Here is a 115,343-nt window from a genome sequence, read left to right as displayed (position 1 = left end):
TGAGAAGCTCGTCAGCATGATGGACGGTGATATTTCCGTGGATACCGAGCCCGGCATGGGCAGCCAGTTCACCATCCGTATTCCGCTCTATTCGGCGCAGTATCCGGCAAAAGCGACGGTGGACGGGCTGAGCGACAAGCGCTGCTGGCTGGCGGTGCATAACGCCTCGCTGAATGATTACCTGACGGCGCTGCTTGCCCACAGCGGCGTCAGGGTGTGCCGCTATGAAGGCCAAACGCCGGACGTGGACGATGTGCTGATCGCCGACGAGATGCCGGAGCAGCCGTGGCAGGGGAGAGGGTCGGTGCTCTTCTGCCGTCGCCACATCGGCATTCCTGTCGAGCGCGCGCCTGGTGAATGGGTACACAGCGTCGCAACGCCGCACGAGCTGTTGAGCCTGCTGGCGCGCATCTACAAAGTGGAGCTGGAAGAGCGCGACGGCGCGGGCGGATTGCCGTCACCGGAGTCTCTGGCGTCGGTGAATGACGATATGATGATTCTGGTGGTGGATGACCATCCGATTAACCGTCGCCTGCTGGCTGACCAGCTTGGATCGCTGGGCTACCAGTGCAAAACCGCCAATGACGGCGTGGATGCGCTGAATGTGCTGAGTAAAAATCATATTGATATCGTGCTTAGCGACGTCAACATGCCAAACATGGACGGCTACCGTCTGACGCAGCGCATCCGTCAGCTTGGCCTGACGCTGCCGGTAGTGGGCGTAACGGCGAACGCGCTGGCGGAAGAGAAACAGCGTTGTCTGGAGTCAGGCATGGACAGCTGTCTGTCGAAACCGGTGACGCTGGACGTGCTGAAGCAGACGTTGTCGATTTACGCGGATCGCGTGAGAAAAACCAGAATATAAAAAAGGCCCGCAAGGGCCTTTTCTTTTCGCTTTTCAACCCTCTCACCGTGGGAGAGGGACGGGGTGAGGGCCTCAGGCCGCACACCCGTCCGGGATCAATCCTTGTCCGATGCGCTCAGCGTAACGGAGGAGAGATAGTTCAGCAGGGCAATATCATTGTCCACGCCCAGCTTCATCATCGCTGATTTCTTCTGGCTGCTGATGGTTTTAATGCTGCGGTTCAGCTTCTTGGCAATCTCGGTTACCAGGAAACCTTCTGCAAACAGGCGCAGAACTTCACTCTCTTTCGGGGACAGGCGTTTGTCACCGTAGCCACCCGCGCTGATTTTTTCCAGCAGACGAGAGACGCTCTCAGGCGTGAACTTCTTGCCTTTCTGCAGCGCAGCGAGCGCTTTTGGCAGATCGGTCGGGGCGCCCTGTTTCAGCACAATCCCTTCAATGTCCAGATCCAACACCGCGCTCAGGATCGCCGGGTTGTTGTTCATGGTCAGAACGATGATCGAAATATCCGGGAAGTGACGCTTAATGTATTTGATGAGCGTGATCCCATCACCGTACTTGTCCCCAGGCATGGAGAGATCGGTAATGAGCACGTGCGCATCAAGCTTTGGGAGGTTATTGATCAGTGCTGTAGAGTCTTCAAATTCACCGACTACATTCACCCACTCGATCTGTTCAAGTGATTTGCGAATACCGAACAGTACAATCGGATGGTCATCGGCAATAATTACGTTCATATTGTTCATGTATAAGGCTACCTTGCTACAGCAAGCTTTTGACGTAGGCGTCAATGTCGCTGATGTATTTTTCAATGCCAGAGGCATCTTTCTCACGAATTAGATGTTCCAGCGTTTCACATAACTGCTTGCCGGGAACCAGATTAAGCATGGCAAACACCCCTTTAAGCCGGTGTGCTGTCTGTGCCAGCGCTGCAAAATCATTCGCAGCGGACTCAGTATACAACCGCTTAACATCATCTGGTACTGTATCAACAAAGAGTGAATAGTATCCGCTGGCGTGAAGCTCGGCATTTTCATTGCCGCCTAACGGTGACTCCGTTATCTCTTCCTGCGCCAGCTGCTCTTCTATTAGTTGTAGTACAGCTTCCTGCATCGCATTGCTTATATTAAAGTTGACGCGCAGCTGGCCAGGGCCAATTTTCCGCACGCCTGACTCATCATCGCTTAAAAGCAAGCCGGAGGCAGTAAGATTAGACGGATTATCAGTTAAAAACAGATCAAATTCTTGACTTGCAAGTCTTTCATCCGGCGTGATGCAGGCCGCACCCCAGTTTTCTAACTGACGAACGACAATATTGCGGATCTCGTTCGAGGTCACGTCGACCATCACCACGACATCATCCAGCAGACGTTCCTCATCTTCTTCCTGCGGATTGGCCGCCATTTTCACGTGCAGAGAATAGCGGGTGCCGAGGGATTCACGGGCTTTGATGTTTAGATGGCCGCCGAGCTTACGCGCCAGCTGATCGCACAGCCAGAAGGTCAGTGCATTGGCCTTGCCGTAGCGATCGCTCTGCGTGTCATTCAGGAACGGGAAGTGCAGATTATCAATTTCACTCGTTGTGACGCCTTCCCCGGTGTCCAGGATGCGGAACGTCAGACGGTCTTCTGCCGACTCCTCGGTGCTGACTTCAAGGGTGATCTTGCCGATCTGCGTGGTGGTTACGGCGTACTGAATAATCATCAGCAGAATGCGGCGCAGCGCTTCGCGATCGCCGTGGCGTTCGTCATTCGCAGGGAGATTGTTATTGATCAGCAGCTGCAGCCCTTTGCGCTTGATGACGGGCAGCACTTCAGGCACCACTTCATCGATCAGATCCTGAATGGAGAAGAGGGCTGGCGTTCCCTTCCAGAAATCATTCTCCAGCATGTTCGCCAGCTGGATCTCATCAACCATTCTGACCAGCGAATCGGCCTGGCAGGCAAGCTGGTGGCTTTCAGAGGTGTTTAGCGCCGCCGCCTGGGTCGCCAGCGTTTTTAACGGCTGCTTGAAGGCATCGCCAATGTTCTGCATAAATGCGGCGCGCCCCTGCTGGTTTTTCTCATACAGCCTTTGCGCCTGCTTGAGCTTCTTATTGACCAGCACTTCGCGATCCTGATCGCGAATAATGAAGATTTGCGTGCGGGGAGCCACCTGGCTGCGGAACTGACGGATCTCGTACAGTTCATTGTTGATGGTGGCCTGAATCACCCCCTGGTGCTGATCCGCCATGGTGGTGATGTTCTGCAGGTTAAGATGCGGCAGCAGATGGTCGGCAATTTTGTTGCTCATTACCGTACGATTCGCCTCCTGGTCGTGAACCAAGACCCCAAGCGGTAGCACGGAAACAATCTCTTCATTCAGCGCGCGTAATACGCGCAGCTCATTGCTGGTGCCGGCCGGAACCGCAGAGGCGTCGCTCTGACGCCCCGTCTGGAAACGGAAGGTGCTATAGCCAAACAGCGCCAGCGCCAGCAGACCGATATTCAGCAGCAGAGGCAGCAGGATATTTTGCAGGGTGTCGAGCAACAGCGTGCCAAAGGGCACCTGCCACACCAGGCGCATACCGGTCGAATTCAGCGATGAGGCAATTTCGATTTTCGAGCCGTTAAAGAAGATCGATACGCTCTCTGCGGCCTCTTTGTCAGACGCCGCACGCATGTTCTGGGTGCTGCTGTCTGGCTCCAGGCGGAAGCTGTCGAGCGGCATATCCGGCGGGATTAAATCATTAATCGGTAAATCGAAGGCCACTACCGTCGCCAGATGTCCTGGCTGGTTGAACGTGGTACGCAGGGTAAAATAATGGCCGTTTTGCCAGGCCAGACGACGCAGGGAAGAGAAACTCTCACGTTCATCAAGGGCGTTCGCCTGCTGCAGCATCTCTGCCCGGCGGGAATCGACGATGCTGCCCACGGTTGTCTCTTTAAAGCCGGACGAGAGATCTTTTAACGGCAGCGTTGAGATCAGGATCATGCTGTTATCCTGACCGTTCAGATAATACATCGACCACGGTACCGTTTCGGCACCCCAGAGGGTATCCAGATAGGTAGAAATACGCTGCGTCATCTCAAGCGTCGCGCTGTCGTGAGAGCCAAAGATAAGAGCTTCGGTCTTACGCTGCGGTTTTTCGAGGTAGTAGACGTCCTGCTTCAGCCGCGTCTCCTGAAGTCCATCTCCGGACGATGAGGTCGGGGCAGCCGCGATATTGTCGTAAATCTGCCAGGTGGCGTAGCGCCAGGTGTCTATGCGCTTGTGCACGGCATGGGTGATATCAACGACCTGATAGCTCTTATCCTTCAGCCAGGCGTTAACCGCGCTTTGTACCATCACCCCCATGGTGACTAACAGCACAACGATCAAAAGAAGAAAGAAACGAGTGATGCTCCCGGGGAGAAGGGAGAATTTGCTCGGGGCGGTAGTTTCAGTCTGACTCATTGATATCTTTAACCCGTTATGGTCGTGCTCTGTGGCGATAGGGCAGTATAAAGGGTAATAATTGAATTTCCAGCGCGACTGTCCGGGAAGAGGCGACTTTTTCTCCGGACAATATCGGCGGCGGGGAGTGCAGAAAACATGTACAAACTCGCCATGCGCGTACAAATAATCAACCCACGCCGTCAATAAATAGCACGAATTAACAAGAAATTAAGTTTTGCCCCAATTTATGCACTTCGAAGGATATCCGACGAGAATTTAGTTAATAGTCGTTACAATTACGGTGCGGTAGCACAAAAAAAGAGAAGTTACGTAAAGAAAGGTAAAAAAAAAACCGAATGCGGAGCATCCGGTTCAATTAGGGATAAACAGACATTCAAAACTGAATGACGGTAATAAATAAAGTTAATGATGATAGCGAGTATTATTTTAGAGATTAGCTGCGATCTTGTTTTGTCATTCAGTGCTGTAACGAATTTTATTGTAACTTGCTGATATTTATAGGGTGATTTTTCTGTTTGATTATAAGTGCTAATTTTCTAAGCTATTTGTGCTTTGTAAAAGTTCCTTGATATTTACATTTTGAAACATGTTGATAGATAAATGAAACATCTTCAAAGTTTTCGTATCATATTCGCATTGGATTATTCTGTAATTTTGAGGAGAATGAAATTGCCGACTGGTTAATGAGGGTTAACCAGTAAGCAGTGGCAATTATAAGGCATATAACAGAGGGTTAATAAAATGAAAGTTAAAGTACTGTCCCTCCTGGTACCAGCACTCCTGGTGGCAGGCGCAGCAAATGCGGCCGAAATTTATAACAAAGATGGCAACAAATTAGATCTGTACGGCAAAGTCGATGGTCTGCACTATTTCTCTGACGACAAGGGTGCCGACGGCGACCAGACCTACATGCGTCTTGGCTTCAAAGGCGAAACTCAGGTTAACGATCAGCTGACCGGTTACGGCCAGTGGGAATACCAGATCCAGGGCAACACCTCAGAAAGCGAAAACGATGCCTGGACGCGTGTGGCGTTCGCGGGTCTGAAATTCGCTGACGCGGGTTCTTTCGATTACGGTCGTAACTACGGCGTAATCTACGACGTAACCTCCTGGACCGACGTTCTGCCAGAATTTGGCGGCGATACCTACGGCGCAGACAACTTCCTGCAGTCCCGTGCTAACGGCGTGGCGACCTACCGTAACCAGGACTTCTTCGGTCTGGTGGATGGTCTGAACTTTGCCCTGCAGTATCAGGGTAAAAACGGCAGCGTAAGCGGTGAAAACGTCGGTGGCCGTAGCCTGCTGAAACAGAACGGCGACGGCTACGGTGCATCCGTGACCTATAACCTGGGTGAAGGTTTCAGCGTAGGTGGTGCGATGTCCTCCTCCAAACGTACCGCCGATCAGAACGGCGCAAGCGTTTACGGTCATGGCGACAACGCAGAAGTCTACTCTGGTGGCCTGAAATACGATGCCAACAACATCTATCTGGCAGCGCAGTACTCTCAGACCTACAACGCAACCCGTTTCGGTACCTCTAACGGCAGCAGCCCGACTACCGCTTACGGCTTCGCTAACAAAGCGCAGAACTTCGAAGTGGTTGCTCAGTACCAGTTCGACTTCGGCCTGCGTCCATCCGTGGCTTACCTGCAGTCTAAAGGGAAAGACATCGAAGGTTACGGCGATCAGGATCTGCTGAAATATGTTGATGTGGGTGCGACTTACTACTTCAACAAAAACATGTCCACCTACGTGGATTACAAAATCAACCTGGTTGATGAAAATGAATTCACCCGTCAGGCGGGTATCGGTACTGACGATATCGTCGCGCTGGGCCTGGTTTACCAGTTCTAATCGCTTCACCGTGTGACGTAAGGGGCCTGATGGCCCCTTTTTTGTGCCTCCCGGATTCTCACAACTCACCCGTTTTGGTGTACTCTTGCCGCCCTGGCATGAGGATAATAATGAATGGACATGACTTTTTTACGCGCCAGCTTTCTGGCTATGCTTTTTTTCCTGACCGCGTGTGACGATTCCGCGCCCGTGGCGAAAACCGACGCACCCGCCGCGACGGTGCTCGAAGGCAAAACGATGGGCACCTTCTGGCGCGTCAGCGTGATGAACCTCGATAAAACACGCACGGATGAGCTTCGCGGCAAAATCCAGGCACAGCTGGACGCCGACGATCAGCTGCTCTCAACCTATAAAAATGACTCGGCGCTGATGCGCTTTAACCTCTCCACCAGCACCTCCCTGTGGCCGGTGAGCGAGGCGATGGCCGATATCGTGACCGAATCCATACGCGTGGGTTACAAAACCAACGGGGCGATGGATGTGACCGTCGGCCCTCTGGTGAACCTCTGGGGATTTGGCCCGAATAAACAGCCGGTGAAGACGCCCGAACAGGCTGCCATTGATGACGCCCGCGCCCGGACGGGGCTGCAGCATCTGACGGTGATCAATCAGTACGGGCAACAGTACCTGCAAAAAGATATCCCCGATCTGTTTGTCGATCTGTCGACGGTAGGGGAAGGCTATGCGGCGGATCATCTTGCTGCACTGATGGCGCAGGAAGGCATTTCACGTTATCTGGTCTCGGTGGGCGGCGCGTTGGTCAGCCGGGGCATGAACGCCAGCGATAAGCCGTGGCGCGTAGCGATTCAAAAGCCGACCGATCGGCAAAATGCCGTGCAGGCGATAGTGGATATCAACGGACATGGCATCAGTACTTCCGGAAGCTACCGTAACTATTACGAGCTTGACGGGAAGCGTATTTCGCACGTGATTGATCCGCAGACCGGGCGTCCTATCACGCATAACCTGGTCTCGGTGACGGTCATCGCCCCCACCGCGCTGGAAGCGGATGCCTGGGATACCGGATTAATGGTTCTTGGCCCGGAAAAAGCCAAAGAGGTGGTCCGTCAGGAAGGACTGGCGGTTTATATGATCGTTAAAGAGGGCGACGGGTTTAAAACCTGGAGCTCGCCGCAGTTCAACAGTTTCCTGGTCAGCGACAAAAATTAAAAAGCAAGGTTGCGGGTTTTTTATCACTGGCGCTCAGGCACGCTCTATGTATGCTTACATGAGGAGCCGATAATGAGAAACCCGACCTTTACTACCGATGAGGATCGCTGGCAGGCCGTGCTGGCCCGCGATCCGCGCGCTGACGAGCGGTTTGTCTTCGCCGTGCAGACCACGGGGATTTTCTGCCGCCCGTCATGCCGCGCCCGCCACGCGCTGCGTAAAAACGTCCGCTTTTATCCCGATGCCCACCACGCCGTTCAGGCAGGATTTCGCCCGTGCAAGCGCTGCATGCCGGACAAACGCGATTCGCAGGCGCAGAAGCTGGCAAAAGTGGAACACGCCTGCCGGCTTCTGGAGCAGGGTCCTGCGTTAACCCTGGAGAGGCTGGCGCAGCAGGTCGCCATGAGTCCTTTCCATTTTCACCGTCTGTTTAAGTCCGTGACCGGCATGACGCCAAAAGCCTGGCAGCAGGCGGCGCGAGGCCAGCGCCTGCGCAACGCGCTTGCGCAGGGAGACAAAATTACCGACGCCGTGCTGGCGGCGGGGTTTCCCGACAGCAGCAGCTATTATCGTAAAGCCAACGACGCGTTGGGCATGACGGCGAAGCAGTACCGCAAAGGGGATGTGGCCGTGCGATATGCCATTAGCGACTCTTCGTTAGGACGCTGTCTGGTGGCAGAAAGCGAGCGGGGGATTTGCGCGATCCTGCTGGGTGACAGCGATGAAGAATTAGCCGAAGAGCTTGCCGCGCAATTTCCAAAAGCAGCGCTTGCGCCGCTGGAAGAGGGTTTCGCGCGTCGGGTCAAGCAGGTGATTGTCAGTATTGATAACCGCGACGAACCGCTTGCGCTGCCGCTGGATATTCGCGGAACCGCGTTCCAGCAGCGCGTCTGGCAGGCCCTTCGCAACATTCCCTGCGGCGAAACGGCAAGTTACCGGCAGGTGGCGCAGGCGATTGGCCAGCCCAGTGCGGTACGCGCCGTTGCCGGAGCCTGTGCGGCAAACACGCTGGCGATTGTGATCCCCTGTCATCGCGTGGTTCGTAACGACGGCGCGCTGTCGGGTTACCGTTGGGGGACGGCGCGAAAAGCGCTATTACTGAAACGTGAGGCGAAACGCCAGGAGGGATAATGCTCGATCTTTTTGCGGATGCTGAACCCTGGCAGGAGCCGCTTGCGCCGGGGGCGGTGATCCTGCGCCGCTTTGCACTCTCCCGTGCGGCGGCGCTGCTGGCCGGCATCAACGAGGTGACGGCGGTTTCGCCGTTTCGCCATATGGTGACGCCGGGCGGCTACACCATGTCCGTGGCCATGGCTAACTGCGGGGAACTGGGCTGGGCGACGAACGAGCGGGGCTATCTGTATGCCCCGAACGATCCCGCGACCGGCCAGCCGTGGCCACCCATGCCCGCGGTTTTTCAGACTCTCTGCCACGAGGCCGCCGTGGCAGCGCAGTATCCTGACTTCCGGCCGGATGCCTGCCTGATTAACCGCTACGCCGTCGGTGCGAAGCTCTCGCTGCATCAGGACAAGGATGAACCCGATCTGCGCGCGCCTATCGTCTCGGTATCGTTAGGTCTGCCCGCCGTCTTCCAGTTTGGGGGATTACGTCGCAACGACCCGCTCAAGCGCATCATGCTGGAACATGGCGATGTGGTGGTGTGGGGCAGGGAGTCGCGGCTTTACTATCACGGCATTCAGCCGCTAAAGCCCGGGGTTCACCCGCTCACGGGCGAGTACCGTTTCAACCTGACCTTCCGTCAGGCGGGGCACAGTAAACTAAAATAAGAATTATTCTTGATGTACACGCAGGGCAGTTTACACTGCTGGCTGATTTTTATTGTCCGGATTGCCTGCATGCAACTACTTCTCCTCGTCTGGCGTCAGTATCGCTGGCCCTTCATCGCAGTAATGGCGTTAAGCCTTGCCAGCGCCGCGCTGGGTATTGGCCTGATCGCGTTTATTAACGTGCGGTTGATTGAAATGACCGACACTTCGCTCTCCGTTCTGCCGGAGTTTCTCGGCCTGCTGCTCCTGTTGATGGCGGTGACGCTCGGTTCCCAGCTTGCGCTGACCGCGCTCGGACACCATTTCGTTTTCCGTTTGCGCAGTGAGTTTATCAAGCGGATCCTCGATACACAGGTTGAGCGCGTTGAGCAGCTCGGCAGTGCATCCCTGCTGGCGGGGCTGACCAGCGACGTGCGCGCCATTACCATCGCTTTCGTGCGTCTGCCGGAACTTGTGCAGGGGATCATTCTGACCTTTGGCTCGGCGGCCTATCTCGCCTGGCTCTCCAGCAAAATGCTGGCGGTGACCGCCCTGTGGATTGCGATCACCATCTGGGGCGGCTTTATGCTGGTGTCGCGCGTCTATAAACACATGGCGGTGCTGCGCGAGACCGAAGATAAGCTTTATAACGATTACCAGACGGTGCTGGAAGGGCGCAAAGAGCTCACCCTGAATCGCGAGCGCGCCGAGCATATCTTTAATCATCTCTATATCCCGGACGCGCGCGAATACCGTCATCACATCATTCGCGCCGATACCTTCCACCTGAGCGCGGTTAACTGGTCAAACATTATGATGCTGGGGGCGATTGGCCTGGTATTCTGGATGGCGAACAGCCTGGGCTGGGCGGACACCAACGTAGCGGCAACCTACTCGCTGACGCTGCTGTTTTTGCGTACGCCGCTGCTCTCGGCGGTCGGTGCGCTGCCCACCCTGCTGAGTGCGCAGGTGGCATTTAATAAGCTCAAAAAATTCGATCTCGCGCCGTTTAAAGCTGAATTCCCGCGCCCGCAGGCCTTCCCGAACTGGCAGACGCTGGAGCTGCGTAACGTCACGTTCCGCTATCAGGACAGCGCCTTCTCCGTGGGGCCGGTCAACCTGACGATCCGCCGCGGTGAACTGCTGTTCCTCATCGGCGGCAACGGCAGCGGTAAATCTACGCTGGCGATGTTGTTGACCGGGCTCTATCAGCCGCAGTCGGGCGAGATTTTGCTGGATGGTACGGCGCTGAGCGCGGAGAAACCCGAGGATTACCGCAAGCTTTTCTCGGCGGTGTTCACCGACGTCTGGCTGTTCGATCGGCTGCTGGGGCCGGAAGGGCAACAGGCCAATCCTGCGCTGGTGGAAAAATGGTTGGCGCAGCTGCAGATGTCGCACAAGCTGGAGTTACAGGACGGGAAGATCCTCAATCTGAAGCTTTCCAAAGGGCAGAAAAAGCGCGTGGCGCTGCTGCTGGCGCTGGCGGAAGAGCGTGACATCATCCTGCTGGACGAGTGGGCTGCCGACCAGGACCCGCATTTCCGCCGCGAGTTTTATCAGGTGCTGCTGCCGCTGATGCAGGAGATGGGCAAAACCATTTTCGCCATCAGCCACGACGATCACTACTTCATTCATGCTGACCGCCTGCTGGAGATGCGCGACGGCAAGCTGAGCGAGCTGACCGGTGAAGAGCGCGATGCGGCCTCGCGTGACGCGGTGGCGCGCACGGCCTGATGCCCTCACCCTGACCCTCTCCCACAGGGAGAGGGGATAGATCGTGGCCGTAATGACGCTTTTTTCTCCATCCCGCCCCGTTGTTTATTCTTATTTACATATCCCCGCGCTATGCTTAACCCCAACTCATTTAATGGATTTATGATTGATGTCGGTATTAAAGAAAAACAGCGCCAGGCAGCGTGACCAGGAGCGCGCGCGACTCATCTGGCTTCTCACGACCGATAAAGCGGTCACTTCTACGCTATTAGGCAAACTCACCCTGGCTGAGCAATATGATGTCGGCACTCTGGCCGACGATATTGCTGAGGTAGGTGCGCTGGTTGCTCATTTACCCCCGCCGGATCTGGCGGATACCCTTGAAGCGCTTCCCTCGGAAGAACGTCACGCCCTGTGGCGTCTGGTGCAGGATCACGAGCGCGGGCAGGTGTTGCTTGAGGCCTCTGAAAACGTCTGGGACGACCTGATCGACGAGATGAGCGACCGGGATATTCTCGACGCTCTGCAAACCCTGGATATCGACGAGCAGATTTACCTCGTTCAGCACCTGCCGCGAAACCTGACCGGTCGCCTGCTGGCGTCACTGCCTGCGGAGGAGCTGGCGCGCGTGCGTCAGGTGATGCACTACGAGAAAAACAGCGTCGGCGCGATCATGGAGTTCGGTGTTATCACGGTGCGACCGGACGTGACGCTTGGCACCGTGCAGCGCTACCTGCGTCGCCTGGGCAAGATGCCGGACAACACCGATAAACTGTTTGTCACCTCCCGGGATAAAACCCTGCTTGGCGAACTGGAGCTGAAAACTATCCTGCTCAACAGCACCCAGCGGAAGGTGAGCGAGGTGATGGAAAACGAGCCGATGGTCTTCTCCCCTGAAGACGACGCGGAGAAAGCGGCGCGTACCTTCGAGCGTGACGACCTGGTGAGTGCCGCCGTCGTGGATTCCGTCGGCAAACTGATGGGGCGTCTGACCATCGATGAGATCGTTGACGTCGTTTATGAAGAGACCGATAACGACCTGCGTGCGCTCGGGGGGATCAGCGCGGAAGATGACGTCCATGCCTCCGTGGGCAAGGCGGTGAAAACGCGCTGGGCGTGGCTGGCCATTAACCTCTGTACTGCGTTTATCGCCTCCCGGGTGATTGACGGTTTTGAACACACCATTTCTCAGCTGGTGGCGCTGGCCTCGCTAATGCCGATTGTCGCAGGGATTGGTGGTAACACCGGAAACCAGACTATAACCATGATCGTTCGCGCTCTTGCGCTGGAAAACATTCAGCCCGGTAACTTTTCGTGGCTGATTTTCAGAGAGATGGGCGTCGCGCTCATCAACGGCCTGGTGTGGGGCGGGATTATGGGCGGCATCACCTGGTGGCTGTACGACGATATGGCCCTGGGCGGCGTGATGATGCTGGCGATGGTGCTGAACTTGCTGGTAGCGTCGATAATGGGCGTGATTATCCCGCTGACCATGACCAAACTGGGGCGCGACCCCGCGGTGGGGTCGAGCGTGATGATCACCGCCATCACCGATACCGGCGGTTTCTTTATTTTTCTTGGGCTGGCGACGGTTTTTCTTCTTTAAGCCGACGCTTAATGCGGGCGGGGAGGAGTGCCATAACGATAATCCCGCCCAGCACGCCAATCGCCAGATTGCCGGTGGATACCGTGGCGGCAACCGTGACCAGCATGACGACCGTTTCTGCTATCGGGGCCGTTTTCACCGTGGCTGGCTGAAGGCTGTGCCAGCTGAAGGTTTTGACGGCGACAATCGCCATAATACCCGCCAGCACCGCCATCGGGATTTTGGCCATCACGTCGCTGAGCGCCGTCACCAGAATCAGTAGCACAATGCCCGCCGCAAAGGTTGAAATGCGGCTTCGACCTTTCCCCATCTCCACGTTGACGATGGTTTGTCCGATCATCGCGCAGCCTGCAATCCCGCCATAAAATCCGGCCAGAATATTGCCGACGCCTAATCCAATGCTTTCGCGGCGTTTACCTGACGGTGTCGAGGTCAGCTCATCCACCAGCTTTGCCGTCAGCAGGGATTCCAGCAGGCCAACAAACGCGATGCTCAACGCGCACGGCCAGATAATGCTCAGCGTCTGCACATTGAGCGGAACCAACAGCTCGGTAAGCCCCGGCAAACCGCCGCTCATGGAGCCTTCATCGCCCACGGTCGGCAGGATTTGGCCGGTTGAAACGGTGAACAAGGTTAACAGCACAATCGCAATCAGCGGGGAGGGGATGCTTTTGATATAGCGCGGCACCCACAGCACGATCAGCAGCGTCAGCACGAACAGGCCCACAATCAGCGGGCTTCGGCTCCAGAAATGCGGCACCTGAGCGAAGAAGATCAAAATGCCCAGGGCGTTAACAAACCCGGTCATGACCGACTGGGGAATAAAGCGCATCAGCCTTGCCATGCCCAGTACGCCAAACAGAATCTGAATTACGCCCGCCATCAGCACGGCGGGAAGAATGTACTGTACGCCGTGCTGATGCACCATCGGGCCAATCACCAGCGCCACGGAGCCGGCCGCTGCCGTGACCATCGCCGGGCGACCACCGAGTACAGAAAGGGCAAGACACAGCACCACGGAGGCGATCAGGCTGACCTTCGGGTCAACGCCCGCCACCACCGAAAATGAGATGACTTCGGGGATCAGCGCCAGGGCGGTGATCACCCCTGCCAGCGTTTCACGCGTCAGCAGCTTAGGGGAACGCAGCACGTTGGCTACGCGGTCTTCGGGGGATACAGCAGAATGGGGTAGGGACATAACAGTTCGCTGGTTAGGGCAGGCTTCCGTGCGCGCGATCACAAAACGCAACATACTAGCCAGTAAAACCGCGCTTTACCAGACGCATCGCTAATTCCTCACAAACAATCCATCATTAAATTTCACAATTACAATAATTTCGTAACCTTTAAACAATATTTAAAAGTTGTTACCGTGCCCCCGCAGCTTTTTTCACCTGCAATTTCCACGCATCAAGCACTTTTACACTAAGGCATAAATTATGAAAAAAATGACTGCCATGCTCTTTTCTCTGGCCGTGGGGCTTAACACCGTCTCCATGGCGGCGAAAGCTGACGCACCAAAAGAGCAGGAAACGGACGTCCTTTTAATAGGTGGCGGTATCATGAGCGCCACGCTGGGAACCTATCTGCAAGAACTGCAGCCGGACTGGTCTATGACCATGGTCGAGCGGCTTGATGGCGTCGCGCAGGAGAGTTCGAACGGCTGGAATAACGCCGGTACCGGTCATTCGGCACTCATGGAACTGAACTATACGCCGCAGAAAAAGGACGGTTCCATTAGTATCGAGAAGGCGGTCGAGATCAACGAAGCATTCCAGGTTTCTCGCCAGTTCTGGTCTCACCAGGTCAACAGCGGCGTGCTGCACGATCCGCACTCGTTTATCAACACCGTGCCGCACATGAGCTTTGTGTGGGGTGAGCAGAACGTTAACTTCCTGCGCGCGCGCTACGCCGCTCTGCAGCAGAGCACGCTGTTCCGCGGGATGAAATACTCTGAAGACCACGCGCAGATTAAAGAGTGGGCTCCGCTGGTCATGGAAGGTCGTGATCCGAACCAGAAAGTGGCGGCGACCCGTACCGAAATTGGTACCGACGTTAACTACGGTGAAATTACCCGTCAGCTGGTGACGTCTCTGAAGAAAAAAGAGAACTTCAACCTGCAGCTCAGCACCGAAGTGCGCGGTTTCAAGCGCAATGCGGATAATAGCTGGAGCGTGACCGTTGCCGATCTGAAAAACAACGAAGCCGAGCACGTCATCAAGGCGAAGTTTGTCTTTATCGGTGCTGGCGGCGCGGCGCTTAAGCTGCTGCAGGAGTCCGGTATTCCGGAAGCTGACGACTACGCGGGCTTCCCGGTGGGCGGCCAGTTCCTGGTGTCCGATAATCCGGAAGTGGTGAATCGTCATCTGGCAAAAGTGTACGGCCAGGCTTCCGTTGGCGCACCGCCGATGTCTGTTCCGCACATCGACACCCGTATGCTTGACGGCAAACGCGTGGTGCTGTTTGGGCCGTTCGCAACCTTCTCCACTAAATTCCTGAAAAACGGCTCTCTGTGGGATCTGCTCAGCGCCACGACCACCTCTAACGTCAAGCCGATGATGGACGTGGGTCTGGATAACTTCGACCTGGTGAAATATCTGATTAGCCAGGTGATGCTCTCTGACGACGACCGTTTCGAGGCGCTGAAAGAGTACTATCCGCAGGCGAAGAAAGAAGACTGGCGTCTGTGGCAGGCGGGTCAGCGCGTTCAGATCATCAAGCGCGATCCGAAAGAGGGTGGCGTGCTGCGTCTGGGTACTGAAGTGGTAAGCGATAAGGATGGCACCATCGCCGCGCTGCTGGGCGCGTCGCCGGGTGCGTCGACCGCTGCGCCAATCATGCTGCACCTGATGGAAAAAGTGTTTAAAGATAAAGTCGCCAGCCCGGAATGGCAGGCGAAGCTGAAAACCATTATTCCATCCTACGGCACGAAGCTGAACGGTAACGTGGACGCGACGGAGCAGGAGCTGGAATACACCAGCCGCGTACTGCAGCTGCAATATATCAAGCCACAGGCTGCGGACGCTGCGCCAAAAGCGGAGCTGAAGCCTCAGCCGGAAAACAAACCGGTTGCGGATATCGCGCTGTAAGGTAAAAGCAAAACGGCAACATACGTTGCCGTTTTTGGTATTTTCCCCCTCTCCCGGTGGGAGAGGGTTGGGTTGAGGGCACCAGAGCGCACCCGACCTGGTTTTAACGTGCTACAGCTTGTCCGACAGTCTCATCAGCCTTCCAGATGCGATACTTCACTTCCACGTTTTCAGGCGTATACACCACGATCGGCAGCTTGCTGTTGTAGCGCAGCAGACTGTTGTCGCCCAAATATGCCGTCACAAATTTCTTCTCTTTTTTGCCGTCCGGGCAGGCCATCATGGTGGAAACCGGAGAGGTCACTTTGTCAAAGACGTAATAGTCGTAACCCCAGCCTTCCAGGGTTTTACTTTCCAGCTGACCGCCCAGACGGTGCTGGTTGCAGTCCACTTCCAGCGTCTTGCCAATTAACAGTTCCACTTTGAAGTTCGCTTCATCCTGCTGAACCGGCAGCTGAATCACCTGACGCTTCATCCCTTTGTCCGCTTTCGGATACGGGGCAACTTTTTCCAGCGGCTGCTCTTTAGGTGTTTCGCTGGCGAAAGCGCTGCTGCTGACGCACGCGGCGGCGATGAGGGCGATGGCAAATTTAGGTGCGTTTTTCATTGTCATTCCTTTATGTCAAAACGATCCTGCGCAGGTTAACATAACAACGATGAATGACCGGTGCTATTTACTTACATTTTCACTATGGGTAGCGTTATACGCTTTTAATTGGTCTGTTTATTGGTTGTTTATGCTGTTGTGGAGTCAGGTGTCAGTTCGTGTTATTTTAGACCCTATATATTGTTATTCATCTGTGAAAGGGAAGAGAGATGGTTCGTGCAAAACTGAAAACGCCTGAAGGCCGCAAATTCCTCCTGGCGCTGCTGGTCGTATTTATGATTGCCGCCGCGTGCGTGGGACGGGCCACTATTGTTGGCGTCATCGAACAGTACAACATTCCTCTCTCAGCCTGGACAACAAGCATGTATGTCCTGCAGTCGGCGATGATCTTCGTCTACAGCCTGGTGTTCACCGTTCTGCTGGCCATCCCGCTGGGCATCTTCTTCCTGGGTGGACGTGAGAAGCACTAATCCTTCACCTCTGATAATGAAGCCAGCCTGCGGGCTGGTTTTTTTACATCAGATGCTTTTCTTCGGCCTTCATGAGCCGAAAACGCCCGTCGAACATAAACGCACGAACCCCATCAAAAAAGAGTACCTAAAGCGTCTCGGGAAAGGCTGCTGGTGGGTCATTGGCCTGGGGGCAGGGGCAATATGGGATACGTGTGGCGCGGAATATACGTTTTATGCCGGAGCGGTGATTTGTCTGGCTACGCTTGTGTATCTGTGCAAAACGCCGGACGAAGCGAAATAAAAAACCAGCCATCAGGCTGGTTTTCAATGTATTTTTGGTCGGCACGAGAGGATTTGAACCTCCGACCCCCGACACCCCATGACGGTGCGCTACCAGGCTGCGCTACGTGCCGACGCATAAAAAGAATACTACTCGATTCCGTTATGAATGCAAGGGAATCCGTCGCTAACTGGTTTATTATTAATCAGTTAGCGATGAAACGCTTCTCATCCGTCAGGACCTGCAGCAGCAGGCTCAGCTGCGGCTTCTGGTCTTTTAACCGTTCACCCTGCAGATTATACGTCTGATAATTCCCGTTGCTGTTCAGCACCAGCGTCAGCTTCGGCGTGGTCACCACCAGCGTATTATTCCCCGCCGCCGTCACCCAGCTGTGGCGGCGCGCGGCGCTGAAGAGATCCTGCCCCTGCGAATACTCGTTTGCTGGCGTGCTGACGTGCAGCAGGCGTTGCATCAGGGTGGTCATCACATCTTTATGCTCGGTGAGCATATTGATGCGCTGCGCCGGGGTGCCTGGCCAGTGGATCACCAGTGGAACCTGCAGATTCGGGCGAGACCAGCTCATACTCTTCGTCTCGTCACCTAGCGGGATGCCATGGCCCGCGGTCACGATCACCACGGTATTGTCCAGCTTGCCCGACTCGCGAAGCGCGTCAAGCACGCGGCCTATCTGCGCATCAACATCGCCAGCCGCACGGCCGTAGCGGCGTGTAAAGTCACTTTTATTGCTGTTGGCAAGCGTTGTGCCGTTAAAGGCAACCCATGAGAACCAGCGGTTATCTTCCTGGGCGTAGCGCTGCAGCCAGTTTATCCACTGGCTGGCGGTCTGCGCGTCGGACTGATTTTGCGCCGTCGGCAGTGAGAAATCGGACAGCAGCGCCTGACGGTAGAGCGGGCTGTTAAAGCCATCGGAGGAGAACAACCCTAGCTGATAGCCTTGCTGATTCAGCCCGGTGATCAGCGCCGCAGGCGTGCGGGTAGACAGTACGCCGTCCATGTAGCCGGCTGAAATGCCATAGAACAGGCCAAAGATGCCCGCATCGGTTGTGTTACCGGAGCTCATATGCTGAGTAAACGAGACGTTCTGACTCGCGAAAGCGGCCAGCGCAGGCATCTGCTTCTCGAAGCGGGAATAGTTCAGGCCATCGACGGTGATCAGCAGGACGTTTTGCCCGCGTCCCATATCGCGGTAGTTCAGGTCGCTCAGAGGATACTGAACGCTGACGGCTTCCGGGTTACCCTGCTCGATAAGACGGCGCTGGTACTCCTGCGCATCAAGCAGGCCGTGTTTTTCGAGGAAGCGACGGGCCGTCATCGGATATGAGAGCGGCAGGTTAGCGCGCTGCATGGTAATCGGGCGATAGAAGTTCGCATCCGCCCAGATATACATGATGTGCGAACTGATAAAGGAGACGAAAAAGAGCGCGGCGACGGGCTTCGCATAATGGCGTCGCCGGGTCAGGCTGCGGAGCTTTTGCCAGCTCCAGGTGGCGAACAGCATCTCAATCAACAGGATCACCGGGACGCTGATAAACATCAGCTGCCAGTCGCGGGCCGTTTCGTTCTGGTCGGGGTTAATCACCAGTTCCCAGACGATGGGGTTGAGATGCAGGTGGAAGCGGGTGAACACTTCACTGTCGATAAGCAGCAGCGTCATCCCCACCGTCGCAAGGATGACGGACAAGAACCGCATCAGACGCTGCGACATGACGATAAACGTCAGGGGGAACAGGATCAGCAGATAGGTGGCGAAAACCAAAAAGCTAAAGTGACCGACAACGCTCATCCAGGAGTAGATACGCCCGGTTAGCGTTGTTGGCCAGTCTGCGACAAACAGATAACGACAGCCAATGACCGTCGCCAGCAGAATGTTGAACAGGGCAAACCAGTGCCCCCAGCTGACCATCTGGGAGACTTTTTCACGGTAGCGCTGACGATTCGTCACCATAAACTGTTGTTCGTATCCCTTAATGGGCCGGGTCGTTGCTGACGGACGACTGTAAAGCCTGGGCGAAAGATTTTGCGATCGCCTGACGCTGAGCCGGAGCAACGCTGGTGTTAATCAGGTTGGTGACCATATTTCCCAAAACCATCAGGGAGAGATCGGTCGGCGTTTTATGTTTTTCCAGTACGTTGACCAGCTCACTGAGCAGTTGTTCAACGTGTTCATCACTGTAGCGGGAATGTTGTGGCATAAATCAAAATCAGTTTGTTGATGAAAGGGCAACATATTACCGTAGCAACAGCTTTTTTTCCCCTTTTTTATCTGTTGTTGCACACATGTCCTGGTGGTGGTTGAATACCGCCCGGTCTAAAAGGAGAGTTTATCATGAGTCTGGAAATCAACCAGATTGCCTTGCACCAGCTTATCAAGCGTGATGAGCAAACCCTTGAAGTGGTGCTGCGCGATTCGTTACTGGAACCCACGGCGACCGTGGTGGAGATGATGGCAGAGCTGCATCGCGTCTACAGCGCCAAAAATAAAGCCTATGGTCTGTTCAGCGAAGAGAGTGAACTGGCCGATAGCCTGCGCCTGCAGCGTCAGGGCGAAGAGGATTTCCTCGCGTTTAGCCGCGCCGCAACCGGGCGTCTGCGCGACGAGCTGGCGAAATATCCGTTCGCCGACGGCGGGATCGTGCTGTTCTGCCACTATCGCTACCTGGCGGTAGAGTATCTGCTGGTTACCGTGCTGAATAACTTAAGCAGCATGCGCGTGAACGAGCAGCTGGATATCAGCTCAACGCATTATCTGGATATCAACCATGCGGATATCGTGGCGCGTATTGATTTGACCGAATGGGAAACCAACCCGGAGTCAACCCGCTACCTGACTTTCCTGAAGGGGCGCGTGGGCCGCAAAGTGGCGGATTTCTTTATGGATTTCCTCGGTGCCAGCGAAGGTCTTAACGCCAAAGCGCAGAATAAAGGGTTGCTCCAGGCGGTTGACGACTTTACGGCTGAAGCGCAGCTCGATAAATCTGAGCGCCAGACCGTGCGTCAGCAGGTATACAGCTACTGCAACGAACAGCTGCAGGCGGGGGAGGAGATCGAGCTGGAGTCCCTGTCAAAAGAGCTGGCGGGCGTCAGCGAAGTCAGCTTCCAGGAATTCACCGCGGAGAAAGGCTATGAGCTTGAAGAGAGCTTCCCGGCCGATCGCAGTACGTTGCGTCAGTTAACCAAGTTTGCCGGTAGCGGCGGTGGGTTAACCATCAACTTTGACGCGATGTTGCTGGGTGAACGCATCTTCTGGGATCCGGCCACCGATACGCTGACCATTAAAGGTACGCCGCCGAACCTGCGCGATCAGCTTCAGCGCCGCACCTCGGGTGGGAAATAACAGCCATAAAAAAACCCCGCAGAAGCGGGGTTTTTTTCGACGAGTTTGCGATTACGCGCGAACGAAGTCGATGTGAGTCAGTTTTGGCTTGAACGCGTGACGCTGAACAGCCTGAACTTTCACTTTTTCTTCTTTACCGCCAACAACGATGGTCAGAACTTCGCTGTAGAATTCAGCTTTGGTCTGCAGGTTCCACAGTTTGTCGTGATCCAGTTCGATTGCAACTGGAGCAGCTTCGCCACCGTAAACGATAGCCGGGAACTTGTTAGCGTTACGCAGGCGGCGGCTCGCACCCTTACCCTGCACGTTACGTACTTCTGCTTCGATAGTGAACATTGATTTCTCTCTGTATTTAAAACCCTACTACAGGCGACCCAGCAGCAGGTGAGTGTTCTGCCTCACGGATGTGAAGCGGGCGGCATTTTATACTCAAATGCCCCTCACATCAATGAAAAGTCCCGCTAACCGCGCAATTCGTTGGCGCGACGGAAGCGACCTTCGTAGTCAAAGAGCTTCTCGCGCACCTGCCAGAACTGGCCTTTCTTACGGGCGACGACAAAATCCGGATGGCGCAATAACACCTGCTGGCGCACGATATCGGCTACGGTTATCCAGCGCAGGGGAACGCCCGGCGTTCGGGTATGCGGGCGGATAAACAGCTGTTCGAAGGCCATTCGCTGAGCAGGCGTCTGGACCCGGAAGCGCTCGCTGACGTCCGCCCCGTCCTCATCGTAATAGGTGATTTTCAGCCACTCACCTTTTTCATCGGCGCCGGGCTGCAGCGCCATGCCGGAACAGCGCAGCACCAGGGCATCTTTCAGCTTTAGCGCCGCTTTCAGCATGTCGTCCGGGTCAACCAGCACCGTGTCGCATTCCCGGCAGCGGCGAGCGGCAATGTCGTTTTCGGCGTTGCACTGCGGGCAGTTTTTGAACCGGAAGCGGAAATCGCACTGCTCGCGATGCCCGTCATCATCTTCAAACCAGCCCTGACAGCGGCGGCCAAAATGTTCGATCAGCGTACCGTCGGCGGTGGTTTTTCCCCAGAAGGTGTTGGCAAACCCGCAGGCAGGGCAAAAGACCTGTACGGGCACGTTGTCGCTTTTCCCTTTTGGCGCGCCGACCTCAGGCGTATAGAGATCGTGCGGGTTACCGGCATAATCCAGAATCAGGCAGTCGGTTTTCCCCGGGGCCAGACGCAGGCCGCGGCCAACAATTTGCTGATACAGACTGACCGATTCGGTCGGGCGCAAAATGGCGATCAGGTCGACGTGCGGGGCGTCAAAGCCGGTAGTCAACACCGACACGTTAACCAGATAGCGGAACTGCTGGGCTTTAAAGGCTTCAATCAGGCGGTCGCGCTCCGGGCCGGGCGTCTCGCCGGTGATTAACGCCGCGTCGCCAGCGGGCAGTAATCCAGTGATTTCACGCGCGTGCTCAACGGTGGCGGCAAAGATCATTACCCCCTTGCGCGTCGCGGCGAACTCCTCAATCTGGCTGATAATATGCGGCGTAATGCGCTTTTGCTTTTTCAGCTCCTGGTTGAGATCCGCTTCGCTGAATAAGCCGTTGCTCTGCGCCTGCAGGCGGCTGAAATCGTACTGTACCACCGGCATATCCAGCCGTTCAGGCGGCGTCAGGTAGCCATGTTTAATCATGTAGCGCAGCGGAAGTTCGTAGATGCAGTCGCTGAACAGGGCTTTGTCATCGCCGCGCACCATGCCGTGATAATGGTAGCGATAGATCCAGCCTTTCCCCAGGCGAAACGGGGTCGCCGTCAGGCCCAGCAGGCGCAGATGAGGGTTCACCTCTTTCAGGTGGGACAGGATTTGCTGATATTGGCTGTCGTCGTCATCGCCGATGCGGTGACATTCGTCGACAATCAGCAGCGAAAATTCGCTGCGAAACAGGTCCAGATTGCGCGCCACCGACTGCACGCTGCCAAAGACCACTTTGCCGTGGCTCTCTTTACGCTTTAACCCGGCGGCGAAGATATCGGCCTCCAGCCCAAGCGCACAATACTTGGCATGGTTTTGCGCGACGAGCTCTTTGACGTGCGCCAGCACAAGCACGCGACCGCGGGCCAGACGCGCCAGTTCGGCGATGACCAGGCTTTTACCTGCGCCGGTTGGGAGCACAATCGCCGCCGGCTCGCGATGTTTACGGAACCAGGCGAGGGTGGCGTTAACGGCTTCCTGCTGATAGGGACGAAGTGTAAAAGTCATGGGGTCTCGGTTTCGTTATTCCGCACATAGTATGCCACGAAACTTTTTCCCTTGAGTGGCGCAACCAGACCATTATACTGAACCGTTCCAGACTGCTTCTTTTTTCGGACCTGTTGTCCGACTTCCAGCACCATTAAGGCTAAAAAGATTTCATGCGACTTGATAAGTTTATCGCTCAGCAACTCGGCGTAAGCCGCGCTATTGCCGGGCGCGAAATTCGCGCCAGCCGCGTTACCGTGGATGGCGACATTGTGAGAGACAGCGCGTTCAAACTGCAACCTGACCATCAGGTGGAGTATGACGGCAATCCGCTGACCCAGCAGCACGGTCCGCGCTACTTCATGCTCAACAAGCCGGAAGGCTACGTCTGCTCAACGGACGATCCCGATCACCCGACGGTGCTCTATTTCCTCGACGAACCGGTGGCGCACAAGCTGCACGCCGCAGGCCGCCTCGACATCGACACCACGGGTCTGGTGCTGATGACCGACGACGGGCAGTGGTCGCATCGCATTACTTCCCCGCGTCACCACTGCGAGAAAACCTATCTGGTCACGCTGGAGTCGCCGGTGTCGGATGACACGGCAGAGCAATTCACGAAAGGCGTTCAGCTGCATAATGAAAAAGATCTGACCAAACCCGCCGTGCTTGAGGTGATTACGCCGACGGAGGTCCGTCTGACCATCAGCGAGGGGCGTTACCATCAGGTGAAACGTATGTTTGCCGCGGTGGGGAACCACGTTGTTGGCCTGCATCGCGAACGGATTGGTGCGATTGAGCTCGATCCCGACCTGGCGCCTGGCGAATATCGCCCGTTAACGGAAGAAGAGATCGCCAGCGTCGGTCTTCCTTCGCACTAATTTCAGGAGAGCTCTGTGACCACCAGGCCACACTCGTCGTTCAAAATCGTCTTCATTCTTGGCCTGCTGGCCATGCTGATGCCGCTGTCTATTGATATGTACCTGCCCGCACTGCCGGTCATTTCCGCGCAGTTTGGCGTTCCGGCGGGCAGTGCGCAGATGACGCTCAGCACCTATATTCTCGGCTTTGCCCTCGGCCAGCTGTTTTATGGCCCGATGGCGGACAGCCTTGGACGCAAGCCCGTCATTCTGGGCGGGACGCTGGTCTTTGCGGCCGCAGCGGTTGCCTGTGCGCTGGCGCAGACCATCGATCATCTGATTATCATGCGCTTCTTCCACGGTCTGGCGGCGGCAGCGGCAAGCGTGGTGATTAACGCCCTGATGCGCGATATCTACCCGAAAGAAGAGTTCTCCCGCATGATGTCGTTCGTGATGCTGGTGACGACGATTGCGCCGCTGGTGGCCCCGATGGCCGGTGGTGCGGTGCTGGTGTGGTTTAGCTGGCATGTGATTTTCTGGATCCTGGCCCTGGCCGCGCTGCTGGCCTCGGCGATGATCTTCTTCTTTATTGATGAAACGCTTCCCGTCGAGCGCCGCCAGAAATTCCACATCCGAACCACCATCGGCAACTTTGCCTCGCTGTTTCGCCACAAGCGCGTGCTCAGCTATATGCTGGCAAGCGGGTTCAGCTTCGCCGGGATGTTCTCCTTCCTGAGCGCCGGGCCGTTTGTCTACATCGAGCTGAACCACGTTTCGCCGCAGCACTTCGGCTACTATTTCGCGCTTAACATCGTCTTCCTGTTCATCATGACCATCATCAACAGCCGTTTTGTCCGGCGGGTAGGGGCGCTGAACATGTTCCGCGCCGGGCTGTGGATCCAGTTTGTGATGGCGATCTGGCTGGTGGTGAGCGCGTTTCTGGGCGTGGGCTTCTGGGCGCTGGTGGTTGGCGTGGCGGCCTTTGTCGGCTGCGTGTCGATGGTGTCATCTAATGCGATGGCGGTGATCCTGGATGAGTTTCCGCATATGGCGGGCACCGCCTCTTCCCTGGCGGGGACGTTCCGCTTCGGCATCGGCGCTATCGTCGGGGCGTTGCTTTCAATGGCTACCTTTACGACGGCATGGCCCATGCTGTGGGCGATGGCTTTTTGCGCAACCAGCTCGATACTCTTCTATCTTTACGCCAGTCGACCGCGAAAAGTGGCCCACTAAAACACAGAGAAGGCCCGGCAGGGCCTTTTTTGTTGATGCATATCAACCAAACCCCCGTTCGTTTATTCCGTGTTTGTTTATTTTATGTAAAATCTATTTGTGTAAAAAGTCACATCATTGTATTCAAAAAGGTTGAGTTAGATCGCAGAAACGGGTACATATAGCGCCGACGCGAGCCTGAATACCGATAAAAAAGCGCTGAAGAGTGCAGGCTGGCGATGATGTGTTACTATAAATGTAAATAAATTGTGAAGTAAATTTTGCTTCCGGGGAACGAACGTGAATACATTACAACTTTCTATTGTCCATCGCTTGCCCCAGAGCTATCGCTGGTCGACGGGTTTTGCAGGTTCGAAAGTTGAACCGATTCCGCAAAACGTCGCGGGCTGTGAAAACTGCCTGGTGGCGCTCAAGCTGCTGAGCCCGAGCGACGAAAATGCATGGCGGGTGATGGAGCGTCTCAGCCAGGCCCTGACGGATATCGAAGTGGACAGCTCCGTGCTGGAGTGCGAAGGTGAGCCGTGCCTGTTTGTGAAAAGCCAGGACGAGTTTGCCGCCACCTGCCGTCTGAAAAATTTTGGCGTTGCCATCGCGGAGCCTTTCTCCGGCCAGTACCCGTTCTGACCGCTAGTCTGCCGACAACAGCTGGCGCGTGTAGCGCTGCGTTGGCGCGCTAAATACGCGCTGGCACTCTCCCTGCTCGACCACTTCTCCCTGTCGCAACACAATCACCTGATGGCATAGCGCCCGCACCACCTGAAGATCGTGGCTGATAAAGATATAGGCCAGCCGGTGCTTTTCCTGTAGCCCTTTCAGCAGCGCCAGGATCTGCGCCTGAACGGTTCTGTCCAGCGACGACGTCGGTTCATCCAGAATAATCAGCTCCGGCTTCAGGATCAGCGCGCGGGCAATGGCGATACGCTGGCGCTGCCCGCCGGAGAATTCAGCCGGATAGCGGTGGCGCGTCCCGGCATCCAGGCCCACTTCGGCCATCACCCGAATAACCTCCTGTTCCCGTTGCTGAGCGCTCAGGCCGGGCTGATGCACGCGCAGACCCTCCTCGATAATCTGTAACACGCTGAGCCGGGGGTTAAGCGAGGAGTTGGGATCCTGAAACACCACCTGCATGCGGGGCCGCACGGGCAGCATCTGACGGCGGTTCCAGCGGTGCAGCGGCATATCGTCAAAGAGGATCTCGCCCTGGGAGGCAATTAAGCGCAGCAGCGCCAGACCGGTGGTGCTTTTGCCGGAACCGGATTCGCCCACCAGCCCCAGAGATTCTCCCGGGCGCAGCGAGAAGCGGATGTTTTTCAGCACCGGATTCTGGTCGACGATGCGCCGCAGAATACCTTTGCGGATCGGGAACGAGACGGACAGATCCTCAACGCGCAGCAGCGGCGTGCTGTCAGCCGCGAGGGGAACCGGGTCGCCGGAGGGTTCGCTGTCGAGCAAACGCTGCGTATAGGGGTGCTGCGGCCCGCTCAGCAGCGTGGACGCGCTATTCTGTTCAACGCATCGTCCGTTTTGCATCACCGCGACGCTGTCGGCCAGCTTTCTCACAATGCTCAGGTTGTGCGTGATAAACAGCAGGCTCATGTTCAGCTCGTCACGCAGTTCCCGCAGCAGCGTCAGTATTTGCGCCTGTACCGTCACGTCCAGCGCCGTTGTGGGCTCGTCGGCAATCAACAGCTCGGGCCGCGTGAGCAGGGCCATGGCGATCATCACGCGCTGGCGTTCGCCGCCGGAGAGCTGGTGCGGAAAATCATTCAGCCGTTTGGCCGCATTGCGTATGCCGGTTCGTTCCAGACAATCCAGAATTTCTCCCCGCGCGGCCTCTTTGCGCATCCCCCGGTGCAGGGAGAGCACTTCATAGAGCTGTTTTTCCAGGCTGTGCAGAGGGTTGAGGGAAACCATCGGCTCCTGGAAGATCATGGCGATTTTGTTGCCGCGAATACCGCGAAGGGTCTGTTCATCGGCGTGCAGCAGCGAACGGCCGTGAAACAGAATATCCCCTTGCGGGTAGCTCACCGGTGGAGACGGCAACAGGCGCAGGATAGAGAGCGCCGAAACGCTCTTGCCTGAACCCGACTCGCCCACCAGGGCCAGCGTTTCACCGGGCTGGATCTGCAGCGACAGGTCGGTGACCACGGTGCGCGTCTCGTCCTGCTTAGAAAAAGCAATCGACAGGTTATCAATACTGAGAAGAGGCTGGCTCATTTTATACCGCCTTGTTCGGGTCAAAGGCATCGCGCACGGCTTCGCCAATAAAAATCAGCAGCGACAGCAGCACGGCCACGGAAAGAAAGGCGGCGATGCCTAACCACGGCGCCTGCAGGTTGTTTTTGCCCTGCAGCAGCAGTTCGCCGAGCGACGGGGAACCCAGCGGTAGCCCGAAACCAAGAAAATCCAGCGAGGTGAGGGTGGTGATGGAGCTGCACAGAATAAACGGCAGGAAGGTGAGCGTTGCCACTACCGCGTTGGGCAGCATGTGGCGGAAGATAATCCCCCGGTCGCTCACGCCAAGCGCCTGCGCGGCGCGAATGTAGTCGAAATTGCGGGTGCGCAGGAACTCCGCGCGCACCACCCCCACCAGCGCCATCCAGCCGAACAGGACGGTGATGCCTAACAGCCACCAGAAGCCAGGCTGCACCACGCTGGAAAGCAGGATGATCAGAAACAGCGTTGGCATGCCTGACCAGACTTCAATAACCCGCTGGCCCCACAGGTCAATTTTCCCGCCGTAGTAGCCCTGAACGGCACCCGCCACGACGCCCATTACGCTTGAGAAGATCGTCAGCATCAGCCCAAAGAGAAGAGAAATTCGCGTGCCATACAGGATGCGCGCCAGCACGTCGCCGCCGTTTGCATCCGTTCCAAGCCAGTTTTGCGCGGAGGGCGGGGAAGGGAACGGAGTCGTGGTGGCGAAGTTAATGCTGTTGGCGCCAAAGCGCACCGGCGCCCAGAGCGCCCAGCCGTGCTGTTCGATCTGCTGGCGAAGCCACGGATCCTGATACTCCGCCGGTGTGGCAAACGGGCCGCCAAAGTCGCTTTCGCTGTAGTTGGCGATAACCGGCACGTACCAGCGGTCGTTAAAATGCACCAGCAACGGCTTGTCGTTGGCGATCAGCTCCGAACACATGCTTAAGGCAAACAGCACGGCAAAAATCCACAGCGACCAGTAGCCGCGGCGGTTGTGGCGAAAGCGGGCCCAGCGGGCCTGGTTGACGGGGCTTAAACGCGGCATCAGCGGCCCTCAAAATCGATTCGGGGATCGACCAGCGTATAGCTGATATCACTGATGATATTCAGCAGCAGGCCAATCAGGGTGAAAATATAGAGTGTGCCAAACATCACCGGATAATCGCGCGACACGGTAGCCTCATAGCCCAGCAGCCCCAGGCCGTTGAGCGAGAACATGACCTCTATCAGCAGCGAGCCGGTAAAAAACATGCCGATGAACGTGGCCGGAAACCCGGCGATCACCAGTAGCATGGCGTTACGGAACACGTGTTTCCACATGATCTGCTTCTCGCTCACGCCCTTAGCGCGGGCCGTGACAACGTACTGCTTACGAATTTCATCGAGAAAGGCGTTTTTGGTCAACATGGTCAGGGCCGCGAATCCGCCAATGACCGTGGCCAGCACCGGCAACGTGATATGCCAGAGATAGTCGGTGATTTTCTGATACCACGGCAGGGAGCTAAAATCGGCGGAGACCAGCCCCCGCAGCGGGAAGAGGTCGAAATAACTTCCCCCGGCAAAAAAGACAATCAGCAGGACGGCAAACAGAAACGCCGGGATGGCGTAGCCGATGATGATGAACGTGCTGCTCCAGATATCAAACCGGCTGCCGTTATACACCGCTTTGCGGATCCCGAGCGGTATAGAGACCAGATAGATAATCAGCGTTCCCCACAGCCCCAGCGTTATCGAAACCGGCAGGCTTTGCTTGATCAACGTTAACACTGACGCACTGCGAAACAGGCTGTCGCCAAAATCAAAGCGGATGTAATCCCAGAGCATCTTGAAATAGCGCTCGTGAATCGGTTTGTCAAAGCCGTAGCGGTGGGTGATCTCGGCGATCACTTCCGGATCCAGCCCGCGTCCGCCGCGATAATGGCTTTCGCTGATATTCCCTACGCCGGTTCGCGCATGGCTCGCGCCCATCCCTTCACCGCCGCCGCCGGGCATGCCGCCGCTGTTGCCAAATTCAATGGCGGCAATTGCCTGATCGACCGGGCCGCCGGGGGCGATTTGCACGATAAAAAAGTTAATCGTGATGATGGCCCACAGGGTGGGGATGACCAGCAGGAGACGACGGAGAAGATAGGCACCCATGATGATTCCTTATCGCCGTTCAGCGGGAAGTCTGGCGGCTTTGTTAACGTCATACCACCAGGTATCAAAGCCCAGAGAATAGACAGGGCGCACGGCAGGCACGGAGAACTTGTCCCAGCGCGCAAGGCGATCTTCGCCCATATACCACATCGGCAGCATGTAGTAGTTCCAGGTCAAGACCCTGTCGAGGGCGCGCCCGAGCGGCACGAGCTTATCTTTATCTCCCTGAGCTGCCACTATTTTCGCAATCAGCGCGTCAATCGCCGGGCTTTTTACCCCGGGCGCATTGTATGAAGAGTCGATGTAGCTGGAGGCCCAGGAGATTTGCAGGTCGGAGCTGGGCCACGGCTGCGCGGGCCACAGGCGCTGCATCATGTCGTAATCACGGCTGCGCATGCGGCTGGTGATCTGCGCGTTATCGACCTGGCGAATGTTCATGGTCACGCCCAGCCGCGCAAGGTTGTGCTTAAACGGCAGCACCCACTGATCGTTGCCTCCGGAGGAGAGCAGCAGCTCAAAGCTGAGAGGCTTGCCCGTTTTGGCATCAACACGCTTTTGATTCTTCAGGTGCCAGCCCGCGTCATCCAGCAGCTTGCTGGCCTTCAGCAGGTTTTCACGGTCGTAGCCGCCACCCTTCGAGGCTGGCGGCTGAAACACGGTGGTGAACACCTGTGGCGGCAGCTCCGCTTTTAGCGGCGCCAGCAGAGCCAGCTCGTCGGCTTTCGGGTAATCGCGCGCGGCATATTCGGTGTTCTGGAAATAGCTATTCGCACGGCTGTAAGCCCCGTAAAACAGCGCCTTGTTCATCCACTCAAAATCAAAGGCCAGAGATATCGCTTCGCGCACCCGGCGGTCATTAAATACCGGACGCTGAATATTAAAAGCCAGCCAGCGGGTGTCATGGGCAGACTCATTTTTGTGCTCGTCTTTGACGATATAGCCTTTGGCGAAATTTTTGCCTATATAACGGGTCGCCCAGTTTTTGGCGCTGCTTTCTACGCGTAAATCGAAGGCGCCGGCTTTGAACGCTTCAAACGCCACGTTATCGTCGAGGTAGTAATCATAGCGAAGGGTGTCGAAATTCCAGCGCCCGCGGTTTACCGGCAGGTTGGCCGCCCAGTAGTCTTTCACGCGAGAGTAAACAACATATTGCCCCATGCGCCAGTCGGTGATGCGGTATGGGCCGCCTGCCAGCGGCGGCGTGGAAAGCGGGTCGCTTAGCTTATGATTTTTCCAGAACGATTCAGGCATAACCGGCAGCGAGAAAAGGCTGAGCATATTCTCTTTGTTCGGTTCGCTCAGCTCGATGCGCACGGTGAGGGGCGCAATGGCCCTGACGGAAGCCCCTTTATACACGATGCGGAACTGGGGGACGCCTTCGGTCATGAATTTATGGAAGGTGAACGCGACGTCGCTCGCCTTAACCGGCGTACCGTCGTGAAAACGTGCCCGCGGATTCAGCGAGATTTCCGCCCAGGCGAAGTTATCGGCATAACGCACGTTCTCGGCAATCAGCGGATAGTAGCTGCCGGGTTCATCATCCGACGTGACGAAGAGCGTATCGTAAAGCGATTCCGTTCGCGCGGCCGCCACGCCGCGCAGGGCGAAGCGGTTGAAGTTGTCGAATGTTCCCGTGGCGGAAAGCGTGACCTTTCCGCCCTTTGGCGCGGCAGGGTTAACGTAATCGAAGTGTGTAAAATTGACCGCATATTTCGGCTCGCCAATCACCGCGAAGGCGATATTTTCTTTGATGGCTTGCGCCTGGCTGGACAGGCTCGTTAGTGCCAACATCAGCAACATAAAGCGCATAAGCATCTCGCGGCGGCTCCCTCTTTTACAGACCGGCTCGGTTAAGCTGAATAATAAGTGACGTCGCGGGCAATGTGAAATTAATCACCCTCGGGCGAAATATCAGGCCGCCATTCGCGGAATTGCGCCAGCGGCATCGGGCGGCTAATCCAGTATCCCTGCAGGAAATTAACGCCGTGCTCGCGCAGCCAGGCGGCCTGTTCCGGCGTTTCCACCCCTTCGGCGACGGTCGACATATTCAACCGTCTTGCCAGCGTCAGGACGGCATCCAGCACCGGTGACGTCACCGTCTCAGTCCCTATCGCATTAACAAATCCACGGTCTATCTTGAGGTAGTCCATGGTGAAATGCTCAAGATAAATCAGCGCGCTGTGGCCGGTGCCAAAATCATCAATGGCTATCTCAAACCCTTCATTATGCAGCCATTCGAAAAGGCTGTTGGCTTCCCGGTGATTGAGCATATCGCGCTCGGTAATTTCCAGCACGATCTGGAAGTAATCCTGCGGCAGCAGCGCTTTGAAGGTGCGCATATCGTCTTTGAAGCTTTCCGCATGCAGATGCCCCGGCGCAATGTTGATGCCAACCTTTGCTCCCGGAGGTAACAGAGTTTGTAACACGGGGGCATCGTGAATGATAAGGTCAAAGAGATGCAGCGTCAGCGGGACAATCAGCTTCTGCGCTTCGGCAAAGTTGATAAACGCGTCCGGCGGAATTTCCCCCATTGTCGGGTGTTTCCAGCGCATCAGCACTTCAAGCCCGGTCATCTGGAGCGATTTAGCATCGACGACAGGCTGATAAACCACGTAAAACTGACCGCGCTTAATCGCGCTTAAAATCTCTTTACCCGGGCTGAGGCGAATGCTGAGGATATAGTAGTTGAGCGATCCGGCACAAATACCGCATACCAGCCCGAAGAACAGGGCGTAGAGAATTTCATCGCTGGTCCAGGCGTCGGCATACAGGTTTATGGTAAGGGGGACGTCTTTCAGCGTCGCGGTACGGGCCGGAGTTTCATGCAGGTCATGCGCAAGGACCAGCGTGCTGGACCGCGTTGACAGCGCATGATCGCCAATAATGATGGCAATGCCGGCAAATTCGTCCTGGCGCGCGGTGTAGAGCAGATAAGGCGTCAGATTAAGATTCACCGAGGTGAACACGCCGCCGTCCTTCACTAGCGGGTTACGGTACCAGATGGCAACCGCGGGCTTGTTGGGCAGCATCGGGGTGCCTGGAAGCAATGCCATATCAATTTGTTTATCGATGTGCAGCTCAGGTATCAGCTCCTCCATCGGGGAATTCATCGGCCCCGTGGCAGAAGAGCAGAACGCCATTTTGTCTCTGACCAGCAGAAATGCGCGAACGTTAAGGCTAAAGGCAGCGCGCGAGGTGAGTTCCTGATTGACATCGTGGCAATTGCTTAACGTGAGCGGCTGGAGCACATCGATAGAATTTTTTAACTCATCGAAATAGCTCTCCATATAGATGCTCACATCGTGGATCAGGGTGTCGAATTTGACTTCCCGCTTGTGGTAGCTCCAGAAAAATTGCAACGAACCCAGGAGCAGGGCGGCGATCAGGCCTGTGATGATGCTAAGGATCAGTATTTTGCGATTGCTGGAGAAATAGCGGGTGAGCATAAACGTCGTGATTCCTGAAATGCCGCTGGATGTATTCAGTGTAACGGGCAAAAAAAAACACTGCCGAAGCAGTGCTTTTTTTCATCATATCGTCAGCCAAGGGATAACCAACGATACGATAGTCATATTAACTGCGGGTCAGTACGCGGCGTGCTTCGTTGTAGCGCTTCTTCCAGTACGGTTCGTTCATGCTGGAAATGGTCACACCGCTGCTGGTGGAGGCATGTACAAACTGGTCATTACCAATGTAGATGCCAACATGTCGACCTGTAGAACCGGCACGGAACAGGACTAAATCACCGGTGCGCAGTTTGGTACGTGAAATCGACTTGCCCATCTCCTGCTGTTCATAGGTTGAACGCGGAAGATCTAACCCAAATTGCTCGCGGAACGTACGCTGTACAAACCCGGAACAATCAATACCTGTTTTTGTGCTGCCGCCAAGACGATAGCGCACGCCTTTCCAGTCGGCATACTGGTCCATAATGCGGGACTTCACGTCCAGATTACGTACCATATTTTCAAATTCATCCTGAGAGGCTAGCAGTGACGAGGAATCTTCCATTCCCACAACACGCGTCTCAGGATGCATATTCTTTGCGGTGTTCGATGTACTACATGCAGACAACAGTACCGCGACTGCTATCGCCGGGATCCCCCGTAAGATATATCTCAGAAACGGTTGAGATTTGACCATTTTGTTTATTTTCCCTTGAAGTCCTTAACGACAAATATCGTTATAAAAATGCCAAACGTGACGAGACTAATTATCTGTTCACATTGAGACAATTCTTTCTGGTCACATTTGTGGCTCAGCGCACAAAATTATTCGCCGTTGAAATAATTATCTCTATGGGGCAAAACGAGTTCGAGATTAACCGATTGCTTGGGGTAATGCGAGTAAAAAAAGCCTTTTTTTTATAAGAAAATGTGATACAGAAAGTAAAAACATGGAAATGCTCAAAATACCGGCAGATCCGCCGCGTAATCGCGTAATTGATTCATTTTTATCATGAATGTGATGACAGGAATATGACAGTGAGAAACGATCTTGGCGGGAGAGCTATCAGGGATCATGTCGATCCCTGATAGCTCACGTTAATTTAGGTTAGTTATTTGTTTAATTGTTGTTGTGCTCTGCCGGGAAGATAGCGATCGAACAGCGCTATTATCCTGTCGCTCAGTGGGGTCATCAAACACCACGGCAGCGCAATCAGCGCCACGGAGAGCGAACCGACGGCAATATCGGTGAACCAGTGAGCGCCAATCATTACGCGCGGGAAGGCAAAAACCACAAAAATAATCAGGGCTATGGCAAAGGCTTTTCTGCCAAAATAGCGAAGCATAATTGCGGAAAAAATAAGCAGCATCATACCGTGATCGCCGGGGAAACTGTCCTTCGACGCATCTTTTGTTGGAATATGCAGCAGTTCGCTGACGCGATAAATATCGGTGAAGAATAGCGTTGGGCTTGAACGCTTAACCGGAATAATCGCGGTTGCCAGCTGGTTAATGACGACGGCAAACAGCAGCATTACCAGACCGATAATGAGAATACGCCGACGCCCGGCTTTATCCTCTTTCAGCCAGAAAGAGAGCATCAGGCAACCCATGGCCAGCAGCGAGAAGCCGTCGAAGGCACGGTTGTTGGTAATTGCCACCAGCCAAAGAAACGCGTTGCTCTTCACCAGTTCCTGGTTGAAGAAGTGAAAAATGGCAGAATCCAGCGGGAACCAGAAACCATGATCCGCCGGGATATACCAGGAGAAGAAAAGCGCCAGACCGGCGACATTAAGCAGTAATATCAGGGGAAATCGAGTTGTCATAACGTTCTGCATAGAGTGAAAACTGGGGCAACGTTAGCCCCCCGAACTTAAACGAATCCTCAACAGGCTGGACTGGAGGGCATTCCAGTCGGCGTTAACCGCACTAATTAACTCTATTCGGCTGTCAGGCGGCGCCACATTTTGCGTTTCAATAAAGAAATCGTCGCCCTGACGGTTGATCCTCACCAGCCCGTCTGGGGTGCGCATGATCCCTTTCACGCGATCGACGGGAGCAAGTCGGGCCCACTCCAGGATCCCAATGGTGTCGAAAACGGTTTCAGCATCAAAAATCCATCCGCAGGCCTGATATCCCTGGCCGCTGTTCAGGTTACGACGCCAGCGCTGATGTTCCGGCAGGCTGAGAGCGGCTAAACCCTGTTTCACCGAATGACGATGTTGATGTTCCGCACTGGCCGGAAGTTCAGCCATGTTCAGACGAGGAAGGTCAAGCAGGGCGCTATCAATATTCCCCTGGGTGGTCTGCACCCGCGTGCGGTTGCCGCCGAAATGTTGCCACCACGCGTCCAGCGCGGCCTGGCTTTCAGCCGTGGCGCGATCAGCTTTATTCGCGACAATAACGTCAGCCGAGGCGAGCTGATCGCGGAAGTTCTCATTGGCCACCGCTTTGTCATCCAGAAGCTGACGCGGATCGAGCAGGCACAGGGTGGCGCGCAGATCGATCCACGGCTCGTAAACCGGGGCGGTCAGTAAATCGAGGATCTGCTTGGGGTGACCCAGCCCGGTGGGTTCAATTAGCAGGCGGTCAGGTTTGCCCTGACGCAGCAGGGTATTAAGCCCGACCTGCATCGGCAGGCCATTGACGCAGCACATGCATCCGCCGGGGATCTCTTTAATCATCGCGCCGCTGGATGACAGCAACGCGCCGTCAATGCCCACCTCGCCAAATTCATTGACCAGCACCGCCCATTTCTCGGCAGGAGCTTTGTTCGCCAGCAGGTGGAGAATTGAGGTGGTTTTACCGCTGCCGAGAAAACCGGTGATGAGGTTGGTTTTGGTCACGTGCGCTCCAGATGAGAATGGTGATGCTATAACACTATTCTCTTTATCCTGGCGAAAAACGTGACCTGTGAGAAGAGGGAGGGCGAACGGAGGCTTCATCCGTTCGCGTTAAGCGCAATAATCGTTAAATATTTCGCTGCTGGCGTCGACGATGGCGCGGATTTTATCGCTGAGGGGATCGCGAACATCAATCGCGTTGCCACGGTCGTCGGTACCGCTGACGTAGCGTATCCAGCCGGCCACGCCCAGAGCCAGCAGCGACCACGGTGTTTTTCGCTCGAGATGAACGCGGATCCCGTCCAGCATTCTTTGCGGAAGCTTCTGGCTACCGTCCATCGCGATTTGCCAGGTTCGATGCTGGAGCGCCGGGTTGGCAAAGCGCTTGAGCAGGCTATCGGCGTAGGCGGTGAGGTCGACATCCTTAATGCGTAATGTGGGGGCCTGTTCGTTCAGCATCAGCCGACGGGCGGCTTCACGAAACGCGGCGTCCTCCATGCATTCATTAATATGGGCGTAGCCCGCGAGATACCCCAGATACGCCAGGAAAGAGTGGCTGCCGTTGAGCATGCGCAATTTCATCTGCTCCCACGGCAGAACATCCTGCACCATCTGAACGCCCGCGACTTCCCACTCGGGACGGCCGGCGACAAAATTATCTTCCACCACCCACTGAATAAACGGTTCACAGCTGATGGCGCACGGATCTTCCACGCCGAGCGCGTCGGTGATTTCCGCCAGCGAGGCTTCCGTCGCGGCGGGAACAATTCTGTCGACCATCGTTCCCGGGAAGCTCACGTGGCTGTCAATCCATTCAGACAGCGCTGCAGAACGCTTTTGCGCCATGCCCAGCACCGCGTTTTTCACCACGTGCCCGTTATCGGGGATATTGTCGCAGGAGAGCACGGTAAACGCAGGCAAACCGCGCTCGCGGCGGCGGTGAAGCGCTTCGACAAGGATCCCGGGTGCGGAATGTGGCTCTGATGGATTTTCAAGGTCATGGATAATCCGGGCGTTGTGCAGATCGAGTTTCCCGGTCGCGGGATCGATGCAATAGCCTTTCTCCGTGATGGTGAGCGACACGATCGCGACCTGAGGCTCGCAAAATTTCTCAATAATGGCGGGCAGGGAGTCCAGTTTTGCGTTCAGGCATTCATGGACGGCACCGACGATAATCGCCTCATTTCCTTCTGCCCCTTTCTCCAGCACGGTGAACAGATGATCCTGTGCGCGCAGCTGGCTCATCAGCACATCGCCGCTGAAAAGGCTAATCTCACAAATACCCCAGTCGCCGCCTTTTTCATTCAGCACCCGATTTGTTAACAATGCCTGGTGCGCACGGTGAAACGCGCCAAAGCCAAAATGGACGATGCGGGAGCGCAGTTGCTGACGATCGTAGCGCGGCTGCTGAACCTGAGCAGGAAGGGCGGTGGAGGCAATTGTCTTCATGTGATATACACCTGATTAACCATTAATTAACAATGCCAGTGTAAAGTTATATGACAGCAAATAAAATTGGTGAGCCGTAAATATCCACGTTCTGTGAGTTTGATCAATCAATGTGTGGCGGTATATTGACCCTTAGCGGCAAACATGTATGGTAGTCGTCATTGCAGTAACACATATTGGTATAACAACTTAAGAGGGTGAGGCAATGGAACAAACCTGGCGTTGGTACGGGCCGAACGATCCGGTTTCTCTTGATGATGTGCGCCAGGCTGGCGCAACGGGTGTCGTCACGGCGCTGCATCATATTCCTAACGGTCAGGTATGGCCGGTTGAAGAAATTCAACAGCGTCAGGCGCTGCTGGCGGAGAAGGGGTTAACCTGGTCTGTCGTAGAGAGCATCCCGGTTCACGAAGACATCAAAACCCATTCCGGGGAGTATCAGACCTGGATTGCTAACTATCAGCAGAGCATTCGTAACCTGGCAGCCTGCGGCATTGATACGGTTTGCTATAACTTTATGCCTATTCTGGACTGGACGCGTACCGACCTTGAATACCAAATGCCGGACGGCTCGAAAGCGCTGCGCTTCGACCAGATCGCCTTCGCGGCGTTTGAGCTGCACATTCTGAAACGTCCTGGCGCCGACGCGGATTACACCGCGGAAGAGCAGCAGCAGGCGCACGCGTGGTTTAACGCCGCCAGTGACGCAGACATCGAAAAGCTGACCCGTAATATTATTGCGGGCCTGCCGGGGGCTGAAGAGGGTTATACGCTGGATCAGTTCCGCGCGCGCCTGGCGGAATACGGCGATATTGATAAGCAGCAGCTGCGTGAAAACATGGCGTACTTCCTGCGCGCTATCGTGCCGGTTGCTGAAGAGGCAGGTGTACGCCTCGCGGTACACCCGGACGATCCACCGCGTCCTATACTCGGTCTGCCGCGTATTGTTTCCACTATTGAAGATATGCAGTGGCTGAAAGAGACGGTAAACAGCATCTATAACGGCTTCACCATGTGTACCGGCTCCTACGGCGTGCGTGCGGATAACGATCTGGTGCAGATGATTGAAACCTTTGGCGATCGCATTCACTTTACGCACTTGCGTGCGACCTGCCGCGAAGAAAACCCAAAAACCTTCCACGAGGCGGCGCACCTGGGCGGCGATGTGAATATGGTAGCGGTGGTAGACGCCATTCTGGCGGAAGAGGCGCGTCGCAAGCAGGCGGGCGACGTGCGTCCTATTCCGTTCCGTCCGGATCACGGCCACCAGATGCTGGACGATCTGCGTAAGAAAACTAACCCGGGCTATTCGGCGATTGGCCGTCTTAAAGGGATGGCGGAAGTGCGCGGCGTTGAGCTGGCGCTGAAGATGACGAAGTATCCTGAATTGCTGTAAAAGAAAAACCCGGCGTAAAGCCGGGTTTTTTGTGTTAGTCAGCGCGACCCATATAGCGTTTTTCTTCAATATGGATGCGGATCTTCTCGCCAGCGGAGAGGTATTCAGGCACCTGCACAACCAGGCCGGTGGTTAGGGTTGCCGGTTTGTTGCGCGCACTTGCGGATGCGCCTTTGATGCCGGGTGCGGTTTCCACGATTTCCAGATCGACGGTCTGCGGCAGCTCCAGCGCCAGCAGCACGCCGTCCCAGGTGAGGACCTGCATGTCAGGCATGCCGCCTTCAGGGATGAACAGCAGCTCTTCTTCAATCTGGTCTTTGGTGAAGATGTACGGGGTGTAATCTTCTTTGTCCATGAACACGTATTCGTTGCCGTCGATGTAGGAGAAATCAACGTAGCGACGGGTCAGGGTCACGGTATCGACGATGTCGTCACCTTTAAAGCGCTCTTCCACCTTCAGGCCAGTACGCACATCGGCGAAACGCATTTTGTACAGCGTTGCTGCACCACGGGCGCTGGGTGCCTGAATGTCGATATCTTTCACAATCAGCAGTTTGCCGTTGTAATTCAGCACCATACCTTTCTTAATTTCGTTCGCTCTTGGCATTGCAGTAATCCTGTTTACGGGAGGTAAAAAATATCGCGCCAAATTACTCGCGCGCGGCCTTTCAGGCAAGAGGAATTCGTGGCTTTTGCTATCAATACGCAAAAGGTGTTACTGTGCGCGCGATGCCCGACTGCGTGGGCCATCGTCAGCTAAAGAGAGCATTTATGGATTGTCGTCCCGATTGTGGCGCGTGCTGTACTGCACCGTCCATTTCAAGCCCCATTCCAGGAATGCCGGGGGGCAAGCCTGCCAATACCCGCTGCGTCCAGCTCTCGGAAACGAATCTGTGCATGATCTTTGGCTCACCGCTGCGCCCGAAGGTCTGCTCCGGGCTTCAGCCCACTGCCGAAATGTGCGGCAGCACGCGAGGGCAGGCGATGACGTACCTTCTTGAGCTGGAAGCACTCACCGCACCCTAAACGTCTTTAATCCTCGCCAGACAGCCGATCGTCAGCGTACACATCACCAGTGCAATCCAGAAAACCGTGTGATAGTTCCAGATTTCGGCAACGACACCGGCCATTGAGCCCGCGATAATCCAGCCCACGCGGGTGGTATTAGTATAAAGGGTGGTGGCTGAGCCTGCCTGGCCCGGCATCAAATCCTGGAAATAGAGCATGCCTATCCCGGCGAGAATGCCAATGTAGATGGCGTTCAGCAGCTGTAAAGCCAGCAGCAGCGCTGGCGTATGTACCGTCAGCATACCGATATAGAACAGCAGACCGGCGACAGCGGCGATGCGCATTAAAAAACGCTTTCCGAAGCGCTTTGCGTAATAGCCCGCAATGAGCATCGTCGGGATCTCAAGCCCGGCCGCGGTGCCCATCATGATGCCCGCCAGCTTCTCCGACAGGTGGAGTTCATCAATAATAAACAGCGGCATATTGATGATATACAGGCTGTTGGTGCCCCACATCAGCGTGCAGATCGCGAACAGGAGCAGGGCATCGCGGCGATTACGGCGCGGCGCTTCCAGCACGCCCGTTGCCACTTTCGCCTCTTTGCGCATGGACGGCAGGAAGAACCACACCAGCGCGCCGCACACCACAAACGCGACGGCCGCGCTCAGGTACATCACCGTAAAACCAAAACCCATCGCCAGCGCGTAAGCCAGCGGCGGGCCAATCACCCATGCCAGCGACACCTGAGCACGCAGGACAGAGCTGAACATCACCGCTTCACGTCCGGTATGGTCGGCGTGTTCGCGGGCAAGGGCGAACAGCTGTGGGTTCGCCGTCGAGCCAAAGCTGCTCAGGAAAACCCCGACGAAGAGCAGAATGAAATAGTTGCGGTTCCAGGCAAATAAAACGCAGGCCATGACCCCGAGCAGACAGCAGAAAACGATCAGGCTTTTACGATCGCCTTTTCTGTCGGATCGCCCCGCCAGAAACTGGCTGACCAGGATGCCGATGATAGCGCTTCCGGTAAAGAAGAAGCCCACCATCGCCGGACGGACGTGAACCTCGTTGGTCAGAAACAGGCTCAATGTCGGCGTCTGTAACGCACCGGCAATGCCCGTGAAGAAGGCAACAATCAGGAATGCCGCTGAGGTCAAATCAAAGGGCTTCGGCGAGACGGCCGCAGGGGTGTTATGCATGTTTTATAATTAGCGAGTAGCAGAGAGGGGCGGAGTTTACGCCGTCAGCTAAAAAATAAACAGTGGGTACGGTCAATGATGCCACGAAAAATCAAAATGGCATTTCAACTATGTCCCACCCGGCTGAACTTAGCTGAAACTGTCTTGCTGAACTTCAGCAAAATTCAGCTGAACGAAAAAGAAATGTGCTGTATCTCTAAATTCTGATATCGGAAATACGAGTTTACTTGCAAGACATTGCAGAAAGCGCAAGACTTTTTGAAACGTTTCAGCGCTATCTTGTTTTAACAAACGGAGCAGGCTAGCGCATTTTTTCTCATTAAAGCTGAAACGATTCAAGTTCAGCAGGAGTGGAGAACCATGTTCCAGTTATCTGTTCAGGATATCCACCCGGGCGCTCAGGCCGGGGATAAAGAAGAGGCTATTCGCCAGGTTGCCGCTGCGCTTGTGCAGGCGGGTAACGTCGCGGACGGCTATGTAAACGGCATGCTGGCGCGCGAGCAGCAGACCTCAACCTTCCTCGGTAATGGCATTGCCATTCCGCACGGCACCACCGACACCCGCGATCAGGTGCTGAAAACCGGCGTTCAGGTTTATCAGTTCCCGCAGGGCGTGCTCTGGGGCGACGGTCAGGTGGCGTATGTGGCTATCGGTATCGCGGCCAGCAGCGATGAACACTTAGGCCTGCTGCGTCAGCTGACGCATGTCCTGAGCGATGACGATGTGGCTGAACAGCTTAAGTCCGCGACCACAGCTGAAGAGCTGCGCGCCCTGCTGATGGGCGAAAAACAGAGCGAAGCGCTGAAGCTGGACAATGAAACGCTGACGCTGGACGTGATTGCCTCCGATCTGGTAACGCTGCAGGCGCTGAACGCGGGTCGTCTGAAAGAAGCCGGCGCGGCGGATGCCACCTTTGTGACGCGCGTGATTAACGATAAGCCGTTAAATCTGGGTCAGGGTATCTGGCTGAACGACAGTGCTGAAGGCAACCTGCGCAGCGCTATCGCCGTGAGCCGCGCGGCCAATGCGTTTGACGTGGAAGGCGAGCGTGCGGCCATGCTGGTGACCGTGGCAATGAACGATGAGCAGCCGGTTTCCGTGCTGAAGCGTCTGGGCGATCTACTGCTGAACAACAAAGCTGAAAAACTGCTGAACGCTGATGCCTCCACCGTGCTGGCACTGCTGACCAGTGATGATGTGCAGACTGAAGACGTGCAGACCGCGGAGTTCGTGGTACGCAACGAGCACGGCCTGCATGCCCGTCCGGGCACCATGCTGGTGAATACCATTAAACAATTCGAGAGTGAGATCACCGTGGCGAATCTTGACGGCACGGGCAAACCGGCCAACGGCCGTAGTCTGATGAAAGTTGTCGCGCTGGGCGTGAAGAAAGGCCACCGTCTGCGCTTCACCGCGCAGGGTGCCGATGCTGAACAGGCGCTGAAAGCGATTGGCGATGCCATCGCGGCGGGTCTGGGGGAGGGCGCATAATGAGCAGACGTGTTGCGACTATTACGCTGAACCCGGCTTATGACCTGGTAGGATTTTGCCCGGAAATTGAGCGCGGCGAAGTCAACCTCGTGCGTACCACTGGCCTGCATGCTGCGGGCAAAGGGATTAACGTCGCGAAAGTGCTCAAGGATCTCGGTATCGATGTCACCGTGGGTGGATTCCTCGGTAAAGATAACCAGGATGGTTTCCAGCAGCTGTTCAGCGAGCTGGGCATTGCCAACCGTTTTCAGGTTGTTCAGGGCCGCACCCGCATTAACGTTAAGCTGACGGAGAAAGACGGTGAAGTGACCGATCTGAACTTCTCTGGCTTCGAAGTAACGCCGTCTGACTGGGAGCGTTTTGTTAACGACTCTCTGACCTGGCTGGGTCAGTTTGACATGGTCTGCGTAAGCGGCAGCCTGCCGTCCGGCGTGAGCCCGGAAGCGTTTACCGACTGGATGACGCGCCTGCGCAGCCAGTGTCCGTGCATTATTTTTGACAGCAGTCGCGACGCGCTTGTTGCCGGTCTGAAAGCCTCGCCGTGGCTGGTGAAGCCGAATCGCCGCGAGCTGGAGATCTGGGCGGGTCGTAAGCTGCCGGAATTAAAAGATGTGATTGACGCTGCCCATGCGCTGCGCGAGCAGGGTATCGCTCACGTGGTGATCTCGCTTGGTGCAGAAGGCGCGCTGTGGGTTAACGCGTCTGGCGAATGGATCGCCAAACCGCCGTCAATGGAAGTTGTGAGCACCGTTGGCGCAGGGGATTCCATGGTTGGCGGCCTGATTTATGGTCTGCTGATGCGGGAATCCAGTGAACATACGTTACGTCTTGCCACTGCCGTTGCTGCCCTGGCCGTCAGCCAGAGCAATGTCGGTGTTACCGATCGTACCCAGTTAGCCGCGATGATGGCGCGCGTTGACTTAAAACCTTTTAACTAACAGCAGGAGAGGAATAATGAAAACGCTGCTGATCATTGACTCCGGTCTCGGACAGGCTCGCGCTTATATGGCGAAGACCTTGCTGGGCGCGGCGGCACAAAAAGCACATCTGGAGATTATCGATAATCCAGGCGATGCAGAACTGGCCATTGTCCTGGGCGATAAGATCCCGGCTGACAGTGCGCTGAACGGCAAAAAAGTGTGGCTGGGCGATATTAATCGCGCGGTGGCACATCCGGAACTGTTCCTGAGCGAAGCGAAAGGGCACGCGTCTGTCTACAGCGCGCCTGTCGCGACGGCACCGGCTGCGGCCACCGGTCCGAAACGCATTGTTGCGGTGACGGCCTGCCCGACGGGCGTGGCTCACACCTTTATGGCAGCTGAAGCCATCGAAACCGAAGCGAAAAAACGCGGCTGGTGGGTTAAAGTTGAAACGCGCGGCTCCGTCGGTGCCGGCAACGCTATCACCCCTGAAGAAGTGGCTGAGGCCGATCTGGTGATTGTGGCAGCGGATATCGAAGTGGACCTGGCGAAATTTGCCGGTAAGCCAATGTACCGCACGTCTACCGGCCTGGCGCTGAAAAAGACCGCGCAGGAGTTTGATAAAGCGCTGGTAGAAGCGAAGCCGTATCAGGCAACCGGCGCGCGTCAAACCGCGACGGAAGGTAAGAAAGAGTCTGCTGGCGCATATCGCCATCTGTTGACCGGTGTGTCTTACATGCTGCCGATGGTGGTTGCGGGCGGTCTGTGTATTGCCCTCTCGTTCGCATTTGGTATTACCGCGTTTAAAGAGCAAGGCACGCTGGCCGCTGCGCTGATGCAGATCGGCGGCGGTTCCGCGTTCGCCCTGATGGTGCCGGTACTGGCAGGCTTTATTGCCTTCTCCATCGCTGACCGTCCAGGCCTGACGCCGGGTCTTATCGGCGGTATGCTGGCCGTGAGCACCGGTTCTGGCTTTATCGGCGGTATCATTGCGGGCTTCCTGGCCGGTTACGTCGCGAAGCTCATCAGCTCGAAGCTCAAGCTGCCGCAGAGTATGGAAGCGCTGAAGCCGATTCTGATCATCCCGCTGATTTCCAGCCTGGTGGTCGGTCTGGCGATGATTTACCTGATTGGTAAGCCGGTTGCGGGCATCCTGGCGGGTCTGACCCACTGGCTGCAAACCATGGGTACCGCGAACGCGGTTCTGCTGGGCGCAATCCTAGGCGGCATGATGTGTACCGACATGGGTGGTCCGGTGAACAAAGCGGCGTACGCCTTTGGTGTTGGCCTGCTGAGTACCCAGACCTACGCGCCAATGGCAGCCATCATGGCGGCAGGTATGGTGCCTCCTCTGGCGCTCGGTCTGGCGACGATTATTGCCCGTCGTAAGTTCGATAAAGCGCAGCAGGAAGGCGGTAAAGCGGCGCTGGTGCTGGGTCTGTGCTTCATCACCGAAGGGGCGATTCCGTTCGCGGCGCGTGACCCAATGCGTGTGCTGCCATGCTGTATCGCGGGTGGTGCAGTGACCGGGGCGATCTCCATGGCGATTGGCGCAAAACTGATGGCACCACACGGCGGTCTGTTCGTGCTGCTGATCCCTGGCGCTATCACGCCGGTACTGGGCTACCTGCTGGCGATTATCGCGGGTACGCTGGTGGCTGGTCTGTCTTATGCGGTGTTGAAGCGCCCTGAAGCAGAAGCGGTTGCGAAAGTAGCCTAAGGGTTAACGTGACAAAAAAGCCGGGTGCATTATGCACCCGGCTTTTTTTATGCCGCCTGTTCAGCGGTTTGCTGTGCCTTCAGCCAGGCAATCTCTTCTGCCCAGATGTCCGGATTAATGGTTTCCAGCACCATCGGAATACCGTCGAAGCGGGCGTCCTGCATAATGAAGCGGAACGCATCGTGGCCAATATTGCCTTCGCCCAGGCTGTGGTGGCGGTCAACGCGGCTGCCAAAGGCGCTTTTCGCATCGTTTAAGTGCATGCCGCGCAGGTACTGAAAGCCCACGATGCGCTCGAACTCATCAAACGTGTTTTTCGTTGCCTCGGTGGTACGCAGGTCATAGCCAGCGGCAAACGCGTGGCAGGTATCAATGCACACGCCCACGCGGGATTTGTCTTCCACGCCGTCGATAATCGCCGCCAGATGTTCAAACTTAAAGCCGAGGTTACTGCCCTGACCGGCGGTATTCTCTATTACCGCGGTGACGCCTTTGGTTTTGTCCAGCGTGATGTTGATGGACTCGGCAATGCGCGCCAGGCAGGCATCTTCATCGATTTGCATCAGATGACTGCCCGGATGGAAGTTCAGCAGCGTCAGCCCAAGCTGTTCGCAGCGCTGTACTTCATCAAGAAACGCCTCGCGGGATTTTTCCAGCGCCTCTTCAACCGGATGCCCGAGGTTGATGAGGTAGCTGTCGTGGGGAAGGATCTGGCCTGGCCCGTAGTGGTACTTCTCACAGGCGGCTTTGAAATCGTCAATCACGTCAGCGGTGAGCGGTGCGGCGCGCCACTGGCGCTGGTTTTTGGTGAACAGGGCGAAAGCGGTCGCCTCGATTTCGGCGGCGCGAATGGCGGCATTCGCAAGGCCACCTGCAGCGCTGACGTGCGCTCCAACATATTTCATAAAAAAACTCCTGCTAACCCGAAACGCTTATGATAGCGGGTTAGCAGGAGAAGGACGAGATGGTTTATGCCATCAGGCTGTGCACCGCGAGGTTAATGGTACCGCCGCCGACAATCAGCCAGATAAAGAGCACCAGCGCCATCAGCAGCGGTTTCGCCCCGGCTTTTTTCAGCGCGCTGACGTGTGTGGTCACCCCCAGCGCCGCCATGGCCATCGCCAGCAGCACGGTATCCAGCGTCACCAGCATATCCACCACCGCTTTCGGCAGCAGATGGAATGAGTTGAAAATCGCCACCACGATAAACAGGATCGCAAACCACGGAATGGTGATTTTGCTTTTCTCGCCGCCGCCTGCCGGTGCCAGCTGCTTAACCCGCGCGGCGAGGAAAATCAGGAACGGCGCCAGCATCATCACGCGCAGCATTTTGGCAATCACCGCCGCGTTTTCAGCTTCCGGGTTAATGGCATGTCCTGCCGCCACCACCTGGGCCACTTCGTGCATGGTCGAACCGATATAGATGCCGTAGGTTTCCGGGCTGAACCAGTGGGCAACCAGCGGATACATCGCCGGGTAGAGGAAGATTGCCAGCGTACCGAAGATCACCACCGTCGCCACCGCCACGGTCACCTTGCTGGCTTCGGCTTTAACAACGGGTTCTGTTGCCAGTACCGCCGCGGCCCCACAGATACTGCTCCCGGCACCGATCAGCCAGCTGGTTTGCTTATCCAGGCCAAAGACTTTCTGGCCGATAAAGCAGGCCAGCAAAAAGGTGCTGGTCAGGGTCAGGACGTCGATAGCGATTCCGCTGACACCCACATCCGCAATCTGCGAAAAGGTGAGACGGAAGCCGTAAAGGATAATGCCGAGACGCAATAAATGTTGTTTGGCGAAAATGACGCCCCCGTCGCAGGATTTCCAGATATGCGGGTAAACGGTATTCCCCACGACCATGCCCAGCAAAATGGCCAGCGTCAACGCGCTAAAACCGGCGCCCGCGATAGCCGGGATGCTGCCGCCCCATAGCGCGACGGCGGTCACTGCTGCGCTGAGCGCAAGACCCGGCACGAAGTGCCACACTGTACGATGATGTTGTAAGGTGATTTCTGACATAACCTTCTCCTTTGTCTGGCTAAAGGTTACGGTGCTCTGGCTTAAAAATAAAATTGATTATATACTTATAATTAATCTATATAAGTGGTAAGCAACCATGCACATTACATTGCGTCAGCTGGAAGTGTTTGCCGAGGTGCTGAAAAGCGGCTCGACGACCCAGGCGTCACAAATGCTGGCGCTCTCACAGTCTGCGGTCAGCGCGGCGTTGACCGATCTTGAAGGACAGCTGGGCGTTCAGCTTTTTGACAGGGTAGGGAAGCGTCTGGTGGTCAACGAGCACGGTCGTCTTCTTTATCCACGCGCGCTGGCGCTGCTGGAGCAGGCTATCGAAATCGAACAGCTGTTCCGCGAAGACAACGGCGCAATCCGCGTCTACGCCAGCAGCACCATTGGGAACTACATCCTGCCGGAAGTGATTGCCCGCTACCGCCGTGATTTCCCGACCCTGCCGCTGGAGATGAGCGTGGGTAACAGTCAGGACGTTATCAACGCGGTGATCGATTTCCGCGTGGATATCGGCCTCATCGAAGGGCCCTGTCATAACGTCGATATCATTGCCGAGCCCTGGCTGGAAGATGAGCTGGTAGTGTTTGCGTCCCCGGCCTCGTCGTTATTGCAGGGCGAGGTGACGCTGGAACGGCTGGCGCAGGCGCAGTGGATCCTGCGCGAGCAGGGCTCCGGCACGCGTGAAATTGTCGATTATCTGCTGCTTTCCCATCTGCCGCATTTCCAGTTAGGGATGGAGCTTGGGAACTCTGAGGCTATCAAGCACGCGGTGCGTCATGGCCTGGGGATCAGCTGTCTTTCCCGGCGCGTTATTGCCGAACAGCTTGAGACGGGGTCGCTGGTGGAAATTCCCGTTCCGCTCCCGAAACTGGTGCGCACGCTGTGGTGTATCCATCATCGTCAGAAACACCTTTCCAGCTCGCTGCAGCGTTTTCTGCGCTATTGCGAGATGTAATCTTCCCCTCATGCTGGCTCTCTCCCCACAGGGGAGAGGGAAAAATTATGCTTTACTTATAATCCTGGCCGCGTCATGAAGCTCTCTTATAACTGAGTATTTCTGCCGGAAGGAACGCGGATCGTCTGCTACAATCGCGCCTCATTTATTAAATGGACAGCATTTTCACATGGTTTCAGAAATTAAAACCACAGAAGCGCCCACGCTACGTCGTGAACTCAAGGCGCGTCACCTGACGATGATCGCCATTGGCGGCTCAATCGGTACAGGTCTTTTCGTTGCCTCTGGCGCAACGATTTCGGCAGCAGGCCCGGGTGGGGCACTTTTCTCTTATATCCTGATTGGCCTGATGGTGTACTTCCTGATGACCAGTCTCGGCGAACTGGCCGCGTACATGCCAGTATCCGGTTCGTTCTCGACCTACGGTCAAAAATACGTTGAAGAAGGTTTCGGCTTCGCGCTGGGCTGGAACTACTGGTACAACTGGGCGGTCACTATCGCCGTTGACCTTGTCGCCGCACAACTGGTGATGAACTGGTGGTTCCCGGATACGCCGGGCTGGATCTGGAGCGCCCTGTTCCTCGCCGTCATCTTCCTGCTGAACTACATCTCCGTGCGCGGTTTCGGCGAAGCGGAATACTGGTTCTCTTTGATCAAAGTGGCAACCGTCATCATCTTTATCGTCGTCGGTGTGGCGATGATCGTTGGTATTTTCAAAGGCGCAGAACCTGCGGGCTGGAGTAACTGGGCGATAGGCGATGCGCCGTTTGCCGGTGGCCTTTCGGCGATGATTGGCGTGGCGATGATTGTCGGCTTCTCCTTCCAGGGAACCGAGCTGATTGGTATCGCTGCCGGTGAGTCAGAAAACCCGGAGAAAAATATTCCGCGCGCGGTCCGTCAGGTCTTCTGGCGTATCCTGCTTTTCTATGTGTTCGCGATCCTGATTATCAGCCTGATCATCCCGTACACCGATCCAAGCCTGCTGCGTAATGACGTAAAAGACATTAGCGTCAGCCCGTTCACGCTGGTCTTCCAGCACGCTGGTCTGCTTTCAGCTGCGGCAGTGATGAACGCCGTTATCCTGACCGCAGTGCTTTCAGCCGGTAACTCCGGGATGTATGCGTCCACCCGCATGCTCTACACGCTGGCATGCGACGGTAAAGCACCGCGTATCTTCGCGAAGCTGTCCCGCGGCGGCGTACCGCGTAACGCGCTGTACGCCACAACGGTCATTGCCGGTCTGTGCTTCCTGACCTCCATGTTTGGCAACCAGACGGTGTACCTGTGGCTGCTTAACACGTCCGGGATGACGGGCTTTATTGCCTGGCTGGGGATAGCCATTAGCCACTACCGTTTCCGCCGCGGTTTCGTCAAACAGGGACACGATATTAACTCGCTGCCGTATCGCTCCGGCTTCTTCCCACTGGGTCCTATTTTCGCCTTCATTCTGTGCCTGATCATTACGCTGGGACAGAACTATGAAGCGTTCCTGGCGGACACCATTGACTGGGGCGCCGTGACGGCGACCTACATTGGTATTCCGCTGTTCCTCGTCATCTGGTTTGGCTACAAGCTGACGAAAGGAACACACTTCGTTCGCTACAGTGAAATGGAATTCCCGGAACGATTTAAACAATAACCGCACTTCCTCTCTTTTAACCCGCTCATTCGAGCGGGTTTTTTTATGCCCGCATCCTGAAACAAAGATATATTTCTTAACAATTTAATTGATAATAATTATCGTTTGCTTTATCGTTATCAAAAATAAGCGTGTCACCGACCCACCGCAGACGTGGGCGGCAAGGAAGACGCTGTGAGCAATGATGATTTGATTTAGTTGTATTTACCTCATGGAGATATGGAATGTTTAGGTTGAATCCCTTCGTCAGGGGAGGACTTTGTGCGTCCGCAATGTCCCTGGCCCTGCCTGTTATCGCAGCGGAAACCGGCGACACAATGGTTGTCACGGCCTCCGCGACCGAGCAAAACCTGAAAGACGCGCCGGCAAGCATCAGCGTGATTACCCAGGAAGATTTGCAGCGCAAACCCGTTCAGAATCTGAAAGATGTGTTACGGGAGGTGCCGGGCGTTCAGCTCACGAGCGAAGGGGACAACCGTAAAGGGGTAAGTATTCGTGGACTGGACAGCAGCTATACGCTGATCCTGATCGACGGCAAGCGCGTTAACTCGCGTAACGCGGTATTCCGCCATAATGATTTCGACCTCAACTGGGTGCCGGTTGACGCCATCGAACGCATCGAAGTGGTGCGCGGGCCGATGTCTTCTCTTTACGGATCCGATGCGCTGGGCGGCGTGGTGAACATTATCACCAAAAAAATCGGCGAGAAATGGACGGGCACCCTGAGCGCCGATTCTACAATTCAGGAGCACCGCGATCGTGGAGACACGTACAATGGTCAGTTCTTTACCAGCGGTCCGCTGGTGGACGGTCTGCTGGGGCTGAAAGCCTACGGTAGCCTCGCGAAGCGTGAGAAAGACGGTCAGCAGAAATCCTCCACCACGGCGAGCGGTGAAACGCCGCGCATTGAGGGCTTCACCAGCCGCGATGCGAATGTGGAGTTCGCCTGGACACCGTCTGAAAACCACGACTTTACGGCGGGCTACGGTTTCGACCGTCAGGATCGTGACTCGGATTCCCTCGACAAAAACCGCCTTGAGCGTCAGAACTACTCACTCAGCCACAACGGCCGTTGGGGCGTCGGCAACAGCGAGCTGAAGGTTTACGGCGAAAAGGTGGATAACAAAAACCCGGGAAACAGCAATCCGATCACCTCCGAGAGCAACGCGGTGGACGGAAAATACGTGCTGCCGCTGGGTGAAATCAACCAGCTGCTGACCTTCGGCGGCGAATGGCGTCACGATAAGCTGAAGGATCCGGTCAACCTGACGGGCGGTTCCAGCAGCAGTACCTCGACAAGCCAGTATGCCCTGTTCCTTGAAGATGAGTGGCGTCTCTTTGAACCTCTGGCGCTGACCACCGGCATCCGTATGGACGACCATGATACCTACGGCGATCACTGGAGTCCGCGAGCCTATCTGGTCTACAACGCGACCGATACCGTAACGGTGAAAGGGGGCTGGGCTACCGCGTTTAAAGCGCCGTCGCTGCTGCAGCTTAGCCCGGACTGGGTTACCGGCTCGTGTCGCGGTGCCTGTGAGATTGTCGGTAACCCGGATCTGAAACCGGAAACCAGCGAGAGCTTCGAATTCGGTCTGTACTACAGCGGGGAAGAGGGCTGGTTAGAGGGCGTGCAGGCCAGCGTTACCACCTTCCAGAATAACGTGGATGACCGCATCAGCATCAGCCGTACGGCCAATGCGAAACAGGCCCAGGGTTACCCTAACTACGTTGGACTGAATGCGGACGGTGAACCGATTTTCCGCTACTACAACGTTAACAAGGCGCGTATCCGCGGGGTGGAGACCGAGCTGAAGCTCCCGCTGGCGGACGACTGGAAGCTGACCCTGAACTACACCTACAACGACGGTCGCGATATCAGCAACGGCGGCAACAAGCCGTTGTCCGATCTGCCGTTCCACACCGCCAACGGAACCGTTGACTGGAAGGCGACGCAGGACTGGTCGTTCTACGTTCAGGGCAACTACACCGGCGAGAAACGCGCGCTTACCAGCAGTGCAGCAACGCCGGGTGGCTATGTCATCTGGAATACCGGCGCCGCGTGGCAGGCGACGAAAAGCGTGAAGCTGCGCGCGGGCGTGCAGAACTTGCTGGACAAAGATCTGAGCCGCGACGATTACAGCTATACGGAAGACGGCCGTCGCTACTTTGTGGGCGTGGATTACAAGTTCTGATGCGGACAGGGTAAAAGCAAAACGGCAACGTAAGTTGCCGTTTTTAGTTTGTTCCCTCTCTCAGTGGGAGAGGGCCAAGGTGAGGGCATCAGAGCGCACGCACCCGCACTTACCCAAACAAATGCTCCGCATGGAAGCGGAGATGATCCTCAATAAAGGACGCGATGAAGTAATAGCTGTGGTCATACCCCGGCTGGATGCGCAGCGTCAGCGGCCAGTCCTTCTGGCGTGCCGCTTCGGCCAGCACCGCAGGCTGTAGCTGCCCGGCGAGGAACTGATCCGCATCGCCCTGATCGACAAGCATCGGGATCGCATTTGCTGAGCTGCTGGCCAGCATCAGCGCAGAGCTGTCCCATTCCTGCCATTTCGCTTCATCTTCACCCAGATAGTTCGTGAAAGCTTTCTGCCCCCACGGCACCTGCGTTGGGTTCACAATTGGCGCAAATGCCGACACGCTGACGTATTTTCCCGGATTTTTTAGCGCCATGATGAGCGCCCCGTGTCCGCCCATGGAGTGTCCGCTGATGGCGCAGCGGTCGCTTACCGCAAACCCGGACTGAATCAGCGCGGGCAGCTCGTCGCGAATGTAGTCATACATGCGGTAGTGGCCAGCCCAGGGCTGCTCGGTCGCATTGAGATAAAACCCGGCGCCTTTACCCAGGTCGTATCCAGCATCGTCGGCCACATGATCGCCACGCGGGCTGGTATCAGGCATCACCAGCGCAATGCCCAGCTCGGAGGCAAGTCGCTGCGCGCCCGCTTTGGTGGTGAAGTTTTCGTCGTTGCAGGTCAGGCCTGACAGCCAGAACAGAACCGGCGGATTTTCCGTCGGCGGCAGGAAAATGCTGAACGTCATCGCACAGTTCAGGACGGTGGAGTCATGCCGCCAGCGCTGCTGTCGACCTTCAAAACAACGGTGCTCTTCGAGCAGTTCCATGCAGGGCTCCTTAATGAGAATGCGTATTCATAAAAACCATAATACAGCCTTTTCATTGACCTGTGAGTAACTTTCACTTTCGCCAGACGGCGAGATGCTGCATCATAAATTTACTTTTCTTTAACAATTGGAGCGGTCATGGCGCTGCGTATTGCGCTCAGTGGGTTTGTCGTTCTGGTGGTGGCGATGGGGATAGGGCGCTTTGCCTTTACGCCCCAGGTGCCGCTGATGATTGCTGCCGGACAGCTTACGCTGACCAGCGCGGGTCTGGTGGCGGCGATGAATTATCTGGGCTATCTGGTGGGCGCATGGGATGCGATGCGCGCGCACCGCTTTGTTGAAACGCGCCTCTGGCTTGGCATCACCGGCGCGGTTGCGCTGACGCTGCTCTCCGCGGCGGCGGATAACGCCGTCGTGCACGGCCTGCTGCGCTTCGTGATTGGCTGCATGAGCGGCTGGTCGATGGTACTCATTGCCGCCTGGACCAACGAACGGCTGGGGCAGCTGGGTAAACCGGGCCTGAGCGCCGCCGTGTTTGCCGGACCGGGGGCGGGCATTGCCCTGAGCGGGCTTCTCGCCGTCTATATCCATGCGAAATCCCTTTCGGCCGGTGCGGCATGGCAAATCTACGGCGTGCTGGCGCTGGTGCTGATTGCGCTGGTGGCGCGCTACCTGCCGCGATCCGGGCAGCTCCATCGCCCCGGCACCGCGCCTGAGCCGCTGGTGCTGACGGCGGATTTAAAGCGCCTGGTCTGGAGCTACAGCCTGGCCGGGTTTGGCTATATCCTCCCGGCGACATTCCTGTCGCAAATGGCGGCGGTGCGTTTTCCCGGCAGCCTGTTTGCCCAGTTTGTCTGGCCGATTTTTGGTCTCGCCGCCGTGGTGGGGATTGCGCTCAGTATTCTTTTACGCCACACCTCAACGGCTAACCGCAGGCTGGCTATAGTCCTGTGGTTACAGGGGGCTGGCGTGCTGGCGGCCTGGCTGCTGCCGGGGATTGGCGGTTTGCTGACGGGCGGGCTGCTGGTGGGCGGCGGTTTTTTGTGTGCCGTCCAGCTCTCTCTTTTATACGGCCGCGAGCTGGCGCCAAACCACACGCGCTATATGGCAGGCCTGCTCACCACGGGGTATGCAATTGGTCAATTGATTGGCCCGGTCACCTCGGCGTTATCAACCTGGCTTACCCACCGGCTGGAGCCCGCGCTGGGGCTGGCGGGCGTTGCGCTGTTCGTCGGCGGAGCGCTGGTCTGGAATCGTCACGCTGAAAGGCAACAGCAATTGCAATAATTATCGTCGTGAATACTGGATTATGTGCGCCGCCTCACGCACAATGAGCGCATACTTTTGCCACAACGAGGGCAAAAGACGCCACACCTGCAGGAGAACAAAATGTCATCACTCAGTAAAGAAGCTGCCCTGGTCCACGAAGCCCTGGTTGCGCGCGGTCTTGAAACGCCACTGCGTCCGCCCGTACAGGATTTGGACAATGAAACCCGCAAGCGTCTGATTGCCGGTCATATGACCGAGATCATGGAGCTGCTGAATCTCGATCTGAGTGACGACAGTCTGATGGAGACGCCGCACCGCATCGCGAAAATGTACGTCGACGAAATTTTCTCCGGGCTGGATTACGCCAACTTCCCGAAAATTACCGTCATTGAAAACAAGATGAAAGTGGACGAGATGGTGACGGTACGCGATATCACGCTGACCAGCACCTGCGAACACCACTTCGTGACCATCGACGGTAAAGCGACCGTGGCGTATATTCCAAAAGATACGGTGATTGGCCTGTCGAAGATCAACCGCATCGTGCAGTTCTTTGCTCAGCGTCCGCAGGTGCAGGAGCGTCTGACGCAGCAGATCCTGACCGCGCTGCAAACGCTGCTGGGTACCAGTAACGTGGCCGTCTCTATCGACGCGGTTCACTACTGCGTGAAGGCGCGCGGCGTGCGTGATGCAACCAGTGCAACGACCACCACGTCGCTGGGCGGCCTGTTTAAATCGAGCCAGAATACCCGCCAGGAGTTCCTGCGCGCCGTACGTCACCACAACTAAGTCTTACAGGGCAGGAACCATGGAGCGAAACGTCACGCTCGATTTTGTTCGCGGCGTCGCCATACTCGGTATCCTGCTGCTTAATATCAGCGCCTTCGGCCTGCCGAAGGCGGCTTATCTCAATCCTGCCTGGTATGGCGACATCACCCTCAGCGATGCCTGGACCTGGGCTGTCCTCGATCTCTTCGCGCAGGTTAAATTCCTCACGCTCTTTGCCCTGCTGTTTGGCGCAGGTCTGCAACTCCTTCTCAAACGCGGTACGCGCTGGATCCAGTCGCGCCTGACGCTGCTGGTTCTCCTCGGCTTTATCCACGGCCTGTTCTTCTGGGACGGCGATATTCTTCTCGCGTATGGGTTAGTCGGGCTCATCTGCTGGCGCCTGATTCGCGATGCGCACAGCGTAAAAAGCCTGTTTAACACCGGCGTGATGCTCTATGTCATGGGGCTTGGGGTCCTGCTGCTGCTGGGGATGATCTCCGGCGAGGCGACGAACCGTTCCTGGATCCCGGATGCCGCTAACCTGCAGTACGAACAGTACTGGAAGCTGAAGGGCGGTACGGAAGCGATAAGCAACCGCGCGGATATGCTGGGGGATAACCTCCTTGCGCTGGGCGCGCAATACGGCTGGCAGCTGGCGGGTATGATGCTGATGGGCGCGTCACTGATGCGCACCGGCTGGCTGAAAGGGGAGTTCAGCCTGCGTCACTATCGACGAACGGGGGTCGGGCTGGTGCTGATCGGCGTGCTGATTAACCTCCCGGCGATAATCACGCAGTGGCACATCCACTGGGATTACCGCTGGTGTGCGTTCCTGCTCCAGGTGCCGCGCGAACTGAGCGCGCCGTTCCAGACCATCGGCTACGCGGCGCTGATCTATGGCTTCTGGCCAACGCTTTCCCGCCTCTGGATCGTCAGCGCTATCGCCTGCGTGGGCCGCATGGCGTTGAGCAATTACCTTCTGCAAACGCTTCTCTGCACCACGCTTTTCTACCGTTTTGGCCTGTTTATGAAATTCGACCGCCTCACGCTGCTGGCGTTTGTTATTCCGGTCTGGGTAGTAAACCTGGCGTTTTCTGTGCTCTGGCTACGCTATTTCCGCCAGGGACCGCTGGAGTGGGTGTGGCGTCAGTTAACCGCACATGCTTCAGGGGTATCATTGAAAAACACATCCAGATAACGATCTGGATCACAATCATTAACAAAACGGATGTAAGCGTTTTCATGAGTGTGAGCTTCTTCACGTAGTCCCCTTTCTCTCGCTGCCAAAATAGCCACCTTGCTAAACACAGGGGGTGTCTGTGAGTTGCTGCAATCCTTTGAAGGATGGTGAATATGATCACCATTCGTGACGTCGCCCGTCAGGCGGGCGTTTCTGTGGCTACCGTCTCACGCGTGCTGAACAATAGCGCGCTGGTCAGCCCTGAAACCCGTGAAACCGTAATGAAAGCCGTGACCCAACTGGGGTACCGGCCAAATGCCAATGCCCAGGCGCTTGCGACGCAGGTCAGCGACACCATCGGCGTGGTGGTAATGGATGTATCGGATGCCTTTTTCGGCGCGCTGGTGAAAGTGGTCGACGTGGTCGCCCAGCAGCATCAGAAATATGTCCTGATCGGCAACAGCTATCATGAGGCGGAAAAGGAGCGCCATGCCATTGAAGTGCTGATCCGCCAGCGCTGTAACGCCTTGATTGTCCATTCAAAAGCCTTGAGCGATGAAGAGCTAACCGGCTTTATGGATCAGATCCCGGGCATGGTGCTGATCAACCGCATTGTCCCCGGCTATGCCCATCGCTGCGTCGGCCTGGATAACGTCAGCGGCGCCATGATGGCGACGAAAATGCTCATCAACAACGGGCATCAGCGGATCGGTTATCTGGCCTCCAGCCATCATATTGAAGATGATGACCTGCGGCGCGAGGGGTGGCAAAACGCCCTGAAAGATCACGGCATTACGCCCTCAGAAAGCTGGACAGGCACCGGCACGCCGGACATGCAGGGCGGCGAGGCGGCAATGGTGGAGCTGCTGGGGCGCAACCTGCAGCTTACTGCGGTGTTTGCCTATAACGACAGCATGGCGGCAGGGGCCCTGACGGCGCTGAAAGATAACGGCATTGCGGTGCCACAGCATTTATCACTCATTGGTTTTGATGATATCCCGATTGCCCGTTACACCGACCCGCAGCTGACAACGGTGCGCTACCCCATTGCCTCTATGGCAAAACTGGCGACTGAGCTGGCGTTACAGGGGGCGGCAGGGCTGCTGGATCCGGGCGCAACGCACTGTTTCATGCCGACTTTAGTGCGTCGGCACTCCGTAGCGGCCCGGCAAATTGTGGTTCCGATCACTAACTGATTACATGAGCTGATGTAACCGTTTTCAATCTGTGAGTAAATTCACAGTATCTTAACAAGGCGCTGACTATGATGTCAGCGTTTTAGGAGCTGAAACGCTATGTAACGGTGATTATTCACTTTCACTATAGCCAACGTGCTGCAAACAACGAATAAAACGCATTTCTGGAGCGTTACCGAACACGGAAGATAGAAATTTTATAAGTGAACTTCGGCTGTCAGTAACGTTTTATTAACACCTGCCCGCCGATCGTTATTCACAAGAACTACCCTGCATAAAAAAAACCGGAGATACCATGAATAAGAAGGTGTTGACCCTGTCTGCCGTAATGGCAAGCATGCTTTTTGGTGCAGCAGCGCACGCTGCGGATACCCGTATTGGTGTGACCATCTATAAATACGACGACAACTTCATGTCTGTTGTGCGTAAAGCGATTGAGAAAGATGCGAAAGCAGCGCCAGACGTTCAGCTGCTGATGAACGACTCCCAGAACGACCAGTCCAAACAGAACGACCAGATCGACGTTCTGCTGGCGAAAGGCGTGAAAGCCCTGGCCATCAACCTGGTTGACCCGGCTGCAGCAGGCACGGTTATTGAAAAAGCGCGCGGCCAGAACGTGCCAATCGTCTTCTTCAACAAAGAACCTTCCCGTAAGGCGCTGGATAGCTATGACAAAGCGTATTACGTCGGTACCGACTCCAAAGAGTCCGGTATTATTCAGGGCGATCTGATCGCCAAACACTGGGCGGCGAACCCGAACTGGGATCTGAACAAAGACGGTCAGATTCAGTTCGTGCTGCTGAAAGGCGAACCAGGCCATCCGGATGCTGAAGCCCGTACCACCTACGTTATCAAAGAGCTGAACGATAAGGGTCTGAAAACCCAACAGCTGGCGTTAGATACCGCGATGTGGGATACCGCTCAGGCGAAAGATAAGATGGACGCGTGGCTGTCCGGCCCTAACGCCAACAAAATCGAAGTGGTTATCGCGAACAACGATGCGATGGCAATGGGTGCGGTAGAAGCGCTGAAAGCACACAACAAATCCTCCATTCCTGTGTTCGGCGTAGATGCACTGCCAGAAGCGCTGGCGCTGGTTAAATCCGGTGCGATGGCCGGTACCGTTCTGAACGATGCCAACAACCAGGCGAAAGCGACCTTCGATCTGGCGAAAAACCTGGCCGATGGCAAAGGCGCGGCTGATGGCACCAACTGGAAAATTGAAAACAAAATCGTTCGCGTACCTTACGTGGGCGTAGACCAGTCCAACCTGGCTGAGTTTATCGGCAAATAAGTTAGCGGTACTGTCTCCACTGGGCGCAATTCGTTGCGCCCTTTTATAACGCGATATGCGAGGCCAACAAGGTATAATTATGGTCAGCACAAATACTCAGTCATCCGGTGAATACCTGTTGGAAATGAGCGGTATCAACAAGTCATTTCCCGGCGTTAAGGCACTCGATAATGTTAATTTAAAAGTTCGTCCTCACTCTATTCATGCCCTGATGGGGGAGAACGGTGCGGGTAAATCAACATTATTAAAATGTCTTTTTGGGATCTATCAAAAAGATTCTGGCAGCATTCTTTTTCAGGGGAAAGAGATCGATTTCCATTCAGCGAAAGAAGCACTGGAAAACGGTATCTCGATGGTTCACCAGGAATTAAACCTGGTGCTGCAGCGTTCAGTCATGGATAACATGTGGTTGGGGCGTTATCCAACCAAGGGTGTCTTTGTCGATCAGGACAAAATGTATCGCGACACCAAAGCGATTTTTGACGAGCTGGATATTGATATCGATCCGCGCGCCCGCGTGGGAACATTATCCGTCTCCCAGATGCAGATGATCGAAATCGCCAAAGCGTTCTCCTACGATGCGAAAATTGTCATCATGGACGAACCGACATCATCATTAACGGAAAAAGAGGTTAATCACCTTTTTACTATTATTCGTAAGCTAAAAGATCGCGGCTGCGGTATCGTATATATTTCCCACAAAATGGAAGAGATCTTCCAGCTGTGCGATGAGATTACCATCCTGCGCGACGGTCAGTGGATTGCCACTCAGCCGCTGGAAGGGCTGGACATGGACAAGATCATCGCCATGATGGTCGGCCGTTCTCTGAACCAGCGCTTCCCGGACAAAGAAAACAAGCCGGGCGAAGTGATCCTGGAAGTGCGCAATCTGACCTCGTTACGTCAGCCGTCTATTCGCGATGTCTCCTTCGATCTGCACAAGGGTGAAATCCTGGGGATTGCCGGTCTGGTCGGCGCTAAACGTACCGATATCGTGGAAACCCTGTTCGGTATCCGTGAGAAAGCCGAAGGCACTATTACGCTGCACGGTAAGAAAATTAACAACCACAACGCCAACGAAGCCATTAATAATGGTTTTGCGCTGGTGACGGAAGAGCGTCGTTCGACCGGTATTTATGCCTATCTGGATATTAACTTTAACTCGTTAATTTCTAACATTCGCAATTACAAAAACAAAGTCGGACTGCTGGATAACTCCCGCATGAAGAGCGATACCCAATGGGTTATTGACTCCATGCGCGTGAAAACGCCAGGACACCGCACCCAAATTGGTTCGCTGTCAGGCGGTAACCAGCAGAAAGTCATTATCGGACGCTGGTTATTAACCCAGCCAGAAATTCTGATGCTGGATGAACCGACCCGCGGTATTGACGTCGGCGCGAAGTTTGAAATTTATCAGCTGATTGCCGAGCTGGCGAAAAAGAATAAAGGGATCATTATTATTTCTTCCGAAATGCCGGAATTGTTAGGGATCACGGATCGTATTCTGGTTATGAGCAATGGTCTCGTTGCCGGTATTGTTGACACCAAAACGACAACGCAAAACGAAATTTTGCGTCTTGCGTCTTTGCACCTTTAAGATCAGGGGCTCCTCATGAGTGCGTTAAATAAAAAAAGTTTTCTCACTTACCTGAAAGAAGGCGGTATTTACGTTGTTCTTTTAGTACTGCTGGCTATCATCATTTTCCAGGACCCTACGTTCTTAAGCCTGCTGAACCTGAGTAACATTCTGACCCAGTCCTCCGTGCGTATTATCATTGCGCTGGGCGTGGCGGGCCTGATCGTGACCCAGGGGACGGACCTTTCTGCCGGTCGTCAGGTGGGTCTGGCGGCGGTTATCGCGGCAACCCTGCTGCAGTCGATGGAAAACGCCAACAAGGTGTTCCCTGAAATGGCCACCATGCCGATTTTCGTGGTGATCCTGATTGTCTGCGCCATCGGTGCGGTGATTGGTCTGATCAACGGTATCATTATCGCCTACCTGAACGTGACGCCGTTTATCACCACGCTGGGTACGATGATCATCGTTTACGGTATCAACTCCCTGTACTACGACTTCGTGGGTGCTTCCCCAATCTCGGGCTTTGACAGCGGCTTCTCGACCTTTACGCAAGGGTTCATCGCGCTGGGCAGCTTCCGCCTGTCGTATATCACCTTCTATGCGCTGATTGCGGTGGCCTTCGTCTGGATCCTGTGGAACAAAACGCGCTTTGGTAAAAACATCTTCGCCATCGGCGGTAACCCGGAAGCGGCGAAAGTCTCCGGCGTAAACGTTGCTCTGAACCTGCTGATGATTTATGCGCTGTCCGGTGTGTTCTACGCCTTCGGCGGGATGCTGGAAGCGGGCCGTATCGGCTCTGCCACCAACAACCTTGGCTTCATGTACGAGCTGGATGCGATCGCAGCCTGCGTGGTGGGCGGCGTCTCCTTCAGCGGCGGCGTGGGTACGGTACTGGGCGTGGTGACCGGTGTGATCATCTTCACCGTCATCAACTACGGCTTGACCTATATCGGCGTGAACCCGTACTGGCAGTACATCATCAAAGGCGCCATCATTATCTTCGCGGTCGCGCTGGATTCACTTAAGTACGCGCGTAAGAAGTAATTGCTCCTCGTGTTATCCGGCCCGCTCATCGAGCGGGCTTTTTTTATGCCCTACGCCAGATGCGACTCCTCTCGGGTCACAATGCGCTCAAACCAGTCGAGTTCAGAGAGCTTGCAGGCGACCCACTGTTCGGAAAAGGCGTCGCCCAGGCTGTCGGTGAGATACTGACAGCGGGCAAAGGTCTCAATCGCCTCCTGCTGAAACAGCGGCAGCTCGGATTGATCGTGCTGCGGTTCGGGTAAATCCTGCTCGTCGGTGTTTTCCAGCCCGTACAGCATGCCGGTCAGGATCGTGGCTGCCACCAGATACGGATTGGCATCGGCCCCGGCCAGCCGGTACTCGATACGACGGTTGTGATCATCCGAGCAGGGAATACGCAATGCGGCGGAGCGGGTGTTATAGCCCCAGGAGTTAAAGACGGGCTCCGTCAGGTTTTTACGCAGGCGACGAAACGCGTTGACGCCCGGCGCAAGAATGGCGACAGAGGCGGGCATCAGCGCCAGTTGCCCCGCGATGCACAAACGCATCATGCTGTTAAGCGCGTTCTCAGGTGAAGCAAAGACGTTTTCGCCGTGACGATTGTTCAGGCTGAAATGGAAGTGCAGGCCGCTGCCGGCCAGCTGGCTGAAAGGCTTAGCCATAAAGTTGGCCTGCAGGCCGTGCTTCTCGGCAACGTAACGGGTCAGGCGACGAAGCGCCAGCACGTTATCGCAGACCTCAACCACGCGATGGCTGTGCTTCAGGTTTAATTCGTACTGACCGGACTCGGCTTCCGCCACGATCCCGGACAGCGGGATGCGCTGCAGGTGCGCCAGCTGTTCCAGCTCGTCAAACAGTGCCGCATGGGCCGTCGTAGTATCCATATGAAAACAGCCCTGATTTTGCGGATCCCGATCGTCATGCCCCGTCAGATAGAACTCGATTTCCGGGGCAATCACCGGGAAGAGGCCGTGCTGGTGGAAGCGGGCCAGCACGTTCTGCAGTATCACGCGAGGCTCAAGCGGGCAGGGGGTATCGTCGCTGTCTTTCATCGTCAGCAGGATCTGCGCGTTGTGCTGCGGATCCTGCGGGCAGGGGCGCAGGGAGCCGGCGACAGGAACGCAGAGTCGGTCCGGCTCATCATGAAGCGGGGCGGCGATTTTTCCTTTCTGATCCATCGAGTAGACCGAAAGGGGAAAATAACAGCCTTTTTCCAGGCTCAGCATGCTCTCCACCGACAGACGCTTGCCGCGCATCGTGCCGTTGATATCGTTCAGGTAAACGTCAATATGTTTCGTTTGCGGGTAACGTTCCAGATAATCTGCCACTTCCACTGAAATGTTGTGCTGCAGGGCGTCAATTTTTTCATCAAGCCAGAGACCGGAATTGAGTGCGCCAGGAAGTGATAAACCAGGAAAGTTAAAATACGGACGGAGACTTTTGAGGAAAAACGCATTCATTATTGAGTTCATAGTCATTCTTCAATGAAGCCGTAGCGGCAGTGAACTCAGCTTAAAAGAGCCGACGTAAAGGGGGGATAAAAAGCGTCAGGCCCGGCGTAAAGAAAGTATAAAGGCGGCCTGTTATTTCTCTTTTTTCTGTATATCCAGCAGCTGTTCGGGCGTGACGGCCGGGTAACCCTGCGCGTCTTCCGGCACTTCGTGCATCGCCGGAATGGGCACCAGCGGGCCTAAAAAGCGCGGTTCGCGTTTGAAGATATACAGATCGGCCAGGGCACCAAAGCGCGCGCCGAACTCGCGGACGCGCACGCTCAGCATATCTTTTGGCGACGGCACCGCGTAACACTGCGCCTGGATGCCCATATGCAGGGCGATAAACAGCGCGCGCTCGCAGTGGAAGCGCTGGGTAATGATGATGAAGTCGTTGGTGTCGAAGACTTTGCGCGTGCGCACGATCGAGTCCAGGGTGCGGAACCCGGCGTAATCGAGCACGATATCGGCAGGATCCACGCCCGCAGCAATCAGGTCCTTCCGCATCGTCACCGGTTCATTGTAGCTTTGCAGCGCGTTATCGCCGCTCAGCAGCAGGTAGTTCACCTTGCCGCTGTTGTAGGCGTTCAGCGCGCCCTGAATGCGGTAACGGTAATATTGGTTGATCACCCCGGTGCGGTAATACTTGGCGGTGCCGAGCACCACACCAACCTGACGATAGGGCAGGTCCTGCAGGTCATCAAAGATGTAGGGGGCGGTTTTCCAGCTCATCCAGCGGTCGAGACCGAGCACGATCAACAGCAGTATGCCGACCAGGACAGACAGGCTGTAAAAAACGCGCTTTAACATGGAGATGGCTCGTTCGTGGATGAAATTTAACTCAGGCTACTTTACCCGCCTGGTTAGCGCAAGAAACAGCAGCTCAACTGAGGGGTTTTTCAGCAAACGGGCGGGCATTTCTGCCCGCCGGAAGGATTACGCCAGCAGTACGCGGTCAATCGTCGTGCAGCCTAACGCTTTGAGCGTCGCGGCGGTGGCATCCCACTGGATCAGCGGCGCATCGGCTTTTTCTGCCAGAATGGCGCGCTGAATGTCCGGATAGTCATAGCCGTTCAGGCTCAGCAGGTTAAGCGCGCCCTGCAGCGGCGGCAGCGTTGGGTTAAACGCGGCGTTTTCCGCATAGCTGCCGCTAAAGATTCGGCCATCACGGCACTGCAGCGCCACGCCGCTCGGGGACTTGCTGTATGGCGTGTGGCTTTTATTCGCCGCGCGAATCGCTGCCTGGCTCAGGTCATCGCCGGACAGGGCGTAACCGTGGTCCTGATCGTCCATCAGCAGCGTTTTGATCTCCAGATCTTTCGGGCCAAACGCGTCGGGCAGATAATCGCCCAGCGTGTGCGGCGCGCGGCCTGGCAGGTTGATGCGCAGCTGCAGCCCGCTGTTCAGCTCGTTCATAAACTGGCGGCAGTGCCCGCAGGGGGTGTAGTTCACGGTAATCGCGCTCAGGGCTTTTTCACCGCGCAGCCAGGCGTGGCTGATGGCGCTCTGCTCGGCGTGCACGGTTTGCTGCATGGTTGCGCCCAGGAACTCCATATTGCCGCCGAAGTACCAGGTTCCGCTGACGCCGCGCGCAATGGCCCCGACGTTAAAGTGGGAGAGATCGGCCCGCGCGCAGGCGGCAGCCAGAGGAAGCAGTGCGAAAGCCAGCGCGTCTTCGTCCAGTCCCGTTGCCTGTTTCAGCATCGTGACCTGCTCCGCGGTCAGCAGGGCGGGGAAGTGTGCATCTGCCAGAACGGGAGCAAGGGCTGACTGCAAATTCTCTGCAAGCTGGGCGAAAGCAGCTTGAAAACGTGGGTGCATGGCGTTTGCCTCATAAAGGTTAATGGATCGGTAGTTTACGGAGCCGTCAGGGCTTTATATGTGATCCAATTCTCATTATGTATGCAACTTATGAAATCAAAATGAAATTTGCGCGACGCATCGCAAATTTTAGCCCATCACCGCCAGAATCAGCGGGAAAATGAACGGGGCCAGCAGGGAGGTGATAATCCCGCAGATCACTAGCGCCAGCGAGCTAAACGCCCCTTCCTGATAATCCAGCTCCGCGCAGCGGGCAGTGCCCAGCGCGTGGGAAGCTGTCCCCATCGACAGCCCTCGTGCCGCTTTAGTGTGAATACGCATCCCGTTTAGCAGGGTGTGGCCAAACACCGCACCGAGAATACCGACGAAAATGACGCACATCGCGCTGATGGCCGGAATACCGCCGAGGCTGCCGCCAACCGCCATCGCGATAGGCGTGGTCACCGATTTAGGCAGGATAGAGGCGGCAATCTGCGGCGAGGCCCCCATCAACAGCGCTACCGACGTGCCGGTGATCATCGCCACCAGGCTGCCCACAAAACAGATGGTAATGATGGATTTCCAGCGGGCGCGGATCTGGTGCAGCTGTTCATATAAAGGAAAGGCGAGCGCCACAACCGCAGGCTGCAGCAGGTCGTTTAAGATTTTGCTGCCGGCAAAGTAGCGTTCGTAAGGAATGCCGGTGAGCAGCAGGAACGGAATAATCACCACCATTGCCACCAGCAGCGGGTTCAGCAACGGCATTTTGAAACGTGCGGCAAGCTTGCGCGCGGCGAAGAATACCGCCAGGGTTAACGGCAGCGACCACCAGATATTGGCCATCATTTTTTTGTTTTCTCCCCAACCACGTTACGTTCGCCATGCACCAGATGCGAACTCCAGCTCACCACCAGGAAAACCACCAGCGTACTGACCGCGCAGGAGACCACAATCGGGCCGAACTGGGCCTTGAGCAAATCAAAATACTGCATGACCCCGACGCCAATGGGCACGAAAAGCAGCGCCATATAGCGAATGAGGACGAAGCAGCCGGGATTGACCCATTTTGCGGGCAGGATTTGCAGCGCCAGCAAAACAAAGAGGATCAGCATACCGATAATGCTGCCGGGAATGACAATCGGAAGCAGCGACGCGATGAAAATCCCGGCATACAGGCAGGCGTATATCAGGACGAATGCGCGCAGATATTGCCAGATAATGTTCAATGATTTGCTCATGGTGATAGTCCTTGCTGAAACGCATTCATCATACAATTAAACCAAAAAATGTGCCACGGATCACATCATGAAATTTGAGCATACCAGACATTCCCGAATGGAACGTCGCGCTTTCCACATACATACAGAGCAGATACTATAGCGCGTCTTTTTTTACAGGTACTGCTATGCGTGTTTTGCTGGCCCCAATGGAAGGCGTGCTCGATTCTCTCGTGCGCGAGCTTCTGACCGAGGTGAACGATTACGATCTCTGCGTGACGGAGTTTCTGCGCGTGGTCGATATGCTGTTGCCGGTAAAATCCTTCTTCCGCCTGTGCCCCGAGCTGCACAACCAGAGCCGGACCTCTTCCGGCACGCTGGTGCGTATTCAGCTGCTCGGCCAGTACCCCGAATGGCTGGCGGAAAACGCCGCCCGCGCGGTTGAGCTGGGCTCTTACGGGGTGGATCTCAACTGCGGTTGTCCGTCGAAGCTGGTTAACGGCAGCGGCGGCGGGGCGACCTTGCTGAAAGATCCTGAGCTGATTTACCGCGGCGCGAAGGCCATGCGTGAGGCCGTGCCTTCGCATTTGCCGGTGACGGTTAAGGTGCGCCTGGGGTGGGACAGCGACGCGCGGCAGTTCGAGATCGCCGATGCGGTGCAGCAGGCCGGGGCCACCGAGCTGGTGGTGCATGGCCGCACCAAAGAGGATGGCTATAAAGCCGAGCGCATAAACTGGCAGGCGATCGGTGAGATCCGCAAGCGCCTCACCATTCCGGTCATCGCCAACGGCGAAATCTGGGATTACGAGAGCGCGCAGGCCTGTCTGAAGGACACCGGCTGCGATGCGGTGATGATCGGTCGCGGCGCGCTGAATGTGCCGAACCTCAGCCGGGTGGTGAAATATAACGAGCCGCGAATGCCGTGGGCAGAGGTCATCACGCTGCTGCAAAAATACAGCCGACTGGAAAAGCAGGGCGATACCGGTTTGTATCACGTCGCGCGAATTAAGCAGTGGCTGAGTTATTTACGTAAAGAGTACGATGAAGCGCTGGGATTATTTCAGGAAATTCGTACATTGCAGACTTCGTCTGATATTGCCCGGGTGATTCAGTCCAAATAATAAGCGTTAAATTGCTCACACTTTTTTAAATCAGAAAACCGTTCTGGTTTTCAACGTGGCGCGACGGTGTTAAGGTGCCACTGTTTTCAACGCAGGATTGTTACTGGTTAACAGGCAAAACCTAAGCGTTTCACAGCATTTTCGCTGTGGAGCGCTTAGGTTTTTTTTTGCCTCTCGTTTATGCAGGAGAGAAATTTGGCTTAGCGCTTTTTACTGATTTTAAAAAAATGAAATATCGACAGGAAATAGAAAATTTCCTGCGGCCGGTTACGCACAAAATACTCAAGCACAGGTTGTTATCATGGCATATAAAAATAAACTCTTTGCGTTCTCCATATTGGCGATATCCCCGCTGTCGATGGCGCAAGACTGGAACGGAACGGTATTAGGTTTTGAAGCGCCACCGGACCCGGTTTTGGGCGAGATGCTCGGTATTCGTAAAATCCTCAACGATAACGGTTTTACGTACAATCTCGGCTATTTAAATGAGATCGGCTGGAACGGCGGTGGCGGATATAACCACGACTCCCACGTGGCCTATATCGACCAGTTCGCGCTGACCTTCAATCAGGATCTGGAGCGCTGGACCGGTATCCCGGACGCGCGTATCGAGGGGAACATCGTCAACCGTAACCACAATGACGACCTCACCACCAAGCGCTTGCAGGACCCTCGCGTTAACTTTAACGACCTGACCCAGGAGAGCTGGGGAGGGCAGTCGATTACCCGTCTGGGCTGGCTGACCTTTGCCCGCAGCTTTGACGACCGGCGTCTGACCTGGCGCATCGGGATGATGAACAAGGTGCAGACCTTCGATCAAATCATCCCCTGTGATTTCCAGCTCCTGTCGCAGTGCGGCGGGAAGTCAGCCAACTCGCTGACGTGGAACAACTGGAACGTTCACACCTGGGGCACCACGCTTGCGTATAAATTAACGCCGACGCTAACCCTGAAGGGCGGCGTGATGGAGCAAAATCCGGAGGCCTCCAGCCGCAGCCACGCGTGGAGCTGGTCGACGAAGGGCAGCAAAGGGGTTTTACTGCCGGTTGAAATCGAAGCGCGTCCGCTGATTAACGGCCTGTCGGGGGCGTACAACCTGGGCGTGGTGTTTACCAACGCGCCGCAAACCGATCTCTATCGCGGCAATTCCGGCGGGGCGGGCGCGACGGACCCGGACGGATTCGATACGCACAGCCGGACCTGGTTCATGTACGCCGGGCTGAACCAGCAGCTTACGCAGCATCAGGATGATCCGAATCGCGGGTTGAGCACCTCTTTCAGCATGAGCCTTGCGGATCAGCGCACCAACTACATGCACCAGGTTTACGCCGCCTCGCTGCGCTACCGCGGGCTGTTTGACGCGCGACCGGAGGACTGGATTGGCTTTGGCTTAACCTGGATTGATATGAGCAGCCAGTACGCCCGCAACCAACGTTACCTGAACAGCGTGAGCGGCGTTAGCGATTACTACAATCCGGCATATCACCCGGTGCCGGGCCATTCCCTTAACGGTGAGTTTTACTACCGTTTTCGTCCCGTGCCGTGGCTTGAGCTGCAGCCGGGCATTCAGTACTGGCACCATCCTGGCGGCGTCAGTCGCACCCAGGATGCCTGGGTTACCGAGCTGAAAACGGTGGTGAGCTTCTAATATCACCGTAGCAAGTTCGATCCGCGTCACGTTTCTGACGCGTGATGCATTGAGGCTATGAATGAAACTGATAGAGTGCCAGAACTGGATTGTTACTGCTTAGGCAGGCAAAACCTGATTTTCTGGCATCTGCCGGAGGTCAGGTTTTTTTGTTTCTGGGGTTCAGATGAAAATCGCCAAGATACTCAATAATAACGTGGTGGTTGTTCAGGATGAGCGCGGGCGCGAACAGGTGGTGATGGGCCGTGGGCTGGCCTTTCAGAAGCGCGTCGGTGAAGCGCTGGATACCGCGTTGGTTGAAAAGGTGTTTGCGTTACAAAGCGATGAGCTGGTGCGTCGACTCGGGGAGTTGCTGAGTCAAATTCCGCTGGAGGTGATGACCACCTGCGACCGCATCATCGGGCTGGCGGCGCAGCGGCTGGGCAAGCTGCAGGAGAGTTTGTATATCACCCTCACCGACCACTGCTACTTTGCGATTGAGCGGCAGAAGAACGGGCTGGCCATCAAAAACGTGCTGCTGTGGGATATTAAACGGCTGTATCCGAAGGAGTTCGAACTAGGGCAGGAGGCGAGGGCCATTATCGCCAGACGACTTAACGTCGAGCTAGAGGAGGATGAGGCCGGGTTTATCGCGCTGCATCTGGTCACCGCGCAGCTGAACAGCGAAATGCCGGAAGTGATGCACGTGACGAGGGTGATGCAGGAGATCCTGCAGCTGGTGAAGTATCAGCTACAGCTTGAGTACGATGAAGACTCGCTCAGCTATCAGCGTTTTGTCACCCACCTGAAGTTTTTTGCCCAGCGGATGCTCACCCGCACCGTGGTGGAAGATGACGATGTCTCGCTGCATACGGCAGTAAAAGACAACTATGCGAAAGCGTGGAAATGCGCCGAGAAAATCGCCCAGCACCTGAACAAAAGCTATCAGCGTGAGCTGACAACCGAAGAAATTATGTTCCTCGCCATTCATATCGAGCGGGTGAGAAAAGAGGGGCGTTAAGCCTCAAACAGGATTGTTACTGCATCACGCAGGCAAAACCTGAGCGCGGCCTTCGTCAGAAGGTCGTTCTCGGGTTTTTTTATTTTTTGTACTCAGTCAACAGGTGCCTGCGGGCATCGGATGTAAGGAAATCGAGATGGAATACCAGGCTTTAGCGAAGGATATTCTCGGCCACGTTGGCGGAAAAGAGAACATCGTCAGTCTTGTACACTGCGCGACCCGGCTTCGCTTCAAACTGAAAGAGAATCAACGGGCGGATGCGGAAGGGCTGAAGAAAAACCCGGGCGTCATCATGGTGGTCGAAAGCGGCGGCCAGTTCCAGGTAGTGATTGGCAACCACGTCCACGACGTCTGGCAGGCGGTGCGCAATGAGGCAGGCCTTACCGATGACGCGCCCGTCGTGGAAGAGAAGGGAGAAAAAGGGAATCTGCTGGGCCGCCTGATTGACATCGTCTCCGGGATCTTCACCCCGTTTATCGGCATTCTCGCGGCCTCCGGTATTCTGAAAGGGCTGCTGGCGCTGGCGGTGGTCTGCGGCTGGCTCACCACCGAAAGCGGCACCTATAAAATCTGGTTCGCCGCCAGCGACGCGCTGTTCTTCTTCTTCCCGCTGGTGCTGGGCTATACCGCCGGGAAAAAATTCGGCGGCAACCCGTTTATTACCATGGTGATCGGCGGGGCGCTCACTCATCCGATGATGATTGCGGCGTTTAACGCCAGCCAGCAGCCGGGCGCGGTATCGGACGCCTTTTTGGGCATTCCTGTCACCTGGTTTAACTACAGCTCGTCGGTGATCCCAATTATTCTCGCCTCGTGGGTGAGCTGCTGGCTGGAAAAACAGAGCACCAGGCTGCTGCCGTCCTCGATGAAAAACTTCTTCGCGCCGCTGATCTGTCTGGGCGTGACCGTGCCGCTGACTTTCCTCGTTATCGGGCCGCTGGCGACCTGGCTGAGCCAGATGCTGGCGAACGGCTATCAGAGCATCTACATTCTGGCACCGTGGCTGGCGGGCGCGGCGATGGGCGCGCTGTGGCAGGTCTGCGTTATTTTTGGCCTGCACTGGGGGCTGGTGCCGCTGATGATTAACAACCTGGCGGTGCTGGGGCATGACTCCATGCTGCCAATGCTGTTGCCCGCGGTGTTTGGTCAGGTAGGGGCAGCGCTGGGGATCTTCCTGCGTACCCGCGATGCCCGTCAGAAAATGCTGGCCGGGTCGTCCGTTACGGCAGGGATTTGCGGTATCACCGAACCCGCTGTGTATGGCGTAAACCTGCCGCTGCGCCGCCCGTTTATTTTTGGCTGCGTGGCGGGAGCAATCGGCGGCGCGATTGTCGGCTTCAGCGATACCCACGTTTACTCCTTCGGCTTCGCCAATATCTTTACCATCGCCCAGATGATTCCGCCGGGTGGGGTAAACGCCACGCTGTGGGGCGGCGTGATCGGCACCGCGGTAGCGCTGGTGCTGAGCTGCGGCCTGACGCTGGTGGCGGGCATGCCGGGACGCGCAGCGCCCGAGGCGGTTACGCCAGCGGGTGAAAACGATGTGCTGGCACCGATGACCGGCACCGTTCTGGCGCTCGACCAGGTGCCGGATACCACGTTTGCCAGCGGCCTGCTTGGCAGCGGTGCCGCGATTATTCCCTCCGATAACAAAGTGGTGGCCCCGTTTGCCGGCGTGGTGGCCTCGCTGTTTCAGACCAAACACGCCATCGGCCTGCTCAGCGACAGCGGTATTGAAGTGTTAATCCACGTGGGGATCGACACCGTGAAGCTCGACGGCAAGCCGTTTACCGCCCACGTGAAGGTGGGCGACAGGGTGCAGCCGGGCGACCTGCTGCTGGAGTTTGATCGTCAGGCGATTATCGATGCCGGATATGACCTGGCGACGCCGATCATTATCAGTAACAGCGATGAGTATCGTGACGTGGTGACCGTGGCGGCAACATCCGTCAATGCCGGTGCGCCGTTACTCAGCGTAAGCCATCAATAACAGGAGAACGTGATGAAAACTTTCCCGGACGATTTTTTTTGGGGCGGCGCGGTTGCCGCGAATCAGGTAGAAGGCGCGTATCTGGAGGAGGGGAAAGGGCTATCCACCTCAGACGTTCAGCCGCAGGGCGTCTTCGGCCCGGTGGTTGAACGCGTGGCGGGCGACAGCGGCATCAAGGATGTCGCCATCGACTTCTATCATCGCTACCCGGAAGACATCAAACTGTTCGCTGAGATGGGCTTTAGCTGCCTGCGCGTCTCCATTGCCTGGACCCGCATTTTTCCGAACGGCGACGAGCAGCAGCCTAACGAAGCGGGGCTGGCATTTTACGACCGGCTGTTTGACGAGCTGGCCGCGCACAATATCACCCCGCTGGTGACGCTGTCGCATTACGAAATGCCGTGGGGGCTGGTGAAGCAGTACGGCGGGTGGGGCAGCCGCCAGACCATTGGGTTCTTCGAGCGCTACGCCCGTACCGTGTTTGCGCGCTACAAGGAGAAGGTGAAGCTCTGGCTGACCTTCAACGAGATCAACATGTCCCTGCACGCGCCGATGACCGGCGTGGGCCTGCCGGCAACCAGCAGCAAAGGGGAGGTGTACCAGGCGATCCATCATCAGCTGGTGGCCAGCGCGCTGGCGGTGAAGGCCTGCCACGAGATTATCCCGGATGCCAGAATCGGCAACATGCTGCTGGGCGGCCTGATGTATCCGCTGACCTGCAAGCCGGAAGATGTTCTGGAGACGCTGCAGGAAAACCGCGCGTGGCAATTCTTTGGTGACGTGCAGTGCCGTGGCGCCTATCCGGGCTATATGCAGCGCTTCTTCCGCGACAGCGGGATTCAGCTTGAGGTAACGGATGCCGATCGCGAGGCGCTGAAATCGACCGTTGATTTTATCTCCTTCAGCTACTACATGACGGGCTGCGTCACCGCGGATGAGGCCCTCAACCAGCAGGCGCGCGGCAACATCCTGAGCATGGTGCCAAACCCGCATCTGGCCAGTTCTGAATGGGGCTGGCAGATTGACCCCATCGGCCTGCGCACCCTGTTGAACGTGCTCTGGGATCGCTATCAAAAGCCGTTGTTTATTGTGGAAAATGGCCTCGGGGCGAAGGATAAACCGGATGCGAACGGCGTGGTGCAGGATGACTATCGCATCAGCTACCTTAACGACCACCTGGTGCAGGTGCGTGAAGCCATTGACGACGGCGTTGAGGTGATGGGGTATACCAGCTGGGGGCCAATCGACCTGGTGAGCGCGTCTAAAGCTGAACTTTCTAAGCGCTACGGCTTTATTTACGTCGATCGCGATGACAGCGGTAACGGCACGCTGGCGCGCAGCCGTAAGAAAAGTTTCTACTGGTATAAAGAGGTTATTGCCACAAAAGGCGCTTCGCTGAAAGACTGATATTAAAGCCGTTGCCCGGCTCAGAGCCGGGCAAATGAATCAGAAAATCATCTTGAATACGCCGGTAACCACTAAGAGCCCTATCAGAAATATAATTAAAATAACCCACAGTAATATTTTCATTCCTTTCTCCCGCTCATGTATGTCCTGAATAAGTGTAGCAGCGTATTTATATTTGGCGTGAATGCATTGAATTTAATCATTCTCTTCGGGAATAAATTTCCGGGTATTAAAATGTATGACAATTTGCGGATTGCCACGCGTTACTAAAAAAATGAGCGACATCGAGCGTAACGTGCGCCTTTATTTTTTGAGTGTATGGCGTCATGAAACGTTCTCTTATTTTATCTCTGAGTGCTCCCTTCGCTTTTATTCTGGCAGCCTGTGCGCCTGAACATGCCACGGTATCTCCCGTTAAAACGCAAACCGCTGCGGCGTCGGTGAATACGGTTCTGAATCATCAGGACTGGCCGAAGAATGAGTGGTGGAAAGCGTATAACGATCCCCAGCTTAACGGGCTGATTGCAAAAGCGTTGAGCGATGCGCCGGATATGCAGATTGCCCGCCAGCGCATAACGCTTGCCGAAGCCCAGGCCAAAGCCGCAATGGCCGCTGACGGTCCGCAGATTGATTTTTCCGCCGATGCGGAACGCCAGAAAATGTCCGCCGAAGGGCTGATGGGGCCTTTTGCCCTTACCGACCCGGCTGCAGGCACCACCGGGCCGTGGTACACCAACGGCACCTTTGGCCTGACCGCAGGCTGGGAGCTCGATCTGTGGGGGAAAAATCGCGCCCGGGTCGAGGCCCGGATTGGCAAAGTGAATGCGCAAAAAGCGGAACTGGAGCAAACCCGCCAGCTGCTGGCCAGCAGCGTGGCGCGGCTCTACTGGGAGTGGCAAACTCAGGCCGCCGCGGGGGAGGTTCTCGCGCAGATCAAACATGAGCAGGACAATATTATCGGCGCCGACCGCGAGCTGTATCAGCACGGGATCACCTCCTCCGTGGAAGGGGTGGAAACCGATATCAACGCCAACAAAACCGAAGAACAGCTGGCAGAAGTCAACGGGAAGATGAAAGCCGTTGAGGCGCGTCTGGTCGCGCTGACGAATTCTTCCTCCGTAACGCTTACGCGGCATGCGCTGCCGACGGTAGAGGCCTCGTTACCGCCGACGCTCGGTTATGAACTGCTGGCACGCCGTCCGGATCTTCAGGAGGCGCACTGGTACATCGAAGCCTCCATGAGCGAGGTGGAGGCCGCCAGAGCGGCTTTCTATCCTGACGTGAACCTGATGGCGTTCTTACAGCAGGATGCCCTCCATCTGAGCGATCTGTTTCGCGCTTCAGCGCAGCAGATGGGCGTGACCGCCGGGCTGACGCTGCCGATCTTCGACAGCGGCAGGCTGAACGCCAGCCTGGATATCGCCCAGGCGCAGAACAATCTCTCGGTCGCGAACTACAACAAAGCGGTGGTCGAAGCGGTCAATCAGGTGGCGCGCACGGCCAGCGAAGTCGAAACGCTGACGGCGAAGAACCGCCATCAGCAGCAGGTCGAAAAAGATGCGGCGCGGGTTGTGGCGCTGGCGCAGGCGCGTTTCAGCGCGGGGATTGTTGCGGGCTCCCGGGTCAGTGAAGCCAGAATACCGGCCCTCAGGGAAGACCTCGCCGGACTGTTGCTGAAAGGCCAGTATATCGACGCCACGCTGCAGCTCACGTCGGCGCTGGGCGGCGGCTATCATCATGGCTAAAAATGGTCATTATCTATACTTACCTCTTTGCAGTTTTTCAGGAGGTGAGTATGACCAGAGTAGCGATAGTGACCGCATCGGATTCCGGGATTGGTAAAACCACGGCGCTGATGCTCGCAGAGCGCGGTTTTGATATTGGCGTCACCTGGCACTCGGATGAAAAAGGGGCGCTGGAAACCTGCCGCGAAGTTGAGGCGCAGGGGCAGCGCGCAGAGGCTATCCATCTTGATTTAAGCACGCTGCCGGAAGGCGCAAAGGCTATTGAAACGCTGATTGCGCGTTTTGGTCGGCTGGACGTGCTGGTTAACAATGCCGGAGCGATGACCAAAGCGCCGTTCCTTGAGATGCCGTTTGACGACTGGCGGAACATTTTCACCGTCGACGTGGACGGCGCGTTTCTCTGCTCACAAATTGCCGCCCGGCAGATGGTGAAGCAGGGGAAAGGTGGGCGGATTGTGAACATTACCTCGGTGCATGAGCACACGCCGCTGCCGGAGGCCAGCGCCTACACGGCGGCAAAACACGCGCTCGGCGGGTTAACCAAATCCATGGCGATGGAACTGGTTAAGCACAACATTCTGGTGAACGCCGTCGCGCCGGGCGCCATTGCCACACCGATGAACGACATGGACGACAGCGAAGTGAAGGAAGGCTCAATGCCTGAGATCCCGCTGGCGCGGCCGGGCCACACCAAAGAGATTGCCAGCCTGGTGGCGTGGCTGTGCGACAGCGACGCCAGCTACACGACGGGGCAATCGTTTATTGTCGACGGGGGCTTTATGCTGGCGAACCCGCAGTTTAAGCCGGAGGGGTAGGTTACTTTCTCCCTCTTCCTGTGGGAGAGGGTTAGGGTGCGGGCATCAGGCCGCGCCCGGCTACTCCTCATCCCGCGTCTTTTCCCGATGCTTCAGCCACAGCCTGACCCCAATCACCGCCACCACCACCAGAATCAACCACGCCCAGTGCTTCAGGTGCTGGTCGAGATTATGCAGCCACGGGCCAATCACTTCGCCCCCGACGTAGCCGAGCGTCGTAAAGATCAGCGCCCAGGCTATCGCACCAAGAACATTGAGCGGCAGGAAAATTTTTGGCGGCAGATGGCTGGCGCCAATCAGTATCGGCCCGATAATGCGAAAGCCATACATAAAGCGCGTGCCGATGACGAACAGATAGGGATGACGTTGAATGAGCCGTTGAGCGCGGCGGATTTTCTTCTGATGCTTTGCGAAACGCTTAAGCAACGTGGGCCCGAAGCGCAGCCCGAGAAAGTAGAGCAGCTGATCGCCAATCATTCCGCCGAGCGCGACCGCTGCGACGACCAGCGGGAATTTCAGCAATCCCTGATGCGCGGCGACGCCGCCTAACAGCGTGATGGTTTCACCTTCCGCCACGCTACCGACGACCAGCGCGGCATATCCATATTGTTCAATGAGTGCGTTAATATCCATTACGTAAATGTTATCTCCCTCAGCATACCTCGTTTAATCATATACCCCATGAATCAACAGCGGGGAAATCAACGGAAATTTCCCACTGTACATAAAATAATCTAAAGCCTGCATTATACTTAAGGTATCGCTGACGGGCCGACAACAAGGGGGCGCTATGAACCATGTCTGGGGACTTTTCTCCCATCCCGATCGTGAAATGCATGTCATTAAAAGTGAGAACGAAACGGTCTCGCATCATTACACGCACCACGTGCTGCTGATGGCGGCGGTGCCGGTAATATGCGCTTTTATCGGAACAACACAAATCGGCTGGAACTTCGGTGACGGTACCGTGGTTCAGCTTTCCTGGTTTACCGGACTCTATCTGGCCATCGTTTTTTATGGCCTGATGCTGGCGGGTGTGGCGATAATGGGCCGCGTCATTCACTGGATGGCGCGTAACTACCCGCAACGTCCATCGCTGGCGCACTGTATGGTCTTTGCCGGATATGTCGCGACCCCGCTGTTCTTAAGCGGTATTGTTGCGCTCTATCCACTGGTCTGGCTGTGCGCGCTGATCGGTACCATTGCCCTCTTTTACACCGGGTATCTGCTGTATCTGGGGGTTCCAACCTTCCTGAATATCAATAAAGAAGAAGGCCTGAGTTTTTCCAGTTCAACGCTCGCCATCGGGGTGCTGGTGCTGGAGGCGCTACTGGCGCTGACGGTTATTCTTTGGGGTTACGGATACCGTCTCTTCTGAGTTCACTGCATTGCTGGCGTAAATGCCAGCAATGCAGCATCTGTTCACGATTATCCGCTGGCGACAACGCCCGGTGACCGCTATGATGCCGAAGCCAGCCTGTGTTTATCCGTTGATACAGGCGGTGTACGTCATGACGTGCGTGAATAATTATCAGAAGTCTCACCATGCTGAAATTCCGAGTCTCTTTACTTAGCCTGGCGCTGTTGCTGGGCGCGTCTGCTGCCGTGCCGGCCGTCGCTAAAACGCCCGCGGTGACCGCCGCCACTGCTCAGCCGCAAATTGCGTCCGGCAGCGCGATGATTGTCGATCTCAACACCAATAAGGTGATCTACGCCAGCCATCCGGACCTGGTGCGCCCGATCGCCTCAATTACCAAATTAATGACCGCGATGGTGGTGCTTGATGCCCATCTGCCGCTGGACGAAAAATTGAAAGTGGATATCAGCCACACGCCGGAGATGAAGGGGATCTACTCCCGCGTGCGCCTGAACAGTGAGATCAGCCGTAAGTATATGCTGCTGCTGGCGCTGATGTCGTCTGAAAACCGCGCGGCGGCGAGCCTGGCGCACCACTATCCGGGCGGCTATGACGCCTTTATCCGCGCGATGAACGCGAAAGCCAAAGCGCTGGGGATGACCAATACGCACTACGTTGAACCGACGGGTCTGTCGATCAACAACGTCTCCACGGCCCGCGATCTGACGAAACTGCTGATTGCCAGCAAACAGTATCCGCTGATTGGTCAGCTCAGCACCACGCGTGAGGATATGGCGACGTTCTCTAACCCGTCCTATACGCTGCCGTTCCGCAACACTAACCATCTGGTATACCGCGATAACTGGAACATTCAGCTAACGAAAACCGGCTTTACCAACGCGGCAGGACACTGTCTGGTGATGCGCACCGTGTTTAACGGTAAGCCGGTGGCGCTGGTGGTGATGGATGCCTTCGGCAAATATACCCACTTCGCGGACGCGAGCCGCCTGCGTACCTGGATTGAAACCGGGAAAGTGCAGCCCGTTCCGGCCGCAGCATTGACGTATAAAAAGCAGAAAGCGGAACAGATGGCGACGGCGCAGAACGATTGAGTCGTTTGTGCGCGCTGATGCCCTCACCCCGACCCTCTCCCACAGGGAGAGGGAGAAAACACAAAAAACGGTAACCCAGTTACCGTTTTGCTTTTATTCCGGCAGCGTCCAATCCCCGTCGTTGAGCGAGCGCTGCATAATCACCGTATCCCGCCAGTCGCCTTTCTTATAGCCCACGCTACGCAGCTGACCGACAATCACGAAGCCATGCTTTTTATGCAGCCGCAATGAGCCGGCATTATTGTTGCCATCTCCCACCACGGCAATCATCTGCCGCCACGGCCCTTGCTCGCATCGTTCAATTAGCGCATCCATCAGTGCCGAGCCAAAACCGCGCCCGGTGATGCTGGCATCCACGTAAATCGACTCTTCCAGGGTATAGCGGTAGGCGTGTCGCGGGCGGTAAGGCGTGGCGTAGCAGTAGCCCACCACGATGCCGCGATAGAGCGCAATAAGCCATGGTAAACCGTTCTCAGCCACGCTTTTCATACGCTGACGCATTTCGTCGATGGTGGGGGGGACTTCTTCAAATGACGCGCGCCCGTGCAGCACATGCCAGGCATAGATCGCGGCGATGGCATGCACATCATCGGGAAGGGCATCGCGCACTTCCAGTTCGGTCTCGGATAAAACATCAATAGCCGACATGATGTGCCCGCTCCTCGTTATAGAAAGCCGGAGAAACGTTTCTCCGGCATCAGAAAGATACTCTATTACGATTAAGGCGCGCTAAACAATCTCTCAAATTTGGCTGTAGGAATTAATCAGACGCTTGCGTTATGCGCTGCTCCGCGTCTGCCTCTTCTTTCCAGTATTTCTTCCGCGTTGTTTTACCAATGCCGGGATTCATGCTGTTTGTAGGGTCATTCTCGCGATAAAACTGCTTAAGTGCGTCAGGGGCTTTATAAAGATGCCCGACGTTATGTTCCGCAGGATATTGTGCGCCGCGTTCACGCAGCAGGGCGAGCATCTGCTCCTTCAGTTCGTGTGCATCGACCCCTTTTTTGACGATGTAATCCTGATGGAAGACATAACACATAAAGTGGCCGTAATAGAGCTTATGCACCAGCTTGCCGTCGATTTCCGGCGGGAGGTGCTCAAACCACTCGGTGTCGTTACGGCGCAGGGCGATATCCAGCGCCAGAATATCTTCCACCTCTTCCGAATGCACCGCCTGATAACGGATGGCGGCGCCTGCGGCGGCAAAACGGTGCAGGAACGCTTTGCTGCCCTCTTCAGGCGTACAGGCAAAGAAATCCCCTTCGGCGGTTTTGAAGAACTCGGTCAGCCAGCTCTGCGCTTCGGCAATTCCGTCCCCGGCCATTTTCAGAAGCAGGTGATGTTCGTACTTATCGCGCCAGGTTTTCATCCGCTCCGGCAGATGCGCCGGGAAAACGTTGCCCAGCTTCTGCATAAAGCGGTCGGTGAAGTGCGGTTTGAACAGCGACACTTTCTCCAGCATCGCGTCGGTGCGTCCCTTCATGGTGAAGAAGAACGGCATTTTGTCGGTGCCGAGTTTGTCGATCATCAGGAACGTATCTTTGCCGTAGCGCTCGGCGATGTCGTAAATGTCCCGGTGCATGTACTCGCCCGCCACCGGCAGATGGGTAAATTCGCCCAGAATATGACGACGAATTTCGGTCAGAACGTCAGGCTGATTGGTACCGATGTAAAACACCTGCTGCTTTTTCTCCGCCGGGAAGGTATCGAGGCGCACGGCAAAAACGGCAAGCTTCCCGGCGCAGCCGGAGGATTCAAACAGGCGGTCCGGGTCGGCGTTGTAGCGCGCCGGCGTATCGGCGTCGATATCCCGCACGCGGGTCACGTAGTCGTGATCGTGCGCGTGGCGGCCGTCGTGCTGCACGTCTTCGTCCTTCACGCGATCGTCGTCAAGCTTGCTGAGGATCTGTTCCGGCGTCGCGCCGAGATCGATTCCCAGGTGGTTCACCAGCGTCAGCTTGCCGTTTTCGTCAATACGGGCAAACAGCGACATCTCGGTATAGGCCGGGCCGCGCTGCACCAGCGAGCCGCCGGAGTTGTTGCAAATTCCGCCAACCACCGAGGCGCCAATGCAGGAGGAGCCAATCACCGAGTGCGGCTCACGGCCCAGCGGCTTAAGCGCTTTTTCGAGGGAATAGAGCGTCGTGCCGGGGAACGCGAGCACCTGCTCGCCTTTGTCCAGCAGGTGCAGCTTGTCGAGGCGCAGGGTGCTGATAATCACGATGTCGCGATCGTAATCGTTGCCGTTCGGCGTGGAGCCTTCGGTGAGGCCGGTGTTGGCCGCCTGCATTAAAATAATCTTGTCGGCCGCGACGCAGGCGCTCAGCACGCGCCACAGCTCCAGCAGCGTGCCGGGGAAGACCACCGCCAGCGCCTCGCCCTGACCGGAGCGGAAACCTTTGCGGTAGCGGGCGGTTTTGGCCGGGTCGGTAAGCAGGTGAGAGGAGCCAACCAGGCGCGACAGTTCGTTAATAAAAGCCGTGTTATCGTTTGTTCGAACAGAAGACATCTTCCACTCCTTGTGGTGGGGCAAATTTCTCGCTGTAAAGCATAGCGCGATTAACTGTTAAGCGGTCGAGTATTCACGAGAAAAATCAGAGAATAACCCTGCAACGTTCAGAGGGTTTGTGGCACACTGCGCTTTTCGCACGGTATGGCCGAGATCGTCCGGCGGTTATTGATGAGAGAGTAAAACGACATGAAATGGCTATGTTCTGTAGGTGTCGCCGTCAGCCTGGCGCTGCAACCTGCGCTGGCAGAGGATTTGTTTGGTAATCACCCGCTCACGCCTGAAGCACGGGACGCGTTTGTCACTGAATTGCTCAAAAAAATGACGGTCGATGAGAAAATCGGCCAGCTGCGTCTTATTAGCGTCGGCCCGGATAACCCGAAAGAGGCCATCCGCGAGATGATCAAAGACGGGCAGGTAGGGGCCATCTTTAATACCGTCACCCGCCAGGATATCCGCAAGATGCAGGATCAGGTGATGGATCTCAGCCGCCTGAAAATTCCGCTGTTCTTCGCCTATGACGTAGTGCACGGCCAGCGTACCGTCTTCCCGATTAGCCTCGGCTTAGCCTCTTCCTTTAACCTCGACGCGGTGAAAACCGTCGGGCGCGTGTCGGCTTATGAAGCGGCGGACGACGGCCTGAACATGACCTGGGCGCCAATGGTGGACGTCTCGCGCGATCCGCGCTGGGGCCGCGGCTCGGAAGGCTTTGGTGAGGATACGTATTTAACCTCCACGATGGGTAAAACCATGGTGGAAGCGATGCAGGGCAAAAGCCCGGCGGACCGCTACTCGGTGATGACCAGCGTCAAACACTTCGCGGCCTATGGCGCGGTTGAAGGCGGGAAAGAGTACAACACCGTGGACATGAGCCCGCAGCGCCTGTTCAACGACTACATGCCGCCGTACAAGGCTGGTCTGGACGCGGGCAGCGGCGCGGTGATGGTGGCGCTGAACTCGCTGAACGGCACGCCTGCGACCTCTGATTCCTGGCTGCTGAAAGACGTGCTGCGCGACCAGTGGGGCTTTAAGGGCATCACCGTTTCTGACCACGGCGCGATTAAAGAGCTGATCAAACACGGCACGGCGTCCGATCCGGAAGACGCGGTGCGCGTGGCGCTCAAGTCTGGCATCAACATGAGCATGAGCGACGAGTACTACAGCAAATACCTGCCGGGTCTGGTGAAGAGCGGCAAGGTCACGATGGCGGAGTTGGACGATGCCGCGCGCCACGTGCTGAACGTGAAATATGACATGGGTCTGTTTAACGATCCTTACAGCCACCTGGGTCCGAAAGACTCTGACCCGGCAGATACCAACGCCGAAAGCCGCCTGCACCGCAAAGAAGCGCGTGACGTGGCGCGCGAAAGCCTGGTGCTGCTGAAAAACCGCCTCGATACGCTGCCGCTGAAAAAATCCGGCACTATTGCCGTGGTGGGCCCGCTGGCCGACAGCAAGCGCGACGTGATGGGCAGCTGGTCTGCCGCAGGCGTGGCCGACCAGTCCGTGACCGTGCTGACCGGGATTAAGAGTGCCGTGGGTGATAACGCGAAAGTGGTGTACGCCAAAGGGGCGAACGTCACCAACGATAAAGACATCGTCACCTTCCTCAATCAGTACGAGGAAGCGGTGAAGGTCGATCCGCGCACGCCGAAGGAGATGATCGACGAGGCGGTGAATACCGCGAAACAGTCTGATGTGGTTGTCGCGGTCGTGGGCGAAGCGCAGGGTATGGCGCACGAGGCCTCCAGCCGTACCGACATCACCATCCCGCAGAGCCAGCGCGATCTGATCGCTGCCCTGAAAGCCACCGGCAAGCCGCTGGTGCTGGTGCTGATGAACGGGCGTCCGCTGGCGCTGGTGAAAGAGGACCAGCAGGCTGACGCCATTCTGGAAACCTGGTTTGCCGGTACCGAAGGCGGTAACGCCATCGCCGACGTGCTGTTTGGTGATTACAACCCGTCGGGCAAGCTGCCGATGTCCTTCCCGCGCTCCGTCGGGCAGTTCCCGGTGTACTACAGCCACCTGAACACCGGTCGCCCGTATAACGCCGACAAGCCGAACAAGTACACGTCCCGTTACTTCGACGAAGCTAACGGCCCGCTGTATCCGTTTGGTTACGGCCTGAGCTACACCACCTTCAAGGTTTCTGACGTGAAAATGTCGGCGCCGACCCTGAAGCGTGACGGCAAAGTTACCGCCAGCGTTGAGGTGACCAACACTGGCAAGCGCGAAGGGGCAACGGTGATTCAGATGTACGTCCAGGATGTCACCGCCTCGATGAGCCGTCCTGTTAAGCAGCTGCGCGGCTTCGAGAAGGTCAATCTGAAGCCTGGCGAAACCCAAACCATCAGCTTCCCGATTGACGTGGACGCGCTGAAGTTCTGGAACCAGCAGATGAAATACGATGCGGAGCCAGGCAAGTTTAACGTCTTTATCGGGGTGGACTCCGCCCGCGTGAATAAAGGCGAGTTCGAGCTGCTGTAACCTTCCTTCCTTTGCATCCCCCGGTTTCCGGGGGATGCGTCTTACCTTATGCTAAAAAGGCATTTTGCCGGGTAAATCCGCCGTTTTAAGCTACGCTTTTCTCTCAAGCCTCTGAAAAAGGCGATAAAAAAATGAGGACAGCGGAATGACGATTAAAACGGGGATGGTAGCTTCTGCGGCGCTACTCGCAGCGCTAAGCCTGCCGCTACAGGCGGCGGAGCCGGTAAAAGTGGGCTCAAAGATCGATACCGAAGGTGCGCTGCTCGGCAATATTATTTTGCAGGTGCTTGAAAGCCACGGCGTGAAAACCGTCAATAAAGTTCAGCTGGGCACCACGCCCGTCGTGCGCGGGGCGATCACCTCCGGCGAGCTGGATATCTATCCGGAATACACCGGCAACGGGGCATTCTTCTTCAAAGATGAAAACGATCCGGCATGGAAAAACGCCAAAGCCGGGTATGAGAAAGTCAAAAAACTCGACGCGGAACAGAACAAGCTGGTCTGGCTGACGCCGGCCCCGGCCAACAACACCTGGACTATCGCCGTGCGCAAGGACGTGGCGGAGAAAGGTAAGCTGACGTCTCTGGCGGATCTCAGCCGCTATCTGAAAGAGAAGGGCGACTTTAAGCTTGCTGCATCCGCGGAGTTTATCGAGCGTCCTGACGCGCTCCCGGCGTTTGAAAAAGCCTACGACTTCAAGCTCGACCAGGCGCAGCTGCTCTCGCTGGCGGGCGGGGATACGGCGGTAACCATTAAGGCGGCGGCGCAGCAAACTTCCGGTGTTAACGCGGCAATGGCCTACGGCACCGACGGCCCGGTGGCGGCGCTCGGCCTGCAAACCCTGACCGATCCTAAAGGCGTACAGCCGATTTACGCCCCGACTCCGGTCGTGCGTGAGGCGGTGCTGAAAGCCTATCCGGAGATTGCCGACTGGCTCAAACCCGTCTTCGAAAAACTGGATGAAAAAACGCTGCAACAGCTGAATGCCAGCATTGCCGTCGAGGGGCTGGATGCCAAAAAAGTGGCCGCCGACTTCCTGAAACAACAAGGGCTTGTGAAGTAACGGGAAAGGGCTGTGCCAATAAAATGTCATAACCGCGTCCTGCTGCTGCTGGCCTGCGTGGCCATCGCGGCAGCCGCGCTGCCGTTTGTGAATGTCGCACCTAACCGCCTGATGTCAGGGGAAGGGCGCTATCTCTGGGAAGTGTGGGCATTCACGCCGTGGTTGCTGGCGGCGTCGCTGGGCGCGTGGGTTGCGCTATCGCTCTGGCAAGGGCGCACGGCGCAGTGGCTGACGCTGCTCCTCTCTGAAGGGCTCTTCATCGTGCTGTTCTGGAGCGCCGGGCTGGCGGCGACGCATATGGCGTCGGCGGAAAGTCCGCTGGCGAGAACCACAATAGGAAGCGGCCTCTGGCTGTGGCTGGCGCTCTGTCTGCTGGCCAGCAGCGACGCTATTCGTCGACTTATCTCCAGCGCCGTCTGGCGCTGGGTGCTCAACGCGCAGATATGGTGTATTCCCTTGTTCCTGCTGTTCAGCGGTGAGCTGAACAATCTCTCGCTGCTGAAAGAGTACGCCAACCGTCAGGAGGTGTTTGATGATGCCCTCGCGCAGCACCTGACGATCCTTTTTGGCATGCTGATCCCGGCTCTGCTGGTCGGGATACCGCTCGGCATGTGGTGCTATCGCCATCCTTCACGCCAGGGTGGGGTTTTTACCGTCCTCAACATTATCCAGACCATTCCCTCCGTCGCGCTGTTTGGCCTGCTGATTGCGCCGCTGGCCGGGCTGGTGAAGTCGTTTCCGGTGCTGGGAACGCTCGGCATAGCCGGAACGGGGTTAACGCCCGCGCTTATCGCGCTGGTGCTGTATGCGCTGCTGCCGCTGGTGCGCGGCGTGGTCGCGGGGCTGAGTCAGGTCGCGCCGGATGTTCTTGAAAGCGCCCATGCGATGGGGATGAGCGCACGGCAGTGTTTTTGGAAAATTCAGCTGCCGCTGGCGCTGCCCCTGCTGCTGCGCAGCCTGCGGGTGGTGGCGGTACAAACCGTCGGCATGGCGGTGATTGCGGCGCTGATTGGCGCGGGAGGCTTTGGCGCGCTGGTGTTCCAGGGGCTGCTCAGCAGTGCCCTCGATCTGGTGTTACTGGGCGTGGTGCCCACGATTGCGCTGGCGGTTGTCGTCGACGCGCTGTTTGCCTTATGGCTCGCGCTGCTCAGGAGAAGAGCCAATGATTGAATTTCACGATGTCAGTAAAACCTTCGCCGGTCACCCGGCGGCGAGCCACCTGAACCTGAACTTTGCCGAGGGCGCGTTTTCCGTGCTGATTGGCACCTCTGGGTCGGGCAAGTCCACCACGCTGAAGATGATCAACCGTCTGGTTGAGCATGATAGCGGGCTGATCCGCTTTGCCGGAGAAGAGATCCGCAGCCTGCCGGTGCTGGAGCTGCGTCGGCGGATGGGCTATGCCATTCAGTCTATCGGCCTGTTTCCCCACTGGACGGTGGCGCAGAACATCGCCACCGTGCTGCAGCTGGAGAAATGGTCGCGAGCAAAAATCGCTGACCGGGTGGATGAGCTGATGTCGCTGCTGGGGTTAGAGCCCGCGCTGCGCGATCGCTATCCGCACCAGCTTTCCGGAGGCCAGCAGCAGCGCGTGGGCGTGGCGCGCGCGCTGGCGGCCAACCCGCAGGTGCTGCTGATGGATGAACCCTTCGGCGCGCTGGATCCGGTCACGCGCGGGGCGCTGCAGGCGGAGATGACCCGCATTCACCGCATTCTCGGACGCACGATCGTTCTCGTGACGCACGATATTGATGAAGCCCTGCGCCTGGCCGACCATCTGGTGCTGATGGATCATGGCGAAGTGGTGCAGCAGGGCTCGCCGCTTGAGCTATTAACATGGCCGAAGAACGACTTTGTGCGCGAGTTTTTTGGCCGCAGCGAGCTGGGCGTGAGGCTGCTCTCCCTGCGCACGGTCAGCGATTATATGCGTCGGGAGGAGGTGCCGGTGAGCGGCGAACCGCTGCAGGCGCAGATGAGCCTGCGGGATGCCCTCTCGGCGTTCGTCGCGCGCCAGTGCGAGGTATTGCCCGTCTCTGACTCGCGCGGTACGCCGTGCGGAACCTTACATTTTCGCGATCTGCTGGCCGGGGAGGTGACGCGTGAAGGCACTGCGTGATCCGCTCCTCTGGCTGGTAGCGCTCTTTGTCGCCTTACTGTTTCTGATGCCCCACAGCGCGGTGCTGTTTAACAGCCTCTTTCCCGGGCTGCCGCGGCCGGTGTATCAGCAGGAGAGCTTTATTAATCTCGCCCTGGCGCATCTCTGGCTGGTGGCGCTCTCAAGCGCCATCGCGGTTGTGCTGGGCGTGGGGGCGGGCATCGCGGTCACGCGGCCTGCGGGCAAGGAGTTTCGTCCGCTGGTGGAGACGATAGCGGCGATTGGCCAGACGTTTCCCCCGGTGGCTGTGCTGGCGATAGCGGTTCCAGTGATGGGCTTTGGTCAGCAGCCCGCCATTATTGCGCTGATTTTATACGGCGTATTGCCGGTACTGCAGGGCACGCTGGCGGGCCTCGCGGCGGTACCGGCGTCAGTGCTGAGTGTGGCAGAAGGGATGGGGATGAGTCGCGGCCAGCGGCTGCGCAAGGTTGAACTCCCGCTTGCGGCGCCGGTTATCATTGCCGGGATCCGCACATCGGTGATTATCAACATCGGGACGGCGACCATTGCGTCTACGGTCGGTGCCAATACGCTGGGAACGCCGATTATTATCGGCCTGAGCGGGTTTAATACGGCTTATATCGTGCAGGGGGCGGTGCTGGTCGCGCTGGCGGCAATCGTCGTCGATCGCCTTTTTGAGCGGCTGGCGCTGTACCTCAGCCGACACCGCCGCGAACAATAAACGAGTATCCTGCCAGCATCACGCCGCCGATACCGCTCACGGCCATCAGGACAAAAAGGGTAATAATGGCCAGTTTGGTTGCCTTCATCATGTGCTCCTGTTGTTAACGGAACAATTATACGGTGAAGCGCAGCTGTTAATGAACCATTAAATGCCGTTATGGCTCATCCGGGCCAAGGGAATATACCGGGTAACCATTCTCTCGCCATTGTGTCAGCAGCAGCTGCTGCGTGGTGGAGGGCACTTCCCCACACCAGACCAGCAGGGTCTGACCGTCGAAAAACTCAGGCTTAAGCTGCGCCAGGGAATGCGCCAGGACATCCACGCGCCAGCCCTTCTGGGTCGCAATCCACGCTTCCAGCCACAGGCGGGTGGTATCGTGCACGTTCCAGCCGACCACCAGCGCATCTTTTCCGGCTTTGTTCTTCGCCGAGGCAAGGCAGACGGCAATGTAGTTGATCAGCACCCCGTCGAGCAGGCTGAGCAGCGCCTGCAGGGTGGACTGCTGGCACTGCAGGCGTCGACGGAGCGGAATGAAAAGATGGGAGATCAGCGTCTGTGCCGGATAGTCTCGGCCCTGCTCTTTTATCCATCCGCGCAGGCGCTGAAGATTGCCCGCCTGCAGAAGCCGAAGCAGGGTTTCCTGCTGTTCGCGCCAGAGGTGCTGCGTGTCAGGATCGTCGTGGCTCAACAGGGATTTCACTTTCCCGACCTGCACTCCGTTGTCGATCCAGCTTTTTATTTCGCGGATACGGTCGATATCGGCCTCATTAAAGAGGCGATGCCCACCGTCCGTTCTTTGCGGTTTGAGCAATCCATACCGTCGCTGCCACGCCCGTAGGGTAACGGGATTGATATCACAAAGGAGTGCCACTTCACCTATCGTGTAAAGCGCCATATTCGCCCCCTGGCTTACGCGTCCCCAGCTTAACTGTAGACCCACTTTGGCGAACCAGGAAGAATTGATTGATTTTTGAACAAACAATGCGAAGCATGCGCGATATTTAGAAAAATGTGTGATAACGGGCACGATTTTGCGCTTTTTTGGGATGCTTCAAAGAAAGTAAACCCGCATCAGTGTATGTTACGCGTTTTTAGCGTGTGCGGTTTTGAGTATGTACGAGTTTAATCTGGTGCTGCTGTTGCTTCAGCAGATGTGCGTGTTTCTGGTCATCGCCTGGCTGATGAGCAAAACGCGCCTGTTTATCCCGCTGATGCAGGTCACCGTACGTCTGCCGCATAAGCTGCTCTGCTACGTCACCTTCTCTATTTTCTGCATCATGGGGACTTATTTTGGTCTCCATATCGAAGACTCTATTGCCAATACGCGCGCTATCGGCGCGGTGATGGGCGGGCTGCTGGGCGGTCCCGTCGTCGGCGGCCTTGTCGGCTTAACCGGGGGGCTGCATCGCTATTCCATGGGCGGGATGACGGCGCTCAGCTGCATGATCTCGACGATCGTGGAAGGGCTGCTCGGCGGGCTGGTGCACAGTTATATGATCAAACGCGGCCGCCCTGATAAAGTCTTTAGCCCGCTTACCGCCGGTGCCATTACCTTTGTGGCCGAAATGGCGCAGATGGCGATCATACTGCTGATTGCCCGTCCGTTTGACGATGCGCTGCACCTGGTCAGCAGCATTGCCGCCCCGATGATGGTGACCAACACCGTGGGGGCGGCGCTGTTTATGCGCATTCTGCTCGACAAGCGCGCCATGTTCGAAAAGTACACCTCGGCTTTTTCCGCCACGGCGCTGAAGGTCGCCGCCTCGACCGAAGGGATCCTGCGCCAGGGCTTTAACGAAGAGAACAGCATGAAGGTCGCGCAGGTGCTTTACAAGGAGCTGGATATCGGCGCGGTGGCCATCACCGACCGCGAGCGGCTGCTGGCCTTCACCGGCACCGGGGACGATCACCATCTGCCGGGTAAACCCATCTCTTCAGCCTATACGCTGCGCGCCATTGAAACCGGTGAGGTGGTGTATGCCGACGGAAACGAAGTGCCTTACCGCTGCTCGCTGCATCCGCAGTGCAAGCTGGGCTCCACGCTGGTGATTCCGCTGCGCGGGGAAAATCAGCGGGTGATGGGAACCATCAAGCTGTATGAGGCCAAAAACCGTCTGTTCAGCTCCATCAACCGCACGCTGGGAGAGGGGATAGCCCAGCTGCTGTCCGCGCAAATCCTTGCCGGGCAGTATGAGCGGCAGAAAGCCCTGTTGACGCAGTCCGAAATTAAGCTTCTGCATGCCCAGGTCAATCCGCATTTCCTGTTTAATGCCCTCAACACGCTCAAAGCGGTGATCCGCCGCGACAGCGATCAGGCCGCGCAGCTGGTGCAATTTCTGTCGACCTTTTTCCGCAAGAACCTGAAACGGCCTTCTGAGATCGTGACCCTCGCCGATGAGATTGAGCACGTGAATGCCTATCTGCAGATTGAGCAGGCGCGTTTCCAGTCGCGCCTGCAGGTGTCGCTCTCCGTTCCGGACGAGCTGGCGTATCAGCATCTCCCGGCCTTTACCCTGCAGCCTATTGTGGAAAACGCCATCAAGCACGGTACATCTCAGCTGCTGGGAACGGGGGAGATAACCATTGCCGCCAGCCGTTTCAACAACCATCTGGTATTGGATATTGAAGATAATGCCGGGCTTTACCAGCCTTCCGCCTCCGGCGGTTTAGGGATGAGCCTGGTGGATAAACGCCTGCACGCCCATTTTGGCGACGATTGCGGCATTACCGTCGCCTGCGAGCCCGACCAATTTACCCGTATTACCGTACGACTGCCGCTGGAGGAAAACGCATGTTAAGAGTGCTGATTGTGGATGACGAGCCGCTGGCACGGGAAAACCTGCGCGTTCTGCTGCAGGAGCAGCCGGATATTGAGATTGTGGGAGAGTGTGCGAACGCGATTGAGGCCATCGGCGCGGTGCACAAGCTGCGCCCGGACGTGCTGTTTCTCGATATTCAGATGCCCCGCATCAGCGGGCTGGAGATGGTCGGTATGCTTGACCCGGAGCATCGCCCGTACATCGTGTTTCTGACGGCGTTTGATGAATACGCCGTTAAGGCCTTTGAGGAGCACGCGTTTGACTATTTACTCAAGCCGATTGAAGAGAAGCGTCTGGAAAAAACGCTCACTCGTTTACGCCAGGAGCGCACCGTGCAGGACGTCACGCTGCTGCCGGAGAACCAGCAGCCGCTGAAGTTTATCCCCTGTACCGGACACAGCCGGATCTATCTGCTGCAGATGGATGATGTGGCGTTCGTCAGCAGCCGACTGAGCGGGGTGTTTGTTACCAGCGCGGAAGGGAACGAAGGGTTTACCGAGCTGACCCTGCGCACGCTGGAGAGCCGCACGCCGCTGCTCCGCTGCCACCGCCAGTATCTTGTAAATATGGCGCACCTGAAGGAGATCCGCCTGGAAGATAACGGCCAGGCCGAGCTGGTGCTGCGTGCCGGGCAAACGGTACCCGTCAGCCGTCGCTATCTCAAGAGTTTGAAAGAGGCGATTGGCCTGTAAAGCTGGTACACTGCGCGCCATTGCATCATCGACATTCGAAGGCTCTATGCTAAGTAACGATATTCTTCGTAGCCTGCGCTACACCCTGAAAGCGAACAATAACGACATGGTGCGCATTCTTGCGCTGTCCGACATGGAATCCACGTCTGCGAGTTTTGACACGTGGATGACCAAAGAAGACGAAGAGGGCTTTGTCCGCTGCCCTGACATCATTCTGTCGGGTTTCCTTAATGGCCTGATTTACGATAAGCGTGGCAAGGATCCCTCCGCGCCTGAGCTGGCGCTGGAGCGTCGGGTGAACAACAACACGGTGCTGAAAAAGCTGCGTATCGCGTTTTCGCTGAAAACGGACGATATTGTGGCGATCATGACGGAGCAAAAATACCGCGTATCCGTGCCGGAAGTGACCGCCATGATGCGCGCGCCGGATCATAAAAACTACCGTGAGTGCGGCGATCAGTTTCTGCGTAATTTCCTGCGCGGGCTGACCCACCGGGTGCATCACCCGAAACCATAAAAAAAGCCGGAGATTATCTCCGGCTTTTTTGTTATTTCACCTGCTGGCCAGGCTTCGCGCCTTCGTCAGGGCTTAACAGGAAGATATCTTTCCCGCCAGGGCCTGCGGCCATCACCATCCCCTCGGAGATGCCGAAGCGCATTTTGCGCGGCGCCAGGTTCGCCACCATCACGGTCTGACGACCGATCAGCACCTGCGGGTCCGGATACGCAGAACGGATGCCGGAGAAGACGTTACGCTTCTCGCCGCCCAGATCCAGCGTCAGGCGCAGCAGCTTGTCAGAACCTTCCACGAATTCCGCGTTTTCGATCAGCGCCACGCGCAGGTCGACTTTGGCGAAATCGTCAAAGGTAATGGTTTCCTGAATCGGATCGTCTGCCAGCGGGCCGGTGACCGGTGCCGCAGCCGCTTTAACCTCTTCTTTAGACGCTTCCACCAGGGCTTCAACCTGCTTCATCTCGATGCGGTTGTACAGCGCCTTAAAGGTGTTCACCTTGTGGCCGAGCAGCGGCTGCTGGATTGCATCCCAGGTCAGTTCGGTGTTCAGGAACGCTTCAGCACGGGCTGCCAGCTGCGGCAGAACCGGCTTCAGGTAGGTCATCAGCACGCGGAACAGGTTGATGCCCATGGAGCAGATGGCCTGCAGATCGGCATCGCGACCTTCCTGTTTCGCGACAACCCACGGTGCCTGTTCGTCCACATAGCGGTTTGCCAGGTCGGCCAGAGCCATGATTTCGCGCACGGCTTTACCGAACTCACGGGTTTCCCACGCGTCGCCAATGGTGGCTGCCGCGTCGGTAAAGGTTTTGTACAGGGCTGGGTCAGCCAGTTCAGCCGCCATCACGCCGTCAAAACGTTTGGCGATAAAGCCCGCGTTTCGGGAGGCGAGGTTCACCACCTTGTTGACGATGTCCGCGTTCACGCGCTGCACGAAATCTTCCAGGTTCAGGTCGATATCGTCGATGCGGGAAGAGAGCTTCGCGGTGTAGTAGTAGCGCAGGCTGTCCGCGTCGAAGTGGTTCAGCCAGGTGCTGGCCTTAATGAACGTCCCGCGGGACTTGGACATCTTCGCGCCGTTCACCGTCACGTAGCCGTGAACAAACAGGTTGGTTGGCTTGCGGAAGTTGCTGCCTTCCAGCATTGCCGGCCAGAACAGGCTGTGGAAGTAAACGATGTCTTTACCGATGAAGTGGTACAGCTCGGCAGTGGAATCTTTCTTCCAGTATTCGTCGAAGCTGACGGTGTCGCCACGCTTGTCGCACAGGTTCTTGAAAGAGCCCATGTAGCCGATTGGCGCGTCCAGCCAGACGTAGAAGTATTTGCCCGGCGCGTTCGGGATTTCAAAGCCGAAGTACGGCGCATCGCGGGAGATATCCCACTGCTGCAGGCCGGATTCGAACCACTCCTGCATTTTGTTCGCCACCTGTTCCTGCAGCGCGCCGCTGCGGGTCCACGCCTGCAGCATTTCGCTGAAGGACGGCAGGTCGAAGAAGAAGTGCTCGGAGTCACGCATCACAGGCGTGGCGCCGGAAACCACGGATTTCGGCTCGATAAGCTCGGTCGGGCTGTAGGTTGCGCCGCACACTTCGCAGTTATCGCCGTACTGGTCCGGGGATTTACATTTCGGGCAGGTGCCTTTGACGAAACGGTCCGGCAGGAACATGCCTTTTTCCGGATCGTACAGCTGAGAGATGGTGCGGTTTTTGATAAAACCGTTCTCTTTCAGACGGGTGTAGATCAGCTCAGACAGCTCGCGATTTTCGTCGCTGTGCGTGGAGTGATAGTTGTCATAGCTGATGTCAAAGCCAGCAAAATCGGTCTGATGCTCCTGACTCATTTCGGCAATCATCTGCTCCGGGGAGATCCCCAGCTGCTGCGCTTTCAGCATGATCGGCGTGCCGTGAGCATCGTCCGCACAGATGAAGTTAACCTCGTGGCCGCGCATTCGCTGGTAACGGACCCAGACATCAGCCTGGATATGCTCCAGCATGTGGCCGAGGTGGATTGAGCCGTTGGCGTACGGCAGTGCGCACGTTACCAGAATTTTCTTCGCGACTTGAGTCATAGTAGGCATTACTTCTTTTAACTGTGAAAAGGGTTTTTGATATTACCAAAAGGGGCATTATTAAGTAAGCACAAACCACGGCCTTTCAGGTAAACTTGTTCATCTAAGGTCTTATTCACAAGAACAAAGGAGTCGGGATGAGTTCTCAATCCCAGGCCAAATCACCGGAAGCCTTACGAGCAATGGTCGCCGGGACGCTGGCTAACTTTCAGCATCCAACCCTGAAGCACAATCTCACTACGCTGAAAGCGTTACACCACGTTGCCTGGCTGGACGATACCCTGCACATTGAGCTGCAGATGCCGTTCGTCTGGACCAGCGCCTTTGACGCGCTGAAAGAGCAGACCAGCTCTGAGCTGCTGCGCATTACCGGCGCGAAGGCGATCGACTGGAAGCTGAGTCACAGCATCGCCACGCTGAAGCGCGTGAAAAACCAGCCTGGCGTGAATGGCGTGAAAAATATCATTGCCGTCAGCTCGGGCAAGGGCGGGGTAGGGAAATCCTCAACCGCCGTTAATCTGGCGCTCGCGCTGGCAGCGGAAGGGGCAAAGGTCGGCATTCTGGATGCGGATATCTACGGTCCGTCTATTCCGAACATGCTGGGCGCGGAAAACCAGCGCCCCACCTCGCCGGACGGGACCCACATGGCGCCAATTATGGCGCACGGTCTGGCGACCAACTCCATCGGTTACCTGGTGACTGACGATAACGCCATGGTCTGGCGCGGCCCGATGGCCAGCAAAGCGCTGCTGCAGATGCTGCAGGAGACGATGTGGCCTGATCTGGATTATCTGGTGCTGGACATGCCGCCGGGCACCGGTGACATTCAGCTGACGCTGGCGCAGAACATTCCGGTCACGGGTGCAGTCGTCGTGACTACGCCGCAGGATATCGCGCTGATTGACGCCAAAAAAGGCATCGTGATGTTCGAGAAGGTAGAAGTGCCGGTGCTCGGTATCGTTGAGAACATGAGCATGCACATCTGCAGCAACTGCGGTCACCACGAACCTATCTTCGGTACGGGTGGTGCAGAAAAACTGGCCGCGAAGTACCACACTCAGCTGCTGGGGCAGATGCCGTTGCACATTACCCTGCGTGAAGATCTGGACAGCGGAAAGCCGACGGTGGTCAGCCGTCCGGACAGCGAGTTCGCGGAAATGTATCGCCAGCTGGCAGGACGCGTTGCGGCGCAGCTCTACTGGCAGGGCGAAATCATCCCGGGGGAAATCGCGTTCCGCGCGGTGTAATTCCTCTGTGCTTCAGTGCCGGGTGGCGGCTTCGCCTTACCCGGCCTACGAAGTTTGGGTTTCCAGGTCAGGTAAGCGAAGCGCCACCTGACTTTACCCAAGCCGATAATGCATCAGATAATACTCTCCGTCCGGAGAATCACCCGTCGCCTCGATGTGCCAGCCGTGTCGCTGGTAAAACGCAATAGCTCGCGCATTCTTCACCAGACACTTAAGCGAACCCGTACTGGTAAACGTCTTCTGTACGTGCTCAAGCAACTCATGCCCGACGCCCAGGCTCTGATACTGCGGATCGACAAACAGGTTGTGCAGGAAATTATCGTTCGTCCAGACGGAGGCAAAACCCAGGCGATGACCGTTCTGAACAGCAACCCAAATCACTTCGTCACGGGTTGCCGCGTCAAAATCTTCAAGCTGCCAGTCTGCGCCGTCCAGCCATGGCCAGGCTTCACGCCGGGCGTGGAGGTAGAGCGTGCGCAGGAAAGGGCGATCGCTTTCCTGCCAGGGGCGAATCAGAATTGCGTTAGCGGTGATAGAAAATATCTCCATTGTAGGCTTTGTAGATCTTGCCATCAGCATCGCCAATCAGCACGTAGTTCTCACCCATGTAGGTCCAGTGGGTTCCGGCATCCGGAGCCGGCAGGTTACGCAGCTGGTACTGTTTGATGGTGTACTCCGGCGTTTGATACTGCGCCGGCGCCGTGTCGCCAATCTTGAATTTTGTGAAGTCCGCGATGAACTCTTGTTCTTCATAGGCCTTGATGCCGGATGCTGCTTGTGACGCTGCATTCGCCGCGCTTGCCAGAGACATCGCGACACCAAGAAGCAGCCATTTATACTTAGCCATTTTTTCTCCAGTTGAACAGTTTTTAAGTTTGTTTTTGCCTGTCAACAATACGGCAACCTGCCTATTTTAAATATCAGACTATGGCTTGTTCGATAAAAAATGTAACAAAAATGAACCTATCTGATAATCGTTTTGCATTTGGTATGCCTAATTGATGACATGATCTTTACCATCATACAGACGCGACACTTCTTTACAGCGTGATGGCGTTTTGCCCGTTAAGATGACCTTCGTTAAAACATGAGGTCACAATGGATAACCGCAAATTCGGTCGACTGCGCCGCTGGGCGCGGGAAGGGATCATACTTGTTCTGCTGACGCTGGCCGTAGTGTGGGGTGTTGATCGGTATCGAGAACCGACACTCCCCGCCAGTTTTAGTGCAACACCGATGCAGAGCATCGACGGTAACATTCACGATATCTCGGCCCTGAGCCAGGAACGCCCGCTGCTGATTTACGTGTGGGCCACCTGGTGCAGCATATGCCGTTTCACGACGCCTTCCGTTAATCAGCTGGCAGAAGAGGGCGGGAATGTGATTAGTATTGCCATGCGTTCCGGTGATAACGCAAAGCTTGAGCGCTGGGTTGAAAAGAAACAGCTGAAAATGCCGGTGATCAACGATGAAAACGGTGCGTTGTCGCAGCAGTGGCAGGTGAGCGTAACGCCGACGCTGGTCATTGTGTCGAAGGGTAATGTGGTCAGCACCACGACGGGCTGGACGAGCTACTGGGGATTAAAATTAAGGATGTGGTGGGCAGGGCTGTAAAAATAACCCCTCTCCCTGCGGAAGAGGGGATTGTATTACTTAGCCAGAACTTCCTGCGCGGTGCGCTCAACCAGAGACAGCAGGATTTTAATATCTTCCAGCGTCACGGTTGGGTTCAGCAGCGTCAGCTTCAGGCAGGTGACGCCGTTATGCTCGGTCACACCGACGTTCGCACGGCCGGATTCCAGCAGCGCATCACCAATTTTCTGGTTTAGCAGGGCGATCCCTGCGTCATCCATCTGCACCTGTCCGCGGAAGCGGAACAGAACGCTTGCCAGCTGTGGCTGCATAACCAGTTCCAGCGCAGGCTGCGCTTTCACGTAGGCCGCAACCTGCTGTGCCAGGGTCACGCCGTGATCGATGATCGCCGCGTATTGCTCCTGACCCAGCGCTTCCAGGCTCATCCACAGCTTCAGCGCGTCGAAACGACGGGTAGTCTGCAGAGATTTGGACACCAGGTTAGGCACGCCCGCTTCTTCGTCGAACTCAGAGTTCAGGTAGGCCGCCTGATAGCGCATCAGCTCATAGTGACGCGCTTCTTTCAGCAGGAACGCGCCGCAGCTGATGGTCTGGAAGAACTGCTTGTGGAAGTCCAGGGTAACGGAATCCACCAGCTCGATGCCGTCCAGGTAGTGACGATACTGCTCAGACATCAGCAGCGCGCCGCCCCAGGCAGCATCAACGTGTACCCAGATGTTCTGTTTCGCCGCCAGCTCTGCAATCGCACGCAGCGGGTCGATGGCACCGGCATCGGTGGTACCTGCCGTCGCGACGATCGCCAGAATCTGCTCACCGTTTGCATTGCACTGCTCAATTTTCGCCGCCAGATCGGTCAGATCCATGCGGGAGAATTCGTCCGTTTTCACCTGCACCACGGACTGGTAGCCCAGACCCATCAGCGCCATGTTTTTCTGCACGGAGAAGTGTGCGTTTTCGGAGCACAGCACGCGAATTTTGCGCAGATCGCCCATCAGACCGTCCTGCTGAACGGAGTGACCCTGACGCGCAAAGAACGCATCGCGCGCCAGCATCAGGCCCATCAGGTTGCTCTGGGTGCCGCCGCTGGTGAAGACACCCGCGTCGCCAGCCTGATAACCCACGCGGGTACGCAGCCACTCGATCAGTTTGATCTCAATGATGGTTGCGGACGGGCTTTGATCCCAGGAGTCCATACTCTGGTTAGTGGCGTTGATCAGCACTTCCGCCGCCTGGCTTACCACCAGGCTTGGGCAGTGCAGGTGCGCCACACACTGCGGGTGATGAACGGACAAGCTGTCTTTCAGGAAGAACTCCACGGCGCGTTCAATCGCCGCTTCGTTGCCCAGCCCTTTCGGGTTGAAATCCAGCTTAATACGGTCGCGCAGTTCTGCGACCGTTTTGCCCTGGTACATCTCAGGCTGTTTCAGCCACTGCATCACAGCCTGAGTGCTTTGTTCGATCGCCTGCTGATAAGCTTCAATGCTCTGCGCAGAGGAGAACAAAATTGGGTTTGAATCAGACATCGTAATCAATAACTCCGGTTACGCCGGGCGAACGCCCGCAGCAAGCAGTGCCTGCTCAAATTTATCCAGGAAGATTTTCAGCTCTTCGTCGCTGATCAGCAGAGACGGCAGCAGACGCAGAACGATACCGTTACGGCCACCGCGCTCCAAAATCAGACCGGCTTCGAAGCACTTCTTCTGAATCAGTGCAGACAGTTCGCCGTCGCCCGGGAAGCAGCCCATGTGGTCAGCGGCTTCATGTGGTTTAACGATCTCAATACCGATCATCATGCCCAGACCGCGCACGTGGCCGATCACCGGATAGCGTTTCGCCATCTCTTTCAGCTGGCCTTTCAGCCATTCGCCCTGAGCGGCAACTTTGCCCGCGATATTCTGGTCTTTCAGGATTTTCAGCGTGGTCAGACCGGTTGCCATCGCCAGCTGGTTGCCGCGGAAGGTACCGGTGTGGTGTCCTGGCGCCCATGCGTCGAACTGCTTCTTGATACCGAGCACGGCCAGCGGCAGACCGCCACCTACGGCTTTAGACATCACGATGATGTCTGGCTCAATGCCCGCGTGTTCGAAGGCGAAGAATTTACCGGTACGGGCAAAGCCAGCCTGAACTTCGTCGAGGATCAGCAGAATGCCGTGTTCCTGAGTCACTTTACGGATGCGCTGCAGCCACTCAGCCGGAGCCGGGTTCACGCCGCCTTCGCCCTGAACGGCTTCCAGAATCACCGCAGCAGGTTTACGCACGCCGCTTTCAACGTCGTTGATCAGGTTATCGAAGTAGTAAGTCAGTGCTTTCACGCCCGCTTCACCACCGATACCCAGCGGGCAACGGTACTCGTGCGGGTAAGGCATGAACTGTACTTCTGGCATCATACCGTCAACCGCTTCTTTCGGAGACAGGTTGCCGGTCACGGACAGTGCGCCGTGGGTCATACCGTGGTAACCACCAGAGAAGCTGATGATACCGCTACGACCGGTCACTTTTTTCGCCAGCTTCAGCGCCGCTTCAACGGCGTCAGCACCGGATGGACCGGTGAACTGCAGGCAGTACTCTTTGCCCTGACCAGGCAGCAGAGAGAGCAGGTATTCAGAAAACGCGTCTTTCAGAGGCGTAGTCAGATCCAGTGTATGTAACGGCAAGCCGCTGGTAATGACATTTTGGATGCTTTTCAGCACATCAGGATGGTTATGGCCAAGCGCAAGGGTCCCCGCGCCTGCTAAACAGTCAAGGTATTCTTTATTATCTGCATCGGTGATCCACACGCCTTCTGCTTTAGTGATGGCTAAAGGCAGTTTGCGCGGATAACTCCTGACGTTAGATTCAAACTCGGCCTGACGGGCCAGATAGGTTTCGTTGCTTTTGTGGGCATCTACGGTGTCAATACGGACTTTATCCGTCATCATATCACTCCTACAACCGCCGCTTCGTTATGAGCCACGATTGAATAAAAAGTTAAAAAACAGATGGGGGCCTGAAAAAAACGCCGCCAATATAGAGCCTTTTGCCACGGGGCTCAATGGTTAATTTGTTTACTGTTTTGTGACACGGGGCTGTAACGAGGAAATATCCCCATTTTTAAAATGAAAATTGCATTTTATGCCAAATAAAATCAGCGCGTTACAGGCTGTTTACCCGGTGTGTAAAGTCACAGAAAAGAGTGTGACAAATCGTGCCATCGAACGGCATAAAAGGGGGGAGTTCTGCCTGTTTCTGCGTCATGGACTAAAAGCGGTGCTCATGATGCATGCACAATAGAATTACGCAGTAAAAAAGGACTTTCTACACGCGTGGTGTTCTGATGTTCTTCACCGTTAATAATATGCAAGGCGCTCAGACGACCAATTTCATAGTGTGGCAGTTGAACCGTAGTGAGAGGAGGCAGGAACAACTCCCCAATACCCACCATATTGTCATAGCCGATAACGGCGACATCTTCTGGTATGCGAAGCCCTTGCGCCAGCAGCGTCTGGTAGACCATAAACGCGATACGGTCGTTGCCGCAGATAACGGAGTCGAACCCGGGAATGCCATTCTGCATGTGCGCCAGCAGCACTGACGGGATATCACGATAGTGCTCGTCCCCTGACGTCATATAGCTGTGCGCCAGGCTGTCCGGATCGAGCCCCGCTTCTCGGCATGCACGTTCCAGCCCCTGTCGGCGCCGGGTTGTGGCCAGATGTCCCTCAGGCAAATGCAGGCAGAGAGGGCGTCGATAACCCTCCGTGAGTAACGCCCGCACGGCGGTATATTGGCCCTGTTCATCATCGGGAATATAGCTGGCGACCTTTTCGCCGTCACTTTCGCAGTTGGCCAGCACGCAGGGAAGGGTGAGTAATTTAGCCGGGAGAGGGACACGACGTAACCCCATGGTGGTGTAGATAATCCCGTCAGGCCGATGAGAGAGGAGAAGGTCGACGATGGCGTCCGGGTTGTCATCGGTAAACATATTCATCACGAAGCTATTCCAGCCGTGCATTCTGGCCGTCTCTTCAATAGAAAGCGCGATCTCCACCGAGAAAGGTGTCGTCACCGTATCGAGCGCCAGTACGCCTATGGTTTTCGGCGAGGCATGCGCGCCGCGGATTTTCTTGGCGGACAGATCCGGCACATAGCTGGTCTGCTCGATAGCCAGCTGCACGCGTGCCAGCGTTTCCGGTTTAAGGCGCTCCGGGCTGTTCAGTGCGCGGGAGACCGTCATCAGCGATACGTTAGCCAGCTTTGCAACGTCCTTCAGGGAAGCCATCTTGTTACTCCGTTAGTGCTATGTGTGAGAGGGTATACAACTAAGTCGCTGATGTAAAAGGAAGGCTGCTGCACAGGCCAGGCCATTCTTACCTGAGTGATGAAAATTTGATCGCGATCTCACTCTCTTAATGTTAACGTTAACTTTCGTGATTAACATCTTAATTTTTTACCAAATAGCATGAGAAAATTTAAATGTTAACGTTACCATTCTGTCATTACTCCAACATGAGAATGTCATGATGAAAACGCATCACTCTCACAGCTACCCTTTATTAAGCGCATTACTGTTTTTCTTTTTTGTCACGTGGTCCTCTTCTGGCTCGTTGCTTTCTATCTGGCTCCACCAGGAGGTGGGGTTAAAGGCAGGGGATACGGGAGTCATCTATGCCGTACTGTCTGTCTCCGCGCTGTGCGCGCAAATCTGCTACGGCTTCATTCAGGATAAACTCGGCCTGCGAAAAAACCTGCTCTGGTTTCTGACCAGCCTGCTCATTCTTTCCGGTCCGGCCTTCCTGCTGTTTGGTTATCTGCTGCACATTAACGTGTTACTCGGCAGTATTTTCGGCGGGATTTATATCGGACTAACGTTTAACGGCGGGATTGGAGTACTGGAATCCTATACCGAGCGCGTGGCCCGCCAGAGTCAGTTTGAGTTTGGTAAGGCGAGGATGTGGGGATCGCTTGGCTGGGCGGTGGCAACCTTTTTTGCGGGGCTCCTGTTTAACATTAATCCAAAGCTGAACTTCGCTGTCGCGAGCTGCGCAGGGCTGGTGTTTTTTGTGTTGCTGGCGCGTCTCAGGGTCTCTTCCGCCCCGCACGCCATGCAGGAGGCGGTGTCCGGCGGTAAGGTCACGCTGGAGGATGCATTGCGCCTGCTGACGCTGCCGCGCTTCTGGGCGCTGGTGTTTTTCGTTATCGGCACCTGTATTTATGGCGTTTATGACCAGCAGTTCCCGGTCTATTTCTCCTCCCAGTTCCCGACGTTACAGGAAGGGAACGCCATGTACGGCTATCTCAACTCATTCCAGGTTTTCCTGGAGGCGGCGGGTATGTTTTGCGCCCCGTGGCTGGTGAATCGTCTCGGTGCGAAAAACGGCCTGATTTTCGCCGGAATGGTGATGGCGATGCGTATGGTGGCATCGGGTCTGGTTGAGGGACCGGTACTGATCTCCATTACCAAGCTATTGCACGCGGTTGAGCTGCCCGTTTTGCTGGTCTCCATCTTTAAATACAACAGCCTGCATTTTGATAAGCGGCTCTCTTCCACCCTCTATCTGGTGGGCTTTGCCTGTACAAGCTCGGTGATTGCCTCGGTGTTGTCGCCGCTGGCAGGTTACAGCTATGAGAAATACGGCTTTGCTCAGTCCTATCTCATCATGGGGCTACTGGTATTCAGCACCACGTTTATCTCCATCTTCCTGTTGCGCTCGGGTAAGTCCTCTTCTGACCCGCTGATGCCGCAACCTTCCACCATCTGATCGAAAGAGTAGAGAAATGACGTATTCAATTACGAAAGCAGAACAGGAAATGCAGTCCAGACGCGAAGAGCTTAACCTGCGCTGGTATCCGCGTTACCACCTCGCCGCACGTGCTGGCTGGATGAACGACCCGAATGGCCTGGTCTGGTTTGACGGCTGGTATCACGCCTTTTATCAGCATCATCCATATTCGACCCAGTGGGGGCCGATGCACTGGGGCCATGCGCGAAGCAAAGATTTAGTTAACTGGGAGCACCTCCCGGTTGCGCTGGCACCGGAAGGACCAGACGACAAGGACGGCTGTTTTTCTGGCTCAGCGGTGGTCGATGGCGACACGCTGGCGCTGATCTACACCGGCCACAAATTCCACGGCGATCCCGGCGATGAGGCGAATCTCTACCAGGTTCAGTGCCTGGCAACCAGCCGAGACGGCATCCAGTTTGTGCGGCACGGGACCGTCATTGACACACCGCCCGGACTGCATCACTTCCGCGATCCGAAAGTATGGCGTGAAGGGGAGTGGTGGTACATGGTCGTTGGTGCGCGGGAGGGTGATACGGGCCAGGTGCGTGCGTACCGGTCTGCCGATCTGCGCGAGTGGCAGGACATGGGCGTGCTCGCAGTGGCTGAAAAAGAGATGGGCTATATGTGGGAATGTCCGGACTTTTTCTCCCTCAACGGTAAACGCGTGCTGATGTTTTCGCCTCAGGGGCTGGCGGCAGAGGGATTCAAAAATCGTAATCTTTTCCAGAGTGGCTACCTGCTGGGCGAGTGGCAGCCCGGCAAACCTTTCGCGCGTGAAGGAGAATTTGTGGAGATGGATCGCGGACATGATTTCTATGCGCCACAAAGCTTCCTGACTCCTGACGGTCGCCGCATCGTTATCGGCTGGCTGGACATGTGGGAATCGCCCCTGCCGGAACAGCAGGATGGCTGGGCAGGCATGCTCTCCTTACCGCGCGAGCTGACGCTGAGTGTTAACCGCCTGCAAATGCGGCCGGCCAGAGAAGTTGAAACCCTGCGCGGAGCATGGTTCCCCTGGCCGGTAAGTACGCTTAATAACCAGCAGATGACGCTGGTTGAACACTGCGATGCGATGGAGGTCATTCTGCAATGGGATTGCGCGAACAGCAGCGCGGAGCAATACGGCATTCGTCTCGGCGACGGGTTACGCGTCTATGTTGATGCACAGATGCAGCGCCTGGTGCTGGAGCGACACTATCCACAGTATGGCCTGTGCGGCACCCGAAGCGTTGCGCTTAACCTGAACGGCGTGCTCAGTCTGCGCTTGTTTTTTGACTACTCTTCCGTGGAAGTGTTTGTTAACGAGGGTGAGGCGTGCCTCAGCAGCCGTATTTATCCTGATGCAGACTGCCGCGAGCTGGCGTTGTTTGCCTGGACGGGGGGAGCGTCGCTTATCCATGGTGGGGCCTGGCAGTTAGAGTAAATATGTATTTAGTCACGAGCTAAAATAAAGCCCCATGCAAATGGGGCTATGTAAATCTTATGAGGTGGGAGCGTAGTGCTAAGATCACATTTTTGATAATTGTGCGTTTACAACTCTCTCTTTTTCGACAACCAGCTGCATAATATAGCCACCCTTGTGCCATGAACCCTTATTTGGCTTCCAGCCTTTCAAAAGCAGATATTCAGCAGCTTCAGAGATTGACTTATTTATAATGCGATCCGCTTCACCTGAAAACTGTTTAACATCGCCGCTTGCTTTGGCTGGCTTGCTATCACAACGACCCGCAGCATCCATCACCTGAGTGCAGCCTTCAGGAAGATGCTTACGTGCTGATTGTGCAAGTTGAGCAGCATTCTCCAAAGCCTGTTTTTCAGCAGCAGCGTTAATGGCTGTAGTGCGGTTTTGCTCTGCTATATAACAAGCATCTTTACTCACTCCCTTGCTTTGACAATCAGCCATCCGTTGAGCTGGTGAGGAACACGCAGCAAGAGATAATACAGCCGCTACCATCATTAACTTTTTCATTATTGCCTTAGTAATTACAATTATAAATATAGGTGCCTAACATCAAGCCGATCCATATCCCTAATAAAATAAAAGTGAGATACAAAACAGCGGAGATAAAAATGTACTTTGTCATTTTCTTTGCGAGCAGCAATGTATTGAGTTATAGCCAGCTGATTAAAACTCATGGGCGAGTTTTTTAGCTCACTGGCTTTTTATTTTAATACTGTAACATCACCATCCGTAAGATGCGGACGCCGCAACAATTTCATCACCGTTGGATGTACCTGATGTAGAGAGGGTCGCGGCTACATTCTCAGCGAACTTATGACGGTAGCCGATCGCATAACCTTGCGCATCTTTGAAGTTGGCAGAACCGACAGCAACCGCGTTATCTGTATCAACGTAATGCAAACCAGCAAGAGAAGCAGCGCCAGCGATACCAGCACGATATTCCTTACGATCCTCATTCTGCTGATTCTCCAGAGAAGAGAACTTAGCGTTATTTTGACTCTCTAACGCAGTAATACGTGATTCATGATTCGCTAATTGTGCGCTGTGATTCTGAATCGTCGCTTCCTGTGTTTGCTGGCGTGACTGAACGTTAACAACAGCAGTTTTATTCGCTGCGGCTACCGTTTGTGCATCTAAAGCTAAAGATTGCGCGTAAGCGCCCGTATTAAATGCCTGAGTCGCTTTGTCAGAGGCGTCCTGAAGGGCGTGATCTTGTCTATCCTGATCGGCGTTGAAAATGCTTTTATCTACCTTACTTGCAAGCGCTTGTGTATTAGCGTCTGCTTTATTATTAGTGTTATCAATCAATATATTCTGTTTGTTATCAGTGATTGTCTGATCTGCTTTGTTATCGTCGACTTTCTGATTAAGGATAGCGTTAGCTTGAGTGTTAGCGTTTACGCCATCTTGAGCGGTGTTAGCTGTATCTTGTGCTTTATTAATAGCTGTATTTGCTCTGTCAATATCGCCTTGAAGGTTATAGATTTGCCCGTCTTGCTTAATGTTACTTCCTTCGATGTTATCAAGGTTATAGGCGGTTTTATCGGTACCCTGAATTTGAATGTGAGCACCTGGATTGTTGACGTTATCGTCAAGGTTTACGTTTACTTCCGCAGCATTTGCAGTATTCATTGAACCAGCAAACACAAAACCAAAAACAGCGATAGCTGTTGTATTTAAATAGTTCATTTTAAAGCTCTCATCATCACTACAAGAAAAAATAAAGTAAGGGCGCTAACCTGACGGGAAGATACAACGTCTTGTTATATATCTATAAATTCGATAATAAGGTTGATAATTTTGGTTTGATAACTTATTTCGTAACGTGCAGTAACTATCTATGAATGTGTAATTTTGATTATTGATCTAAATCATAAATAGCAGGAATAGCTAAATAAGATGTTCCAGAAGGGATGAAGATAATAATTATATAATACAATGTATTACCTGTTTGTAATGAATGGGGATAAATTGGAAATAAAATATCAATACATTAAATATATTTATGTGTTTAGACGAAAAAAGATTAAAAATACACATAACAGTTTATGTAAATTTATGGTTTTTTGCCGATTATTTATTATCGAACCTTTCGTCAGCTTCGAATGAAAATAAATTCAGCTCATTTTTGTTCCGGGATATACCAGGAAAAAATATTTATGTTGAAGATGCCAGCGAAAAAGTGTTTAGGGAGATTCATAACGCGATCGCTGGCGTGATAAATCGAAACCCCCTTGCGCCTGGCCTGTGGCCACGGTTACACTGATTAAGAACATTGATTTTAATAAGTCACTGTTTTAAAACTATTTTGACTCGGGGTGCCCTTCCACGTGAAGGCTGAGAAATACCCGTATTACCTGATCTGGATAATGCCAGCGTAGGGAAGTCAGATGCCTTCCCGGTCATCGCTTCTTCACGCAAGGCAGGAGCGAACCCATGCAGCCTGACCTGCTCGATTTACACGTTTTACACCACTTCCGAACCCGTTCTCCGCTGACCCACTGTATGACCAACGATGTCGTACAGACCTTCACGGCCAACGTTTTGCTGGCGCTTGGCGCATCACCCGCGATGGTGATTGAGGCCGAAGAGGCTGAACAGTTTGCCAGCATCGCCGATGCGCTGCTGGTTAACGTTGGTACGCTGACCTCGCCGCGCGCCCAGTCGATGCGTCGGGCAATAGAAAGCGCGGTGTCGGCAGGCAAGCCCTGGACGCTGGACCCGGTTGCCGCGGGTGCCCTGACGTTCCGCACCCGTTTTTGCCATCAAATCCTTGCCCTGAAACCGGCCGCCATTCGCGGCAATGCCTCCGAGATTCTGGTCCTCGCCGGAATGAGCGCGGGCGGGCGCGGTGTCGATACAACCGATACCGCAGCCAGCGCGGTGCCCGCTGCACAGGCGCTGGCGCGCCAGACCAATGCCGTTGTGGTCGTCACCGGTGAGGTGGATTACATCACTGACGGGCAACGCACTCGCACGGTAACGGGCGGCGATCCGTTGATGACGCGCGTAGTGGGAACCGGATGCGCGCTTTCTGCCGTTGTGGCGGCGAGCTGCTCGCTGCCGGGCGACCGGATGGATAACGTCACTGCCGCCTGCGGATGGATGAAGCGGGCCGGAACGGTGGCCGTTGCGCAGTCACGTGGACCAGGCAGTTTTGCCAGCGCGTTCCTGGATGCGCTCTATACGCTGGAGGAGCAGCCATGAAACGGATTAACGCCCTGACCATTGCCGGCACCGATCCCAGCGGCGGCGCGGGTATCCAGGCCGATCTCAAAACCTTCTCGGCCCTTGGCGCGTACGGCTGCTCGGTCATTACCGCGCTGGTGGCGCAAAACACGCGCGGCGTGCAGTCGGTCTACCGTATCGAGCCGGATTTTGTTGCCGCGCAGCTGGATTCAGTGTTCAGCGACGTGCGCATCGACACCACCAAGATCGGCATGCTGGCCGAGACGGACATTGTGGAAGCGGTGGCGGAGCGGCTTAAGCGCTATCAGGTGCAAAACGTGGTGCTGGATACCGTCATGCTGGCAAAAAGCGGCGATCCGCTGCTCTCCGCCTCCGCCGTCGAGACGCTGCGCAATAAGCTGTTGCCGCAGGTGGCGCTTATCACGCCCAATCTGCCGGAGGCCGCCGCGCTATTGGGCACATCGCATGCGCAAACTGAACGCGAGATGAAGGAGCAGGGATACGCGCTGCTGGCGATGGGCTGCGGGGCGGTGCTGATGAAAGGGGGGCATCTTGACGACGCTGAAAGCCCGGACTGGCTGTTTACCCGCGACGGCGAAGTACGCTTTACCGCGCCGCGCGTGCAGACCAAAAACACCCACGGCACGGGCTGTACGCTTTCGGCCGCGCTGGCGGCGCTGTGCCCGCGGCATGACGGCTGGGCCGATACGGTGCGCGAAGCGAAAATCTGGCTCTCGGCGGCGCTGGCAAAAGCCGATACTCTGGAAGTGGGTCACGGTATTGGGCCGGTTCATCATTTTCATGCGTGGTGGTAACCCAGTATACTGGCAGGAAACACCACGCCTGAGAAAACAGAGATGGAACAAGCGCATACCCGGTTAATCGCTCAACTGAATGAACGGATCGCCGCGCCTGACAATACGCCGCTGTACCTGAAATTTGCCGAGACGGTAAAAAATGCGGTGCGCAGCGGGGTGCTGGAGCACGGGAATATTTTGCCCGGCGAGCGCGATCTGAGCCAGTTAACCGGGGTGTCGCGCATCACCGTGCGAAAAGCGATGCAGGCGCTGGAGGAAGAGGGCGTGGTCACGCGCTCCCGTGGCTATGGCACGCAAATCAATAACATCTTTGAATATTCGCTGAAAGAGGCGCGCGGCTTTTCCCAGCAGGTGGTGCTGCGCGGTCAAAAGCCGAATACGCTGTGGGTCAACAAGCGGGTGGTGAAGTGCCCGGAAGAGGTCGCAAACCACCTGTCGATCCCGCCGGACAGCGAAGTCTTTTTGCTCAAGCGCATTCGCTATGTGGATGACGATGCGGTGTCGATTGAAGAGTCCTGGGTGCCGGTTGGGCTCATTCCCGATCCGGATGCGATTGGCATTTCGCTGTACGACTACTTCCGCAGTCAGAATATTTTCCCGCAGCGCACCCGTTCACGGGTCAGCGCCCGCATGCCGGACAGCGAGTTTCAGGCGCACATTAAGATGGACGAAAAAATACCGGTGCTGGTGATCAAGCAGGTCGCGCTTGACCAACAGCACCGGCCGATTGAGTACAGCATCAGCTACTGTCGTAGCGATCTATACGTCTTTGTGTGCGAGGAGTAATTCCTCGCGAGTCGGGGCGCAGTCCCCGCCGCGGTGGCTGACTACCCAGGACGCCACGGCATTTCCCAGCAGAACGGCGTCTGCCAGTGACCATCCCGCCGCCAGGCCGGCAAGCGTGCCGCCCGCGTGGCTGTCGCCAGCGCCAATGGTGTCCACCACCGTGGCCGGAAACGCCGGAACAACGCCCGAGGCGTCACCGTCATACCACGCGGCACCGTCTTTATCATGCCGCACAATCAGCGCGGCGCCGAAGCGATGCTGCCACTCCGCACCCAGGTTTTCAGCCGCTACGCCCAGTCGTTCGGCTGCGATCTCCGCTTCCTGACGATTGAGCGACACGATCGGCCTGCAGGCCATAATCCGCGCCATCAGCGCGTCGGGGATATCCGCGATGCGAGGGCCGAAATCGATAAACGCCGTCACGTCCCGCAACCCCTCCAGCCAGCGTGTCAGCAGCTCGCCGCACGGCGAGGCCAGCTGGTAGCCGGATAAGTAGACCAGGCTCTTCGACGGGATGTTAAGCACATCAAGCCAGCGCTGCTGCCACTGGTTCTCCACGCCGCTAAAGGACATAAAGGTGCGCTCGCCGTCTGGCTCCACCAGCGCCAGGCACCAGCCGTTATCGCCGGTTTCGGCCTCGATGGCGCTGTGCAGATCCTGCTTCGCCATGGCGTTGCGGATGATGTCCGCCCATACCCCGTGACCAACGGGCAGGGCGTTTTGCGCTGTAATGCCGAGCCGCTTCAGGGCGATGGCGATATTCAGCGCGCAGCCGCCAATATTCACGCCCTGCTGTTTGAGCTCGATATCGCACCCGCGCCAGGGCAGGGCGTAGGCGTCGGCGATGACGTCTATCACCGCCGCGCCCAGCACCGTCACCGGGCGCGTGGCGTGCAGGGTGTCGAGACGTTGGGCAAATGAACTCATACGCCCTCCCTTTGCTCCCGGTAGTGCAGCAGTTTCTCGCTATAGTGGCCGAAATCGAGCCGGTTGACGGCGTCGAGTTCGGCTTTGAGCGCCGGGTCAATCGCCTGCACGCCATGGAGCGCGCCGCAGATGGCCGTCGCCATCGCGCCAATAGTGTCGGTATCGCCGCCCAGGTTGGCGCATAAAATGGCGCAGCGGTTTGGGTCGGTTCCCGCCAGTTCGACCATCGCAATGGCCGCCGGAACGGACTCAATGGTGCTGGTTCCGGCCCCCACAAGCTGGTAAACCTGCTCGCTGGCGGNATCGAGCCGGTTGACGGCGTCGAGTTCGGCTTTGAGCGCCGGGTCAATCGCCTGCACGCCATGGAGCGCGCCGCAGATGGCCGTCGCCATCGCGCCAATAGTGTCGGTATCGCCGCCCAGGTTGGCGCATAAAATGGCGCAGCGGTTTGGGTCGGTTCCCGCCAGTTCGACCATCGCAATGGCCGCCGGAACGGACTCAATGGTGCTGGTTCCGGCCCCCACAAGCTGGTAAACCTGCTCGCTGGCGGACTCAACCCCGTTGGCTTCCCGTACGGTCTTAAGCGCCAGCTCAATACGTGCCGCCAGCGACGCGCTGAAGGTGGTGGTTTTCGCCTCCTGCGCGTAGCGGGCGATACCCGGCAGCGCATCGACGATGTTCTGCCAGCTTTCGCCGTCAACGGCGCGGGAAATCGCCCAGGCAATCACCACCGCGCCGGCAATAGCGAGGTCGGATTTATGGGTCGGGCTGGAGGCCAGCGCCACCTGCTCAACAAAGTGTTCCAGACGCGTGGCCGGGAGCAGGCAGCCCAGCGGAGAGGCGCGCATCNCCGCCAGCGACGCGCTGAAGGTGGTGGTTTTCGCCTCCTGCGCGTAGCGGGCGATACCCGGCAGCGCATCGACGATGTTCTGCCAGCTTTCGCCGTCAACGGCGCGGGAAATCGCCCAGGCAATCACCACCGCGCCGGCAATAGCGAGGTCGGATTTATGGGTCGGGCTGGAGGCCAGCGCCACCTGCTCAACAAAGTGTTCCAGACGCGTGGCCGGGAGCAGGCAGCCCAGCGGAGAGGCGCGCATCGCCGCCCCGTTGGTTACGCCGTTGTTGTCCAGTTCGCTAACCGGCTTGCCGTCGCGAATCGCATTAAGCGCGATTTTGGAGGTCGGGCCGAGCACGTTCTTATTAAACGCGTCGAAATCGAGCGCCCAGCGCAGAATATGCTTGCCTATAATGTCCGCGTTAATCTCCCCGTCGCACTCGATGAGCGCGTCCGCCAGGCACAGCGCCATTGAGGTATCGTCGGTGAACTCTGCCTGTTTGAAATAGCAGGCCGCATTATTCTCTGCCGGGCCGGGTAAAAAGCGGTCGATCCAGCCGAAGTGCGCCTTGACGCGCTTTCTCGGCCACAGTTCCGACGGCATGCCCATCGCATCCCCTAACGCCTGCCCGTAAAGGGCACCGAGAACACGTTCTTGTTTCATTTAACTTCCCCTTGTGTCAGCGCGGCATCGCTATCAACCACCTCAATTGCGGCGATCTCTTTATCCGATTCGCGGAAAAACAGCATAAACAGCACGGCAATCACGGCAATCATGATTGCACCAAACGTCCACATTCCGGCCCAGTTGAAGGTCAGCCCATTCACCGGCTCTTTGTATGCGAACATTTTTTCCATCATCACGCCGCCCAGGCGGTAACCCAGCAGGCTACCAAAGCCCTGGCAGCACAGCGTAATCAGGCCTTGCGCGGCGGTACGCATGTGCACCGGCGCTTTTTTATCCACGTAGATGTACGCGGTGACGTAGTAGAAGTCGTAGCTCACGCCGTGCAGCAGAATGCCGAGGAACAGCAGGGCGTAGGTGAAGTACTGTTCCGCTCCGCCGTAAACGAAGAACCCGTAGCGGATGGCGGCGGTAATCAGGCCCAGCAGTAAGACCTTCTTAATACCAAAGCGTTTGGTAAAGAACGGCAGGGCGAGCATAAAGAAGATTTCGGAGAACTGGCCGAGCGTCATCCAGCCGGTGGCGTTTTTCATCCCCACTTCGGTGAGATAGCCGTTGGCGAAGATGTAATAGAAGGCCAGCGGCATGGCGAACAGGAACGAGCAGAAGAAGAACACCAGGAAGTTTCTGTCGCGCAGCAGGATCAGCGCGTCCAGCCCCAGCATCACTTTGAAGTCCAGCTTGCCGGTACTTTTCGGCGGCGTATTCGGCAGGAACAGGGCAAAGACGCCGAGCAGGGCGGAGCTGGCTGCCGTCATCAGCAGCGGGATATTGGTATCGGAAATATCGCTGTAGCCCAGCATCTGCGGCAGGAACCCGCACGCCAGCCCGGAGGCGATCCAGCCGATAGTGCCCATCACGCGGATACGCGGGAAATCAGCCTCGACGTCATCTACGTTCGCGAAGGCAATACTGTTGGTCAGCGCGATGGTCGGCATATAGGTCAGGGAGTAAACCAGCAGCAGCGGGAAGAAGGTGCTGAACTGGGTTTGCTGTGCGGCGAAGTACATCAGAATGGCTCCGGCGAACATCAGCACTGACAGCACTTTCTGCGCGGCGAAGAAGCGGTCCGTCAACGAGCCGACCAGAATCGGCGAGAGGATCGCGGCAATGGCGGTACAGGCGTAAGACCAGCCGATTTCCCCGGCGGTAAAACCGCTTTTGCTCAGCCACAGCCACAGCGGCACAAACCATGCGCCCCAGATAAACCATTCAACAAACATCATGAATGACAGTTGGACTTTCGTTTTCATTTTTTAATCCTGCATGTCAGAGAGGGTACGCCTTTAACATACCACCCAATAATACCTTTTAAATACCTTTGTGGCGATTGTTTGATCAATGTAACAGTTTTGTTGTACACGAATCGAGCCAGCAGATTGTGCTGAAAAAAAAAGCAAAGAGTGGAAAATCTGTTAAGTCGGTACCAGGCTTAGTCTGCCCATAAAAAATGGGACTGGATAAACACACACCGACACGACGTCGGACTTACGGGAGTATCACATGACTGATATTGCGCAGTTGCTTGGCAAAGACGCCGACAGCCTTTTACAGCATCGTTGTATGACCATTCCAGCCGACCAGCTGTATCTGCCTGGTCACGACTACGTTGACCGCGTGATGATCGATAACAACCGTCCGCCTGCGGTCCTGCGAAATATGCAGACGCTTTACAACACCGGGCGGCTCGGCGGCACCGGGTATCTCTCTATCCTGCCGGTGGACCAGGGCGTGGAGCACTCTGCGGGCGCCTCTTTTGCGGCGAATCCGCTCTATTTCGATCCGAAGAACATTGTTGAGCTGGCGATTGAAGCGGGCTGTAACTGCGTGGCGTCTACCTACGGCGTGCTGGCCTCGGTTTCGCGTCGCTATGCCCACCGCATTCCGTTCCTCGTGAAGCTGAACCACAACGAAACCCTTAGCTATCCAACCGAATATGACCAGACCCTCTACGCCAGCGTCGAGCAGGCGTTCAACATGGGCGCGGTAGCGGTAGGGGCGACGATTTACTTCGGCTCTGAACAGTCCCGTCGTCAGATTGAAGAGATCTCCGCGGCGTTTGAGCGCGCACACGAGCTGGGCATGGTCACCGTACTGTGGGCATATCTGCGCAACAACGCGTTCAAGAAAGACGGCGTGGATTACCACGTGTCTGCCGACCTGACCGGGCAGGCGAACCACCTGGCGGCGACAATCGGCGCGGATATCGTGAAGCAGAAAATGGCCGAGAATAACGGCGGCTATAAAGCGGTGAACTTTGGCTACACCGACGACCGCGTTTACAGCAAGCTGACCAGCGATAACCCGATCGACCTGGTGCGTTACCAGCTGGCGAACTGCTACATGGGGCGCGCGGGGCTGATCAACTCCGGCGGCGCGGCGGGCGGTGATACCGATCTGTCAGACGCGGTGCGTACGGCGGTGATCAACAAACGTGCGGGCGGCATGGGGCTGATCCTTGGACGCAAGGCGTTCAAGAAATCGATGGCCGACGGCGTGAAGCTGATCAATGCGGTTCAGGACGTCTATCTGGACAGCAAAGTCACGATTGCCTGACGGCTCTATATCCCTCTCCCGGTGGGAGAGGGCATCATCGCGCACCGTGTGAAACATCAGCGCAAAAGCACGCAGTCCGGCGGTAGCCGACACTGCAGCGCGCCGGGCAATACCTCAATGCGGAACTGCGTTCCGCTCAGCGGCTCTCCGTCGAGGTTAAAGGTCATCCCGTGGGGAGCATTCACTTCAAACCACGCCGATTTCCCGGCGATGATATTTGGACTCTCTTCCGGCTGCGTCAGCGTGGTAAACAGCGCGGGCAGCAGGCCGTCGCCCGTGAAAATACGCAGCTGAAGCTGTCCGTCATTAATCAGCGCCTCCGGGCAGAGCTGCTGTCCGCCGCCCGCCTGACGCCCGTTGCCGATGCCAATCACCAGCGCGTCACCCTGCCACTGAAAATCCTCGCCGCGAATTTCGCATCGGTCAGGCTTGAGGGTGTCCATGCGCATCAGGCCGTGGATCAGGTACGACACGCCGCCCAGCGCCGCCTTCAGCTTTTCCGGCGTTTCGCTGGTGATGCGGGTGCCAAACCCGCCGGTCGCCATATTGATAAAGCAGGTTTTATCATTCACCTGCGCGATATCCACAGCGGTGGCCTTGCCGAGGATCGCCAGCTGGAGCGCTTTCTCCAGCTCTTCCGGGATCCCGGCGCTGGTGGCAAAATCATTGGCGGTGCCGAGCGGTAAAATACCCATCACCGGCCGGTTTGCCGGGGGCAGGTCGATAAGCGCTGACGCAATCTCATTGATGGTGCCATCGCCGCCGCCGGAAATGATGGTGCTGACGCCAAGCCCGAGAGCTTCATTGATATATCGTGCCGCGTCGCCTTTTTCCCACGTCACCCGAACGTGAATGCGCGCGCCATCGTCACGCAAACCTATGATGGCCTGACGCAGCAGATCGTTGCCCGCACTTTTGCCATTGAGAATCAATAAACTGTCTGGATAGGTTGCCATCCGCGCTGCTCCCTTTTTTAGCGTTAGTAAGAGTGTATAGCAGAGAGGAAAAAAGCGGGTAAGAACAGGATGAAAGGAACAAAATATGCCCGAAAGCGCGTTACACTCAAGCGATGATAGTAATGTAATCACAGGAAAGTGATGATGAATAAAATTTTGGTAAGCGCGTGCCTGATGGGCTTTAAGGTTCGTTATAACGGAAGTGAAAAAGCGCGAATGAACGAGCAGCTCATTCGCTGGCAGCAGGAACAGCGTCTGGTTATCCACTGCCCTGAACTTGCGGCCGGGCTGCCTGTACCTCGTCCTCCGGCAGAAATTATGTCCGCTGATGGCAAAGACGTAATGCGCGGGCAAGCCAGAATTAGGGAAAATACAGGGCAGGACGTGACTGAGCAGTATCAGCTTGCAGCCTGGCTCGCGCTACGCGCTGCTCAGGAGTCGGGGTGTAGCGCAGCGCTTTTAACCGATGGCAGCCCAACGTGCGGCAGTCAGTTTATTTATGACGGATCGTTTCGCGGGATCCATAAAGCGGGGAGGGGTGTTGCTGCATCGTTGCTCGCAGAGCATGGGATAGCCGTCTTCTCTGAGGGGCAAATCGACGAACTGATTGCCTGGGTTGAGGAGAGAGAAGGCAAAAAATAAGCCCGCGTAAGGGAGATTACGCAGGCTAAGGAGGTGGTTCCTGGTACAGCTAGCATTTATGGGTTATGTTTTTCAGCGGGGGGATAATACCCGTATTGAACGAAGCGGTATGTGATCCGATTCTAAGAATTATCCCAGCGCGAAAAAATTTCCCTGATTAACTATTTGCCGTGTGGGTTTCGGGTGCTTTCACCGTTGAAGTTACGCATCAGCAGCGCAAACTTCAGCTCCACCTCTTCCGGAACCGGCAGCCAGACGGTATGACCGTCACCCGGCGCCACGTCAATCGCTTCGCCTTTGCCGTTTTCCAGATGCTCCAGCGTGAAGTTCATGTTGCCCTGCGGGGTCATCAGCTCCAGGCTGTCGCCTTTGGTGAATTTGTTTTTCACCGCCACGGCCGCCAGCGCGCCTTTGCGCTCGCCGGTGAAGTCGCCGACAAACTGCTGGCGCTCGGAAACGGAGTAGCCGTGCTCGTAGTTCTGGTAGTCATCGTGAGTATGACGACGCAGGAAGCCTTCGGTATAGCCGCGGTGCGCCAGGCCTTCCAGAGTTTCCAGCAGGCTGGTATCGAACGGTTTACCGGCCGCCGCATCGTCGATGGCTTTGCGGTACACCTGCGCTGTGCGCGCGCAGTAGTAATAGGATTTGGTGCGGCCTTCGATTTTAAGAGAGTGCACGCCCATCTGCGTCAGACGCTCAACGTGGGCGATGGCGCGCAGATCTTTCGAGTTCATGATGTAGGTGCCGTGCTCGTCTTCAAAGGCGGTCATGTACTCGCCCGGACGTTTGGCTTCTTCAATCATAAACACGCTGTCGGTTGGCGCGCCGATGCCCAGCGTAGGCTCAACGTTGGTCACCGGAATAGGCTCGTGCTTGTGCACGATATTACCGACGTCATCCTCTTTGCCTTCCTGGACATTATATTCCCAGCGGCAGGCGTTGGTGCAGGTGCCCTGGTTCGGGTCGCGCTTGTTGATATAGCCGGAGAGCAGGCAGCGGCCGGAGTAGGCCATGCACAGCGCGCCGTGAACGAAGATTTCGATTTCCATATCCGGCACCTGGGTGCGGATCTCTTCAATCTCTTCCAGCGAAAGCTCGCGGGACAGGATGACGCGGGTCAACCCCATCTGCTTCCAGAACTTCACCGTCGCCCAGTTGACGGCGTTAGCCTGAACGGAGAGGTGAATATCCATCTCCGGGAAGTTCTCCCGAACCAGCATGATTAAACCCGGGTCCGACATGATCAGCGCGTCCGGCCCCATATCCACAACGGGCTTCAGATCGCGAATGAACGTTTTCAGCTTGGCGTTGTGCGGCGCGATGTTCACGACCACGTAGAATTTTTTGCCCAGGGCATGCGCTTCGTTGATGCCGAGCTGCAGGTTCTCGTGGTTGAATTCGTTGTTGCGCACGCGCAGCGAGTAGCGCGGCTGGCCCGCATAAACGGCGTCGGCACCATAGGCGAAAGCGTAACGCATATTTTGCAGCGTTCCCGCCGGGGAAAGGAGTTCCGGTTTAAACATGTTTGTTCTCGTTCTGATGACAGGTCAGAGCCGCGTGCACCAGGTGCAGCGGTAAGGGGAGATCCCCCACTTTAAGGGCGGGCATTGTAGCGCTGCGGGGCAGGGAGGTAAAGCGTCGAGCCGTATCACCGCCCATCCGGCGTGTACGCATATTTTTAGGTATTGTCTTTACCATCTGGCTTGAAAGACCGAGGCAATGCCGTTTCCCGCTTTCAGTACAAGCGTGGACTGAACGTCATTGCTTTTGCTTAATTCGAATCAGCCAGATACAGGAAAACTAACTGATATTGAGATCGTGTATAACTTTTGAGC

The 115,343-nt window shown here is 56.2% G+C and carries 98 protein-coding genes, 1 tRNA gene, 2 pseudogenes and 1 riboswitch (1 of these 102 cut by a window edge); of the genes and pseudogenes, 54 read left to right on the top strand and 47 right to left on the bottom strand.

The features are described from left to right. A protein-coding gene (rcsC, locus tag LA04_RS17445) for a two-component system sensor histidine kinase RcsC (protein WP_047652548.1) crosses the window boundary here: on the top strand, nucleotides 1-865 show its end. 1,982 nt of this gene lie to the left of the window's left edge; only the last 865 of its 2,847 coding nucleotides appear in the window; its start codon lies beyond the left edge, outside the window; its stop codon occupies nucleotides 863-865. Between the two features lie 95 nt (nucleotides 866-960). Here rcsC and rcsB read toward each other — a convergent pair whose 3' ends face one another. Together rcsB and rcsD are read right to left on the bottom strand one after the other, a co-directional pair. Beyond that, on the bottom strand, nucleotides 961-1,611 hold the full coding sequence (gene rcsB, locus LA04_RS17440; RefSeq protein WP_006176468.1) for a response regulator transcription factor RcsB: 651 nt from the start codon (nucleotides 1,609-1,611) through the stop codon (nucleotides 961-963). Between the two features lie 16 nt (nucleotides 1,612-1,627). Beyond that, nucleotides 1,628-4,300, bottom strand: coding sequence for a phosphotransferase RcsD (gene rcsD / locus LA04_RS17435; protein WP_047652547.1), 2,673 nt, complete (start codon nucleotides 4,298-4,300; stop codon nucleotides 1,628-1,630). A gap of 744 nt (nucleotides 4,301-5,044) precedes the next feature. Between rcsD and LA04_RS17430 the strand changes: the two genes are divergently transcribed. The 6 genes from LA04_RS17430 to mgtE all read left to right on the top strand — a co-directional run bounded on the left by LA04_RS17430 (nucleotide 5,045) and on the right by mgtE (nucleotide 12,412). Then, nucleotides 5,045-6,157: a porin OmpC gene (locus LA04_RS17430; protein ID WP_047652546.1), complete on the top strand. Its 1,113-nt coding sequence runs from the start codon at nucleotides 5,045-5,047 to the stop codon at nucleotides 6,155-6,157. A 114-nt stretch (nucleotides 6,158-6,271) separates the two neighbouring features. Next, a complete protein-coding gene (gene apbE, locus LA04_RS17425; protein WP_047652545.1) occupies nucleotides 6,272-7,327 on the top strand; it encodes an FAD:protein FMN transferase ApbE in 1,056 nt (351 codons plus the stop codon). Between the two features lie 72 nt (nucleotides 7,328-7,399). Further along, nucleotides 7,400-8,458 (top strand): bifunctional DNA-binding transcriptional regulator/O6-methylguanine-DNA methyltransferase Ada, encoded by a 1,059-nt coding sequence (gene ada / locus LA04_RS17420; protein WP_047652544.1) that lies wholly within the window; start codon nucleotides 7,400-7,402, stop codon nucleotides 8,456-8,458. After that, nucleotides 8,458-9,114: a DNA oxidative demethylase AlkB gene (gene alkB, locus LA04_RS17415; protein WP_047652543.1), complete on the top strand. Its 657-nt coding sequence runs from the start codon at nucleotides 8,458-8,460 to the stop codon at nucleotides 9,112-9,114. Before ada ends, alkB begins: the two co-directional genes overlap by 1 nt. Before the next feature lie 69 nt (nucleotides 9,115-9,183). Further along, the gene (locus tag LA04_RS17410; RefSeq protein ID WP_047652739.1) at nucleotides 9,184-10,827 is read left to right on the top strand and encodes a multidrug ABC transporter permease/ATP-binding protein; all 1,644 of its coding nucleotides are present in this window, start codon (nucleotides 9,184-9,186) and stop codon (nucleotides 10,825-10,827) included. Nucleotides 10,828-10,975: 148 nt separating this feature from the next. After that, entirely contained in the window at nucleotides 10,976-12,412 is a 1,437-nt protein-coding gene (mgtE, locus tag LA04_RS17405) for a magnesium transporter (RefSeq protein ID WP_047652542.1), read from the top strand. Here mgtE and LA04_RS17400 read toward each other — a convergent pair. Next, nucleotides 12,375-13,664: a SulP family inorganic anion transporter gene (locus tag LA04_RS17400; protein ID WP_047652541.1), complete on the bottom strand. Its 1,290-nt coding sequence runs from the start codon at nucleotides 13,662-13,664 to the stop codon at nucleotides 12,375-12,377. The two genes, mgtE and LA04_RS17400, sit on opposite strands and share 38 nt — an antisense overlap. A gap of 187 nt (nucleotides 13,665-13,851) precedes the next feature. On the opposite strand from LA04_RS17400, the gene mqo reads away from it, so the two are divergent. Then, nucleotides 13,852-15,501, top strand: a complete 1,650-nt coding sequence (mqo, locus tag LA04_RS17395; RefSeq protein ID WP_047652540.1) for a malate dehydrogenase (quinone) — start codon at nucleotides 13,852-13,854, stop codon at nucleotides 15,499-15,501. A 103-nt stretch (nucleotides 15,502-15,604) separates the two neighbouring features. Here the strand turns inward: mqo and eco are convergent, their stop codons facing one another. Beyond that, nucleotides 15,605-16,108, bottom strand: a complete 504-nt coding sequence (gene eco, locus LA04_RS17390; protein ID WP_047652539.1) for a serine protease inhibitor ecotin — start codon at nucleotides 16,106-16,108, stop codon at nucleotides 15,605-15,607. A gap of 209 nt (nucleotides 16,109-16,317) precedes the next feature. On the opposite strand from eco, the gene LA04_RS17385 reads away from it, so the two are divergent. After that, nucleotides 16,318-16,578, top strand: coding sequence for a DUF2534 family protein (locus LA04_RS17385; RefSeq protein WP_008500962.1), 261 nt, complete (start codon nucleotides 16,318-16,320; stop codon nucleotides 16,576-16,578). A gap of 318 nt (nucleotides 16,579-16,896) precedes the next feature. Here the strand turns inward: LA04_RS17385 and LA04_RS17375 are convergent. From LA04_RS17375 to LA04_RS17365, 3 genes are all read right to left on the bottom strand, one after another. Next, nucleotides 16,897-16,973, bottom strand: a tRNA-Pro gene (locus LA04_RS17375). A gap of 72 nt (nucleotides 16,974-17,045) precedes the next feature. Then, the gene (gene yejM, locus LA04_RS17370; protein ID WP_047652537.1) at nucleotides 17,046-18,806 is read right to left on the bottom strand and encodes an LPS biosynthesis-modulating metalloenzyme YejM; all 1,761 of its coding nucleotides are present in this window, start codon (nucleotides 18,804-18,806) and stop codon (nucleotides 17,046-17,048) included. 19 nt (nucleotides 18,807-18,825) lie between these two features. Further along, nucleotides 18,826-19,053, bottom strand: a complete 228-nt coding sequence (locus LA04_RS17365; RefSeq protein WP_008500958.1) for a YejL family protein — start codon at nucleotides 19,051-19,053, stop codon at nucleotides 18,826-18,828. Nucleotides 19,054-19,187: 134 nt separating this feature from the next. Between LA04_RS17365 and yejK the strand changes: the two genes are divergently transcribed. After that, nucleotides 19,188-20,195 (top strand): nucleoid-associated protein YejK, encoded by a 1,008-nt coding sequence (gene yejK / locus LA04_RS17360; RefSeq protein WP_008500957.1) that lies wholly within the window; start codon nucleotides 19,188-19,190, stop codon nucleotides 20,193-20,195. Between the two features lie 51 nt (nucleotides 20,196-20,246). Here the strand turns inward: yejK and rplY are convergent, their stop codons facing one another. Continuing rightward, entirely contained in the window at nucleotides 20,247-20,531 is a 285-nt protein-coding gene (gene rplY, locus LA04_RS17355) for a 50S ribosomal protein L25 (RefSeq protein ID WP_023312497.1), read from the bottom strand. A gap of 125 nt (nucleotides 20,532-20,656) precedes the next feature. Further along, nucleotides 20,657-22,417, bottom strand: coding sequence for a DEAD/DEAH box helicase (locus tag LA04_RS17350; protein ID WP_047652536.1), 1,761 nt, complete (start codon nucleotides 22,415-22,417; stop codon nucleotides 20,657-20,659). A 152-nt stretch (nucleotides 22,418-22,569) separates the two neighbouring features. On the opposite strand from LA04_RS17350, the gene rsuA reads away from it, so the two are divergent. From rsuA to LA04_RS17335, 3 genes are all read left to right on the top strand, one after another. Next, nucleotides 22,570-23,277, top strand: coding sequence for a 16S rRNA pseudouridine(516) synthase RsuA (rsuA, locus tag LA04_RS17345; RefSeq protein WP_023312495.1), 708 nt, complete (start codon nucleotides 22,570-22,572; stop codon nucleotides 23,275-23,277). A 15-nt stretch (nucleotides 23,278-23,292) separates the two neighbouring features. Continuing rightward, nucleotides 23,293-24,489, top strand: coding sequence for a Bcr/CflA family multidrug efflux MFS transporter (locus LA04_RS17340; RefSeq protein WP_047652535.1), 1,197 nt, complete (start codon nucleotides 23,293-23,295; stop codon nucleotides 24,487-24,489). Between the two features lie 279 nt (nucleotides 24,490-24,768). Further along, nucleotides 24,769-25,113 (top strand): YejG family protein, encoded by a 345-nt coding sequence (locus LA04_RS17335; RefSeq protein WP_045334337.1) that lies wholly within the window; start codon nucleotides 24,769-24,771, stop codon nucleotides 25,111-25,113. Between the two features lie 3 nt (nucleotides 25,114-25,116). Here the strand turns inward: LA04_RS17335 and yejF are convergent, their stop codons facing one another. The 9 genes and pseudogenes from yejF to LA04_RS17290 all read right to left on the bottom strand — a co-directional run. Continuing rightward, nucleotides 25,117-26,706 carry a microcin C ABC transporter ATP-binding protein YejF gene (gene yejF, locus LA04_RS17330; protein ID WP_047652534.1) on the bottom strand — a complete coding sequence of 530 codons (1,590 nt, stop codon included), beginning with the start codon at nucleotides 26,704-26,706 and terminating at the stop codon, nucleotides 25,117-25,119. A gap of 1 nt (nucleotide 26,707) precedes the next feature. Further along, the gene (locus tag LA04_RS17325) at nucleotides 26,708-27,733 is read right to left on the bottom strand and encodes an ABC transporter permease (RefSeq protein WP_023312492.1); all 1,026 of its coding nucleotides are present in this window, start codon (nucleotides 27,731-27,733) and stop codon (nucleotides 26,708-26,710) included. Beyond that, nucleotides 27,733-28,827, bottom strand: a complete 1,095-nt coding sequence (locus LA04_RS17320; RefSeq protein ID WP_024908182.1) for a microcin C ABC transporter permease YejB — start codon at nucleotides 28,825-28,827, stop codon at nucleotides 27,733-27,735. Before LA04_RS17320 ends, LA04_RS17325 begins: the two co-directional genes overlap by 1 nt. 9 nt (nucleotides 28,828-28,836) lie before the next feature. Continuing rightward, nucleotides 28,837-30,642, bottom strand: a complete 1,806-nt coding sequence (locus LA04_RS17315; RefSeq protein ID WP_047652533.1) for an extracellular solute-binding protein — start codon at nucleotides 30,640-30,642, stop codon at nucleotides 28,837-28,839. Nucleotides 30,643-30,716: 74 nt separating this feature from the next. Then, nucleotides 30,717-32,273 carry a cyclic di-GMP phosphodiesterase gene (locus LA04_RS17310; RefSeq protein ID WP_047652532.1) on the bottom strand — a complete coding sequence of 519 codons (1,557 nt, stop codon included), beginning with the start codon at nucleotides 32,271-32,273 and terminating at the stop codon, nucleotides 30,717-30,719. A 127-nt stretch (nucleotides 32,274-32,400) separates the two neighbouring features. Continuing rightward, a complete protein-coding gene (mepS, locus tag LA04_RS17305) occupies nucleotides 32,401-32,970 on the bottom strand; it encodes a bifunctional murein DD-endopeptidase/murein LD-carboxypeptidase (protein WP_047652531.1) in 570 nt (189 codons plus the stop codon). Nucleotides 32,971-33,385: 415 nt separating this feature from the next. After that, nucleotides 33,386-34,099, bottom strand: a complete 714-nt coding sequence (locus LA04_RS17300) for a phosphatase PAP2 family protein (RefSeq protein ID WP_029740964.1) — start codon at nucleotides 34,097-34,099, stop codon at nucleotides 33,386-33,388. Nucleotides 34,100-34,132: 33 nt separating this feature from the next. Beyond that, the gene (locus LA04_RS17295) at nucleotides 34,133-35,119 is read right to left on the bottom strand and encodes a CobW family GTP-binding protein (RefSeq protein WP_047652530.1); all 987 of its coding nucleotides are present in this window, start codon (nucleotides 35,117-35,119) and stop codon (nucleotides 34,133-34,135) included. A 135-nt stretch (nucleotides 35,120-35,254) separates the two neighbouring features. After that, nucleotides 35,255-36,565: pseudogene (locus LA04_RS17290) on the bottom strand (mannitol dehydrogenase family protein); the annotation flags it as partial. 205 nt (nucleotides 36,566-36,770) lie between these two features. On the opposite strand from LA04_RS17290, the gene uxuA reads away from it, so the two are divergent. Beyond that, nucleotides 36,771-37,961, top strand: a complete 1,191-nt coding sequence (gene uxuA / locus LA04_RS17285; RefSeq protein ID WP_047652529.1) for a mannonate dehydratase — start codon at nucleotides 36,771-36,773, stop codon at nucleotides 37,959-37,961. Between the two features lie 34 nt (nucleotides 37,962-37,995). Here uxuA and yeiP read toward each other — a convergent pair whose 3' ends face one another. After that, nucleotides 37,996-38,568: an elongation factor P-like protein YeiP gene (gene yeiP, locus LA04_RS17280; RefSeq protein ID WP_008500940.1), complete on the bottom strand. Its 573-nt coding sequence runs from the start codon at nucleotides 38,566-38,568 to the stop codon at nucleotides 37,996-37,998. Between the two features lie 164 nt (nucleotides 38,569-38,732). Between yeiP and LA04_RS17275 the strand changes: the two genes are divergently transcribed. Further along, nucleotides 38,733-38,987 (top strand): zinc/iron-chelating domain-containing protein, encoded by a 255-nt coding sequence (locus tag LA04_RS17275; protein ID WP_047652737.1) that lies wholly within the window; start codon nucleotides 38,733-38,735, stop codon nucleotides 38,985-38,987. Here the strand turns inward: LA04_RS17275 and setB are convergent. Beyond that, nucleotides 38,984-40,165, bottom strand: a complete 1,182-nt coding sequence (gene setB, locus LA04_RS17270) for a sugar efflux transporter SetB (RefSeq protein ID WP_047652528.1) — start codon at nucleotides 40,163-40,165, stop codon at nucleotides 38,984-38,986. The two genes, LA04_RS17275 and setB, sit on opposite strands and share 4 nt — an antisense overlap. Before the next feature lie 360 nt (nucleotides 40,166-40,525). Here setB and fruB point away from each other — a divergent pair, with 360 nt between their 5' ends. Genes fruB through fruA form a run of 3 tightly spaced genes read left to right on the top strand, consistent with a single transcriptional unit; the run spans nucleotide 40,526 to nucleotide 44,296 of the window. Then, a complete protein-coding gene (gene fruB, locus LA04_RS17260; protein ID WP_047652527.1) occupies nucleotides 40,526-41,656 on the top strand; it encodes a fused PTS fructose transporter subunit IIA/HPr protein in 1,131 nt (376 codons plus the stop codon). Beyond that, nucleotides 41,656-42,594 (top strand): 1-phosphofructokinase, encoded by a 939-nt coding sequence (gene fruK, locus LA04_RS17255; RefSeq protein ID WP_047652526.1) that lies wholly within the window; start codon nucleotides 41,656-41,658, stop codon nucleotides 42,592-42,594. Before fruB ends, fruK begins: the two co-directional genes overlap by 1 nt. A gap of 16 nt (nucleotides 42,595-42,610) precedes the next feature. Beyond that, nucleotides 42,611-44,296 (top strand): PTS fructose transporter subunit IIBC, encoded by a 1,686-nt coding sequence (gene fruA / locus LA04_RS17250; RefSeq protein ID WP_047652525.1) that lies wholly within the window; start codon nucleotides 42,611-42,613, stop codon nucleotides 44,294-44,296. A 47-nt stretch (nucleotides 44,297-44,343) separates the two neighbouring features. Here fruA and nfo read toward each other — a convergent pair whose 3' ends face one another. Then, nucleotides 44,344-45,201 (bottom strand): deoxyribonuclease IV, encoded by an 858-nt coding sequence (gene nfo, locus LA04_RS17245; protein WP_047652524.1) that lies wholly within the window; start codon nucleotides 45,199-45,201, stop codon nucleotides 44,344-44,346. A 64-nt stretch (nucleotides 45,202-45,265) separates the two neighbouring features. Next, nucleotides 45,266-46,312 (bottom strand): YeiH family protein, encoded by a 1,047-nt coding sequence (locus LA04_RS17240; protein WP_047652523.1) that lies wholly within the window; start codon nucleotides 46,310-46,312, stop codon nucleotides 45,266-45,268. A gap of 97 nt (nucleotides 46,313-46,409) precedes the next feature. On the opposite strand from LA04_RS17240, the gene yieE reads away from it, so the two are divergent. From yieE to cirA, 3 genes are all read left to right on the top strand, one after another. After that, complete coding sequence (gene yieE, locus LA04_RS17235; protein ID WP_024908171.1) at nucleotides 46,410-47,276, top strand: DNA-binding transcriptional regulator YeiE; 867 nt, start codon at nucleotides 46,410-46,412, stop codon at nucleotides 47,274-47,276. 169 nt (nucleotides 47,277-47,445) lie between these two features. Beyond that, complete coding sequence (locus tag LA04_RS17230) at nucleotides 47,446-48,915, top strand: amino acid permease (protein WP_047652522.1); 1,470 nt, start codon at nucleotides 47,446-47,448, stop codon at nucleotides 48,913-48,915. 224 nt (nucleotides 48,916-49,139) lie between these two features. Then, nucleotides 49,140-51,110: a catecholate siderophore receptor CirA gene (cirA, locus tag LA04_RS17225; protein ID WP_047652521.1), complete on the top strand. Its 1,971-nt coding sequence runs from the start codon at nucleotides 49,140-49,142 to the stop codon at nucleotides 51,108-51,110. A gap of 109 nt (nucleotides 51,111-51,219) precedes the next feature. On the opposite strand, the gene fghA is transcribed toward cirA, so the two are convergent. Next, on the bottom strand, nucleotides 51,220-52,047 hold the full coding sequence (gene fghA / locus LA04_RS17220; RefSeq protein ID WP_047652520.1) for an S-formylglutathione hydrolase: 828 nt from the start codon (nucleotides 52,045-52,047) through the stop codon (nucleotides 51,220-51,222). Between the two features lie 138 nt (nucleotides 52,048-52,185). On the opposite strand from fghA, the gene LA04_RS17215 reads away from it, so the two are divergent. From LA04_RS17215 to mglC, 7 genes are all read left to right on the top strand, one after another. Then, entirely contained in the window at nucleotides 52,186-53,334 is a 1,149-nt protein-coding gene (locus LA04_RS17215) for a YbfB/YjiJ family MFS transporter (RefSeq protein ID WP_047652519.1), read from the top strand. A 102-nt stretch (nucleotides 53,335-53,436) separates the two neighbouring features. Further along, nucleotides 53,437-54,105 (top strand): GTP cyclohydrolase I FolE, encoded by a 669-nt coding sequence (gene folE / locus LA04_RS17210; protein WP_047652518.1) that lies wholly within the window; start codon nucleotides 53,437-53,439, stop codon nucleotides 54,103-54,105. A gap of 19 nt (nucleotides 54,106-54,124) precedes the next feature. Beyond that, nucleotides 54,125-55,282 (top strand): DUF418 domain-containing protein YeiB, encoded by a 1,158-nt coding sequence (yeiB, locus tag LA04_RS17205; protein ID WP_047652517.1) that lies wholly within the window; start codon nucleotides 54,125-54,127, stop codon nucleotides 55,280-55,282. Between the two features lie 155 nt (nucleotides 55,283-55,437). Beyond that, nucleotides 55,438-56,460 (top strand): HTH-type transcriptional regulator GalS, encoded by a 1,023-nt coding sequence (galS, locus tag LA04_RS17200; protein ID WP_047652516.1) that lies wholly within the window; start codon nucleotides 55,438-55,440, stop codon nucleotides 56,458-56,460. Nucleotides 56,461-56,755: 295 nt separating this feature from the next. Beyond that, entirely contained in the window at nucleotides 56,756-57,754 is a 999-nt protein-coding gene (gene mglB, locus LA04_RS17195) for a galactose/glucose ABC transporter substrate-binding protein MglB (RefSeq protein WP_024908164.1), read from the top strand. A 79-nt stretch (nucleotides 57,755-57,833) separates the two neighbouring features. After that, nucleotides 57,834-59,354, top strand: a complete 1,521-nt coding sequence (gene mglA, locus LA04_RS17190) for a galactose/methyl galactoside ABC transporter ATP-binding protein MglA (protein WP_023312467.1) — start codon at nucleotides 57,834-57,836, stop codon at nucleotides 59,352-59,354. 15 nt (nucleotides 59,355-59,369) lie between these two features. Continuing rightward, nucleotides 59,370-60,380: a galactose/methyl galactoside ABC transporter permease MglC gene (gene mglC / locus LA04_RS17185; RefSeq protein WP_013097952.1), complete on the top strand. Its 1,011-nt coding sequence runs from the start codon at nucleotides 59,370-59,372 to the stop codon at nucleotides 60,378-60,380. 50 nt (nucleotides 60,381-60,430) lie between these two features. On the opposite strand, the gene LA04_RS17180 is transcribed toward mglC, so the two are convergent. The 5 genes from LA04_RS17180 to LA04_RS17160 all read right to left on the bottom strand — a co-directional run bounded on the left by LA04_RS17180 (nucleotide 60,431) and on the right by LA04_RS17160 (nucleotide 64,887). Continuing rightward, nucleotides 60,431-61,819 (bottom strand): glutamine synthetase family protein, encoded by a 1,389-nt coding sequence (locus tag LA04_RS17180; protein WP_047652515.1) that lies wholly within the window; start codon nucleotides 61,817-61,819, stop codon nucleotides 60,431-60,433. 123 nt (nucleotides 61,820-61,942) lie between these two features. Continuing rightward, a complete protein-coding gene (gene sanA, locus LA04_RS17175; protein WP_047652514.1) occupies nucleotides 61,943-62,659 on the bottom strand; it encodes an outer membrane permeability protein SanA in 717 nt (238 codons plus the stop codon). A 126-nt stretch (nucleotides 62,660-62,785) separates the two neighbouring features. Then, nucleotides 62,786-63,670 carry a cytidine deaminase gene (gene cdd, locus LA04_RS17170; protein ID WP_047652513.1) on the bottom strand — a complete coding sequence of 295 codons (885 nt, stop codon included), beginning with the start codon at nucleotides 63,668-63,670 and terminating at the stop codon, nucleotides 62,786-62,788. A 129-nt stretch (nucleotides 63,671-63,799) separates the two neighbouring features. Continuing rightward, nucleotides 63,800-64,495 (bottom strand): CidB/LrgB family autolysis modulator, encoded by a 696-nt coding sequence (locus tag LA04_RS17165; RefSeq protein WP_029740398.1) that lies wholly within the window; start codon nucleotides 64,493-64,495, stop codon nucleotides 63,800-63,802. Then, nucleotides 64,492-64,887: a CidA/LrgA family protein gene (locus LA04_RS17160; RefSeq protein WP_023312463.1), complete on the bottom strand. Its 396-nt coding sequence runs from the start codon at nucleotides 64,885-64,887 to the stop codon at nucleotides 64,492-64,494. The genes LA04_RS17165 and LA04_RS17160 overlap by 4 nt, the downstream gene beginning before the upstream one ends. Before the next feature lie 167 nt (nucleotides 64,888-65,054). Between LA04_RS17160 and dusC the strand changes: the two genes are divergently transcribed. The 5 genes and pseudogenes from dusC (at nucleotide 65,055) to LA04_RS17135 (ending at nucleotide 72,032) form a co-directional block, all read left to right on the top strand. Beyond that, nucleotides 65,055-65,987 (top strand): tRNA dihydrouridine(16) synthase DusC, encoded by a 933-nt coding sequence (gene dusC, locus LA04_RS17155; protein WP_047652512.1) that lies wholly within the window; start codon nucleotides 65,055-65,057, stop codon nucleotides 65,985-65,987. Nucleotides 65,988-66,345: 358 nt separating this feature from the next. Then, complete coding sequence (locus LA04_RS17150) at nucleotides 66,346-67,635, top strand: carbohydrate porin (RefSeq protein ID WP_235211348.1); 1,290 nt, start codon at nucleotides 66,346-66,348, stop codon at nucleotides 67,633-67,635. Nucleotides 67,636-67,801: 166 nt separating this feature from the next. Continuing rightward, on the top strand, nucleotides 67,802-68,635 hold the full coding sequence (licT, locus tag LA04_RS17145) for a BglG family transcription antiterminator LicT (protein ID WP_032658940.1): 834 nt from the start codon (nucleotides 67,802-67,804) through the stop codon (nucleotides 68,633-68,635). A gap of 23 nt (nucleotides 68,636-68,658) precedes the next feature. Then, a pseudogene (gene bglF, locus LA04_RS17140) lies at nucleotides 68,659-70,625 on the top strand (PTS beta-glucoside transporter subunit IIABC). Between the two features lie 12 nt (nucleotides 70,626-70,637). Beyond that, the gene (locus LA04_RS17135) at nucleotides 70,638-72,032 is read left to right on the top strand and encodes a glycoside hydrolase family 1 protein (RefSeq protein WP_047652509.1); all 1,395 of its coding nucleotides are present in this window, start codon (nucleotides 70,638-70,640) and stop codon (nucleotides 72,030-72,032) included. Between the two features lie 39 nt (nucleotides 72,033-72,071). Here the strand turns inward: LA04_RS17135 and yohP are convergent, their stop codons facing one another. Next, a complete protein-coding gene (yohP, locus tag LA04_RS25310; RefSeq protein ID WP_015572324.1) occupies nucleotides 72,072-72,155 on the bottom strand; it encodes a small membrane protein YohP in 84 nt (27 codons plus the stop codon). Nucleotides 72,156-72,358: 203 nt separating this feature from the next. Between yohP and mdtQ the strand changes: the two genes are divergently transcribed. Beyond that, entirely contained in the window at nucleotides 72,359-73,777 is a 1,419-nt protein-coding gene (mdtQ, locus tag LA04_RS17130) for a multidrug resistance outer membrane protein MdtQ (protein ID WP_047652508.1), read from the top strand. 50 nt (nucleotides 73,778-73,827) lie between these two features. After that, nucleotides 73,828-74,592, top strand: coding sequence for an SDR family oxidoreductase (locus LA04_RS17125; protein WP_081957720.1), 765 nt, complete (start codon nucleotides 73,828-73,830; stop codon nucleotides 74,590-74,592). A gap of 60 nt (nucleotides 74,593-74,652) precedes the next feature. Here LA04_RS17125 and LA04_RS17120 read toward each other — a convergent pair whose 3' ends face one another. Then, nucleotides 74,653-75,225: a DedA family protein gene (locus LA04_RS17120; protein WP_032658928.1), complete on the bottom strand. Its 573-nt coding sequence runs from the start codon at nucleotides 75,223-75,225 to the stop codon at nucleotides 74,653-74,655. Between the two features lie 157 nt (nucleotides 75,226-75,382). Between LA04_RS17120 and LA04_RS17115 the strand changes: the two genes are divergently transcribed. Together LA04_RS17115 and pbpG are read left to right on the top strand one after the other, a co-directional pair. Further along, nucleotides 75,383-75,970, top strand: a complete 588-nt coding sequence (locus LA04_RS17115; protein WP_033146018.1) for a Yip1 family protein — start codon at nucleotides 75,383-75,385, stop codon at nucleotides 75,968-75,970. A 167-nt stretch (nucleotides 75,971-76,137) separates the two neighbouring features. Next, nucleotides 76,138-77,061 carry a D-alanyl-D-alanine endopeptidase gene (gene pbpG, locus LA04_RS17110; RefSeq protein ID WP_047652507.1) on the top strand — a complete coding sequence of 308 codons (924 nt, stop codon included), beginning with the start codon at nucleotides 76,138-76,140 and terminating at the stop codon, nucleotides 77,059-77,061. A 93-nt stretch (nucleotides 77,062-77,154) separates the two neighbouring features. Here the strand turns inward: pbpG and LA04_RS17105 are convergent, their stop codons facing one another. Further along, nucleotides 77,155-77,709 (bottom strand): GNAT family N-acetyltransferase, encoded by a 555-nt coding sequence (locus tag LA04_RS17105; protein ID WP_047652506.1) that lies wholly within the window; start codon nucleotides 77,707-77,709, stop codon nucleotides 77,155-77,157. Between the two features lie 112 nt (nucleotides 77,710-77,821). Continuing rightward, nucleotides 77,822-79,570: a D-lactate dehydrogenase gene (dld, locus tag LA04_RS17100; protein WP_047652505.1), complete on the bottom strand. Its 1,749-nt coding sequence runs from the start codon at nucleotides 79,568-79,570 to the stop codon at nucleotides 77,822-77,824. Nucleotides 79,571-79,759: 189 nt separating this feature from the next. Here dld and bglX point away from each other — a divergent pair, with 189 nt between their 5' ends. The 5 genes from bglX to LA04_RS17075 all read left to right on the top strand — a co-directional run bounded on the left by bglX (nucleotide 79,760) and on the right by LA04_RS17075 (nucleotide 85,954). Beyond that, nucleotides 79,760-82,057, top strand: a complete 2,298-nt coding sequence (gene bglX, locus LA04_RS17095; RefSeq protein WP_047652504.1) for a beta-glucosidase BglX — start codon at nucleotides 79,760-79,762, stop codon at nucleotides 82,055-82,057. A 145-nt stretch (nucleotides 82,058-82,202) separates the two neighbouring features. Further along, the gene (gene osmF / locus LA04_RS17090; protein ID WP_047652503.1) at nucleotides 82,203-83,120 is read left to right on the top strand and encodes a glycine betaine ABC transporter substrate-binding protein OsmF; all 918 of its coding nucleotides are present in this window, start codon (nucleotides 82,203-82,205) and stop codon (nucleotides 83,118-83,120) included. A 12-nt stretch (nucleotides 83,121-83,132) separates the two neighbouring features. Continuing rightward, nucleotides 83,133-84,290 carry an ABC transporter permease gene (locus LA04_RS17085; RefSeq protein ID WP_047652502.1) on the top strand — a complete coding sequence of 386 codons (1,158 nt, stop codon included), beginning with the start codon at nucleotides 83,133-83,135 and terminating at the stop codon, nucleotides 84,288-84,290. Continuing rightward, on the top strand, nucleotides 84,283-85,233 hold the full coding sequence (locus tag LA04_RS17080) for an ABC transporter ATP-binding protein (RefSeq protein WP_047652501.1): 951 nt from the start codon (nucleotides 84,283-84,285) through the stop codon (nucleotides 85,231-85,233). The genes LA04_RS17085 and LA04_RS17080 overlap by 8 nt, the downstream gene beginning before the upstream one ends. Beyond that, nucleotides 85,217-85,954 carry an ABC transporter permease gene (locus tag LA04_RS17075; protein WP_047652500.1) on the top strand — a complete coding sequence of 246 codons (738 nt, stop codon included), beginning with the start codon at nucleotides 85,217-85,219 and terminating at the stop codon, nucleotides 85,952-85,954. The genes LA04_RS17080 and LA04_RS17075 overlap by 17 nt, the downstream gene beginning before the upstream one ends. On the opposite strand, the gene LA04_RS24160 is transcribed toward LA04_RS17075, so the two are convergent. Then, nucleotides 85,929-86,042, bottom strand: a complete 114-nt coding sequence (locus tag LA04_RS24160; RefSeq protein ID WP_008500895.1) for a protein YohO — start codon at nucleotides 86,040-86,042, stop codon at nucleotides 85,929-85,931. The genes LA04_RS17075 and LA04_RS24160 overlap by 26 nt on opposite strands. A 69-nt stretch (nucleotides 86,043-86,111) precedes the next feature. Next, entirely contained in the window at nucleotides 86,112-86,852 is a 741-nt protein-coding gene (gene mlrA, locus LA04_RS17070; RefSeq protein WP_047652499.1) for an HTH-type transcriptional regulator MlrA, read from the bottom strand. A gap of 217 nt (nucleotides 86,853-87,069) precedes the next feature. Between mlrA and LA04_RS17065 the strand changes: the two genes are divergently transcribed. Genes LA04_RS17065 through LA04_RS17055 form a run of 3 tightly spaced genes read left to right on the top strand, consistent with a single transcriptional unit; the run spans nucleotide 87,070 to nucleotide 89,985 of the window. Further along, nucleotides 87,070-88,755: a sensor histidine kinase gene (locus tag LA04_RS17065; RefSeq protein ID WP_047652498.1), complete on the top strand. Its 1,686-nt coding sequence runs from the start codon at nucleotides 87,070-87,072 to the stop codon at nucleotides 88,753-88,755. Further along, nucleotides 88,749-89,468: a two-component system response regulator BtsR gene (btsR, locus tag LA04_RS17060; RefSeq protein ID WP_047652497.1), complete on the top strand. Its 720-nt coding sequence runs from the start codon at nucleotides 88,749-88,751 to the stop codon at nucleotides 89,466-89,468. The genes LA04_RS17065 and btsR overlap by 7 nt, the downstream gene beginning before the upstream one ends. Before the next feature lie 46 nt (nucleotides 89,469-89,514). Beyond that, a complete protein-coding gene (locus LA04_RS17055; RefSeq protein ID WP_047652496.1) occupies nucleotides 89,515-89,985 on the top strand; it encodes a DUF1456 family protein in 471 nt (156 codons plus the stop codon). Nucleotides 89,986-90,016: 31 nt separating this feature from the next. On the opposite strand, the gene metG is transcribed toward LA04_RS17055, so the two are convergent. Beyond that, nucleotides 90,017-92,050, bottom strand: coding sequence for a methionine--tRNA ligase (gene metG, locus LA04_RS17050; RefSeq protein ID WP_047652495.1), 2,034 nt, complete (start codon nucleotides 92,048-92,050; stop codon nucleotides 90,017-90,019). A gap of 137 nt (nucleotides 92,051-92,187) precedes the next feature. On the opposite strand from metG, the gene apbC reads away from it, so the two are divergent. After that, nucleotides 92,188-93,297, top strand: a complete 1,110-nt coding sequence (gene apbC / locus LA04_RS17045) for an iron-sulfur cluster carrier protein ApbC (protein ID WP_029740176.1) — start codon at nucleotides 92,188-92,190, stop codon at nucleotides 93,295-93,297. Nucleotides 93,298-93,390: 93 nt separating this feature from the next. On the opposite strand, the gene LA04_RS17040 is transcribed toward apbC, so the two are convergent. Next, nucleotides 93,391-93,846: a GNAT family N-acetyltransferase gene (locus LA04_RS17040; RefSeq protein WP_235211345.1), complete on the bottom strand. Its 456-nt coding sequence runs from the start codon at nucleotides 93,844-93,846 to the stop codon at nucleotides 93,391-93,393. After that, a complete protein-coding gene (locus tag LA04_RS17035; protein WP_047652494.1) occupies nucleotides 93,821-94,144 on the bottom strand; it encodes an RcnB family protein in 324 nt (107 codons plus the stop codon). Before LA04_RS17035 ends, LA04_RS17040 begins: the two co-directional genes overlap by 26 nt. A 251-nt stretch (nucleotides 94,145-94,395) precedes the next feature. Here LA04_RS17035 and LA04_RS17030 point away from each other — a divergent pair, with 251 nt between their 5' ends. Beyond that, nucleotides 94,396-94,911: a protein disulfide oxidoreductase gene (locus LA04_RS17030; RefSeq protein ID WP_047652493.1), complete on the top strand. Its 516-nt coding sequence runs from the start codon at nucleotides 94,396-94,398 to the stop codon at nucleotides 94,909-94,911. Between the two features lie 35 nt (nucleotides 94,912-94,946). On the opposite strand, the gene LA04_RS17025 is transcribed toward LA04_RS17030, so the two are convergent. The 3 genes from LA04_RS17025 to LA04_RS17015 form a co-directional block, all read right to left on the bottom strand. Then, the gene (locus LA04_RS17025; RefSeq protein WP_047652492.1) at nucleotides 94,947-96,413 is read right to left on the bottom strand and encodes a pyridoxal phosphate-dependent decarboxylase family protein; all 1,467 of its coding nucleotides are present in this window, start codon (nucleotides 96,411-96,413) and stop codon (nucleotides 94,947-94,949) included. 18 nt (nucleotides 96,414-96,431) lie between these two features. After that, nucleotides 96,432-97,808, bottom strand: coding sequence for a diaminobutyrate--2-oxoglutarate transaminase (locus LA04_RS17020; protein WP_014884533.1), 1,377 nt, complete (start codon nucleotides 97,806-97,808; stop codon nucleotides 96,432-96,434). A gap of 332 nt (nucleotides 97,809-98,140) precedes the next feature. Beyond that, on the bottom strand, nucleotides 98,141-99,148 hold the full coding sequence (locus LA04_RS17015) for a LacI family DNA-binding transcriptional regulator (protein WP_047652491.1): 1,008 nt from the start codon (nucleotides 99,146-99,148) through the stop codon (nucleotides 98,141-98,143). Nucleotides 99,149-99,386: 238 nt separating this feature from the next. On the opposite strand from LA04_RS17015, the gene LA04_RS17010 reads away from it, so the two are divergent. Together LA04_RS17010 and LA04_RS17005 are read left to right on the top strand one after the other, a co-directional pair. After that, nucleotides 99,387-100,628 (top strand): MFS transporter, encoded by a 1,242-nt coding sequence (locus tag LA04_RS17010; RefSeq protein ID WP_047652490.1) that lies wholly within the window; start codon nucleotides 99,387-99,389, stop codon nucleotides 100,626-100,628. 16 nt (nucleotides 100,629-100,644) lie between these two features. Next, on the top strand, nucleotides 100,645-102,075 hold the full coding sequence (locus LA04_RS17005) for a glycoside hydrolase family 32 protein (protein ID WP_047652489.1): 1,431 nt from the start codon (nucleotides 100,645-100,647) through the stop codon (nucleotides 102,073-102,075). 84 nt (nucleotides 102,076-102,159) lie between these two features. On the opposite strand, the gene LA04_RS24855 is transcribed toward LA04_RS17005, so the two are convergent. Beyond that, nucleotides 102,160-102,621 carry a hypothetical protein gene (locus LA04_RS24855; protein WP_072015548.1) on the bottom strand — a complete coding sequence of 154 codons (462 nt, stop codon included), beginning with the start codon at nucleotides 102,619-102,621 and terminating at the stop codon, nucleotides 102,160-102,162. A 213-nt stretch (nucleotides 102,622-102,834) separates the two neighbouring features. Next, entirely contained in the window at nucleotides 102,835-103,803 is a 969-nt protein-coding gene (locus LA04_RS16995; protein ID WP_047652488.1) for a YadA C-terminal domain-containing protein, read from the bottom strand. Between the two features lie 615 nt (nucleotides 103,804-104,418). After that, nucleotides 104,419-104,515: riboswitch (TPP riboswitch) on the top strand. A gap of 35 nt (nucleotides 104,516-104,550) precedes the next feature. On the opposite strand from LA04_RS16995, the gene thiM reads away from it, so the two are divergent. From thiM to LA04_RS16980, 3 genes are read left to right on the top strand one after another with little or no spacing between them, the layout of a single operon-like run. Next, nucleotides 104,551-105,321, top strand: coding sequence for a hydroxyethylthiazole kinase (gene thiM / locus LA04_RS16990; RefSeq protein ID WP_047652487.1), 771 nt, complete (start codon nucleotides 104,551-104,553; stop codon nucleotides 105,319-105,321). After that, a complete protein-coding gene (thiD, locus tag LA04_RS16985; RefSeq protein WP_047652486.1) occupies nucleotides 105,318-106,118 on the top strand; it encodes a bifunctional hydroxymethylpyrimidine kinase/phosphomethylpyrimidine kinase in 801 nt (266 codons plus the stop codon). The genes thiM and thiD overlap by 4 nt, the downstream gene beginning before the upstream one ends. Nucleotides 106,119-106,160: 42 nt before the next feature. Continuing rightward, nucleotides 106,161-106,907 (top strand): GntR family transcriptional regulator, encoded by a 747-nt coding sequence (locus tag LA04_RS16980; protein ID WP_023312428.1) that lies wholly within the window; start codon nucleotides 106,161-106,163, stop codon nucleotides 106,905-106,907. Here the strand turns inward: LA04_RS16980 and LA04_RS16975 are convergent. From LA04_RS16975 to LA04_RS16965, 3 genes are all read right to left on the bottom strand, one after another. Then, nucleotides 106,881-107,834: a PfkB family carbohydrate kinase gene (locus LA04_RS16975; protein WP_047652485.1), complete on the bottom strand. Its 954-nt coding sequence runs from the start codon at nucleotides 107,832-107,834 to the stop codon at nucleotides 106,881-106,883. The genes LA04_RS16980 and LA04_RS16975 overlap by 27 nt on opposite strands. Continuing rightward, on the bottom strand, nucleotides 107,831-109,333 hold the full coding sequence (locus LA04_RS25305) for an ADP-ribosylglycohydrolase family protein (protein ID WP_152594378.1): 1,503 nt from the start codon (nucleotides 109,331-109,333) through the stop codon (nucleotides 107,831-107,833). Before LA04_RS25305 ends, LA04_RS16975 begins: the two co-directional genes overlap by 4 nt. Continuing rightward, the gene (locus tag LA04_RS16965) at nucleotides 109,330-110,607 is read right to left on the bottom strand and encodes a nucleoside permease (RefSeq protein ID WP_047652484.1); all 1,278 of its coding nucleotides are present in this window, start codon (nucleotides 110,605-110,607) and stop codon (nucleotides 109,330-109,332) included. The genes LA04_RS25305 and LA04_RS16965 overlap by 4 nt, the downstream gene beginning before the upstream one ends. 250 nt (nucleotides 110,608-110,857) lie before the next feature. Between LA04_RS16965 and fbaB the strand changes: the two genes are divergently transcribed. After that, nucleotides 110,858-111,910 carry a class I fructose-bisphosphate aldolase gene (gene fbaB / locus LA04_RS16960; RefSeq protein WP_023312424.1) on the top strand — a complete coding sequence of 351 codons (1,053 nt, stop codon included), beginning with the start codon at nucleotides 110,858-110,860 and terminating at the stop codon, nucleotides 111,908-111,910. Nucleotides 111,911-111,966: 56 nt separating this feature from the next. Here fbaB and yegS read toward each other — a convergent pair whose 3' ends face one another. Next, complete coding sequence (gene yegS, locus LA04_RS16955; protein ID WP_047652483.1) at nucleotides 111,967-112,866, bottom strand: lipid kinase YegS; 900 nt, start codon at nucleotides 112,864-112,866, stop codon at nucleotides 111,967-111,969. Nucleotides 112,867-113,007: 141 nt separating this feature from the next. On the opposite strand from yegS, the gene LA04_RS16950 reads away from it, so the two are divergent. Further along, nucleotides 113,008-113,508, top strand: a complete 501-nt coding sequence (locus tag LA04_RS16950; protein ID WP_047652482.1) for a DUF523 domain-containing protein — start codon at nucleotides 113,008-113,010, stop codon at nucleotides 113,506-113,508. 161 nt (nucleotides 113,509-113,669) lie between these two features. Here LA04_RS16950 and trhP read toward each other — a convergent pair whose 3' ends face one another. Next, nucleotides 113,670-115,031 carry a prephenate-dependent tRNA uridine(34) hydroxylase TrhP gene (gene trhP / locus LA04_RS16945; protein WP_023312421.1) on the bottom strand — a complete coding sequence of 454 codons (1,362 nt, stop codon included), beginning with the start codon at nucleotides 115,029-115,031 and terminating at the stop codon, nucleotides 113,670-113,672. Nucleotides 115,032-115,343 lie beyond the last annotated feature (312 nt).

The organism is Enterobacter sp. UCD-UG_FMILLET (genome assembly GCF_000762975.1).
GTDB classification, from domain to species: domain Bacteria; phylum Pseudomonadota; class Gammaproteobacteria; order Enterobacterales; family Enterobacteriaceae; genus Enterobacter; species Enterobacter dykesii.
This window is presented reverse-complemented; position numbering and strand designations above follow the sequence as displayed.

Coding starts and splice junctions, on each gene's coding strand:
- rcsB (WP_006176468.1), bottom strand. CDS start 1,611: ATGAACAATATGAACGTAATTATTGCCGATGACCATCCGATTGTACTG.
- rcsD (WP_047652547.1), bottom strand. CDS start 4,300: ATGAGTCAGACTGAAACTACCGCCCCGAGCAAATTCTCCCTTCTCCCC.
- LA04_RS17430 (WP_047652546.1), top strand. CDS start 5,045: ATGAAAGTTAAAGTACTGTCCCTCCTGGTACCAGCACTCCTGGTGGCA.
- apbE (WP_047652545.1), top strand. CDS start 6,272: ATGGACATGACTTTTTTACGCGCCAGCTTTCTGGCTATGCTTTTTTTC.
- ada (WP_047652544.1), top strand. CDS start 7,400: ATGAGAAACCCGACCTTTACTACCGATGAGGATCGCTGGCAGGCCGTG.
- alkB (WP_047652543.1), top strand. CDS start 8,458: ATGCTCGATCTTTTTGCGGATGCTGAACCCTGGCAGGAGCCGCTTGCG.
- LA04_RS17410 (WP_047652739.1), top strand. CDS start 9,184: ATGCAACTACTTCTCCTCGTCTGGCGTCAGTATCGCTGGCCCTTCATC.
- mgtE (WP_047652542.1), top strand. CDS start 10,976: ATGTCGGTATTAAAGAAAAACAGCGCCAGGCAGCGTGACCAGGAGCGC.
- LA04_RS17400 (WP_047652541.1), bottom strand. CDS start 13,664: ATGTTGCGTTTTGTGATCGCGCGCACGGAAGCCTGCCCTAACCAGCGA.
- mqo (WP_047652540.1), top strand. CDS start 13,852: ATGAAAAAAATGACTGCCATGCTCTTTTCTCTGGCCGTGGGGCTTAAC.
- eco (WP_047652539.1), bottom strand. CDS start 16,108: ATGAAAAACGCACCTAAATTTGCCATCGCCCTCATCGCCGCCGCGTGC.
- LA04_RS17385 (WP_008500962.1), top strand. CDS start 16,318: ATGGTTCGTGCAAAACTGAAAACGCCTGAAGGCCGCAAATTCCTCCTG.
- yejM (WP_047652537.1), bottom strand. CDS start 18,806: ATGGTGACGAATCGTCAGCGCTACCGTGAAAAAGTCTCCCAGATGGTC.
- LA04_RS17365 (WP_008500958.1), bottom strand. CDS start 19,053: ATGCCACAACATTCCCGCTACAGTGATGAACACGTTGAACAACTGCTC.
- yejK (WP_008500957.1), top strand. CDS start 19,188: ATGAGTCTGGAAATCAACCAGATTGCCTTGCACCAGCTTATCAAGCGT.
- rplY (WP_023312497.1), bottom strand. CDS start 20,531: ATGTTCACTATCGAAGCAGAAGTACGTAACGTGCAGGGTAAGGGTGCG.
- LA04_RS17350 (WP_047652536.1), bottom strand. CDS start 22,417: ATGACTTTTACACTTCGTCCCTATCAGCAGGAAGCCGTTAACGCCACC.
- rsuA (WP_023312495.1), top strand. CDS start 22,570: ATGCGACTTGATAAGTTTATCGCTCAGCAACTCGGCGTAAGCCGCGCT.
- yejF (WP_047652534.1), bottom strand. CDS start 26,706: ATGAGCCAGCCTCTTCTCAGTATTGATAACCTGTCGATTGCTTTTTCT.
- LA04_RS17325 (WP_023312492.1), bottom strand. CDS start 27,733: ATGCCGCGTTTAAGCCCCGTCAACCAGGCCCGCTGGGCCCGCTTTCGC.
- LA04_RS17320 (WP_024908182.1), bottom strand. CDS start 28,827: ATGGGTGCCTATCTTCTCCGTCGTCTCCTGCTGGTCATCCCCACCCTG.
- LA04_RS17315 (WP_047652533.1), bottom strand. CDS start 30,642: ATGCTTATGCGCTTTATGTTGCTGATGTTGGCACTAACGAGCCTGTCC.
- LA04_RS17310 (WP_047652532.1), bottom strand. CDS start 32,273: ATGCTCACCCGCTATTTCTCCAGCAATCGCAAAATACTGATCCTTAGC.
- mepS (WP_047652531.1), bottom strand. CDS start 32,970: ATGGTCAAATCTCAACCGTTTCTGAGATATATCTTACGGGGGATCCCG.
- LA04_RS17300 (WP_029740964.1), bottom strand. CDS start 34,099: ATGACAACTCGATTTCCCCTGATATTACTGCTTAATGTCGCCGGTCTG.
- uxuA (WP_047652529.1), top strand. CDS start 36,771: ATGGAACAAACCTGGCGTTGGTACGGGCCGAACGATCCGGTTTCTCTT.
- yeiP (WP_008500940.1), bottom strand. CDS start 38,568: ATGCCAAGAGCGAACGAAATTAAGAAAGGTATGGTGCTGAATTACAAC.
- LA04_RS17275 (WP_047652737.1), top strand. CDS start 38,733: ATGGATTGTCGTCCCGATTGTGGCGCGTGCTGTACTGCACCGTCCATT.
- setB (WP_047652528.1), bottom strand. CDS start 40,165: ATGCATAACACCCCTGCGGCCGTCTCGCCGAAGCCCTTTGATTTGACC.
- fruB (WP_047652527.1), top strand. CDS start 40,526: ATGTTCCAGTTATCTGTTCAGGATATCCACCCGGGCGCTCAGGCCGGG.
- fruK (WP_047652526.1), top strand. CDS start 41,656: ATGAGCAGACGTGTTGCGACTATTACGCTGAACCCGGCTTATGACCTG.
- fruA (WP_047652525.1), top strand. CDS start 42,611: ATGAAAACGCTGCTGATCATTGACTCCGGTCTCGGACAGGCTCGCGCT.
- nfo (WP_047652524.1), bottom strand. CDS start 45,201: ATGAAATATGTTGGAGCGCACGTCAGCGCTGCAGGTGGCCTTGCGAAT.
- LA04_RS17240 (WP_047652523.1), bottom strand. CDS start 46,312: ATGTCAGAAATCACCTTACAACATCATCGTACAGTGTGGCACTTCGTG.
- yieE (WP_024908171.1), top strand. CDS start 46,410: ATGCACATTACATTGCGTCAGCTGGAAGTGTTTGCCGAGGTGCTGAAA.
- LA04_RS17230 (WP_047652522.1), top strand. CDS start 47,446: ATGGTTTCAGAAATTAAAACCACAGAAGCGCCCACGCTACGTCGTGAA.
- cirA (WP_047652521.1), top strand. CDS start 49,140: ATGTTTAGGTTGAATCCCTTCGTCAGGGGAGGACTTTGTGCGTCCGCA.
- fghA (WP_047652520.1), bottom strand. CDS start 52,047: ATGGAACTGCTCGAAGAGCACCGTTGTTTTGAAGGTCGACAGCAGCGC.
- LA04_RS17215 (WP_047652519.1), top strand. CDS start 52,186: ATGGCGCTGCGTATTGCGCTCAGTGGGTTTGTCGTTCTGGTGGTGGCG.
- folE (WP_047652518.1), top strand. CDS start 53,437: ATGTCATCACTCAGTAAAGAAGCTGCCCTGGTCCACGAAGCCCTGGTT.
- yeiB (WP_047652517.1), top strand. CDS start 54,125: ATGGAGCGAAACGTCACGCTCGATTTTGTTCGCGGCGTCGCCATACTC.
- galS (WP_047652516.1), top strand. CDS start 55,438: ATGATCACCATTCGTGACGTCGCCCGTCAGGCGGGCGTTTCTGTGGCT.
- mglB (WP_024908164.1), top strand. CDS start 56,756: ATGAATAAGAAGGTGTTGACCCTGTCTGCCGTAATGGCAAGCATGCTT.
- mglA (WP_023312467.1), top strand. CDS start 57,834: ATGGTCAGCACAAATACTCAGTCATCCGGTGAATACCTGTTGGAAATG.
- mglC (WP_013097952.1), top strand. CDS start 59,370: ATGAGTGCGTTAAATAAAAAAAGTTTTCTCACTTACCTGAAAGAAGGC.
- LA04_RS17180 (WP_047652515.1), bottom strand. CDS start 61,819: ATGAATGCGTTTTTCCTCAAAAGTCTCCGTCCGTATTTTAACTTTCCT.
- sanA (WP_047652514.1), bottom strand. CDS start 62,659: ATGTTAAAGCGCGTTTTTTACAGCCTGTCTGTCCTGGTCGGCATACTG.
- cdd (WP_047652513.1), bottom strand. CDS start 63,670: ATGCACCCACGTTTTCAAGCTGCTTTCGCCCAGCTTGCAGAGAATTTG.
- LA04_RS17165 (WP_029740398.1), bottom strand. CDS start 64,495: ATGATGGCCAATATCTGGTGGTCGCTGCCGTTAACCCTGGCGGTATTC.
- LA04_RS17160 (WP_023312463.1), bottom strand. CDS start 64,887: ATGAGCAAATCATTGAACATTATCTGGCAATATCTGCGCGCATTCGTC.
- dusC (WP_047652512.1), top strand. CDS start 65,055: ATGCGTGTTTTGCTGGCCCCAATGGAAGGCGTGCTCGATTCTCTCGTG.
- LA04_RS17150 (WP_235211348.1), top strand. CDS start 66,346: ATGGCGCAAGACTGGAACGGAACGGTATTAGGTTTTGAAGCGCCACCG.
- licT (WP_032658940.1), top strand. CDS start 67,802: ATGAAAATCGCCAAGATACTCAATAATAACGTGGTGGTTGTTCAGGAT.
- LA04_RS17135 (WP_047652509.1), top strand. CDS start 70,638: ATGAAAACTTTCCCGGACGATTTTTTTTGGGGCGGCGCGGTTGCCGCG.
- yohP (WP_015572324.1), bottom strand. CDS start 72,155: ATGAAAATATTACTGTGGGTTATTTTAATTATATTTCTGATAGGGCTC.
- mdtQ (WP_047652508.1), top strand. CDS start 72,359: ATGAAACGTTCTCTTATTTTATCTCTGAGTGCTCCCTTCGCTTTTATT.
- LA04_RS17125 (WP_081957720.1), top strand. CDS start 73,828: ATGACCAGAGTAGCGATAGTGACCGCATCGGATTCCGGGATTGGTAAA.
- LA04_RS17120 (WP_032658928.1), bottom strand. CDS start 75,225: ATGGATATTAACGCACTCATTGAACAATATGGATATGCCGCGCTGGTC.
- LA04_RS17115 (WP_033146018.1), top strand. CDS start 75,383: ATGAACCATGTCTGGGGACTTTTCTCCCATCCCGATCGTGAAATGCAT.
- pbpG (WP_047652507.1), top strand. CDS start 76,138: ATGCTGAAATTCCGAGTCTCTTTACTTAGCCTGGCGCTGTTGCTGGGC.
- LA04_RS17105 (WP_047652506.1), bottom strand. CDS start 77,709: ATGTCGGCTATTGATGTTTTATCCGAGACCGAACTGGAAGTGCGCGAT.
- dld (WP_047652505.1), bottom strand. CDS start 79,570: ATGTCTTCTGTTCGAACAAACGATAACACGGCTTTTATTAACGAACTG.
- bglX (WP_047652504.1), top strand. CDS start 79,760: ATGAAATGGCTATGTTCTGTAGGTGTCGCCGTCAGCCTGGCGCTGCAA.
- osmF (WP_047652503.1), top strand. CDS start 82,203: ATGACGATTAAAACGGGGATGGTAGCTTCTGCGGCGCTACTCGCAGCG.
- LA04_RS17080 (WP_047652501.1), top strand. CDS start 84,283: ATGATTGAATTTCACGATGTCAGTAAAACCTTCGCCGGTCACCCGGCG.
- LA04_RS24160 (WP_008500895.1), bottom strand. CDS start 86,042: ATGAAGGCAACCAAACTGGCCATTATTACCCTTTTTGTCCTGATGGCC.
- mlrA (WP_047652499.1), bottom strand. CDS start 86,852: ATGGCGCTTTACACGATAGGTGAAGTGGCACTCCTTTGTGATATCAAT.
- LA04_RS17065 (WP_047652498.1), top strand. CDS start 87,070: ATGTACGAGTTTAATCTGGTGCTGCTGTTGCTTCAGCAGATGTGCGTG.
- btsR (WP_047652497.1), top strand. CDS start 88,749: ATGTTAAGAGTGCTGATTGTGGATGACGAGCCGCTGGCACGGGAAAAC.
- LA04_RS17055 (WP_047652496.1), top strand. CDS start 89,515: ATGCTAAGTAACGATATTCTTCGTAGCCTGCGCTACACCCTGAAAGCG.
- metG (WP_047652495.1), bottom strand. CDS start 92,050: ATGACTCAAGTCGCGAAGAAAATTCTGGTAACGTGCGCACTGCCGTAC.
- apbC (WP_029740176.1), top strand. CDS start 92,188: ATGAGTTCTCAATCCCAGGCCAAATCACCGGAAGCCTTACGAGCAATG.
- LA04_RS17040 (WP_235211345.1), bottom strand. CDS start 93,846: ATGGAGATATTTTCTATCACCGCTAACGCAATTCTGATTCGCCCCTGG.
- LA04_RS17035 (WP_047652494.1), bottom strand. CDS start 94,144: ATGGCTAAGTATAAATGGCTGCTTCTTGGTGTCGCGATGTCTCTGGCA.
- LA04_RS17030 (WP_047652493.1), top strand. CDS start 94,396: ATGGATAACCGCAAATTCGGTCGACTGCGCCGCTGGGCGCGGGAAGGG.
- LA04_RS17025 (WP_047652492.1), bottom strand. CDS start 96,413: ATGTCTGATTCAAACCCAATTTTGTTCTCCTCTGCGCAGAGCATTGAA.
- LA04_RS17020 (WP_014884533.1), bottom strand. CDS start 97,808: ATGATGACGGATAAAGTCCGTATTGACACCGTAGATGCCCACAAAAGC.
- LA04_RS17015 (WP_047652491.1), bottom strand. CDS start 99,148: ATGGCTTCCCTGAAGGACGTTGCAAAGCTGGCTAACGTATCGCTGATG.
- LA04_RS17010 (WP_047652490.1), top strand. CDS start 99,387: ATGATGAAAACGCATCACTCTCACAGCTACCCTTTATTAAGCGCATTA.
- LA04_RS17005 (WP_047652489.1), top strand. CDS start 100,645: ATGACGTATTCAATTACGAAAGCAGAACAGGAAATGCAGTCCAGACGC.
- LA04_RS24855 (WP_072015548.1), bottom strand. CDS start 102,621: ATGAAAAAGTTAATGATGGTAGCGGCTGTATTATCTCTTGCTGCGTGT.
- LA04_RS16995 (WP_047652488.1), bottom strand. CDS start 103,803: ATGAACTATTTAAATACAACAGCTATCGCTGTTTTTGGTTTTGTGTTT.
- thiM (WP_047652487.1), top strand. CDS start 104,551: ATGCAGCCTGACCTGCTCGATTTACACGTTTTACACCACTTCCGAACC.
- thiD (WP_047652486.1), top strand. CDS start 105,318: ATGAAACGGATTAACGCCCTGACCATTGCCGGCACCGATCCCAGCGGC.
- LA04_RS16980 (WP_023312428.1), top strand. CDS start 106,161: ATGGAACAAGCGCATACCCGGTTAATCGCTCAACTGAATGAACGGATC.
- LA04_RS16975 (WP_047652485.1), bottom strand. CDS start 107,834: ATGAGTTCATTTGCCCAACGTCTCGACACCCTGCACGCCACGCGCCCG.
- LA04_RS16965 (WP_047652484.1), bottom strand. CDS start 110,607: ATGAAAACGAAAGTCCAACTGTCATTCATGATGTTTGTTGAATGGTTT.
- fbaB (WP_023312424.1), top strand. CDS start 110,858: ATGACTGATATTGCGCAGTTGCTTGGCAAAGACGCCGACAGCCTTTTA.
- yegS (WP_047652483.1), bottom strand. CDS start 112,866: ATGGCAACCTATCCAGACAGTTTATTGATTCTCAATGGCAAAAGTGCG.
- LA04_RS16950 (WP_047652482.1), top strand. CDS start 113,008: ATGATGAATAAAATTTTGGTAAGCGCGTGCCTGATGGGCTTTAAGGTT.
- trhP (WP_023312421.1), bottom strand. CDS start 115,031: ATGTTTAAACCGGAACTCCTTTCCCCGGCGGGAACGCTGCAAAATATG.